Here is a 115,343-nt window from a genome sequence, read left to right as displayed (position 1 = left end):
GCACAGCAGCGGCCTGTACGTGGGCGCCTGGACCTCGAATGTCGATTTCGGCGGCGAGTTCAAGACGCGGCAGGAACTCGAGTATTACGCGGGCTACTACTGGCAGGCGACCGAGGCCATCAGCCTCGATTTGGGGTACATCAAGTACGACTATCCAAAAGAGAGCCAATTCAACCTGAGTGAGGTCTACGCCGTCCTGGACGTTTATGGCGTGAAGCTCGGCGCTTACTACTCAAACGATACGCCGAACTTCTTTGGCGAGGACCAGGACACCCTTTACACCTACCTCAGCTACAAAATCGCATTGCCGGCCGAAATCGGCCTGGACCTGCGCGTGGGTCGCAACGATGTCAAAGACCCGGCTTTCTGGTCCGCCAACGGCGAAAGCCGTGATGCCTACAGCGAGTGGGAAGCCAAGTTGACCCGTGACTTCGTGGGCGTGACCTGGGGCCTTAGCTACATTGATACCGACCTGTCGAAAAGCGAATGCACGAGCTGGTACGGCTATGGTGATTTGTGCACCGCCACTGTGGTTGCCAGTGCCAGCAAGGCGTTCTAAGCGTTCGAGCCCACACCATAAAAACAAGCGCCTCAAAGGAAAACAGCGTAATGACCAAGGTCAACGACAGTCAGCAGCGAAGTCCCCTGATCGAGACACGTTCGATCGATTACATCCCCGAAGCCGAGCGTCATGGCAGCCTCTACAGCCAGTTCACCCTGTGGCTCGGCGCCAACCTGCAGATCACGGCGATCGTCACCGGCGCCCTGGCCGTGGTGCTGGGCGGCGATGTGTTCTGGTCACTCATCGGCTTGCTGATCGGCCAGGTGCTCGGCGGTACAGTGGTGGCCCTGCACGCGGCGCAAGGACCGAAGCTTGGGCTGCCGCAGATGATCTCCAGTCGTGTGCAGTTCGGGGTCTATGGGGCGGCCATTCCGATTGTGCTGGTGTGCCTGATGTACCTCGGTTTCAGCGCCACCGGCGCGGTGTTGTCGGGGCAGGCGATTGCCCAGTTGATCCATGTCAGCGATAGCGCGGGCATCCTGATTTTCGCCTCCTGCATCGCGTTTCTGACGATCTTCGGTTACCGGGTCATCCACCTGGTCGGCCGGGTGGCCAGCGTGCTGGGCATCATCGCCTTCGTCTATCTGTTTACCCGGTTGATGACCCTCAACGATATCGGCCTGTTGCTGGAAAACCGTCACTTCGGCTGGAGTACTTTCCTGCTGGCGGTGTCGTTGTCCGCCTCCTGGCAGATCGCTTTTGGCCCTTATGTGGCTGACTACTCACGCTACCTGCCGAGCAAGACCTCGTCGTGGAAGACGTTCGCTGCCGTCGGGCTTGGCACGGTGCTGGGCGCCCAGGCGTCCATGGTGCTGGGGGTGTTCGCCGCGGCGTTGGCCGGTGCGAACTTCCGCGGTCACGAGGTGGCGACCATCGTCGGGTTGGGCAGCACCGGTGTGATGGCGTCCCTGCTGTACTTGAGCGTGGTGTTCGGCAAGGTCACGGTATCCACGCTCAACGCTTATGGCAGCTTCATGTGCGTGGCCACCATCATCAGCGGTTTCCGCAGTCGTCTGGAGATATCCGCCCGGCAGCGCATGGTGTTTGTGTTGGTGATTGTCGCGGCATCCACCACGCTCGCGTTGCTGGGGCAGTACTCGTTTTTGAATACCTTCAAGTACTTCATCCTGTTTTTGCTGACCTTCTTCACACCGTGGAGCGCGATCAATCTGGTGGATTACTACTTCATCAACAAAGAACGCTATGACATCCCGGCGCTGTCCGATCCGGCGGGCCGTTATGGCCGCTGGAACGTGCGCGGGATCAGCGTGTATGTCATCGGTGTTTTGATCCAGTTGCCCTTCGTCGATACGCACTTCTACTCCGGGCCGATGGTCGCGCAGCTCGGCGGTGTCGATATTTCCTGGATTGTTGGTCTGGTGGTGCCGGGGATTCTTTATTACGGGCTGGCCAGGACATCAATGCCGGCGGTGGCCCCTGCGCGGAACTGAAAGGCCTTAAGGATTAGGTGAACCCCAAAAGATCGCAGCCTGCACCTGAGCTGCCGCAGGCTGCGATCTTTTGATCTACATTTCCCTTTTCACGCTCATCAAATCAATCCGCAAGGAGACGATCAACATGGACATCCAGGCCCTGCGCGCCGACGCATCCCACCTCGATAAAATCGCCAACCTCTTCGACGCCTATCGAGGCTTCTACGGCCAGCCGTCGAACCTGTCGCAGTCTCGCGACTTCATTGGCGAGCGCATTGCCCGGGACGAATCCGCGATTTTCTTCGCCCAGGCACCCAACGGCGAGGCGCTGGGTTTCGTGCAGTTGTTCCCCACGTTCTCCTCCATCGACGCGCACCGCACCTGGCTGCTTGGCGACCTCTTCACAACACCCGCCGCCCGAGGGCAAGGGGTCGGCACGTTGCTGATGAACACTGCGCGAGCCTTTGCGTTGTTGACCGGTGCCAAAGGCATGGTGCTGGAAACGGCCACGGACAATGTCGGCGCGCAACGGTTGTATGAATCGCAGGGTTATGTGCGCGATACGGGTTACTACACCTACTGCCTCGATTTGAAGCAACGCTGAGCCAACCGCTGCCGGTTACATCAACTCGTGCAGGAATGCAGCTTGGGCCTTGGGGCACGTGAGGATGCGGTAACGTGTGCTACGGGAAACATCACGGTCCCGAAAGCGCTCATACACCGCCTGGAAAACTTCACGGTTCAATGCGGGGTGCTGATGCTTCAGGTAGCGCTCACAGCACGCGTTGTAGTGTTCAACAGATATGAACTTGTTGAACCAGAAGCGATAGAAGTAACCCAGCAGAAACCCCAGGCTGAAGTCGTGATCCAGCACCGAATGCGCGCAGCATTCGAAATCGATAAGGCGCAGCCTGCTATCGGGGCCGATCAGGATGTTCTTGGGGTGCGGGTCCATGTGCACAAACCCCTCGACCAGCGTCTGCCCAAACAGATGGAAAATGTCCAACAGCAGGGTTTGCGCCTGCTCGGGTTGGGCGATCAGTCGTTCATCGACGCTGCAATGGTTGTCGAAAAAACTGACCAGCAAATACTCTTTCTTGAGAAACGGAAAACGTCCGACGTGGCCGAATGCAGCCACTCTGGGCGATGACTCCGACTTGGCGGACACAACGGACAGATTGATGAATTCGTTGGTCAGGTCATGCAGCCCGAACACACGCTTGAGGCCCAGGAAATTCTGCAGCTGCTTTTTCCAGTGGGTCAGGCGGTTGTGTTTCAACACCCATTTGCGCTCACCTTGGAGCAGGAACACGCTGCGGGTTTGCTCGGGAATATCCAGCAACGCATGTTGATCTGGCTTGGCAAAAAAACGCTGAAGCACCGTTACCAGTTCGTTCTGATCAGACGGATCGACATGGAAGGTGACGCCAGCAATCTTTTGCTGATTCACAGGGGAAGTAAGGTGTCTGAGGTGACGTATGTAAAGTCCCTGCTAATGCTTTCTGGTCCATAAAACGCCGGCAATCGAGCGCGACGCTTTGTCGTTATCGGCAGGACGCTGCAGACCCTTACTCACAGGGTTGATTTTTTATCGTTGGGTTAGCTGCACGTACGCCGCATCGGTGCTTTCCGAGACGCCAAAGGTTGACTTGCCGTAGTCCAACAGGACGGCACCGCGTGGGTGGTTGAAGCGGTATTTACCGGCGACTTTGGCCTGCATCTGGCCCAGCGAGTTGTCGGTGCCGGCCAGCGGCGTGGCCTTGGAGCGGGTCCAGCCGGGGCTAACTTCGACCTGCAGCAAGTCGCCCAGGTCTTTGGGTTGGGTGAATGCGGCCATGGGCTGTTCTGGCTGGCTGGCTGGCGGTTTCGGCGAGGCTGTCGATGGCCCACGACGGGGCGACCTGGTCGGCGGTGTCTTTGTTGAATTGGCCGATGAGCCATTCGCGGAAGCGGCGCCAGAGGTCGGCGCTGAGGTAGTGGCCGTGGTCGCTGAATTCGATGACGCCTTGCTCGTCGTCGGCGAGTTCTATGGGGCGTAGGCCTTTCACCGATGGTGGTTGCGCGCCGAGAAAGCCGACGTGGCGTAGGTAGTAGACGCCGGGCACGGGGTTGTTGGCGGCGTCTGGGTGGTAGAAGGAGGCGGAGATTTTTTTGTAGCTGCCTTTGGCGACTTGTTCGGCGAAGGTGGCGTCGACTTGTTGGGGTTCGGCGATCAGGCCTTGGGCGGTGGCGGATAGGGATTTGACCCAGCCGGCGGCCGGGGCGTCGTGCTGGGGATGGCCGATGACCATGGGGGCTTCGTGGAGCGATGGGTTGTAGGCTGCGACGGTGGCGGTTAGGTCGGATTCGGTGAAGTTGAAGCTGGTGCCACACATGGCGGTGTGGGTGCCGGGTTTGAAGATGTGGAGGGGTTTCATGGTTGTGCGCTGCACTGGAGTAATGAGCAGAGCGTGGGCTTGAAAGTGGTTTGGGGCTTTTAATCGGGTTTAAAGGGTTTGGGTGGGAGTGCCAGGCGAGATTCGCGGCGGGTGTGATGGTTTTAATGAGCGAGATGAGATGGGAAGTGATGACGAGAGGAGCCAGTGCTGCGCTATGCGGCTGGCTGGCTTTATAAATCATTTACGTCGTGTTGTTCGCTCAACCGTGAGCCGACACGCAGTGTACCGTTGCTTGTGCCTTCTAAGACGACTGTGTAAAGCCTTCGGGTCTGGTCTTGGTCTGAGCTATAGCTAACGGGGAGAGCCATTGGTTTCAGTGGTGGAAACTGGGCGATTACTGCTGGTTACAATGGACGGCTGTTGACCCGAAGCGGGCCGTGATGGAGGGCACAAGTCGGCCATTAGCTGCCGATCAGCGGTGCCTACAAAATCAAAGGCGAGCCCTAGTGTAGAATTCACTCGCTCGCTCACATCCTCCGCTTTATCGCAGTGCAGGATGACAGTCCTTTGGTGTGAGCGAGCCGCTATCATCTACAGCCCGCAACACTACATATACCTAAGGCTTGGCTCGGTCCCATTGACACTCTTTCAACCTGTCTGCGTCAGTTCCGCTGTCTTTTCGCATGTCGATGTTGCCATCTGCGTCTAGGTAGATGTCGGTATTGGGCCAATTCGGCGAAATGCTGATGCAATGGTTACGCCCCTCTTTTTTGCTCCACCACGAAAACTCCATGAAGAATTCGTCGTCTGGGAAAAGCACCCCATTATCAACAGCACCGCCTCCAGGAAGCATTCCACCTTTGTAAATCCGGTCATTAACATTCCAGATGTACCGAAGCTCATCTTGCCCAGCTTTAGAGTAGTGAACATTTACGGTCGGCAAAGCTATGTCCCAGTGAGTGACCACTAAATACAACACCGGTATCCACAATATCCGCTTGAACCATGTCCGACGCTTACTGGCATTTATGGGCACGGATTCCATCCCCCCAGTTCGCTGCTGGTACGGCCAACACTTCATCCATGATCATCTTCGCGGTTACTCCCCCTGTGGGATGCTGTTTGGCCAGCTTCATCCCAATTTCAATGGAAACCCTATCGGCAACGTCGTCCCATGATCGCGGTTCAGTCCAGGGACTCGCCGTAGTATGTGGACCGGGATGCACTCTCTCCTCTTCAGGCTTGCTCATCTCGCCAGCTTTGGTAGCGGCGTCAGACAAAAATTGTGCAGCCTCTGCTCCATCCAGTAACTCGCTCTCTGACAAGCCTCCTATGATTCCAACATACCCATAGTGGATGTTCGACCAGATGTCGTAAAAGTACTCATAGGCTCCCTGTTTATGGTGCAGACCAACAAACAGCTTACGAAGCTTCGGTTTGTGATCCCAATCCATATGTGGGCCTACTTTACTTGCCCAGATTGCCCAGGACGTAGCTGTGTCTCTATATTTGTTCAGGGCACGGGCTACTGGTCCGCCCAAGCCCGTGAGGCGCGGAGGCTCCCTATCTGGGGAAGCGGAATCATAGTTATTAAGCCGTTGCATCTCTAAAACTTCCGAACTCAATATATTTCGGTTCATCTCACCGGCAATGTAGCTGGCCAGCCCTTCCATTTCGTCAGGATCTTTGCAAACGACAGGTTCCGCCTCCGGCCCTGGCTTTGTGTCAGGCTGTTTAGCAGCCGCCTTAGAATCTACAAGGGCATTTGCTGCGGTTGCCTTCTCCTTCAGTTTTGGATCAGCCAGCAGTGTGGCCATTTTCTCATCGTCCACAGTGCCGTCTGGTCGGAATGCTCCGAGAGCCATGAAATTGATGATTGTTGCACCACCAGCATCCCCCATGACAAATCCACCGCCAACATCGCTTGACCCGGTGATGATGGTTCCGCCATGACTGGTTGGACTGCCCAAGTGAGCCATAGGACGGCCGTTCACTTGAATGGAAGGAAAGCCGGTCGTGATAACAGCACCACACCCACAGGTATCGCCTACGCGAGCAGAACCCATGAAGTTGATGTTCGTGTCAGCGGAGGCAGTGGAAATCGGGGTAGTACCGTGTCCCGGTAATGGGCAGACATGTTTGTCACCCAATCGAGCAGAGGAAATCATTCGTCGTCGTTGTCGTACATAAAAAGCCCCCGTCGGTGGAGGCGAAGAGCATTTTGCAGGCGCCGCGACGCATGTGATGGTGAGCGCTCTGTAGGAAAGATCTGAACTTAAGTAACTCCATACGACGTGCGCCTTTGGACCAGAAGTGGATGGTCGTCCTACGCTTGCTTCCGGCCATGAGCGGCACTCGAACACATCACCCTGATCGGCTGTTTTGTAGGACGAAGCAGTCACCGATGTTCCGCTGCCAACATTGACCTGAACTGAGAAATGATCTCTGAAGATAGCCCGGCACCTTCGAACACTGCGCAGGTGAAGCTAACGGGTGCAGGGCCTGGAGCAGTTATGATGCGGTCTGCAACCACGGCTACCGGACTGTTTCGATAAAGCGTGCGCCCTTCATAACCTACGGCATTCTGTTGTAAGAAGTCAGCGCTGTTCGAGGTATGAGGAACCGTGTCGAGAAGCCCGGCCCTAGCAAGTGCCAGCGTTCCCCCACAGATACCGGCAATTGTCGCTCCACTTAAACGACTAGCATGAAGAAAGTCTCGAATATCCGGTGCTTCTGCACGTTCCCAGACCATTCCTCCAATGACGACAACAACGTCCGGTTTCCAGTCCAGACATTGTTGCAAACTGCTATCGACAGTTACAGCTAATCCACCCTGCGAGCGGAACTGCCCCGTAGCAGGAGTGAAAAACCTGACGTCGATCCCGTAAAACGGGGACGCAGTTCCAGCAATGAAAGCATATTCCCAGTCCGCAAAACCGGGTGTCAGTATCAATCCCACACGTGCCATCAGTCAGAATCCTCCATGAATGCCAATAACATATGGCGACAACAAACATACATCAAGGGCTGCTTTGGGTCGGTTTCGGTCCATGGTGACAGACAAAAATCGGCCAGAAGCGGCCTGTCAAGAGCGGCAGCAGCTGAGCTCTTGTCGGAAGCAGCAGTACTATGGCTGGTCGACGGGTGAAGATCTCTTGATATGAACCAGCGAAACTCTTGGAGCAACCTTTGGTCCATGCTTTCAGAGCGAACTGGTGCCTCTTGTTGTTGTTCGATCGTAAGCGCTGGTGGAGAAAGCCACGAGAGAAGCTACAAACGATTTGCCCGAGCCCATAAAGCGGCAGGCTGAGAGGATTCTCCGCGAGATCGAACTCGCAGGCTCAATGATTCTCGCGGTTAAAAGCGGCGCTAAAGCCCAGGGGTTCATACTCGGAATAACATGCTGTGACGGCCTGTCCACAGAGCGCTGCGAACTGTTATCAGACCATTTTGACAGCATCGTGGAGCAGAGATTGAAGTCGCTGACATTAGGGCTGTAGCGTCAGCTGGACAGAAGAAACTGCGTAGAGGAATAGGATGAAGTACGTCACTTTCCTTTTAACACTTGCTCTAATAGCAGGCTGCAAAACGGCATCCGTTCCGGAAGAGATCACCACTGTTCCCCAAGAGCGGCTTTTTGGTTTTACAAAAACATCTGATGCCCATCTCGTCATCTTGGCCGCGACCTCATCAGGAAATGATTGCGCGATCCGTATTTCAATAGACGAAAAGCCGGCCGATGACTTTTTCGGCGCAGAAGTAGCCCATTTCGGGCTCACGTTCTGATCACACACGCTCTCGGCGCGAACTTCGGAGGGGTGCTCTAGGCAATGGACGCAAGAAATCAGGGTCAGTGTCAAAGCTGGCGACGCCTTGATCATGCGTATCGACAAAGCGGGCCTAATACGGACCGCGCTTTAAAAGCTATAAACAACCTCCTACACTGCTGAACACCCGTTCACACCGTATCTGCGCAGCCTCGCTTTCTTGCCGGCCTCTGCATCGCCTCCCATTAGGATCACCGACATGCGCCTGTCCGATTTCATTCTTGAGAACCTTGAGCCGATTCTGCAGGCCTGGGAAGATTTCGCCAGAACCATTGAGACGCCGGGTGCGGACCTCGAAAGTGAAGCTCTGCGAGATCATGCCGAACAGATGTTGCAGGCAATTGTAACTGACCTGCGAACAAAGCAGACGAAGCGAGAGCAAGCTGCCAAGTCTCAAGGCCAAGCCCCTTCAGATGATGAAGAAACCGCCGCTGAAACTCATGCAATGACGCGGTTAATGGCAGGTTTCACGATCGATCAAATGGTGTCGGAATATCGAGCACTGAGAACGAGTGTCGTCAGTCAATGGATGAGGCAAGTGAAGGATGGCACGCCGATTAATGTCGACGACATGACCCGATTCCACGAGGCCATCGATCAGGCTCTCGCCGAATCCATCGCCAGTTACTCACGCGCGGTGGAGGCGTCACGCAACGTATTTTTAGGCATTCTCGGCCACGACCTGCGCACCCCGCTTGGAGCGATCTTGCTGGGTGCCGATATGTTGAGGCGCTCAGAAGGGGCCGGAGCCCGGGCTACCAAGGTTGCCAATCAAATATATACAAGCGTGCGGCGAGCGAGCCAAATTGTTGGAGACCTACTTGATTTAACACGCTGCCAAATGGGCCCAGGCATTCCTGTCAAAACGGCGGATATAGATCTCTCGCACGTTTGCGAACGTGTTGTCGAAGAAATCCGAGCGTTTCATCCAAAGGCCCTGGTCTTGTTCGACGCGAAGACTCCAGTTCAAGGGCAATTCGATGGCGCCAGAATGGAACAAGTCTTCTCGAACATAATCAGCAACGCTGTACAGCATGGAGATAATCAACTCCCTATCAAGGTGGAGTTAGAGACCTCAGAAGACTGCGCTATTTTCACCGTCCATAACAGTGGTGAGCCCATACCAGAGGACATTCTCCCGTTTATATTTAACCCTATGGGTCGTTTCTCTCAGCGATCTGCAATTGATCACGGGCCGACAGAGGGGCTGGGCTTGGGCCTGTTCATCGCGTCAGAGATCGTGGCAGCACATAACGGTTCAATCGATGTCAGCTCTGACTCGAGTGGAGGCACCACCTTTCTAGTCAAGCTTCCAATTACTGAGCCGCCCCTACATCCGTAGACACATTCGAGAGGCAGCTTCGGGTCGTTTTCTGCCTCTCGCGACGGACAGAAAACGGCCAAATGCTGTCGTTCAGAGTCTACGAAATTAGGGGCGATTCAGTGTGGGGGGCCTGGGCTGGCGAGCGTTGAAGCTACGCAGGTGTTTTGGCGAGGGTGATACGGTAGGTGCTTGTCTGAGGGCCTTATGATCTGGGTACAGCTCAGCATGAAGGCCTTGGTTATTAATAACACAATGGGGACGGCGCCATCATCGATATAACGTGATAGTGCCGCCCCACGTTTGAAGCCTTAATCCAAAGCCTTTCTGATCGCCGGGCCCTCGTGCACAAGTAGGCGCTGGGAGATGAGAAAACCCGCCGAGGTGGGTCTTCCAGACGCAGTATAATTTCCCCGTGATGCTCTGCTTTACTGAGACATGTCATTCTTTTTCATGTCGTCTTTTTTCATGCTGTCATTGGACATGGAATCTTACTTCATCGTGTCCTTACTCATTGAGTCTTTGTGCATTTCATCCTTTTTCATAGTGTCCTTTTGCATTGCATCTTTGGACATGGAGTCCTTTTTCATAGTGTCGTTGCTCATCGTGTCATCGGCATACACAGTTGCGACGCCCACTGCCAAGCAAATACCTAGGATTGCAGTAGTTAACCTTTTCATAGTGAAGCTCCTTGAGACTCAGGTTGCGAATAAGCGCAGTCCGGGCTGCGCAATGGGATTGCCATGGGCGGCAGCTGCCACCGAACCAGTTGTAGCCCAGGTCTTCCCAGTAACCACCCGGATAGGTATTAGTGACGAAAATCGCTTGAATGTGCTTTGGGTTCTTATAACCAAGCTTGCTGGGCATGCGCAGCTTCATTGGGAAACCATATTCACGCGGCAGCACGGCACCGTCGTAGGTCAGCGTCAGTAGCGTTTGAGCATGCAGTGCGGTGGGCATGTCGATACTGGTGTAGTAATCGTCGGCACATTTGAAGCCGACGTACTTTGCGTCGGTGTCGGCCCCAACGCGCTTGAGGAAATCACTGAAGCGGATGCCTCCCCAGCGGCCGATGGCGCTCCAGCCCTCGACACAGATGTTCCGGGTGATCTGATCGGTCTGTGCCATGGCACGCAGTTCCTCAAGATTCCAGCTGTGCGTGTCGGCGACCATGCCGGTTACTTCCAATCGGTAGGTGTCTTCATCGACGGTGGGCGCTTCGTCGATGCCGTAGAAGGCATTGAACGGAAATGGCCGGGTGATCATTGACTCGGCATAGGTCGACGCCATGGCGTTGGGGTTGAACAGCCATCCCTGCACCCTATCATTGAAGCGCGACATGGAGGACAGAGCCGTTTCAACGTGATCGTTATCGGTGATATTGCAGCCGGACAGCATGGCGACACCGCCCAAGGTCAAGCTACGCATCAGGAAGGAGCGTCGTGAGCGATCTTCGACCTGGAGCGAAATAATTTTCCGTGCATCCTTCAAAATGGACGACTCATCCAGCTCTGGGCTTTTCTCACGCTTCCTCATACGCGCTCCTTATGGCCGACAATCATGGCCAATAACGTCTTTGGAACCAGTGCGACCATCACCAAATGCACTGCGATGAAAGCCACCAACAGAGACATCGCAATGAAGTGAACATGCCGAGCGCTGTCGTAGCCGCCCAGCAGTTCACGCAGTAGCGGAAACTGTACTGACTTCCACAAGACCAAGCCGGAAATCACCAGGACTGTGATGTCCAGCATCACGAACAGATACGCCACACGCTGCACGTGGTTGTAGTGGCCAATATCGTCATGACCCAATCGCCCATGGAGTGCAGACCACAGGTCATGAAAAAAGCCTTTGGGTGATACAGGAAAAAAACGTCGCGACAGACGGCCGCTAAAAAGATTGAAAAGTACGTAGAAAAGGCTAACTACGACCAACATCCACATTGCTGCGAAATGCCATTGCAACGCGCCCCCCAGCTAGCCACCCAGGGTAATCGACTTGGGAAAATTAAAATCATAAAGGGGAGAGGCGTTGTATATACGCCATCCGCTAGTGACCATTACCAACACCGCCAAAGCGTTCAGCCAATGGGCCAATCTCAACCAGGCAGGATGACTGCTTTGTGAATCCACAGGAGCAGCACTGGTCGTTTCAGGTGCAGCTTGCATTGGAGGAGGCTCCAAATCTGAATAACGTCATAACCTTTTGATCGAGTGTAGACGCTAACTTAAAACACGATGCCTCCCTTCAAGGTGGGCGAAGCGTACCGTACGTCCAATATGTCTCTCAGGCAGGTAGCCTCCATCCGAAAACCTTGACTTGATCCGGATAAATCGACGCTTGGATGAAAAAACCGAACACGTTGAAGCTTGGGCTCAAAGCTCGAATCAGCATCGAGTTTTTTACTTCGAGTCAAAATCATTCTCGTAGCCAAGGTCGTCAGCCAGCTAGGCTTAACGTCAGGAGGGGGTTATCCGTGAGGGTACGTTTATGCCAACTGTTAAAACTGCTCTTGTACTTGCTGGTGGTGGGAGCCTTGGTGCGGTTCAGGTCGGAATGTTACAGGCGCTAGTTGAGGCTGAGGTTTCATTCGACCTGGTGGTTGGAGCGTCGGTCGGAGCCATCAACGGTGCCTACTTCGCAGCCAGACCGAATGCTAAAGGTGTGGGCGAGCTTGCGGATTTCTGGCGCAGCTTACGTAAGTCGGATGTGTTTCCGTTCTCGGCACTCGACACCTTCAAGGGCATTCTGAATCGTCGCGGTCACCTGCTGAGTGCTTCGGCGCTGCATCGTTTAGTGCGCAGATCTCTGCCGGTCGAATTAATCGAAGATACTGAGCTACCCCTGCATATTGTCACCACCAATCTACTCAGCGGTGCCGAAGAACTTCTGTCCAGTGGTAATGCTGAACAGGCTTTGCTCGCCAGTGCTGCAATTCCGCTAGTGTTTCCAAGTGTACGAGTCGGAGAAAAATTCTTGGTCGATGGCGGAGTAACCAGCAACACGCCGATTGCCAGTGCAGTTGCATTGGGAGCAACACGGGTTGTCGTTCTGCCCACCGGGTTCGGTTGTGCTTGCCCGTGTCCGCCCAGTGGACTCGTTGCGCTAGCCTTGCACACGCTTAACCTGATGAGCATGCGTCAACTGGTGCGTGACATCGAATTGTACAAGGCGCGTGCAGCTATCCATGTAGTGCCGCCGCTGTGCCCACTGGACGCTTCTGTGTTCGATTTCAACCAGACAGATAAACTGCTGCAACGTGCTTATCAGTCGACCCAAGCCTGGATAGAAGAGGGCGGATTGATGCGCGATGGGATACCCGATTCGTTACTCGCCCATACTCATCATGTTGGTGAAGGGTGATCTTCGCCTCGCAAAAGGCAGATCGACCGATTGCATGCGACGGTGGATGACGCTGGCGCTGAATGGTTGGTTCACGTGCGCCGCCTATTCACTTGATGTGGAAGGTTGCGAGCCGATATTTAAAATTGACCAGTTCGCGTCTGAGCACCTAGTGTTCAACTTATAATCAGAGTTAGTAGTTTTAGATTCGTAGACGTCACGCATGGGAGGTATGCCTCGTGCTCTGTGAGGGCCCCACACCTGGCGCTCTTAGAGTAACCATAGTGAGTGGCAGCTTCCGACCTTTTGTGTTGGAAAAGTCGGCCAGCCTAAACTGCCTGTTCATTGACTGGTGAAAACGCCTTTTTTGCACGCTGCTACGTGAAATCCGAGTCCGGAAGCCTCTGCCAAAAGTAAAGATTTCAATCTCGGACGCGTAATTTTCTGCGACGCAAACCATGGCCGACTTTTTCAACAGAATCGACCCAAAGCTGCCGGTGAAGCAGAGCCAGCTACTGGTACGTACTTGGGCGCAAGCGTATTGTTCGATGCGCTTTCCCTCCCTTGGAAATCTTCAAAAAAGGACGACTTACATGGATGTTGAACTGGCACATCAGATTGAAGCCGCAGAAAGCGAGTATTTGCGTTCGCGTGTTCAGAACTTGGCAGGGATAAGTGGAAATCCTTATGGCGCACGTGTTTTTTCCAACGGAGACTTTCCGTGCTTTCAGATGAACGCATCACCTAGCCCAATGTTCAACCGCATCTACGGCGACAGCGCCCGTGATCCTTAGGCACTGTTGAAGTTGCTCAAAGATTCAGCGGAACATTCGGTCGTAACTCCCTTTATCGGGAAACCTTCCGCGTTGGGGCAGTACTCACTTGTGGGCGAAGCGCAGCTTGAGCGTTTGAGGGGCTGGACTCACTTGCAATTCGCGTGTGCCATCGAGAAGGTGGTCTTGAGTCGCCACTCATTCGAAATCGAGGAAGTCACGTCCAAAACTCTTGCTCAGTTCGCAGATGTGCATGCGGGCGGTTTTCATACCAAACCAGAGTACCAATTGCTGAATCAAGCATCCTTCGCAGAGCAGACGTCGAGCGGACGTCTGAAAATCTGCGTCCTGAAGGCTGATGGGAAAGTCGTGGCAGGAGCCTCAATGTATTTGGCCAGTAATGGCATTGCCTACCTTGGAACGGCTGCCACCCGAAAGGATGCCCGGGGCCTTGGCTACCATGGAGCACTGATATCTCATCGAATTGAGCAAGCAAAGAAGCATGGCTGCCACTTGATCGCCGCGACCGCGCTGGCCAGCTCCCAAAGTCGCCGAAATCTGCAACGTGCCGGGTTGACGACATCTCATACCCAAGCACTGTACCGCCTCGCAGATAACTAAGATAAACGGCTGAACACGACCGTCCGCTCTTGGCCGGAATCAGACTGATTCAAGAGTTCACACTACCCACCACACCTGCGACGCTCAACCTTAAAAATATGTCGGATGCGTCCACGATTTTCTCAAGGTTTCACCTCGCGGAAGAAGCGTGCATCAGATTATTAAACATCTCCACAGCGTGCTTGTTTAAGCGCCATCAAGGTTACGTCCTGAAAGCTACAAAACCTTGCGCCGTTGCCTACGGCTGCGCCAGAATCCGCCGGCTTGTGCGCCTTGGGGGCCCTCGGTAACTTGATTCGTGTCACTGCCCATCAGTGATCGGGTTTCGCAGCCTGGGTAAACTCTAGACGCACAACGTCTACCGTCCGTGAGCAGACGCTTCGTTAGGTCTGTTATTCATGTCATGGCGGCTGTGCGTGGGAGGCCTTAGGGTCTGCCGGGTTCCTAGAGTCCTGGTCTGCGAACCCGCGTACAGTTGCCACCTTTTATCGTTTCGCAGCGAATGGTGGCAGCTCCATTTCTCTAGGAGTTTCACTATGTTCAAGGTCACACCCAACCCGCCGGACACCGATCCGGTCTCCCCGTACGAACCCGATTCAAAAAAACTCAACGAAGCCGCCGAGCGGGCTCTCAATTACCACTTCCCGTCGATTGCCGACATCAAAGCCACCCCGCGAACTCGCAGCACTCTGTTTTACGTAGACCCAGAGGCCACGACCGAAACCCTGGCGGTTTTTCTGGTCGAAACCCTGGCCTCGATCGATGTGATGGTCCACGAGTTGGTGGACCTCCTTGAGGGTTGCTCGCGCTATTCCCTGTTGGGCATTTCCAACAGCGTCATGGTGGCTGAAATCACGGCAAACCGATTGCTGGACAAAATTGAACCGCCTGCGTAACTGCGGTCTGCTGTGGTGAGTGGGTAGCTGACGTTGAGTTGGGCAGTTGTTCCCTTTTTTTGGGGGGGCGCTGAGCGGCCCAGCGGGAGCACGGTCCTTCGCCACAGGTTCCCGGTGTTTGTTGCCGCTGCTGGCCGGTGATTGGGTTTTGTGTCAGGTCCGGGATGCCGTGTAATCGTTCATCGCGAGCAAGCTCGCTCCCACAGGTATTGGGGCGACTTCATGCCCGAGTACAAGCCCTACATCCTCGACGGCAAAACCATCATTGCTTCACCGCACATGATTTATGGCCCGGAAACCAATGACCTGGCGCTGCAGCCGCGCAAGCACGGCGTGTCGCAAATCATATTGGCGGGCATGGCGGCGAACCTGTGGAGTTTCTAAAGGCCAAATAGGTCAAGCGCGACCAGGCTGTACCTCGCGGTGCGGGGCACAGCCTTGTCAATACGAGACGCTCTTCGATTCTATGCAAACCCAAGAAACGACAGGATAACCACGACAATCACAACTACCCCGACGATGTAGATGATGTTGTTCATGAATTCCACCTCTCAACCTGAATGGATTGCGAAACGTGGGCGTTACAAACACAAGGCACTGCACCTTTACTTACAGTTCCATTGCGCAACACACAGAGCTCCGTTGCTCATTCGCAACCGCGCCACTCGACTTATAGCCAGTATCCCCACAGTCGCCCCATTTGCTCCTTGGCTCTCAAAGCGAGCGAGCGGCGCTGCCACTTTTCCAGCTTGATTTCGTTCGACTTGGCCAGGTCAGCCATGAATGCCGCCTGCATCTTTTTTCCAAATTCGGTGCCCAGCACAACGACGTTGACTTCATCGTTGTGCAGGAAGCTACGCCAGTCGAGGTTGGTGGAACCGACACTCGACCACACGCCATCGATGACGGCAGTCTTGACGTGGAGTAGTGCATCACGGCGTTCGTAAAGCTTGACGTTGGCCTCCAACAGCTCGCTGTAATAGGCGCGTCCGGCATGGAACACCAGCCACGAATCGGTGCTGCCGGGCAGCACCAGCTTGACGTCGACACCGCGTGCTGCCGCCTCCTTGAGTGTCGCCAACAACTGCGGATCGGGCACGAAGTAGGCATTAGTCAGCCATATCTCGGTCTGCGCGCTACGCAGCGCCGAAATCAACGTCGCATAGATCTGGCTGAACGGCTCATCTGGCGAGCTGCCGATGGCGCGAATCACCTCGGTGCCTTTGCGCTCCAGTGGCGGAAAGTAGCGGCGAGGCGCGAGTGGTTCACCTTTCTGGGTCGTCCAGGTTCCGATGAACAGCTTCTGCAGGTCCGCAACCAAGGGCCCCTCGATGCGCAAGTCGGTATCGCGCCAAGGTAAATCACCCGTTGGGCGAGTCTTCGAGTGAGTGCTGAACGAGCCCCCCGAATAGACGCTGCTGATGTTGATCCCGCCGAGAAAGGCAATACGGCCGTCCACTATCAGCAGCTTTCGGTGGTCGCGCTGGTTCACGTCCCAGCCCGCTTTGGCCGTCACCGGATTGATTGGGTGGTACTCCAGCACTTTGATGCCCGCGTCGGTCAATCGAGAGAAAAACGCTGGGGGTGTTCCAAGGGTTCCGACGCTGTCACGGATCAGGTTGACCTGTACACCTTTGTGTTGCTGGGCGATCAGTGCGGCGGCGAAACGCTGACCGACTTCATCATCGTCGAGGATGTAGGTCTCCATGTTGATGTGGTCGCGCGCAGCTTCAATGGCTTTGATCATCGACTGGTAGGTGCTGGGACCGTCCTGCAGCAAGTCGATCTTGTTTCCTTCCGTTAGCGGGCTACCGGCAACGGATTCTTCGATTGCGAGGTGCACATCGAAGATGTTGGTCTCTGGTCCGGTGGACTTGAGTCGGTCGAGAATGGCTTTGCTGCGCTCAGCTGACAGAGGTCCGTTTATCCCGTCAAGTTGCACTGGCGCAGAGGGCGCGCGAGCCATGTCGGGCACTATCCTCGGCAAAGCACTGGAGCCAATCACAAATGTCAGGAGCACAGCCACGGATAGCGCCAGAGCAATGCATGCACCCTTACATCGGGTTGGAAGATTCATTAGGTCCCCTCTTGGTGAGGACGGTGATAGCGCTCTGTCCAGGCGTCTTGCGGACTACGCAAGGCGCCTTGATGGACGGGTTTTAGCGCTTGATCAGGGAAATCTTGGTTCCCTCGATGCTGACCCCGGCCATTAACCCTTGCTGGTCGAAGATGAACGCGTAGGCATCGTCCTTGAGTGTCGAACTCGACAGATTCTTCGCGACCCCTTCGTCAACCACGACAACGGTTGGCCCCACGCCGACTTCCCAGCCCTTGGTCTCACGAACATAATTCACGGCTTTATCAGTCATCAGGAACAACGCATAACCGTACGATTGGGCGCCCGCCTGCAGCCCCCACGACCCCGTTACGGAGTTGTAATAACTATCCACTTTTGAGCCCTTCATCAGCACGCCTTCGCCATAGCTGCCACCAAACACAAGGCCGGCCTTGATGATTTTCGGGAAGACCAGCACCGCTTTGGCATTCTGCGAAATGGTTTTGGCAGAGGGTGTGGACTTGTAAAGCGTTTGCAACGCTTGCCGGGAGTCGGCATTCAGATCCTCGGCGGTTGCCGCACCTGCAGTGTTCAGGAGGCTCGCTGATGCCAACGATGCTGTCGCGAGGAAGATCGATAGGAAGAAGCGCATTGACTGAGTCATTTTCGTACTCCGGTAAGGGAGCAGGGGATGGGAGCAGCAGTCAGCACCTGCACCAGACAGGATCCGAACCTACTGAACGTTATCCGGCGCACCCTGATGTGTGTGAATTGCAAAGCGTCGCTTTTGAATGAACCAGGCCAAGGCCTTTGATCAGTCGCGATGCCATCAGATGTTTGGACCACTGCGCAAGGGCCGGGTTCGTCGTCAAAGGCAAAGTGGTCGATGACCCCAAAAAAACGCCAGGCAACGACAGACTCAAACGCCCCATCCCTCCCGCACAGCCCTTCGAATGCCTTCCAGCAACATTGCAAACGCCGGGTTGTCATTGTTCTCGCGCCAGATCAAATGCAGCTCGCTCTGCACACCTTCGCCCAAATCGATATCGCGAAACACCACGTTCTTGAACACCACGCTGGTGGCGCAGCGAGGCACCAGGGCCAGGCCCATTCCGGCGTTGACCAAGGCCAGGATGGTCAACGATGAGCCGAGCCATTGCACGTATTCCGGGGCGACGCGGGCAGAGCGGAGCATGCCGGTCAGCAGTTCGTTGAACGGCGGGTAGGCGGCGTGGGAGTACATCAGGAAAGGCTGCGCATCGAGGTCTTTGACCGACACGGTGTCTGCGCTCGCCAGCCGATGCCGGCTCGGCACCGCCAATACAAACGGCTCACGCACCAGGCATTCGGTGGCGTATCCCGGCTCCAGCAAAGGCGCGCGAACGATGCCCAGATCGATACGACGGGCACGCAGGGCTTCATGCTGCTGGTAGGTGTTCATCTCCGTCAGGTCGATTTTCACATGCGGCTGTTTGAGCCGTGCTTCAGCGATGACCTTGGGTAGGAATTCATACACCGCGCTGCCGACGAAACTGATGTTGACCGAGCCGATGTCGCCCTCGGCAAAACGGCGGGCGGTGACGGCGGCTTGCTGGGCGCGCTCCAGCAGGTTCTGCGCTTCGATGAAGAAGGCGCGGCCGGCGGCGGTCAGGGCGACGCTGCGGGTGGTGCGGGTGAACAGCTCGACGCCCAGATGATGCTCCAGCAGTTGAATCTGTCGACTGAGAGGCGGTTGAGTCATGTTCAACCGTTCGGCGACCCGGCGGAAATTCAGTTCGGTCGCCACCGTGGTGAAACAGCGCAGTTGAGTCAGTTCGAACATTGATCTAAATCCGGTATCAATCGAATGCCAGGTTAGATTAGACGGGATCAATGTGCGCGTCCATGATCGGCTCGTCCCTAAAAAAACAATGATCGGGAGTTGCCCCTTGAATACCGTCCAGAGTCCGCCGGACCCGAATGTACTCGCCCGCGCCGCGGCCAAGGTGAAACGCCATGTGCTGCCGCTGTTTGTGGTGATGTTCATCGTCAACTACATCGACCGGGTCAACATCGGCTTCGTGCGCAGCCACATGGAAACCGACCTTGGCATCGGCGCAGCCGCTTATGGCTTGGGCGCCGGGTTGTTCTTTATCGGTTACGCGATATTCGAAGTCCCCTCCAACATGCTGCTGCAACGCTACGGCGCTCGCGTCTGGCTGACGCGCATCATGTTCACCTGGGGCGCGGCGGCAATGGCCATGGCGTTTGTGCGCGGCGAAACCAGCTTCTATGTCCTGCGATTTGTCCTCGGTGCCGCTGAAGCGGGCTTCTTTCCGGGCATCATTTACTACTTCACCCAATGGCTGCCATCGACCGAGCGTGGCAAATCCATGGCGATTTTCCTCAGCGGTTCGGCCATTGCCTCGGTGATCTCCGGTCCCGTCTCCGGCGCGCTATTGAATGTCAGCGGTTTCAGCCTGCATGGCTGGCAGTGGATGTTCTTGATCGAAGGCTTTGCCTCGATCGTGCTCTGTGGATTTGTCTGGTTCTGGCTGCAATCCCATCCGCGCGAGGCGAAATGGCTGAGCGCCGAAGAAAAGGACGCACTGGTTGACGCCATCGCACTGGAACAACAGGCCCGGGAAGCCACACAGACCGTCAAGCCGTCGATGTTCAAGCTGCTAGCCGACAAGCAGATCGCGCTGTTCTGCTTTATCTACTTTTCCATCGCCCTGACCATCTACGGCGCCACGTTCTGGCTGCCAAGCATGATCAAGAAAATGGGTAACCTCGGCGACTTCCAGGTGGGCCTGTTCAACTCGATTCCGTGGATCATTTCGATCATCGCGATGTATGGCTTCGCGGCCATGGCCAGCAAATGGAAACATCAGCAAGCCTGGGTGGCCTTGACCCTGGTGATCGCCGCGTTCGGCATGTTCATGTCCACCACCGGCGGGCCGATCCTCGCCTTCGTTGCCATCTGTTTTGCCGCCATTGGTTTCAAGGCCGCCTCGGCATTGTTCTGGCCGATTCCGCAAGGCTATCTGGACGCTCGCATCGCCGCCGCCGTGATCGCCTTGATCAATTCCATCGGCAACCTCGGCGGTTTCGTCGCCCCGACGGCGTTCGGTTTCCTGGAGCAAAAAACCGGCTCCATCGAAGGCGGCCTCTACGGTTTAGCGGCCACGTCACTGGTCGCGGCCGTGGTGATCTTTTTCGCCCGCACGGCACCGCGTGGCGACGTCGCAACGCCTGAAAAATCCACCAGTCATCAAGCCTTGAGTTCAGGTTCAAAGGGAGCAGCCTCTTGAAAATCAAACGAGTCACCGTTACCCCAATCGCTTTCCGTGATCCGCCGCTGCTCAACGCCAGTGGTATCCACGAACCTTTTGCGCTGCGTTCGATCATCGAGATTGAAAGCGACAACGGCTACATTGGGCTGGGTGAAAGTTACGGCGATGCCCCGGCGCTGTTGATCCAGCAGCAACTGCAAGACCAGTTGATCGGCCTCGACCCGTTCAACCTCAATCAACTGCGCCGCATCGTGCAGGCCACGGTGGCGGCGAACAAACCGGCGAGCATTGCCGGAGCGGAACTGGCGCCGGGCTCCCATGCCAGCAAAGCGGTGAGCAACGCGTATTCGGCGTTCGAAGTGGCGTTCCTGGATTTGCAGGCGCACGCGTTGAACGTGCCGTTGGTGGATTTGCTGGGCGGTGCGATTCGCGACGAGATTCCGTTCAGCGCCTACCTGTTCTTCAAGTACGCCCAGCACGTCGACTCACCCTACAAACCCGACAGTTGGGGAGAAGCCCTGAACGAAGAACAGATCGTCGCCCAAGCGCGGCGCATGATTGAGGCCAACGGTTTCAAGAGCATCAAGCTCAAGGCCGGCACGCTCTCACCGGAGCACGAAGTGTCGTGCATCAAGGCGCTGAAAAAGGCTTTTCCCGGTTACCCGTTGCGCATCGACCCGAACGGCAACTGGTCGCTGGAAACCTCGATCCGCATGGCCGAACTGCTGGGCGATGACTTGCAATATTACGAAGACCCGACGCCGGGCCTCGACGGCATGTCCGAACTGCACAAGCGCACCGGTCTGCCGCTGGCGACCAACATGGTGGTCACCGACTTCGATGAGTTCCGCCGCAGCATTGCTTTGAACAGCGTGCAGATCGTCCTCGCCGACCACCACTACTGGGGCGGTCTGCGCGACACCCAGGCGCTGGCGAAAATGTGCGACACCTTCGGCTTAGGCGTGTCGATGCATTCCAACTCCCATTTGGGCATCAGCCTGATGGCGATGGCGCATGTCGCCGCCGCGGTGCCCAATCTGGATTACGCCTGCGACACACATTACCCATGGCAGGAGCCGGATGAAGAGGTGATCAAGGGCGGCAAAATACCCATCGTCGATGGCTGCGTGAAGATCACCCGCGCACCCGGGTTGGGTCTGGAACTGGATCACGATCAACTGGGCAAGCTGCATGACCAGTACCTGACGTGCGGCATTCGTCAGCGCGATGACGTGAAACAGATGCAGCGTTACAAGCCGGAGTGGAAGGCGGTCAAACCGCGTTTTTGAGTTCAGTCAGCAAACGCTCTATCTGCGCCAGCTCCCAGGTGCTGAGCAAACTGACCGGATCGGTGCCGTAACGTTGCCAACTGTCGAACACGCCCTCGCGGCCGTCCGGGCCTTGGCAACGTTGGCAGTGACGAAGGCGATTGCCATCGAAGTCGAGGGTCAGACGCCAGCCCTCGATTTCGACTTGTATCTGGCCAGGCTCGGGTTGTTCGTTGAGGCGCTTCAGAAGCCGAACTTCCAGCGCGGCGTCGCGCAATTGCTGGTAAACCTCGCGGGCGGTCAGGGGCGGCACTGATGTCTCCGGTGAAGTCGTGGCAAGCGTAGATTCGGGGTGCACAGGATAGAGTGTGCGCTTGAGGCTGTCAGCGGATAGCGGGAGCGCCGAATTTATTCGACGGTCTGCGGGCGCCGGGCAGGCTGACCCTCTTCCTCTCGAAGCTCACGGCTTATGTCATTGCAGCTTTGCGACCAGTCTGTCAGCCACGTCGGCATCGACGGCGACTGTTCAGCCAAGCCCAGTTCCCGGGCGTACTCGCCAGGTGGAACGGTGCCTTTGGCAGAGCGGAACAGACCCCGCATCACCACGACACCGACCACGCGTCCCTTGCTCACGAAGCGGTGCTCCATAAAGCTCCACTTGTTGTCCCAGCCCAGCATCCTGGTGTGAATCTCGAACGCTTCAAATAGCTTCAGTTCACGCCGAAACTTGCCCCAGGTGTCGCCAACGATAGGCACGGCCTTATTGCGCAGCGCCACCCGGAATGCACCGCTGCGCAACACGTAGTCCATGCGTCCTATATCAGCCAGGGTGAAATACCGGCCATTGGTCACGTGTCGGTTGAGGTCGAGATCAAGCGGCCAGACGCGCATGTGGACGACGGTGGTGGCCAAGGCGTCAACCGGCTTGCGCCACGGACGACGGAACAGCATGAGGAAAAGTCGGAACCAGAGATTCATAAGTACGCCGATGATTGAGTGACGCGTGCACTTTAGGGAGGAAGGATCGGGTAAGGTAGGTGCGCAAATGACTTTTTTCATGCGTAAAGCGCAATTGGATCATTTATGCACATCACGCTTTTACTGGCGGATCAATGTTCAGCCGCCAGCGCCACGATGGCCCTGGAAGTGCTCAGCGCCGCCAACCTGTTCGCCGACACGGCCGGCGCGCCTTTTGACGTGGTCATCGCCTCGCTTGATGGTGGTGATGTCGCCGCGTGGGGAGGGCAGACACTTCGCGTGGACCGGTCAACCGTCGAGATCCCGCGAACCGATCTGGTGCTGATCCCCGGATTCCTCTTCACCTTGAAGGATGCCTTGCCGGCCTTTTCAGCCTATGGGCCATGGCTGCGTCAACAGCATGCGCAGGGGGCCGTGCTGGCTTCAATGTGCACGGCGGCATTCATGCTGGCCGAAACGGGCCTGCTGGATGGCGTTCGTGCTACCACGCACTGGGCCTTTGCAGACTTCTTTCGTCGTCGGTATGCCGAGGTCTGTCTGGAGGAGTCGCAGATCCTCTGTGAGGACAATCGCGTGATCACGTGCGGGGGCGCGAGTGCCGCCATGGATCTTTTGCTGCACCTCGTGCGCCGGTTCGCTTCACTGGAACTGGCGCAAAAGTGCAGCAAATACTTGCTGGTCGACGCTGTGCGCAGCGAGCAATCGGTGTATGTCATGTGGTCATTGCCGAAGAACCATGGGGATGGCGACATCCTGCGGGTTCAACACTGGCTAGAGGAGCGCTTCGATCAGCCGCTGCTGATTGATGACGTCGCCCAGCAATTCGGGTTTGGCGTCAGGAACTTCAAACGGCGTTTCAAGGAAGCCACCGGTTACACGCCCATTACCTACCTGCAAACCCTGCGTCTGGAGAAGGCAAAACAGCTTCTTGAATCCACCCGCATGACACTCGACAGCATCACTTACGCCGTAGGCTACGAAGACGGTAATTCGTTCCGTAGACTGTTCCGCCAGCGAGTGGGTTTGCTGCCGGCGGCGTACAGGAAGAAGTTTCAAGCGGGTGCGAGTTGATTCACTGGCGCCAAGCCACAGATGATTGGGAGCAGAACATGCAGAAAACCGCCGTACTCACCTTCGCCCTGGTGCTCAATGCAGGATTATTCAGCGTGCAAGCTCAAGCGGCCGGCGATGCTGAAGCGGGTGCTACACTGTTCAAGCGGATATGCGGCGGCTGCCATCAGGTCGGGGAGTCGGCGCGCGGTTCATTCGGGCCGCAGCTCAATGGTATTTTTGGACGCCCTTCGGGCAGCACCACGGATTATCAATATTCCGATGCGATGAAATCAGCCGGCATTGTCTGGAACCGCGAAACGCTAACCGCGTACCTCGAAGCTCCAAAAAAAGTGGTGCCCGGCACCCGCATGATTTTCTGGGGGCTCAGCGACCCGGAAAAGATCGACAACCTGTTGGCGTACCTTCAGACGTTTCAGCCGCAATAGGGTTTTGTGACGTTCGAAAGGCATTCGCTCGGCTCGGAACACCCGGTGGTTACGATCTGAATTACAATCCCCCCCTTTTGACGGAGGGGAGCCGTTAATGGATGTTTTCGCGCTTCTGTATGACTACCTGATCAAGTGGGTGATCGAGCCTGTTGCAGACGAGTTTCTTGGCATTTTCGATCTGAACGGCCGCTTCAGCGTCGTGTTTCTCTGCTTGTCCTACAGCATCGCCTATAGCCTGTACCGATTCAGAAAATATCGTGGTCTGACCGACGCACGTTCTTTCTGGCAGTTCATCGGCGGGCACCGGGTTCATTTTCATCCCTCGGCGTTGCTGGATTACCGGTACTACTTCGTGCGGGCCATCCTGAAGGTCGCGCTGGTGCTGCCCATTGTTGGCCTGGTTGACCCGTACGTCCTGCGCTCCGGTGACTACATTTCGTTTTTCAACAATCTTTGGGGCGCGCGCGTGCAGGTGGGGGAGAACCTCTCACTTTCCTTGCTCTACGGGCTGGGCGTGTTTCTGGTGCAAGACTTTATCCATTACTGGGCCCATCGCGCCTTTCATTCCCGGCATCTATGGGCGTTCCACAAAGTCCATCATTCCGCGCCCGTCCTGGTGCCGGCGACGGCAAGCCGGATTCACTTTGTGGAAAAAATCGTCGAAAAACTGACTGACACCGTCTGCCTCGGCGCTTTCGCCGGTGTCTTCTGGTACGCCTGTGGCGGGGAGATCAGCCGGTACACCTTGTTCGGCGTGACCTACATGGTCTTGATCCTCAATGCCTTGGCGGCCAATTTGCGTCACAGCCATGTCTGGTTTTCATTCGGCCCCGTGGTCGAGCATGTACTGAACAGCCCGGCGCAGCACCAGATTCACCACAGTGACGCGCCCCGACACTTCAACAAGAATTTCGGTATCAACCTGTCACTCTGGGACTGGATGTTCGGTACGCTCTACGTCACGCACTCGACGCCCGAGCCTATTCAGTTCGGCACCGGCAAACAGGATCATGACCGTTACCTGACGCTCTATAGCCTGATCGTCACACCCTTTGTGGACATCGCCCGCAAGATCTCCACCAGGCGTGCCATGGAATGGCCGTCGCGTTTTGCCGAAAAACTCTCGTTGATGCTCTTCCGTCGACGTTGGCGCTGAATTCCGGGGCGACGTTCAACCAGTGGATGGGATTGGAGCGTGTAAAGCTCCAATCCCGCCCTTTCTATTGTTGGCCAACCGGCAAGGGTGGGGTTCGATGCGGGATCAGTCGTTTTGTCCCGATCGATTCGAACGCCGAAGCCAAGCGCAGCAGCGTCGAGTCGTCATAGGCACGACCGGCAAATGTCAGCCCGACAGGCATGCCGATGTCCGGCATGACGCCCATCGGCACAGTGACCGTGGGAACGCCCAGGTGCCGGATGGCGAGGTTGCCGTTGGCGACCCAAACGCCATTGCTCCACGCGATATCCGCAGACTTCGGATCGACATCGGCATTCGCCGGCCCCACGTCGGCCACCGTCGGGAATAGCACCGCATCGAGTCCCAACCGATCCATCCAGTCCTCCAGATCGATTCGACGCGTCTGCTCAAGTCCGCGCAGTCCGTCAGGCAGCGTGGTGATCTGGTCCCACGGTGTGATGCCGCGCTCGGCCATCTTCACGTACTCGTCCATGCCTGCGGCAAGGTCGTCCTCCCGGTTGGGGAGCGTGCCCGGGTCGTGGGGGAAAATCAGCGGTCCGTCGACATCGGCCAAGCGGTTCAACTTGGGATCGCCATTGGCCCGCAGAAAATCATCGAACGCCCAGGCCGACAGGTCCCACAACTCATGATGCAGGAATTCTTTGGATACCAGGCCCCGCGTAAATACGGTCGGCGCACCCGGGCGATCGCCCTCGCAATTGGAGACCAGCGGGAAATCGACTTCGATCACTTCTGCGCCAGCGGCTTCGAGTGCTTTGCGAGCCTCTTCCCAGAGCCCGATCACGGAAGGGCGGGTGATGATTCGCTGCCCCGTTGGACCACCGATGCCGGGCGCATCGCTTGTGCCGGCATCCGGATCCGTGTTGATGTACATGCGAGGAACACCAAAGCGCTTTCCTGCCAGTGCATCGGACTTCACCGCCAATTCGGCATAGGAAGCGGGGCGCACCGACGCGACACTCGGAATCGGCACCCAGGGTTGCATCCGCCACAGATCGCCACGGGTGTCGGGATCATTCGCCACCACCACGTCGAGCACTTCGAGCAGGTCGGCCATCGTTCTGGCAAACGGCACGACAACGTCCATCGTCGGCGTCAACGGCCAGTTGCCGCGCACTGAAATCACCCCGCGCGAAGGTGTGTAGGCACACAGGCCATTGTTCGAGGCGGGGCCGCGTCCGCTCGACCAGGTTTCTTCCGCGAGGCCGAATGCCGCGAAGCTGGAGGCGGTTGCGGTACCGGCGCCGTTCGATGAACCCGAGGCGAAGGGGGCGGTGAGATAGTCAGCGTTGTACGGGCTCTCCGCCCGCCCGTAGACCCCGCGCTGCATGCCGCCGTTTGCCATGGGCGGCATATTGGTTTTGCCCAGGCAGATCGCGCCAGCGGCGCGAAGCCGTTCGATCGTGAACGCATCGCGATAGGCAATCAGGTTCGCGAAGGCGGGACTGCCGGAGGCGGCGGTGAGCCCTTTCACCAGATAACTGTCCTTGGCCGTATAGGGAATGCCATCGAGCGGACCCAGCGTCTCGCCCTTGGCCCGACGAGCATCGGACGCCTGCGCCTCGTTCAGCGCCTCGGGGTTTCGAACCACCACCGCGTTGAGGGCGGTGGGCGTGTCGGGGCCGTCGTAGGCATCGATCCTGGCAAGATAGGCCTGGACCAGTTCAACCGCAGTGGTTCGGCCTGACTCGAGCGCAACACGCAGTTCGGCAATGGAAACTTCGGTGACCTCAATCATGCTGTTACCACCGTATGCTGATGGGCGACGCGATGAATGTTTCCATCACGCTGAATGTTGGGCTCAGGGACATCACTAATCTCAAAATGGGTATTCATCGGTGTTCTCGTTGCGCTGCTTTATGCGCTCTATTTAACACCAAGCCGGGAGCAGAGGCATCGCCCAAGGCGATGCAACGTCTTCAGGCTTTGCTGGCCGCCAGGTAAGCGCCAAGGCGTTGTCCCATTTGCTCGCCCAAGGCTTGCAGGCCACTCAAGGGACGGACCATCACCTCAAACTCAACGATTTTTCCTTGTTCGTTGAACCGGATCATGTCGATGCCCTTTAACGCTTTTCCGCCGACGTTGGCGCTGAACTCCAGGACGACGTTCAGCCCGTCTGCGGTCGACAGCTCCCGGTGGTAAACAAAATCTTCAAATACCTCGATGACCGTGTTGAGAATCATCGATACCACGGCTGCACCCGGGTAAGGCGTGTGAGCCACCGGGGAGCGGAATATCGCCTGTGGGTCCAACAAACCGGGCAAGGCGCTCAAGTCACCCTTGCTGATCATGTCGTGCCACTGGTTCAGGGATTGTGCGGCTTTGGGATGCAGGTTCAGTTCAGACATTTTCAACTCCTGTATTTTTGTTGTTTGGCAAACGCTTCAGTGTTGCTCATGCAATAACGTGATTTACCTTGTCATCGATAAGCGACGCACAGTTCCCCGGTGGCGCGTATCAGTGCCTGGCCATGCAGACCGTCCTTGATCAGGCTGGATCGTTCTTTGGCTAGCCAGTTCGCGCATTGCGGGTCATTGCGATAAGGCGCGAAGGCGGCGTATTGCTGCAACAGGCGGTTTTGCAGTTCATCGAGCTGTGGCCGGATTTGCTTGGCGAGGTCTGGCCGTGGCGTATCAGGCGCCTTGCCAGCCGCTCGCCATTGGGCCACCAGCCCGTACTGCACCAGCTTGTTGGCTTCAATCTGTGCGGCGATCAATTCGGCGAACTCGTCGGGGTCCAGTTTGCGGTCAACGGCCAGCTTCCTGGCGTTGGCGATGACTTGCGCTTCCCGGGCACTGTCCTGGATCGGTTTGCCACTGTCCCACTTGGTCAGCGCCACGAGATCAGCAATGCTCAGACGTTCGTTCAACGTTACCAGCAGCGGTTGCAAGCTATCCGGCGCCGGGGAGGGCGCGCTGGCCTGTGCGCTGCAGGCGAATAACCCGAGGATGGCGCAGGTCAGCAGTTGCGGTAAATGTGGGGAACGGGGCATCGGCAAACCTCATCGGGAACGGGACTCACAATCAGGTGTTATGTAGCACAGGTGCGGCAGAGGCATTAAGTGGGAACTGATTTATTTTGTGCACGAAAAAGCCCGGCTTGTCAGGCCGGGCTTTTCGTTGAGTGCTGTGGTCAAGCTATTCATTTATGCCGCGCGGTTTTCGATCAGACGGTCGGAACCACCTTCGGCAACGCGGTGCTCGATCAGACGATCCGAACCGCCTTCAGCGACGCGGTTTTCGATCAGACGGTCTGAACCGCCTTCGGCAACGCGATGCTCGATCAGACGATCGGAACCACCTTCAGCCACGCGATTTTCGATCAAACGATCCGAACCACCCTCAGCCACACGACTTTCAATCAGACGATCCGAGCCGCCTTCAGCGACAACCGGGTGAGCAGAGGTTGCGGCGAAAGCGTTAACTGCAAAAACCGAGAAAGCGATGCTGAGGATAGTTTGGCGTTTCATGATGGTGTGCTCCGGGGTGTAGTTGTTGGGTATGGAGCGGATGTTACGCCGCGGATTTTTTAAGAGAACTTCATTGAGTTGATGGTGACTATCGACGCCGGCAATGATCCTCCTGTCGTCGGCTCTACCGCTCAGCCAGAACCGCGATGGCCTGCTGGGGCATCGCTTACGCTTCGGGCCCCAACTACAACTAGCATTGGGATGCCTTTATAGAACGGCGCTGGGCTCGGAAGTTGTGGGTTCTTGCCGATCGGCAGCATCGAGGGCTGCCAGGTAACGGTTGATACTCGATTCAATTTCTTCCATTCGCCGTTTCAGTTTGGCGCTGGTGAAATTGCGGTCGCGGTTGTTGACTGCTTTGAATTTACTGCCATCGATGGCGACCAGATGTTCTCCAAACAGGCCCAACTGCTGATACAGCACAACGAACTGGTGACAGACGCCTCGCCAGTATCGGCTGGAATGGCACCTTCAAAACCCAGATTGCCCAGGTCGAGTTCGTCGACAAAGACGCCGACTACGCGCACCGGATTGGTATCGAATTAGTAGCTATGCTTGGTCTGTTGCGCAAACTGATTTCGCAGCCGTGAGTTGGAGACATACGCGTCGGTTGCCTCAACACTGGCATTCTATAGGCAGCCCGTGAATCATGACGTTTCTGGTCTCATCGATCATCGAGTTCCTGACGGCGCATCCGCATATCGCCTATCTGGCGGTGTTTCTCCTGGCACTTTCCGAGTCAATCCCGATCATCGGTGTTGTCGTTCCAGGCACAGCCGTGATCCTCGCACTCAGCACCTTGGTGCCAAGCGGTGTATTGGTGGTTTGGCCGTTGCTGCTCGCTGCCACGTTAGGCGCGATCGCTGGTGATGGTCTTTCGTTCTGGCTCGGACGTCGATACCACCGCGAGATTCTTGGCCTCTGGCCACTGAAGCAGCACCCCGAACTGATTCAGCGCAGCGAAGCCTTTTTCACCCGTCACGGGGACAAGAGTGTCTTTCTAGCGCGCTTCACACCGGGCGTCCGCGCCTTCGTTCCGCTACTCGCCGGCATGCTGGGAATGACGGTCCGTCGGTTCTATGCCGTGAATATCGCGTCGGCGCTCACCTGGGCTCCGTCGCACATACTGCCCGGTGTGCTCGTCGGCGTGACGTTCAGCATTCTTGGTGCGACCGCAAAGCCGCTCGCTATCCTGCTGGTCGTTCTCGTCGCGGCGGGTTGGGTGTTCCTGCATATCGTGCGCTGGACGTTGCGTCGTGGCATCCCCTACCTCATTGTCGGAGTTGGGCGGCTGCGAAACTGGGCCGGCGCCCACGACACCTGGTTGAACCGCCGGCTCACCAGCCTGCTCGATCCTGCACGGCCCGAAGCGCGGGCTCTCGCACTGTCGACTGTCCTGCTGGTCGGTGCAGCCTGGCTTTTCTTCGGTATCCTTGAAGACGTCGTCAGCGGTGACCCGTTGCTGCTCGCAGACAGCGCGATCTACCGTGCCCTGCAGGACCTCCGCACAACACCAGGTGATGCGCTGATGATCGCCATCACAGAACTCGGTGACACCAAGGTCGTGTTGGCGGTCACGATTGCTGTTGCCCTGTGGCTCCTGTTCAAGCGTGCCTGGCGTACAGCAACCTATTGGCTAGTTGCTATCGCAGGCGCTTCGATTCTCAACACAATCATCAAAGTAGCTTTGCATCGTGCTCGCCCTGGTGAGCTTCTCTACTCCGGCTGGAGCGCGTTTTCCTTCCCTAGCGGCCATAGCACGGTCAATGTCGTACTGTATGGTTTCCTCGCTTTTCTCATCACGCGAGATATCCGCCTCGCATGGCGCATCCCGGTCGCGCTTGGCGCAGCAACCCTGATATTTCTGATTGCATTCTCGCGCCTCTACCTCGGTGCGCATTGGCTATCCGACGCACTCGGGGGGCTGGCTTTCGGGGTCGCGTGGCTAGCGCTGCTCGGGCTGTCGTATCTGCGGCGGCAGGCCGAGCGCATCGAACCCGGGCGGCTGCTCGCCATCGGATGTACGGCACTGATCCTCGCTGGCAGCTCCAATATCTATCGCAGCCACGCAATGGACATCGATCGTTATGCCGTCAAGGTTGGGACGCCGACCATGGCAGCCACCAATTGGTGGGCGTCTGATTGGCAGCAATTGCCTGCACGGCGAATTGATCTCACTGGCCAGAAAAATGAGCCACTGACGTTTCAGTGGGCCGGTGGACTGCAGGAGCTGCAAGATGTCCTGCAGCGCAACGGGTGGCGCATCTCGACGGACTGGACACCATTGAATGCCCTGAATTGGCTTAGCGCCCGAACCGACCCTGCCGACCTTCCGGTTATTCCTCTTTTCGCCAATGGTCGCCTTCCCAGCCTGGCTCTTGTTCGACCCATTAGCGATGGCGCCCCTGTAGAATCGCGCTTGGTTCTTCGAATGTGGGCCGTCGATTTCGAGCTCACAAACGGGCTAACTGCACCGCTGTGGATAGGCTCGGTTGTCGAGGAACGTTTGTATCATCCACTGTCCCTCATCACATTGACGTCAGCACAGCCCGGTGTGGATGCACCGCGCAGCACGCTGGCGGCCGCTCTTGACGGTGGGCGGCTGCTTTCTCGGACCGAAGGAGCGGCAGATTCGGATTGGGATGGGCAGGTCCTCATAGCCCGCCACGGTGAGAAACCGAAATGAATGACGGTTTCTGTTCTCCACAGGCAGCATTGGGTCGGACAGCGACGGTCTAGCATCGACCGTCGCCAACCTACCGACTATGAGCAACGGCTGCCAGTTGCTCCGTATCTACGCGAACAAAAACGGAGTCTCCAATAGCCGTCAGCACATCCCCCGCGTAGACCTCACAGATGACGCGAGTTTTGCGTCCGACTTCACCTTCGACTTTCGCACGCAGGGTCAGCGGTACACCCATCGGTGTCGGTTTGATGAACTTGATGCCAAGGTTGCCAGTGACGCAATTGATGCGGGGGAGGCTTGCGACTTCGCGGTGTTCCATACGGTAGTGATAGGCCATCGCCGTCCAGTTTGAATGGCAATCAACCAGCATCGCTATCAGCCCGCCGTAAACCAGATCCGGCCAGCCGCAATACTTGGCATCAGGCACGTGTTAGGCCATGACATGCACGCCGTCCTCATGCCAGACGCTCTTGATGTGAAGCCCGTGCGGATTGCTACTGCCACCGCCGTAACAAACACCTTCAGGTGCGGCGGTGTCTTGCAGGGAGGTGTCGAGCCTGGACATACCGTGGTCATCCTCAAAAATGTGAACCAAACTTGTCGGATTTTAACGCTGCAATCGAGCTTCGGTCACTCCACTGTGTGACCAGTCACCAACCGTTGGCTTAGTCTGGATCAACGCTTTGCCATCCGGTTCTGCGAAGCCGTCAGGCCTTGACCCAGCGTTGACGGCTCCAGCTGCTCAATGTGTCGACGGCAAATACCAGCAACAGCATGGCCAGAATGACCGTGCTGGCTTGAGCTTCCTGGAACAGGCTGAGGCTGACATAGAGCATTTGCCCCAAACCACCGGCACCGACGAAGCCGAGCACGCTGGCCATGCGGATATTGTTTTCCCAGCGGTACAGGATGTAGGCCAGTAGCTGTGGCACCAGGTTGGGCAGTGATCCGTAACAGAACGCCCATAGGGCATTGCCGCCCTGCAAGCGGATGGCTTCGGCCGGTTCGGGCGGGGTGTTTTCCAGCGCTTCGGCGAACAACCGGCCGAGCACGCCGGTGGTGTGCAAGGCCAACGCCAGGTTGCCGGCATTGGGGCCGAGCCCGGCGGCCAGGACCATCAGCGCAGCCCACACCAGTTCCGGAACCGCGCGCAAGGCGTTGAGCACCAGACGCGAAGCACTCTGCAAAGGCCAGCCGAAGCGCCCGGCTGCGGGCAATGCCAACAGCAGACCCAGAACCGCCGCGAGCAAGGTGCCGAGGGCGGACATGGCAAGGGTTTCCAAGGCACCGTGGCCGATGGCTTGCAGATGCCCCGCGCTCAGGTCCGGGCTGAGAAAACGCTGCGCATAAGCGCCCATCTGCTTCAGGTTACCGCTGCCTCCCAGTTCGCCGAGGTCGATACCCAAGTAGACGAACGAGGCGACCACCGCTGCGCCGATACACAGGAGCAGCATCAGGTTAATCAGGCGATTCATGCCAGCCTCCAGCGCAGCAGGCGGCTGAGTTGATCGGCGAGCAGTACCAGGACGAGAAACGTCAGTAACAAACTGGCTACTTCACCGCCGGCGAACATGCGCAACGACAGGTCCATTTGCTGGCCCAGACCGCCGGCACCGACGAAGCCCATCACCACCGAGGCGCGGATTGCGCATTCCCAGCGGTACACCGTGTACGACAGCAGCTCCGCAGCGACATTGGGCAGGATCCCGTAGAAAAAGGCTGCGAGCCGACCGCTGCCAGCCTGCAATAGCGCGTGGGCCGGGCGCTGGTCGACCGACTCGAAAATTTCCGCGTAGACCTTGCCCAGCATCCCGCTGTAGGTAATGGCAATGGCCAGCACCCCGGCCGTCGGGCCGAGGCCGACGGCGCGCACGAACAAAAGCGCCCAGACGATTTCCGGCACGCTGCGCAGAAAGATCAGTAAACCGCGTACCGGCCAACGCAGCAGTTGGCCCCAATAACTCGGGTGGCCGGCACGGGAGGCCGCAGACAGCGACAGAGCGCGGCTGGCCAGCAGGCTGGCGGGGACGGCCAACAGCAACGCCAGGGCCATGCCCGCCGTGGCGATGGCCAGGGTCTGCAGGGTGGCTTGCAACAACAGCGCAATGAATTCTTCGCCATGGGCCGGTGGCCAGAAGGCTGAGACAAACCGGCCCATCTCGCTCTGACTGGCACTCGCCACCAGAACACTGAGGTCCAACTCGCTGAAGCGGGTGCCCGGCCACAGCAGGGCAAGGGCCAGCAAGGTGAGCAGCAGGCGGGGCCGGGTGGCCGGATCTCGGGTATCACGGGTCAGCATCGGGGAATCTGCACACTCAAGGGCGTCGGAGTAATCGGTGGAGATTGCAGTTGTTCGTTGGCGTAGAGCTTGTCGAGCAACTCACGGTCGACCTCGCTGGCCGCTAGGTCGAACAGAATCTGCCCATCACGCAAGCCGATGATCCGCGAAAAGTGCGCCAGGGCCAGCTCCACCGCATGCAGGCTGGCGACCAGGGTGACGTTGTGCTGCCGGGCATGGCGGCAGAGCACCGAAAGCGTGTGCTCGGCCAACACCGGGTCCATGGCCGATACCGGCTCATCGGCCAGCAATACCTCCGGCGCTTGATACAACACGCGGGCAATGCCTACACGCTGTAGCTGTCCACCGGACAGTTGCTGACATTGCGTGAACAACTTGTCGCTGAGATCCAGCCTGGCCAACGCCGCGCGTGCGCCCGGAATATCCACCGGATGCAGCAAGTTCAGCAGACTCTTGCCCAACCCCCACTGACCCAGCTTTCCAGCCAGAACCGCGGTGACCACGCGCTGGCGCGGTGGCAGCGGGGGTGCTTGATGGATCAGGCCGATGCGCGCGCGCAGACGCTGACGCTGATGGGCAGAAAGCTGCCAGGCTCGCTCGCCGAGCACCTGCAGCTCGCCGTTGTCCGGTCGCAGGGCGGTGGCCAGCAGGTTGAGCAGGCTCGACTTGCCCGCGCCGGACGGACCGATGATGGCGACCTGTTCGCTGGCACCGATGTGCAGGTCCATGCCACGCAACGCCTCGACGCCGTTGGCGTGGGTAAGGCTGACCTGGGTCAGATGCAACGTCATTTGAGCAGGTCGGCAGCGCGCGCGGCTTCCTCGATGCCCTTGTAGTTCTCGGGATTGGTTTCGATGAAGCGGCTGGCAGCCTGCAGATCCAGAATCTCCTTGTCCTTCGGATTCGCCGGGTCGAGCGCCAGAAAGGCGGCCTTGATCTTGGCCGCCAGCGCCGGGTCGAGGGTCCCGCGCACGGTCCAGTTGTAGTCGTAGTAGGCCGGGGTGGTCGCAAACACTCTGACCTTGGTGGTGTCGACCTTGCCGGCGGCGACCAGTTTTTCCCACACGCTGGCGTTAAGTACCCCGGCGTCCACCTTGCCGGCCTGGACCCAGGCGACAGTGGCGTCATGGGCGCCGGAATAGCCCACGCGACTGAAGTAGGTTTCCGGCTTGATGCCGTCCTTCAGCATGAAATAGCGCGGCATGAGACTGCCTGAAGTGGATGACACCGAGCCGAAGGCGAAGGTCTTGCCCTTGAGATCGGCGAGGGATTTGACGGCCGGGTCGGCGGTGATGAATTTACTGGTGAACTGGGCGTCCTGTTCGCGCTGTACGAGCGGTATGGCATTGCCGGTTTTCAGGCGTGCCTGCACGAATGTGAAGCCGCCCAGCCAGGCCATATCAATTCGGTCGGTGGCCAACGCCTCAACCACGGCCGGATAGTCGCTCACGGGAACGAACTCGACCTTCATGCCCAATTGTTGTTCCAGGTAGGTGCCCAGCGGCTTGAACTTGCGCAGCAGTTCGGTCGGGGCTTCATCGGGAATCGCGCTGACTTTCAGGGTTTCGGCGGCCTGCGCCAACAGGGTGCAAAAAGACAGCGTCAAGCCGACAGCCAATGCCAGGGTACGGTTGAGCATGAAAATTCTCCGGTGCATTAAGGCAAAAATGTAGATACGCCAGGCAGCAAGCTGATTGCTGCATGGCGCTTTGTGAGGGTAAACGAAATGGAGCGAAATTGACCGCTTTTGGCCAAATTGTTCGTGCGAAAAGCCTGAAGTCGATCCGGCCAGGATGATCCTTGGGTTAGCGCTTTTAGCCGCCCGAAATCGCCATGTTTCATGACCGTCCGTAGCCCGGCACGAGAGTTGGCTCACGCTTCGCTATTCTTGAAGACACTACAAGGTTGCAAGTCGAACAGAGGATTGAATGATGAGGATGTTACTGATGGTCGAGTGCCCTAATGAACCCTTCAACTCCCTTGTCAAAGCCGGGAAGGTGGGCGAGGTTATTGAGCGCATCCTGACCAGCATCAAACCGGAGGCGGCGTACTTTACCGAGCAGGATGGCAAGCGTGGTGGGATCTTTGTGGTCGACGTACAAGACCCCTCCGACATTCCCGCATTGGCGGAGCCCTTTTTTCTCAATTTCAACGCCAGCTGCAAATTCCGTATTGTGATGAGCGCGCAGGATCTGCAAAAGGCCGGTCTGGAGACGCTCGGGCAAACGTGGGCGTGCTGAGAGGCCATTTGGGGTCGGTACTGACGACCCCGATCCGCCTGTTGGTCCGTTCCATACAGTCAAAAGCATGGTCTGAACCGTGATATGCGGATGACTGACCAAAGGTTCCCATTCTTCGCTGAAAGAGAAACCCTGCTTAAGGCGTTTCGTAGTTTAGTTTTTCTTCTTGATTAGTTTGCCCAAGTAGTATTTTAGGCTTAAACGATCTTTGGGCCTTGGCTTGTAGTGGGTTTTATTTCTTTGTGCGGGATCGATCACCATGGTCCCTGCGGTGTAGTAATAAAGCGCTATAGACCTGCGTGTGATGTGCTCTGGAGTTGATAAAGGCTCTGGGTGCCCATGATTGCTGTCTTTGTCTGTGTTGAAAATGACACAACGATTGTAAATGGGCAGGACTTTTTTAAGGCAGGTCTTCATGTCGACATCCCAAAGTTCAAGGTTGCCGCCGTATTCCTCTCGCCAGTCCTCATTCAGATAAATGATGATATTCAGTCTGCGCTCAACATTAAGCTTTTTGTTGAGTCTGAAGTCCGAGTGTACCCCCAGGAAACCACCACTTTTCGTTTCATGCAAGCCGCCACCAGCAAAGTAGGGGTCGGGTATCAAACCTTCAATGCCTGTGAGCTTTTCAAGAAACTGCAACATGGGGGCTGAGTTGAAGGCGTTGAAAATAGTCTTCAAATAGGGGGTGCATTCGTTGGGACTGATTTGACGTTTTAGTTGACCTTTATAGCCGCGCTCATAGAGCATTTCGTTGTTGGTTGGTTCGATTGGGAAGTGCGAGCAGATACTGGCAATCAGCTCTTCATCCAGGAAGTTGTCGATGACGATGTGCGGAAATGGCGTGGCCTGAATATAGCCACTTGCCAATGAGTGACCCATGGCGCTGGCGGCGTTCTGGTCGAAATCAAGCTCCGGGGAGAGGGTCATAGGTAGTGCTTGAGTGATGGGTGCCATTACCGCTCCAATAACTTGATATAAAGACGTTTTGGTGACTTCAAGCAGCGTCCAGCGCACTGCTCGTTGTGTCTCTTCGTCGCTTAAATTTTGCTTTCTTCTTTTTTCAGGCGCTTAAGAATGTCGTTGTACATTTTGGTTCGTCTATGAGTCTTTTCATAGCCGCCAGCCGCTGCAACAGTGCCGGACTGGATGTGATCCAGATAACTGAAGATTTTACGCGGTGATAACATTTCGACGACATAGCCAAGCTCGGTCATGCGGTCTTGGAGGGTGTAGCCTGGCACGCGATCATCCATCAAAAAATGCATGTTGTGCTGTTTGATAAGTTTGCAGTTCCACAATGTACAGAAACTCTTCAAGTAGACTTCTCTGTACGGTTTTGGTTCTCTGGAACGTAATCCCATGGAGATTTTCAGACGTCTGAAATGGTGTTTGAATAGTCGTGAGCTAAAACGCCAAAGTGTTCTCGTGGTGCCACGGTTTAATTGTTCAACGCAGCCGACGGCTACGATTTTTTTGTTTTTTAAGCATTTATTCAGCATCATCGGGAAAACATTTTTATCGAAAACAAATGTGTCGGTGTGCATTAGAAATAAATAATCAGTTTCAACTCGCTCCAAAACCAGGTCAAGTGCTTTGCCATGCGCGATATGCCCAGGCTCGGGCTCGGAAACAGAGCGCTCGATTAAATTTATCCAGTCAAGCGTTCGTAAATACTCAGTGCTTTCATCGGCGGAATAGTTGTCAACTACCCATATTGGGACGCCGTGGCTGCCGAAATGCTGGTGCAATAAGTCTAAGCATATCTTGGTGATTTCTGGTGTTTTGTAATTGACTATAACTATGCTGAAGGTTTTGGAGTTGTCAGCCAGGAAACTAGTGTTATTCATCGTTCAGGTGTCCAATGATGCTGCATGTTATTGTAGGAATAATTGAACATGTATACAGTTTTCGCTTATTTGTCTGTGCAATATTTGCTTGACTATAAAACACAATTTGTTAAGCCGCTTCGTCAAATATAACCATAGCTTACTCTGCCTGATGGAGGGCGAATTATGCGGGCGTCATCGTATAAGGATCTGCGCTGTAGGTAAACGTTCGCGACTTAATTTGTTACGCGTCCCCCCGCTAGCTATCTCTCGTATGCGCAACCTGGCTAAGTACAGCCATTGCCGTAGTTACCGTGGCACCAACGGCTACTGCGCATTGAGCCTTACTGATGAAACGTGCGGCCCAGTGCATCCAGGCGAACGGCGATGGGGGGCAAGCGCTGGCTGCTCAGGGCAAGGGTTTCGACATCGTGTGACGTGTTTTGCGCGATGGTCTGCACAGACTGCAAGCGCCCGACAACTTCACGGCTTGCCGTGGATTGTTCGCGGGTGGTGGCGACAATGCGCCCATTGAGTTCATCGATATGCGAGATGTCGCTGCCCACCGCCTGCAACATAGCGGCCGCCAGCTGACTGTCTTCGACACAGCGCTCCACGCCTTCACAGCTGTCATACATGGCCTCGACGGCTTTGCGGCTGCTTTTTTGCAAGGCCTCGATGATTGTTCTGATTTCCTTCGTGGAGAGGGCGGTGCGCTGCGCCAGGTTGCGCACTTCGTCGGCCACAACGGCAAAGCCTCGGCCTTGCTCGCCGGCGCGAGCGGCTTCGATGGCGGCGTTGAGGGCCAGCAGGTTGGTTTGGTCAGCAATACTGCTGATGTCCTCCAGGACAGTACCGATTTGCTCCGCCTGTCCCGCCAGCACCTGCACGGTTGAGTGGGTGCATTTCAGGCGAGGCGCCAACTGAGTGATTTCCTGCTGCGCGCGGTTCACACTTTCCTGTCCTCGGGTGATTTGCACGCTGGCCTGGCCGGCATGCTCAACGGCATGTTCTACGTGAACGGCAATATGCCCCATCGCGTCGCCCATGCGTTGCATCGAACCCGTCATCTGGGCAATTTCCGTCAGCTGATGCTTGGCCCCTTTTTCCAGTGTATTGCTCGCCTTGGCAAGCTCCTGGCCCAGCTCACCCAAGCCGTGAGAGTCGCTAACGACCCCGTCAACCAGGGCGGTAATCTGCATCAGGAATTGATCGAAACGATCCGCGAGCGATACATGCACCGTGGCCTTGTCTCCCTTGCCAGCATCGTCGGCGAGCTGGGATGTAGACCGGAAAACCCTGGTGTTGCAGCGCATGGAAGACCACGTGATGAACGGCGATCGTGGCAACGGCGACTAGAATCGGTAGCCAGTCGCGATAAAAAGTCAGCACCGCCAGCAACGCGAAAATACCGAAGTGGGATTCAATGACGCCCTCGGCCTGATTGATATGCAACGCAGCCATGACCATCAAGCCAATGCCCACGCAACACCGCATCAACCGCGTGCCGCCACCCACCAAAAACGCCTGAATAAACGTGTTGTGCCAGTAAGCCAGACTCAAAGCGAAGAGGGACAACAGCCAGATCAGGCCCAGCATGATTCGGTCAGCCTTGCGGTAGTGGTCAAGAAAACGAGGGGTCAAAGGGATTCACTTTTACTCCATGTAATTGAGCCGGAATCGTGGGTCTTGGGTGTCGATGGGAGGACATGGAACCAACATCGTCGATAGCGTCTAAATTACAGAGATGTCCCGCCACCCTGAAGGAACGACTCATGCTCAGATCTCGCTCATTGATTGCAGCTATTACATGTCTTGCGCTGGTTTCCGGTTCAGTGACTGCATTGGCCGATCCCGGTAATGGAAAGGGCCAGGGAAACGGCAAGGGAAACTCGCAAAACAGCCAGGTTCATGGCAACCAGGGAGGTCAGGGAGGCAAAGGCAAAAACTCCGGGGGCGGCGATTGGGATAATGGCCCAAGCATCAATCGCGGAAGCGTTCTTGGGATTATTGGCGGGTATCGGGACTACTGGAGCCCCGGACCTGCCTTGCCACCCGGCATTCAAAAGAACCTCGCACGAGGTAAGCCGCTTCCACCCGGGATTGCCAAAAAACTGGACGGCCGGTTAATCGGCAGGCTGCCTCATTATGATGGGTATGACTGGCAGCAAGTTGGTACCGACTTGATATTGGTCGCGCTGGCAACCGGGCTCATCTACGAAGTGCTCAACGGTGCTTTTGATTAATGGGCATGATCCATATGCCCATTTGAAGGCCGTTCTGAGGCGGCTGCCCATGAAATTGCCGAGCTGCTGCCGAACAGGGGGCAATCGGCGTAACCCAATCTACGTCGCCCCTCGTACGACACGGGCGGGCGCTGAATGAGCCCGGAGCGCTGCACGCTAGCGCTGGCAGCTGCCAATTTGGGCAGTGCACAGTGCATTCCGTCTGTCGCAGGACTTGAACTGTCTGGGGCTTAAAGCGTCATAACTCTCGCGATATCAACCAACCCTACGGAAGCAATCATGCTTTTAAAGAATAAGAGTCTCGTTGCTGTAATGTCCTGCGCCCTGATGCTTGCCGCCGCCCCGTTACTCCCTTCTGACCTGTCCATCATGAACTCCGCCTATGCGAAAGACGGTGGTGGTGGTGGTGGTGGTGGTGGTGGTGGTGGTGGTGGTGGTGGCGGTAACGGAGGTGGTAGCGGGGGAGGTAACGGAGGTGGCAATGGCGGTGGCCACGGCGGCGGTATAGGCGGCGGTCACAGCGGTTCAGATCACTCCGGCGGCTCTAACAGTAACGGCCACGGCAATGGACTGAGCAGCGATCATGCCGGCAAAGCTGTTCGCGACCATGGTGAAAGCGGAAACCACTACGGCAACGATCGCAATAGTGATCGCGGTCATGGCCCAACGACTTCAGGCATCGCCCATTCCAAAGATACTCGCGGCGTGGCCAAAGCCAGAGCAATCTCGACCTCGACGCCAGGCGATCACAACACGAAAGGGTTGAGCAAAGCCGGGACATCGGTATCGAAAAAATCGTACTGATCAGCCATAACGGCTGATAGCGAAGTACAACAGACTCAACTGCAAAGCCTACCGCACGCAGGGGCTCAATTCGACTTCTTCGACGGGTAGTGACCGCGCAATCCCCCGGACGGGGTGCCTGGGTTCAAGCTGCCAAACCCCGCAGCACGCAACCCTAAACAAAACGGGCGCCCGAAAAGGCGCCCGTTTTCGTTTGTTCCGTTGCTTGCTTTCTGTCGCGAAGGACCGCAATCGACTGTGGATTCAACTGGTCGATGGAACAGATTGGCTAGCTACTTTCTTGGCAAATCTCTTACCAAAAGCAATCCACCATTTTTCATAATAGAAAGTCGAGATATGCGCGGTGAGAAAAATGGCGGCGAACAACAATGGGCGCTTCAAATATTTTATGACGGTGTCTCCGCTACCCAGCCAAGTATGTATCAGCAGTGGATGAACAACGTAGAGAGCGTACGAGATGGTGGCGATATAAAATAGAGCCCGATTATTCAGCAGCTGGGCAACTCGTGTCCGGCTATTGAGTAACGTGCTCCCCACCATTGCTGCGGCAAGATAGGGGCGGAAGTAGTTCATGAACCCCGCATCGGGATGACAGGACAAGACAAACAGGAGGAATAAAAATATTTGTGCGATCCCCGTTTGTGTCGGAAGTTTGGCAAGGATGTTGCCCAGTCTATTGTTGTAGATCAGTGCAAGTATGCATCCGGAAAGTATTTCATCAATGCGGTAATAAGTGTTGATTGCGACATGGACATCATTCATGACTCGGTACATCGTGACGGTGATACAGAGAACAGGGATAAGCAGTACCCACTTGTTTCTCATCAGAACGACCAGCAAAGCGATGGCGAAGTAAAACTGGACCTCCATGCACAAACTCCATAGGTGGCCGTTTACACTGCCCAGCCACATAGGCGGCCAGTTGGCAACGAAAAGAAAGTTTGCAATGTAGAAATCCGAAGTGCTGTCCATGACAGGTAAAGCAATAAGCATGTACAACCAGGCGAGCGGCACTACCCGAAAGATTCTGCGGATTAAAAAATCAACGACGCTGCTGTTGTTGAGCAGAAAATTTGTTATCAGGAAACCCGATAGCGTAAAAAATATAGCCATTCCCATAACGCCTGCCGCGGCATTAAATTGCCAAGGCTTTGGGCCAAGTGGTAGCAGGTGGCATGCCAAGACAAGCAAAATGCTCATGCCGCGCCATCCATCAAGTACGCTGAATCGAGAGCCCGCTACGGAACTACTGTTCATATTTTCATCCCGCTCTTGGGCCGATAGAGGGCTTTCGATAACGGCAGTGCTGCGTCTGAATACTGTCTGAATTCATATAAAAATCCAGTAGATGCAGCGGTGAAAAATTCAAGAAATCAGACCATTTAAGCCTGTAGTCTAGGACACCTTTTGCACTTTACACTTCACACCATGAAAAAATTCCAGGTGCGAGGAATTCGCTAAATGACTGGGTTTTTGACGTTGATTGTTTGACGTTGCTTCATAGCATGACGCTAAGTGAATCGCCCTCTTTGGGTAGATGCCCTGACCGGCGGCATTTGGCCCAGAGTGTGTAAAAACGCGTCGCCAAAATTGAAGTGTGCGCATCTACGTTAAATCTGAAATTTATCGGCACGTCAGCAGATGTGGATTTTGCGTAGAAGCGCTATTTTCAGTCTGGTTTTGAGTACCTGTCGCGCTGAAAAACGTTTTTACACAGCCTCGGCCAGAAGCTGCCTGTCATCAGGCGGTCGCGCAAGAAGTGACCGGTTAAGCCCTCAACACGCTGGCGTCATTGTGCCCCAATGCAGTGTCATTTCTGATGCGATTCAGCGCAGCTAAGGCCATTTCAGCGGAGCTTTTGACTGAAATCAATCCCGACCATTATCGAATAGTATAGAAAAACAGACGTTGTATTTTTCCAGCAGCTACACTTGTAAATCAAGTAATTAGATGAGTTTTGATATCTAGATGTTATTTCCCTTGAAAACAGCGTCCTCCCTTTGATCCTGCTAGCGGACTCTACATGAAGATTGAAATTCTTAAGCAAGCGGTTATGGACTCACGAGACGGCATTACCATCTCCGACAATTGCATCGACGACAATCCGTTGATTTTTGTAAATCCTGCTTTTGAGCGCATGACTGGTTACTCGTTCGAAGAAATTACCAACATTAACTGTCGATACCTACAAGGAAACGATCGAAAACAGCCTGAGCTGGAAGTTGTTCACAATGCCGTTAAAAAAGGTGAGTACTGCCTCGTAACCTTGCGGAACTACCGCAAGGATGGAACTATGTTCTGGAACGAATTAAGTGTATCGCCAATTTATGATGAGGGCGGGGCTGTAACCAACTTTATTGGAATCCAAAAAGATGTAACACCTAGAGTGATAATACAGCAGCAACTTCGCGAGGAGCATCAGTCTCTCGAGGAAATGAAAGTGCACTTCGAGCAATTATCCATAAAAGATGGGCTTACAGGCATTTACAATCGTCGTTTTTTTGATGCGCAGTTCGAAATTCAATGTAAAATTGCATGCCGCAATGGCGACTCATTGACTCTCGCCATGATTGATGTTGATCACTTCAAATCATTCAATGATATTTATGGACATCAAGCTGGCGATGAAGCGCTAATACGTGTCGCAGATAGTTTGAATAAGTCCTTCCAGCGAGGCTCTGACTTTGCAGCCAGGTATGGCGGCGAAGAATTTGTAATTCTGTCCAACGGCATGGCGAAAGACCAGGCCGCTCTGTATGTCAAGTCGCTATGTCAACGAGTGCGAGATTTGAGAATACCGCACTCCGCTTCCAGTACAGGCTACTTGACTATAAGCATCGGTTTTTCAGTTCATACATTTGGTCCACTGCACCAGTCTAAAGTACTACTGGCGCAAGCCGATAAAGCGCTCTATATAGCTAAGGAACGTGGAAGAGATCAATATTTTAGTCTTTAGTTTCTGTACGTAAATCTGGAAAAAATGGCGTTTGTATCACCATCATGTCGCCCCCCTGAAGGGCACTTTTTGGCGCCTAGGGCTGGTCGTGGCCGGCAGCAATCGGCCGAATGTGTTGAAAAAGTCGGTCCCTCCAGACTGACCTCATACTGACTACTGAAAATGCCTTTTTTGCGTGCAGCTACGCGAAATCTGAGCCCGGAATCCTCTGCTCAAAGTAAAGATTTCAATCTCAAGAGCGCACTTTTCTGCCGTGGAAACCATGGCCGACTTTTTCAACAGAATCGGTCAGGAGCAGACTATCGGTTCCGTTTTAAATGGTCTTACGCGTTAGCCAGGCACCCCAGAACAGACTACTGAAGAAACGAGTAGCGTCTCCGAATCCTGAGTCATGCATCAATTGTTGAACCGCAGCCTCGGAATGTGGCGGGTCAGCGCCCTGAAGAATTTTTCCTAACTTGGCCTTCACTTCATCCGGGCTGGCGCCATGCTGTCGCCACCGCTGCCCCCAGGCGGCAAGCAATAACGGTTGGCTGGCATAAGCATATTGATTGCCCGCGACAATCAGCGGCGCACCCGGCTTTAGATGAGCCCGAATGGATCGTAAAATTTGTCGCTTCGCAACATCCCCATCGAGATGATGGAGCACACCGATCAAGGTAGCCGCGTCGTATGACTCGTCCGCTGCCAGGTCTTCAACATGCCCAAGATGCAGACTTGTTCTTTCGAGCAAATTGTTTGCCTCCAGCTGCTTCGTCGCAGCCTCCAGCATCGGCTCGGATGGATCAACGGCAGTGAAGCGCCATGTCGGCTCCAGCGTTGCCATCGCAATAATCTCCTGAGCCGTACCGCCAGCGCCAACGACCAGTATTTTCGCGGAGCGAACATTGCCGATGCTTGCCGCCAGCATGCACGCAGTAAGATCCTGGCAAGCGTCATACCCAGCTAATGCGATACGGCTCTGCCGTCCGTACTCATTGGCCCGTGAAGTATCAAATTTTTCAGCTGCGTTTAGAGGGGATGATTTCAAGGCGGTTCTCCATGTCCTAGAAATAAGCTACGCCACATACTGAAATAATAAAAATTCATTAATTTTATTAAATGTATTCCCACAAGGAATATTGAACTCACATTCGCGACAGGCAGTTATGGGTCGGATAGCGACGGTCTAGCATCGACAGTCGCGATGGATGCTCAGACTTCCGTCTGTTCCGCCATTTCCAGGGCATCATCGACCTCGATTCCCAGGTATCTGACGGTGCTCTCAAGCTTCGTATGACCCAGCAGGAGTTGGTTGGACAGCTCTCAGGTTCTTCGTCCTGCGATAGATCAGCGATGCCTTCGTTCTCCGTAGCGTGTGAGTACCGTACATGGTTGGGTCAAGGCCAATGGCTGTAACCCACGCTTTGACTATTCGAGCGTATTGTCTGGTGGAGAGATGGTCCGAGTTGTGTAGCCGGGTCGGAAACAAGAAGTCCTCGCTGCGGAGTCGGGCATGATGCATCCAAGCTTCCAGAACCGTTCGGGTTTGCTCAGTGATTTCAAATTGCACTGGGTGCTGGGTTTTCTGCTGCATCACGATGGCCCGTGACGACACATGTTCCCCATGGGCTATGTCTCGTACTCGCAGCTTGGTTAAGTCACAGGCACGCAGCTTGCTGTCGATGGCCAAGTTGAAGAGCGCCAAATCTCGTGTCTTCTCAGCAAGCTGAAGTCTTACCCGGATGGCCCAGATATCTCTGACTCGGAGCGGGGCTTTCTGCCCGACAAGCTTTCCCTTGTTCCAAGGCTGATGGCTGTATGTAGCAATAGTGTTCATGGCTTGTCCTCCACGTTGAGGGAGGACAAGAGTGGATCAGTCACATGTGTGGTGGTCGCTATCCGACCCTGAGCTGTCGGTCGGCAAGGGCAGAACTCAGAAAAAACTGTCGCTGGAGATAATGCGCAAATAGAGCCAAGAGTTGACTGCCATAAGCGTCTACGAAATCAGGGGCGATTCACTTTCCTGTCGGGGGGCGTCTGATTAGCTATTTGTGAAAATGATCAACTATTCTGTGAACCTGTAGCTGCCCGTCGCGGAGGACTGCAATCAACCCGCGTGGCCTCTTGGTCATATTGCGTGAAAAATAAACGCGCGAGTATGCACAGTAGTTCGGTATTGATGGGCGAACTCTGCGTTAAAGGCGGTTCATAAAACATGAAAGATGTAGTCGGCGGACTCGTTGGCAGCCAGAGACACCGCCGATGCGGTCAATCGCTCGCGCAGCGATAAATCATCGACCCGCACCTGCCACTCGCAGCCTGGATGTTCCTCAAGAGTACTTTTGACGTTGTGTATCGCTTCGAGCAGTTTTTCTCGTGGTGGAAAGTAAACGGCCAGCGCGTTGCCTTTCCAACTCGCCACATTCAGGCCCAGTTGCGCGCAGATGGCGATTTTACTTGATGCATCGGCTCTGTCTGCTTGTCGAGATTGACTGACGAGTGCTTCCAGAGCCTGATCTGCACGCCCATCTGTGCAGAGAATGTCGTCGCTCTCCCACGCCTGTGGTGGACACGCTTTGTTATCTTGACGTAGCGCGATGAATGGGTTGATTTCCATCGGATAAATGCGGCAAACCAGGGGGCGTTCTTCGTAGATGCCGCAAAGATTGTCAGCTCTGAGATTAGGGCATTGCTCAAGTGCTTTGCCGGCAAACACAGCGATGACCTGTAACTGGGCCTTACCACAAATTGCACTTACAGATCGGCCTTTGGCGTGGGTAAATTCCGCTGATGAACGAGGCCAACTCGATTCATCAAAGGCCTCAAGAATCACCGCGATGTCGTGACCGCGATTTAACCATTGTTGTGCCTCAGCCAATGTCAGCGGTATCAGTCGGCCCTTGCAGCAAATACCGCAGCCTACACAGGAGAATCGGACGGTGTTGTTCTGCATAATTTTCACCAGTACGTAGAGACAACCTAACGACAGCTAGGTGTTGTATTTGCATGACGTGGATCGCGTCAAAGATGAATTGGCTGAAGATAAATCGGCTGTATTCGCTTATTTAGTTGCGTATTGCCTACGCAATGCGCGCGCGCCCTGCGCTTGCCCACATAAGGCAGCCGCAGGATTGTTAACTAGTACAAAGGCGTGCTCTTGGAATGAAGGCGGACTTCACGCTGATGCGGGCGATAACTACTCGCAAACTCCTGCTAGAGAGTTCCCCATACGTGAATGGATCACCGGATGCCCAGTCTGCGATCCAGCGAAAGTGCTCCTGCACCGCGTGCGATGATGATTAGCAGCAATCCCGCCCAGGACAGGTGCGTCGGCCAGGCATCGGGGTAAACGAAAACCTCAATGACAAAGGTCATCCCCAGCAACGCCAAGGCGGATAGACGGGTGAACAGCCCGAGCACCAGCAGCAGTGGAAATAGGTGCTCGCTGTAGGTCGAAAGGTGTGCCGCCAGTTCTGGAGAGATCAGAGGCAAGGCGTATTCCGTACGGAACAGTTCGTAGGTACTCGGCGTAATCGTCAGAACGTCGCTGACTTTGGTGCGCCCTGACATGAAGAAAATGGCGGCGATGGCGATGCGTGCCACCAGCACCAGAAACGAATCGCTGATCAGATTGCCCAATCGGGTTGCAACGCGGTTCCAGAGGCCACGCAAGGAATTGTCGGCGGCAGGTGAGCGGGTGTGGATGTTATCCATGCTGTGCTCCGTTAATGGCTTCAGTAACTGTTTGTCAGGAGTTCCGCCGTTACAAATGCGTCAGCACTCACCAGGCGAATAATGAGGTTTTCCAGGTTCAGGTCAGACTCGACATCAATGGCCCAGTCAGCAGCGACATCAAGGGGCAGGTGGGCCGCGCAGGCGTCGAGAAAGGCACAGTCTGCGGCACTGGCAGCCTGCCAATGCACGCGGCCGGCCTTGCGTGTCAGTAGTGCACCTTCACCTTGCCATTCGAGTTTTTCAGGCATTTCCCGTTGTTCACGATTGACGCACCAGATCGTGTAGGCGGGACAGTCCGGTAACCAGACCCAACGGGCGGTGTCCCGTGGTTTAAGCCGCAAGTTGCCCAATTCCGTAGCGGGAATCTGCGCCAAGTCGTTCAGCCCAAGACCAGGCTCATCAGCGGCGCAATGAACCTGTGTCCAGAGCAGGTCCAGACGGGCGACGTCGCCCAGATACGGCATGTCTTGCGCGTGTTCGAAGCGGTCGAGAAAGTCGGGGAAGTCCGCTCCATAGTTCAGCAATCGGGCATCCGTTGGCGGTGAAAGCCGGGCGTGTATGGTGGCAGCGCTTTTGAGCCAGTCGGTGCCGACCAGCCGTTCTATGGTAGGAAAATTAGCGAGCAACGCGTCCGTCATGCCCTTGAGGACGGTATTGCGATAGACCGCAAAGCCTGGTTGTTGGGTCAGCGAATCCATCGTGGATGATTCAGTGCCAAACAACGCACTCACGAAGGCATCCTGAAAACTTGCGAGTGAGGGCTTCATATCGCCACCTTCAATTGCAGGTTTTGCCCAAGGTTCAATAACGTCTGCGCTCGGTTACGCTCGGCCAGTAAAACGTCGAAAGCGGGGATGTGGTCGTCGCGTTCGATCAGTGTAGGACGCTGGCCGATCCGCTCAATCAGCCGCTGGTACAGCGACCAGACATCTTCGGCGACAGGGGAATCATGGCTGTCGATCAGTAACGTGGATTCACCCGGATCCTTGGTGAACCCCGCCAGATGAATCTCCATGATGGCGTCGGCCGCAAAGGCATCCAGATAATCGGCGGCGTTAAAACCCAGGTTGTGCGCACTGATGTGCACGTTGTTGACGTCCAGCAACAAGCCGCAGCCAGTCACCGTGCTCAATTCGGTGAGAAATTCCAGTTCGCTGTAGTCATGCCCGTCCATGTGCAAATAATGGGTCGGGTTTTCGACGGCAATGCGACGCCCGAGGGCGTCTTGTGTGCGCTGGATATTGCTTGCGATACGCTGTAACGCTTCGCTTGTGCGGGGAAAAGGCAACAGGTCGGGGTGGTATTGGTCGCGCCAGGATGACCAGGCCAGGTGCTCGGAAATCAGTGCCGGTTGAACGCGATCAGCGAGCTGTTTCAGGCGTTTCAAGTGCTCCGGGTCCGGCGGGCAATCGGCCGCCAGCGAAAGTGACACCCCGTGCAACGACAATGGGTGCCGCTCGCCAATGGCCTCCAGCCATGCCAGACGGGGGCCGCCACCAACCATGTAGTTTTCCGGATGAACTTCGAACCAGAGACCTTCGACCGTGCAGTCGTGGGCCTCTTGGTAATGGTTCGGTTTGAGGCCGAGTCCGGCCCCGATCTGGAATGCCTTGTTCATGATAAGTACGAGCCCCGTGGCGTTGACGTTACATTGGTGTGAGGGTGCCGGTGCCTTTTGGTGTCTTGATGGTGGTGCAAGTGCCAGCGGGAACGTTTTTCCAGGCATTAGGCTGGTAATCCATTTTTGCCGTACCTGCGCACGTGGTACCTGCACCGGCCTTGCAATCGTTGTGACCGGCCATGGCGACGCCGTAGCATTTTTCCATGGCGCCTGCGGCGGCTGGGGTCTCGGCGGCAATGGCGCCGGCAGCAAAGGAGGAAAAGGCAACGGCGATGGCAGCAAGCTTCAGATTGTTCATGGTTATTCTCCGGGATCATGAGGGTGGGTCGTCGCATCAGTGCAGGAGTGCGCTGTGCTTCAGATCCGAAAGGTAGTTCGCTGAGTTTTCAAATCCGGTTACAGCCATCGCAAAATATTTTTTTGAACCGCAAAATGAATCTGCTTGTTGCCTTATGCCTTTGGCGGCAAGCATGATCCATCGCCCGTTATTGGCGCTGGCGTTATGTAAGTACAGAATATTTTCATCCTCGTGTAACCAGAGTGGACGATGGAACGAACTACACATAACGACGCATTGCGCAGCCGGGAAATTCATCTTCAGGCCTTGTTCCTCGCGGGCCTGGGTGGAGACGAGCGGGCTTATGGCACTTTCCTCAAGGAGCTGAGCGGTCATATACGCGGCTTTGTTCGAACCCGACTTCAGCGGCAACCGGGTGAAGTCGAGGATTTGCTGCAAGAGGTTTTGCTGGCCGTCCATAACGGTCGACAAACGTACCGTGCGGACCAACCGCTGACGGCCTGGGTGTTTGCCATCACCCGCTACAAACTCACGGATTTTTTTCGTGGCAGGTCGCGCAATGAAGTGCTCAATGACTCGCTCGACGATGTGGCGGAGCTGTTTGCCGAGCCGCATCTGGAGCCGGAGCAGGCCCATCGCGACCTCGGTAAGTTACTTGAGCAACTGCCTGAGCGGCAGCGTTTGCCGATCCAGCAGGTGAAGCTTGAAGGCTTGTCGGTCGCCGAGTCGGCGCAAATGACCGGGCTTTCGGAGTCAGCGGTAAAGATTGGCATCCATCGCGGGCTTAAGGCGTTGGCCGACAGGATTAGAGGTACACGATGAAAACTGACGATCTTATTTCCATGCTGGCGACCGGGGTTACACCGGTCGACCGGCATGCGCTCGCCAAGCGTTTCGGCGTCGCGGTGCTGGTCGGTCTGATAACGGCGTTCTTGCTGGTGATGGTCATGTTTGGCGCACGTCCGGATCTGGCCGAAGTGGCGGCAACTCCGATTTTCTGGGCGAAGATTGCCTTACCCCTGTGCCTGATGGTCGGCGCGTTGAGCCAGATTGTGCGCCTGGCGAGGCCCGGACTTACGCCAGGCGCCGGACAACTGCTGGTCATTGCGGCGGTTGCAGCGGTGTGGGCTGGCGCTCTCTATGTCCTGATGACAGCAGCCCCGGACGTGCGTGCTTCGATGATCTTCGGTAAAACCTGGCGCGTGTGTTCGCTGAACATCACCTTGCTTTCGATTCCGGGGTTCATTGCTGTCTTTTGGGCGCTGCGCGGGTTGGCACCCACTCGCCTGAGACTGGCCGGCGCCTGCGGCGGACTGCTTGCAGGGGCGATGGCTACCATTGCCTATTGCCTGCATTGCCCTGAAATGGAAGTCCCGTTCTGGGGCGTCTGGTACTTGCTTGGCATGTTGATACCAACCGTTATCGGTGCGCTGCTCGGACCGCGCTGGCTTCAATGGTAGTGGGGTTGAAAATCGCTAGTTATCCAGCGACTCCACCACTGACTATCGTCGCAAGTTTGATATCAGTACAGCTACCCTGGCCAAATCCAATGAAAATGACTGGTCAGGTCGAATGCAAACAGGTCGTCAGTAGCTGTGCAAATGGTGGGACAAGTAGGGTGCAATTTCGCAGCCGGACGCCGGTATTCCTCTGTCTCTTCATTCCAGTGGAAATCGTTGCTCGAAAAACTGTCGTTCTTTCCCTCGGTTTTGTCCCACACCGGCACGTCCGGTTCTCCAATGGGATTCGTGCCTGAGTTCAGGTCAGCTGAAAATCCGACTTTTTCAACAGAATCGGCCAGGAGCTGCCACTCAACACGACTCGATAATCCCCACCCGACCATGCATCATCATGCTCGCAGCGATCCCGTTGTGGGCATCGAAGCCATAATTGCAGAATCTGCCCGCCCGCAAAAATGAGCCTTTTGAAATGGAAGTCATCTCATGTTCGAACGTAACAAACTGGTTCCGGAATTAATGGTCACCAACCTGGATAGCAGCCTGGCTTTTTGGGTTTCTTGCCTGGGGTTCAACGTAGCTTATCAACGCCCGGAAGACGGATTTGCATACCTTGATTTGAATGGTGCTCAAGTAATGCTTGAGCAGGTAGATTCGGACGCGGGTCAATGGCTGACTGCGCCGTTGACTAAGCCGTTTGGAAGAGGCATCAACCTACAGATTGATGTTGAGGCTGTCGCGCCCACCATCCAAAAACTTGATCAGGTTGGATGTTCACTCTATCGAGAATGCAAAGACAGCTGGTATCGGGCTGACAATGCGGAAGTAGGCCAGCGCGAATTCATCGTCCAGGATCCCGACGGTTATCTCGTAAGGTTAGTAGAGCGGTTGGGTGAGAGGCCGGCTTGCTCAATCTGAATCTGAGCCAAGCCGACTGTCAACTTTGGTCGATTTCCGCCCTTCGCGAGTGGCAAAATCGACCCAAAGCGGCCCCTCAGGAAAAGTTGCAACATACGAATTCGATCTGATGGTTACAAAGGAGGCTGTCGCAGGTAAGTCGCGGATCATCTCGTGCGAGTTGACCCGCGTGCTTTTTCCTAGTCTTTGGTGCCGACCTTGTTCTGAACTGCTTCCTTGCCCGCGACATTCAACTGCGTTGGTTCAAGCTTGACGGTAAGTTTGTGCAGTGAACCGGTGAATGCAAAAGGTACCTGGTAATCCTTGTCATCGACGGGGGTTCCGGTGTCGGAACCGACATCGAAACTTTCATCCACACCGAAGACGAATGGAACGCTGTGTGGGATTGTTTGACTAGCCAGTTGCTTTCCATCCACCGACAGCACGCCGGTGCCGCCCTTACCGAATCCCGGCCCAGCATATTTGAAATCAAAGCTGATGCTGTGCTTTCCGGGAGTGAGCACCTCGGTCCCTTCCCAGCGGAATCGCGCAACGCCTTCGAGGTTGTAGTTGAAAACCGGCTTACCTTTCAGGAGGTAGAGCGCGTAACCCCCAAAGCGGCCGCCGTCGGTCACCAATACACCGTCGCCGCCGCTTTCAGGAACAGTGATGTCAGCCGTAATGACGTAGGACTTGTTCAACACGTTGGGCTCGTTGCCCGGAAGAATGCCGGTCACTGGGGAAAGGTAATTGAACTCGGTGCGTCCGGCCACGATGCTCGGCCTCTGTGCAATGACGCGCGTAAAACCGGAAGCGTCGAGTGGCAATACCTGATATTTGTTCGCTTCCACCCAGAACAGATCCTGTAGTTCCTTGAGTTTTGCGGGGTTGGCGGCGGCGATATCGTCATTCTGCGTCCAGTCCTTGGTGATGTCATACAGCTCCCATTTGACACCATTGACGATGTCCTTGGGTGGCTGAGAAGTAATGTCCCAAGGTGCGCGGTAGGGGGTCGTCGATGCCATCCAGCCTTCGTGATAAAGCGCGCGCATTCCAAACATCTCGAAATACTGCGTGGTGCGTGTGGAAGACTTTTCGGCATTCTGCTTGTCGAAGAGGTAAGCCATGCTCGTGCCTTCGATGGGTTTTTGCGCAATGCCGTCGACCTGGAGCGGTGCATCAATGCCGGTGGCTTCAAGAATCGTAGGCTCAATGTCAATGACATGATGGAACTGGTTACGGATGCCGCCGGCATCCTTGATCCGGTTCGGCCAGGAGATGGCCATGCCCTGGCGGGTGCCGCCAAAATGCGATGCAATTTGCTTGGTCCACTTGAAGGGAGTGTCCATGGCCCAGGTCCAGCCCACGGCCATGTGCGGATAGGTCTGGTCCGATCCCCAAGCATCCAGATACTTCATCTGTTCGGCGACCGGCACGTCAATTCCGTTGAAAGTGGTCATCTCGTTTGGCGTGCCGTTAGGGGTGCCTTCTGCGCTACTGCCGTTGTCACCACTGATGTAGATGACGAGCGTGTTGTCGAGTTTGCCCATGTCATCAATGGCCTGGATCACCCGACCGATTTCATGATCGGTGTACGCGAGATAGGCCGCATAGACTTCCATCTGGTGGGCATACAGTTTTTTCTCGTCCGCCGAAAGTTCGTCCCATTTTTTCAGTGAATCCGGCCACGGTGTGAGCTTGGCAGTCGGCGGGATAACGCCAAGCCGCTTCTGATTGGCGAAGATCTGTTCGCGCGCAGCATTCCACCCCATGTCGAACTTGCCCTTGAATTTGTCGACCCACTCGGGCGTGGGGTGATGCGGCGCGTGGGTACCGCCGGGCGCGTAGTAAAGAAAGAACGGCTTCTTCGGATCGAGCGCATTCAATTCATGGACATAGCCGACGGCGTCATCCGCCATCGCGGTGATCAGGTTCCACCCCGGTTTGCCGTCGTAAGGATGGATCGGCGTAGTGTTGCGCATCAGATTGCCCGGTTGCCACTGGCTGGTTTCGCCGCCCATGAACCCGAAGAAATAATCAAAGCCCATACCAATGGGCCATTGATCAAACGGACCCGCCTGACTGATCTGGAATGACGGCGTGTTGTGGTTTTTGCCAAACCACGAGGTTGCATAGCCGTTGTCCTTGAGGATTTTGCCGATGGTTACCTTGTCCTTGGTGATGACGCTGTTGTAGCCGGGGTATCCCGTTGAGATTTCCGATATGACGCCGAAACCGACGGAGTGGTGATTGCGTCCGGTAATCAAGGCTGCACGTGTGGGCGAGCACAGTGCTGTCGAATTGAATTGCGTGAAGCGCAATCCAGCTGCCGCAACGCGATCCATGGCGGGTGTGGGTATGATGCCGCCGAATGTACTGGGCGCTCCGAAACCGACGTCATCGGTGATGATCAACAACACATTGGGCGCGTCTCTAGGCGGGACGACGGTCGGCGACCAGTAGGGCGTCGAGGTCGTGGCGTCGAGGTTGTGGCGTCGAGGTTGATAACGCCGCCGAATGCGGCTGGAGGATTAGGGAGGTATCGCCCGTCGATGGTCGTGGTTGCACTGGGTGAACCGGGCGTGCCGTTGACTTCCTGTGGCGCTGCATTGGCACAGGAGAGCGTAAGCATGGCAAAGGCCAGTCCAGCACCAAGCCTGTTATGCAGCCAATTTGATTGATTCCAGTATGCAATGGCCATGGCCAGCTCCTGTAAACCCCCAAAACCCCAAGCTCCGAGTGTAGAACCGTTTTCGTCGCTTGCCAGTCCATCTCATGGGCAACGCGGGTGGCTGTTGACTTTGGAGATGTGGTGTCTATACCTGATCTTGATACTCAGCAGGTTCAGCAAGGGCCGCAGACTGATATGAGGAGGAGCACACATGCTTATCAGGAAACGGCGTTTGGGTATTGCCATCGTCTGCGCCGGGATCGTGTTGGCTTGCGTGGCTTTTGTGGTGTATCAGCATCGCGGCCCTGTGCCTTTGACGCTGGGTGATGGAAAAAATGGCCCACTGGGAATGGTCTGGCTTCCTGCCGGCGAATTTTTGATGGGTAGCGATCACAAGCAGGCTCGTCCAAACGAAAGGCCGGCCCACAAGGTGCGACTGGACGGCTATTGGATCGACCGCTATGACGTCACCAATGCCGATTTCGCCCGCTTCATTTCTGAAACACATTACATCACCACCGCCGAACGCAAACCCCGATGGGAAGATTTAAAGGTACAACTACCACCGGGCACTCCCGAGCCTGATGACAGCGACCTGGTGCCTGGCGCATTAGTTTTTGTCGGCACAGACAGACCCATTCCGCTAAATGATTTCAGCCAGTGGTGGGCATTTGTCCCGGGGGCTGACTGGCGTCACCCGCTGGGGCCCGACAGTACAATCGAGCGCAAGGAAACTCATCCTGTTGTTCAGGTTTCACGTGAAGATGTGCAGGCGTACGCCGCATGGGCGCACAAGCGCCTACTCACCGAGGCCGAATGGGAGTACGCCGCAAGAGGCGGACTGGAGCAAGCGACCTATGCGTGGGGGAATGACTTCTCGCCCGATGGAGAAAAGATGGCGAATACCTGGGATGAGATACAGCCGTTTCCCGTGACCGGCGCCAGTAACAAATTCAAAATTGGCACCAAGCCGGTAGGCAGTTACCGACCTAACGCCTACGGGCTCTACGATATGTCCGGGAATGTTTGGCAATGGGTCGCCGATTGGTATCGAGCCGACGCGTTTAGAGTTGGTCTCAAACATCAACCGGCGGGCGAAGCAGCGGTAAACCCGGTTGGACCTTCCGACAGCTATGACCCCGAACTTGGGGTGACGGCCAATGCACCGCAGCGCGTAATCCGAGGCGGATCTTTTCTTTGTAGCGACACCTACTGCACGAGTTTTCGAACCAGCGCCAGGCAGGGCGCAGATCCTATGAACTCCATGTCGCATCTCGGCTTTCGCTTGGCGACAAGTAATGACCAATGGGAAAAGCACCGTTGAATATAAAACGCACGCTGGCCATGCGTGAAAACACGAATGAACGCTTTTAGCTGATTTCAGCCTGTCGCGACCGGCTGAAAACGACCCACGCGAGCCATTCGCATGAAGCAGAAGTCAGTCAAATGGCCTGTCAGTTTCGACTCACAGGCTTTTCTACCCATCAGCGTGGAAACAGTAACGTTACAGCAATGCGAAAGCCCCAGCCTTGTGCGCCATCCTTAGGGCTATCGAGCCAGTATCGCGGACCCGCTTGCACCGTTAGAGGCTGACCGCCGATTTTCAGGAGCTGGGTAACTGTCAGGTTGACCGGCACCGACCATTCCCGGGATTGCCAGTTATAGGTCGACTCGGTGTTCACTCCGTACGTCGTGTAAGTAGCTGTGGTGTACGAGAGGAAAGGTTGGAGGAAGGTCTGGTTAACCTTTTCTTTGTCATCCGGCGGGCTGTCCTCCAAGCCCCAGATGTGGTTAGCGAGAATGCCGCGAGTCCAGCCGTTTGACTGTTTTAGCGCGACTGCCGTCGGGCCCAGGCCCCATTGCTTGCTGCTGAGTAGCTTATCGCTGCCGGTGGGAATCAGTAGTGCCGGGCCAATGCCGAGTATCCAGCCGCTGTCGGTGGGTTTTGTCGGCGAGAAGAAAAAACTCTGAGTTACATCGCCCAGACCAGATTTATCCGCTGCGCCATTGGGTGCCAGGCCATGCTGGTCAATAACGGGCAGGATGGTGCGTGAGATGAGGTTCCAGTCGTCGTTTAAACGAAAGGGCAGAACGGGCTGGATATTTGTGACGCTGTGCATGCCGTTTCCCGTAGGCCCCATCTTCTGATCCCAGTTGTACTGCACCGGAAGGCTGTACATCGCGGCAACCGGGTTGAGTGCCTTTTTTGCCAGTTCCGCAGAGTCCTCGGCACGTACCAAGCCACTCTGCATAGCGATAACAGTGGTCGACAGCAGTGTTAACGGTAGTTGTACTCGCAATCTGTTCTCTCCTTTGCGACTTAGACCAACCTCACGGTCAGCACGCCCGAGCGGTTGTGCTGACCGTGACTTTGTCTCACCGAACCAGTTCGATCTCGCTCGGCCGCCACTCTTTGGTGAAGAACGACTCACGGGGGCTGTAGAGGCGCAAGATGGTAAACCAGCCTTTATCGGGCATGGTCTGGATCCAGTTGCCGGCCTTGGCGTCAGCTGGCTTGGAGGGGGCGAAGTAGAGGGTCGTGGACCCATCAGCGTTTTCCGTGGCTGCTGGTGTAGGGTAGGTCTGGCTTCCGGCGCGCGGGTAGCGCTGCGGTGTCTGGAGCATGGATCGCGTCTGGTTGTCGTAGACGGTGTACGACCAGAATTTGGCCGCTGGAATCTTCGGTGGCAGGGTTACCTTGTAGGTCTTGCCACCATCGAAGGGATTCTTTTCGGCGTCCGTGAAGCCCATGAGGTACTGCGAGCCCACATTGGGCAACCGCATAATCATGCCCGGCGAATCCATGGTGTAGCCGTAATAGAATGCCGCGCGGGAATCGAGTGTCCGCGCGCCGGTGGGCGGTAATGCTTTGAATAAGCCTTCCTTGGTAATCATCGGCGGCGGTGTCTCGAAGTTAAAACCGCCTTGCCACAACATGTTGGACCACATCGAGTCTGGGTAGTAGGCCCAACCGGGATAGTCGGCAGCACGCCAGTTTAGTGATCTGCCCGCTGCGTTACCCACGGCCGCAGCGTCGGTGAGGATCTTCTTCATCCGCTCGTCCGGAGCAAAGGGCTTGCCCTTCACGATACCAATGGCCGCCAGTTGACCCAGGAGTTCAGGATCGAAAGAGGTTGCAGGCTCCAACTGCACGAGTTTGTCGAGCATCTGAAAATAGGAAAAGTCGTTTGGCGGAATGGTGTTGAACGACTTGTCACTCCCCTCAACGAACTTCGTTGGAGGAATCGGCGGGTTGACCTCCAGCCTGACTTGACCCGCGAGCGCCGTGGCAATACTGGTGCCGAATCCGCCCGGTGTATAGGGGTAGATCTTGAGCTTTTCTTTGATCAGGTCGACAGCAGGTTTCGGGTCATTGTTCTCCATGAAGGCACGAACGGCGTAAAGGACATGGTTGGTTTTCGAGTGGCCTACGAAAAAGCCGCTGTCGGGAAGGGGGCCGTCATAGTCTGGCGGCACAATCAGATACTTGCCGCCTTCACCCCGATCAGGGCCTGGCGCACCGATGTCAATGATCCAGCCAAACCACATGTCATTGAGCGTGCCGAGCGATTTGGGTGGTACTTCAACCACCAACGGCCCTTTCGTCAGATCGAGGATCGCAAGCGAATAGACGGTATCGGCGTTGGCGGTGAGAAACAGCGATTTGGAGTCCATCAACTCAGAGAAGATGACCACCGCATTGTCCTCGGCCCCAATGCTGTGAAAGCCCTCACGAATCGCATAAGCCGAGGCGCCCGAAAAACTGTTCACGAACGCGTCTATGCCGCGAGTGAATGCCATGGTGTCATAGACATCCTGTGTGGTCTTCGCGCTCGGAGCGCCATCCTTGAACTCCAATACGCCGATACGGGTTTCGATGCGATCAGGAGTAGTGATCGCCGGGGGGATTTCGCCTGCAGCTTGCACCATGGTGAACGCAGGTATCGCCAGTGAGACAAAGGCCGTCAACGCGGTTATTGGTTTGAGAGATTGCGTCATAGAGTTCTCCTTGACGGATGCCAAATGCATTGACTACCCAAACTTAGGAACTAATGGCGCAGTGATTTTTCTCAGGGAGCGGTCGGTCACACTCGTTGCGCTCTAGTCATCCCTAAGGGGTACCGGCTTGGTTCGCTCGGATGACCTACTACAAAAATTGCGTACCATTGTCGGAGCAGCACGTTCTGCTTGATCAGTTCTTCCAGCAGGCAAAGCATAGGTGCACATTTGCCATTGCTCCAGCCACCGGCTGCTTCTGGCCCAGAGTGTGTAAAAACGCTTTCTTGAACCCTTGCTATGATTTCTGAGGATTTCATCGCAGGGATCGCCCATGAAGCGCTTTATCCAAGGTGAACATCGAGGCCAAGGCACCTTACTTCCCGAGAGCCTCGACGACTACGTCAGCGATACCAAACCGGTGCGCGTAGTCGACGTGTTTGTCGACGAACTCGACCTGGTCAATCTGGGTTTTGAAGGTGCCATTCCAGCCGATACTGGCCGGCCGGCTTACCACCCCGCAATCTTGTTGAAGATCTACATCTACGGCTATCTCAACCGCATCCAGTTGAGCCGGCGCCTGAAACGAGAAGCCCAGCGTAACGTCGAATTGATGTGGCTGACCGGCCGCTTGATGCCCGATTTCAAGACCATTGCCAACTTCCGAAAAGACAACAGCAAGGCCATCCGAGGCGTCTGTCGCCAGTTCGTCGTGCTGTGTCAGCAGTTGGGATTATTCGGAGAACATCTGGTCGCCATCGATGGCAGCAAGTTCAAGGCGATCAACAACCGCGACCGCAATTTCACCAGCGCCAAACTGAAGCGGCGAATGGAAGAAATTGAATCGAGTATCAACCGTTACCTGGCGGCACTCGATGCGGCCGATCGGCAAGAACCAACAGCTCCCGCGCCCAGCGCCGTGCGGCTGGAAGAGAAAATCGCCAAGCTCAAAACTCAAATGAAGGAGCTTCAGGCGATCGAAATCCAGCTCAATGAATCGCCGGATCAACAGGTCTCACTGACCGATCCAGACAGCCGCTCCATGATGACGCGCGGCACGGGAGTCGTCGGTTACAAGGTGCAGACAGCGGTCGATACCCAGAACCATTTGATCGTTGCGCACGAGGTGACCAACGTCGGTTCCGACCGCGATCAACTCAGCTCAATGGCCAAGCAGGCCCGCGAGGCGATGGCGGCAGATACGTTGTCGGTAGTGGCTGACCGAGGTTACTTCAAAAGCGAACAAATCCTGGCTTGTCACGATGCAGGCATCACCGCCTATGTGCCCAAGCCGATGACCTCTGGAGCCAAGACTGACGGGCGTTTCAATAACGATGCCTTCATCTATGACGCGGCAAAAAACGAATACATTTGCCCGGCTGGAGAGGCGCTGATCTGGCACCATTCCTACGTTGAAAAAGGCCTGAAGTTGCATCGTTACTGGAGTTCGACATGCCAAGGTTGCGCGTTGAAGTCGCAATGCACCCCGAGCACGGAACGACGAGTCCGAAAACGGACTGTTGAGCATCCCTTCGGGACGCTCAAACAATGGATGGGTGCGACGCACTTCCTGACCCGAAAGCTGGCCAGGGTGAGTACCGAGATGAGCTTGAATGTGCTGGCCTACAACCTGAAACGGGTCATGAAAATCATCGGTACCACTGGCTTGATGAAAGCGTTAACGGCGTAAAAACCGGTCTTTTTTGCCCCATCCCAAGGGCTTTAAGAAGCTGCTGAGCCGTTTTGACTGTCCCTGGAAACGTCGTGACCTTGATCGGTTTGTGAAGCGTGAACACGGTCGCCTAGCGTCGATATAGAAAACCCAATCTCACGTTTTTACACACACTCGGCCAGAAGCTGCCTGTCGCGAGTGGGCGCAATCGACCCTTTGTCGCCTCCCGACTGATCACACCTTTTAGGGTCTCTACTTCTAGTTAGGCCCTGTATATAAAGAGAGGAGCGCGCGATGAACAACGAACAGGCGGCACCTGAGACGAAAGGCGTTACGGTGACGTTACTTGCAGCCATTGACCTGGGTCCTGAGATCGAGGGTATGGCAGGGCGTCAACTTAGAATGCGCAAGGTGACCATCGAGCCTGGAGGCGTCTTCGGGCCGATTCACAACCATATCGACAGACCAGGCACCGTCTACATTCTGCAAGGAACGATCACTGACCATCGAAATGGAGTCGCCACGGATTATGGGCCGGGAGTGGGCTGGCCCGAGGACAGGAACACCACACACTGGCTTGAGAACAGAGGCGCGATTGCGGCGGTGGAGATCTCGGTCGATATTGTCCGGCAAGAGTAAGCACGGGACCAAAAGGGACCACCCATTAGCCGGTCTCAAGTCAGGGCTTGCCTCAACAGCAGTGGGCCTGAAGCGTCAGCGACAAACTGTCTGCCAGGCGCCTGGCCTGCTGATTCGCGTCCTCACGCGCGCGCCGATCAACGTCTTCCCCCAGGATGGTTTTCTCCACAATCACCGAATGCACATCCGTGACGCCGATAAATTTCAGCCAGGCTTCCACGTAGGGCTTCTGGAAGTCGAAGTGCTCCGCCGGTGTGCTCGACTGCGCCGAAAAATCCAGGCCGCGGGCGTACATCACCACGGCGAGTTTGTTGTGCAGCATGCCTTCCAGACCGCGTTCCGGGTCAACGCTGAACAGGATGTCTTTCTGCGATACCAGGTCGATGAAGTGCTTGAGTTTGTACGGGATGCTGAAATTCCACAGCGGTACGGACATCACGAGCACATCCGCGCGGTGCAGGTGACTGGCCAACGCTTTTAACGTGTTCCAGGCGTCTTGCTGTGCGGGGATCAACGGCGTGCCATTGAGCCCGGCGTATTTGGCCTCCATGGCCAAATCATCGAATTCCGGCAGAGCCATGTTCCAAAGGTCGAGGGTGATGATTTCGGTGTCCGGGGTGTTTGCTTGATAACGCGCAATGAAGCTGCGCGCGACTTCAAGGGAAGCCGAACGCTGTTTGCGTGGAGAACACTGAATATGCAGAAGAGTCTTCATGGCACACCTTGGATGATGGGGAGGCAGGGCAGGTGGGAGCATTGCAACATAGTTATATTTGAAATATAAATCGTAAATTACAACTCGATTGATCACGAATAAAACTATGTTCGATACTCTACTGCTCAAGACATTTGTCACCGTCGTCGATGAAGACGGCTTCAGCCGTGCAGCCCAGAAGCTGCACCTGACTCAGTCTGCCGTCAGTGGCCATGTGCGGCGATTGGAAGAACAGATCGGTAAACCCCTGTTGACGCGCACCACCCGTTCCCAGCAACTGACGGCCGATGGCGAGCGACTGGTCTCTTATGCGCGCACAATCCTCGCGCTGAACCGTGATGCCTGGACCGACCTGACACGCACGCCGTTTCACGGGCTGCTGCGGATCGGCGTGTCCGAAGATTTTGTCGAGTCTCGATTGCTGCGCACTGTTCAGGATTTCGCAGCGCAGTACCCCGGCATGAAGATCGAGGTGCAGGTGAACATTCCGGGTACGTTGCTGGCGCTGATGAAACAAGGGCATCTGGAGGTGGTCATCGGTTCGCTGTGCGAAACCAGCGAAACGGGGCTGTTGCTATGGCAGGAACCGCTGGTGTGGGCCTGGTCGGCGCAACCCGTCGCCCGGTTACCCACGCCGTTGCCGCTGGCCCTGTTCCCCGAACCGTGCCCTTATCGCGAGGCCGCGCTGACGAGGCTGGCGCAAGCGGGAATCGCCCAACGCACGGCGATGTTGTGCAGCAGCACTGCCGGGTTGCGAGCGGCGGCCCTGGCAGGCTTCGCGGTAGCGCCCATGCCGCTCAGTCAGTTGGGGCAAGGGTTGGCGGTGATTGGGGTAGAACAAGGGTTGCCGGAATTGCCGGATGCGCAATGTCGGCTGTTCACCTCGCCTGAAGCGGATCAGGCGATTGTGGCAGCGGTCACTCAGCTCATTGTGGAGTACTGCTCTAAGCGGAGGGCTTGATTGTCATTCCAAGGGCTTGCTTGATTGTCTCGGGTAGCGGTTATTATTGCAGTCCGTTAAACAGGATTGCTCAGGCACGAGCATTCCGTTCGCTACTTACAGAGTGCAATCCACGTACTCGCTCAGCAGCAAATCAAGGATGTGATCCCAGTGGGCAAAGAAATTATCTTAATGCGTCATGGTCAGCCGAATCTGGCTACGCTCGACAAGGTTTCAGCACTTGGTATGAAGCGCTGGATTGAGCAATACGACTTATCCGAAATTGTGAATCAGCCTGCCCCTAAAGCGAGTTTGGAGCTGGCCGTTACCGCCAAAGTAATTGTCTCAAGCAGCGCGCCCCGTGCGCTCACATCTATCCGGGCCTTTGGCCTTCAACCCGCCATCGTGGATGAGATTTTTTGCGAGGCGCAGTTACCCTATGGACGATGGGCATTGCCGCGACTTTCACCATTCACGTGGGCATTTATTCTTCGTGTTTTATGGTTGTGCGGTTTCTCCGGGAATGTTGAGTCTGCCCACAAGGCGAGGGTACGGGCCATTGGGGCAGCACAACGACTTCAGTCCCTTAGCTGTGAAGGCTCAGTTCTTCTGCTCGGTCATGGATTCATGAACCGAATGATTGCAAAGCAGCTGGAAGCTGCTGGATGGACTCGCCATACAAGTACCGGCAATCGATACTGGAGCGCTGCGACCTACCGAACGAGTCATAGTTGAGGCATAGATTTTGATTAGCCAAATGACGGATATTGCCTGGCGCGTATTCGGCAGACGCTTACAGTCCTATGGATGTTGGCGCAGCTCTTTGTTTGCGGACACAAAAAACGGGCGCCGTAATGGCGCCCGTTTTTTCGTTTATTCCGTTGCTTGAGCCCGCAAGCGTCGGCCGATCACATCCATCAAGTCACAGCCATCGCGTAACGGGATGGCCAGTAGTTTGGAAAAGTCCGAAAGCACCACTGTGTCGCAACCGAGCTCGGCGCGGAAGGCGATGTTTTCCAACACCTGCGTGACCGTGCGGATGCGGTAATCGGCCATGGCTTGCAGGACTTCGAGTGGGGCTTGGGTGTCGATGAGCAGGGAGGCCGGGATCAGGTCGATTCCGGTGAGGGGCATGTATCTTTCCATAGGGGAGATCTCATTCAGTTTGTTGAGACCGCCAACAGATCGTCGCCAAACGATAGGGTGGCAGTTGCGCGCAGGTTGGCGAACCGGGAATGAGAAACCGGCAGACCCGAAGGTCTCCCGCGCGCAACCGCCATAGTACAGCGGTTTTGCGGCTGCGACGACGCCTGCAAATGAGCAGACGGCCCTCGCACTCATATCTCGGGTCGCCAAACCCGAAATCGCCATTTTGGGCGACGAGAGGGACTATAGGCTTCATCAGAACGGCGGGAAAGGTGAGGGATTCCGAGGTTTGTGTAGGAATTTATATGGTGGTCCTAGGACCGTTACGGCCCTTCCTTGAGCGACTGCTATCGGCCCAGGCTGTGTAAAAATGCAGGCACCGTTTTAAAGTCAGCGTTGCTACGTAAAATCTGGCAGTCCTTGGTTAGCTAGCAGACCTGAAATTTGCGTAGGAACGCGATTTTCGTTCGGGTTCTGAACCTCAACCTTGCGCTAAAACGTTTTTACACAGCCTCGGCCAAAAGCTGCCAATCAATATGAGTAGAAAGCAGCCAGAAATGGTCAGAGGTTTTTCATAATGTTCAGCGAGTCGCTAGTCCATTGTGCGTTCGGGTTCAAAGCCTGCTGGCGATTTCCTTCCAGATGTAGGCGTAGTTGTATTTCAGCCAGCGAACCAGCACTTTATCGAACTGCCTGCGAAACCAATTTCGTTCTCTTGCTGCCAGCCTTTCCTCTATCGAGTCTCTGAGTATGTCAGGATCAAAGCCCGTCCATACCGGAGGCACAGCTGCTACAAGATTGGTGAAACACACCGGTGCGACCTCTGAATAAAGGATTTCGTACAGAATGCCAGGGTCGACGCCTCTGACCTTCTTCGCTACATAGTCATATTCGACGGGGAAATCGTTGAATGGCTCGGAGAGTGCGGCTCTGACCTTTGTCAGTTGTGGTTCAGTCAGAAGATGTCCCAATGTGTGAACTCCTCCAGTTCTTCATCCAGTGAGCTCGCCACCGCTTCGCCTGCGACACCACCGGCGACTGTCCCAGCCAAGACAACTGCAATTGCGCAAATGGGCATGGCAGGGCCACAAAGCGTGCTGACGCCCATCCCCGCGAGGATACCGCCCAACGCACCCGCACCAACAATGATGCCTTGGCGCGCCGCTTCTTTGGGTTTGTTTTCAGCATCCAATATTTGATAGGTGGCCAGAGCGGCGGTCACCAGAACGCCGAGCTTGCCCATGATCAGCATTTTTTTGGTGCCAGTCGTGAATTTGGCATTATCACGGCCCGAGGATTCCAGAATGGTGTAGTGGACCTTATTTTTTTCTACTTCTGAAAGGCTGTCGTAACCCTTTTGGAATAGGCTTTCAGCGTACATATCCAAGAGCGTTTTGAGCCCCTTTCCTTCCTTTTTCTTCCTTTGGACGATAGCCAAACCCTGCGCAGAGGTGAGTTTGCGATGTTCCATCATGATTTTGTTTCGCATCTCATGACTGAACTTCACACCTTCTTGCGCAGTGATCTTTCCAGCTTTCACGTCATCCCGAGTTTGCTGAGACATGCGATTGATGTTCCTGGTGTAGCTTGCCCTGACTTTTTCATCAGAGATGGCATCCAGAGAAAACCTCAGGGCAGTGCCCTCCATCAGCTCTAACGCACTATCGAGGGGCGAGTCTTGCAAGGCGTGCTCACGCTGAACGACATAGCTGCCGGTGACAATGTACGGCTCTGTCATAGGATGGTCCTTATCCTAGAATTTGGTTCAATAGACTCTCGGTGAGCGAGGGCGTCTCTGCGGATGCTTGCTCTTCAAACTTGAGCATCACGCACGTCGTGCCTGATGGGTTCGAAAATCTAACAGCGTTGTCCTTATCGAATACGCCGGGGAGCGATGAGCCGTCCTCAAAGTGCGCGGTGCACGATAAGCCCTCATAGCTTTCTTCAGCAGGGATTCTGAAGCCGATCCAGCTCGCGTAACCCGCCAACTACAACGCCGTCGTGGGTGCCACCAGTGTCGATGGTTGCGGCATTCTTGCCGTTGATGAACACAGTCGAAGACAGCCCTGATGAAAGCGCACTGCCGCACGTGCAGGTGTCGCCTTGACGTGCTGCGGAAAGTCCGTCGAAAAACACGTCGGGAGAGCCTGCCGCAATGGGATTAGTACCGTGCCCCGGCAACGGGCAACTGTATGGATCACTCTTACGCGCTGCTGGCTTAGCCACTATGACCTCCTGTCAAATCCGTGTGAGCGTCGTAACCTACCAGAACAGATCGCCCATTAGAAATCTCTGTGGTGATGGGCGCATGCAATGATCAGCGATCAGCGCCTGCATGAACTGATCAGCGCTTGAACCAAGAATTAACTATGGAGTGAAGAAAAAGCTGCATTTGATTGCAAAGGTCAAGGGCAGCAATCGGCCCAGAGTGTGTAAAAACGCGTCGCCAAAATTGAAGTGTGCGCATCTACGTTAAATCTGAAATTTATCGGCACGTCAGCAGATGTGGATTTTGCGTAGAAGCGCGATTTCCAGTCTGGTTTTGAGTACCTGTCGCGCTGAAAAACGTTTTTACACAACCTCGGCCACAAGCGGTCATTCCTGACCGCTTGCAAGCGGCCTTACGATTGCACTGTATGGGTCGTTACCGGCCGGTCAAAACGCTCATCGATCGCCGGCCCGCACGGCGCTGTTCTAAACAGACTCTGGGCTGGTCTTGCTGATCAAGGTATCTGCCAGTCCGCCAGCCGGATAAAACTGCGCTTGGGATTTGCCGGCCCTTTTGGCACGATAAAGTGCCTCATCGGCCTTAGCCAAAACGTCAGCGAAATCACCCTCGGTCCACACTGCGCCGCCAATGCTACAGCCAACCCTGATCACCGCGCCCGCGAGCGGGACCGGTTCTGCAATCGTTTTGATGATGCGCTGCGCAGCGCTCTGCACATGTCCCAGTGATTCGCCGGCCTTCAACCGCAGCAGCAGAACGAACTCGTCACCGCCGTGGCGGACTGCGATATCGCCATCGCGCACGGTGGCTGACAGACGCAGGCCGACTGAATGTAGCAGGGCATCCCCAACAGTATGACCAAAGCAATCGTTCACGGGTTTGAAGCCATCGAGGTCCAGGCATAGCACGCCGAAGGCAGGCTGCTGACCGGGTTCTCTTTGTAGACTCTTGACGTAGTTGTCCAACGCAGCACGGTTGGGCAGACCCGTCACGGTGTCCCGATAGGCAACGCCCCTGATAAGTGCCAACTGACCCTTCTTTTGCGTCAGTTTCTCAACCAGATGCCGAATGACTATGCTCAGTTTTTCAACTTCCAGACTGCCTTTGACCAGCGGAATGTCGACATCAGCGCCCTCGGAGAGGCTGGTGGCCGCCTCGGCAATCTGGTTGAGCGGTCGAGTGATGACGCCTGCCACGAACCATCCCAGCACGGCGAAGGTGATGGACAGTAGACTGCCCCACAGCAGTATTTCAACGCGCAGTCCGTTTGCCTCAGCAAAAGCGACTTTCGCTGGCTGACGCGTAACAACGGTCCAGCCCAGCCCAGGGTAACCATCAATACCGGTGCTTTCGGCAGCCCCCACCACGTATGTGTTTCCATCCTGCCACTCGCTGACCGTCCAGCGGGTGTTGCTTTTGTTATCAATGCCGGCCTCACTCGGTTTGCCGATCAGTTGTTTGGGGCCGAGCAAGACAATCCCGTCTTTGCTGATGACCAAGAACTCCACACCCGGAAGACTTTTCTTCAACGGCTCGAACATGGTCCGGCCTATTTCCGCCGCCCACTGCCAAGACAGGTGAGTGGCCAGTACGCCGATGAAGTTTCCGGTCTTGTCCAGTACTGGCATGCTGATATCGACGAACTTCATGGCTTCACCCGATGGGTTGGGTAAGAGCTTTGCGAGCATCACTGCTTCGTGCACGTCACCTACGAACGTCTTGTCCCTCCCCTCCACGAACACGGGTCGGTGCGCAATGCTGAGCCCTTCAAGCAGACGCCCGGTCGAAGCGACAACCGTGCCTTGGGCGTCGGTGAGGCCAATCCAAGAATAGCTGGGGAACTGAGCGTTGAGGTGGTTGAGCAGGCTCCGGGCTTCTGCGACGTTCTGCGGATTGCGCAGGGCCTCCATTGCACTCAGCACGCTGAGTTCCTTGGCGCGGCTGTGCATGTCACGATCGAGACGGTCAATCATCGAGGCGGCGTATTCCGCCAACTGATGCCCAGTCTGTTCCTTGTGCCTGGAAATCGCGGACGCGCCGATGACACTGCCGAAGATACACGTGATGACCAGCACGGAGAGCGCGACGACGACTGCAAATTTCGCTCGTAGGCTTTGGAAGGGTAGCATCTGCATGGGGAATCACCTGGCATGATCAAACGCCTTAGATCCAAGGCATTCTTAAAAAGATATCGGCGGGCATCACGGTTTTCTTAAGACGCTTTCGATCCAAATCTGACATACCGCTTGGAATTGTTCCTGTGTCACGCTAGCAAAGAAATACACCCGCAAAAATTGAAAGGGCTGCAATCCGTTGCATAGAGAGAACTCTGGTTATTAATTAGTGGATGTAGCAGCGCGTTGAGCGTCAATGAAGCAGTAGGGGGCTAGCTGTTTCGAGCGGAAAGGAGTGACTGCTTTTGGCCCAAGCTGTGTGAAAACGTTTTAGAGCAGATTTTACGGTGAATACCAGAACGAATATCGCGTTCCTACGCAAAATTCAGGTCTGCTGATTAACCAAGCACTGACAGATTTTACGTAGCAACGCAGACTTCAAAACGGTGCCTGCGTTTTTACACAGCCTGGGCCGAAAGCTGACATCGTCCATACTCTCTAAATCTTCGAAATGGGAGCGCGTTAGCTTCAGCTCCCTAGCGTAGAATTTCCAAAACACGAGCCAACCCCGAGACGGACCCTCAATGCAAACCCCCGCCACCCAACACCCCCTCTGGAAAACCTACCTCCTTTTCCTCGCCCCCATGGTCCTCTCCAATTTTCTCCAATCCATGTCAGGCACCATCAACAGCATCTACATCGGCCAAATGCTCGGCACCCAAGCCTTGGCTGCCGTCTCGGGCATGTTCCCCATCGTCTTCTTCTTCATCGCCCTGGTCATCGGCCTCGGCGCCGGCGCGGGCGTGCTCATCGGCCAAGCCTGGGGCGCGCGTGAACCGCATCTGGTGAAAACCATCGCCGGCACAACCTTGCTGTTAGGCGCAATGATCGGCCTGACAGCGGCAGTACTCGGCAGCGTGTTCGCAAGGCCAGCCCTGCAAGGCTTGGGCACACCGGCCGACGTCATCGACGACGCCGTGTCCTACGCCCACGTGATGATGTGGATCATGCCGTCGCTCCTGGTCTACGTGCTGTTCACTCAACTACTGCGCGGGGTGAGCGATACGGTGTCGCCGCTGATTGCGTTGGTGGTGTCGACCTGTATCGGGTTGGCGCTGACGCCGGCGTTGATTCGGGGTTGGTTCGGGTTGCCGATGATGGGGATTCAGAGTGCGGCGTATGCGGGGTTGGCGGGTAATTTGTCGGCGATGGGGTGGCTGGCGTGGCGGTTGATTCGCAAGGGGCATCCGTTGGCGCCGGATCGGGAGATGTTTGCGGCGATGCGCCTGGATCTGGTGATTCTCGGCAAGGTGTTGCGCATCGGGTTGCCAACCGGGTTGCAGATGGTGGTGTTGTCGGTTTCGGAGTTGGTGATTCTGGCGCTGGTGAATCAGCACGGTTCGCAGGCGACGGCGGCGTATGGGGCGGTGACGCAGATCGTCAATTACGTGCAGTTTCCGGCGCTGTCGATTGCGATCACGGCGTCGATCCTTGGCGCTCAGGCGATTGGAGCAGGGCGCCTTGAGCGCATGGCACCGATTCTGCGCACGGGGCTGTTGATCAATGTGTGCCTGACCGGTGGCTTGGTGGTGTTGGGTTATCTGTTGTCGCACTGGTTGCTGGGGTTGTTCCTCACGGATGATTCCACCCGGACGATGGCGGAACACCTGTTGCACATCATGCTCTGGAGCCTGTTGGTGTTCGGTTTCCAGGCGATCGTCGGTGGCATCATGCGCGCCAGCGGCTCGGTGCTGGTGCCGATGGCGATTTCGATTGTTTGCGTGGTGCTGGTGCAATTGCCGGTGGCGTATGCGTTGGATGCGCGGTTCGGGTTGCAGGGTGTGTGGATGGCGTTTCCGGTGGCGTATCTGGGGATGCTGGTGTTGCAGACGGCGTATTACAAAATGGTCTGGCAGCATCAGAAGATTGAGCGGTTGGTGTAGGCGAGGAGGTAAAAGTACTGAACATGCAGATGATTAAAGTAGACGATAACGGCCTGGATCATCTCCGTGATGCGCTGACCCGAGCGAATTTGCCCTGCGACGATGTCAGTGAACCTGACCGGCAGTTTTACCGTTTCGAAGTGGCGGGCCAATGGGTGGCTTTTGGAGGGCTGGAGGGTTCGGCTCCCGACATGTTGCTTCGCTCCATTGGTGGTGTGTGATGAGCGTCGTGGAAAAGGTTTGGGCAAGCGGATGCTGCTTGCGCTGGAGCAGTGTGCGGCCTCCCAAGGCGTACTCCGACTGCACTTGTTGACGCAAGGGGCTGCCGGTTTTTTCGCAGCCAATGGTTATGAACGGGTCGACAGGCAGGAGGCGCCTGCCGCCATCACCCAAACAGCCCAGTTCAAGCATTTATGTCCGGTGTCTGCGATCTATCTACGAAAAACGTTAAGTGCGCCGATTGAATAGATCGGTGACGTTGCTCAAGCCGCTCAACTCAAAACGACAACTTCGGTCCCAGGTAAGCATTGGCACTGGCGATGTCGTCATCCCCTAACGCACCCACATTGGCAGCCAGCCGCAGTTTGGCCAGCAGGTAGCGCAGTTTCGCTTCGAACAGGTCACGGCGGGCGGTGTAGATCTGTTCCTGGGCGTTGAGGATGTCAACGTTGGTGCTGGTGCCGGCGAGGAAGCTTTTTTTCGAGGACTCCAGTGAACGCTCACTGGATTTGACGGCTTTTTCCAGGGCGCGGATGCGCGCTGCACCGCTCTGCACCCCGCGAAATTCGCGGGTGGTGCCGGAGATGATTTCCTCGCGGGTGGCGTTCAGGTCTTCTTCGGCCTGATCCCGGGTGGCGACACTTTGACGGGCGCGGGCGCTGACGTAGCCGCCGCTGTACAACGGAAAGTTCAGCTCCACCCCGGCGGAGCTGTAGCGGTTGCGCTGGCTTTGGGTCGACAGGGTTTCGCTGTCGGCGGCGGTGTAACCCAGCACCAGATCAAGGGTTGGCCAGTGACCGGCTTTGGCCTTGGCGACTTCTTCATCGGCGGTGTTGACGTTCAAGCGTCGGGCGCGGATCGAGGGGTTGTCGGTGCCGGCGCGGATGATCCATTCCTGCAGGTTGTCGGGTTGCAGAGGAGGCGTCGGGAAGGTGTCCTGCAGGGTGGCGATTTCATCGGGCGTCTGGCCCAGGTATTCCTGCAACAGACGCCGGGCCACGGTCACGCTGTCCTCGGCCTCGATCAACTCGGCCTGGGCCAGGTCGCGACGGGCCGCCGTTTCGTCGACGTCGGTGATGGTGCCGTCCCCCAGGTCTTTGCGTCGTTGGGTTGAGGCCATTTGTTCATTGAAAGAGTTGAGTTTGGCCGTCGCCAGCACCACGGTTTCGTGGGCCAGCAGTACGTCGAAGTAGCGCCCGGCCAGTTTCACGGCGGCATCCTGCGCCTTGCTGTCGAACACCGCCACACCGTACTCGGCCTGATATTTGCCTTGGCGATATTCGGCTGTTTTCTGCTTGTTGAAGAGCGGCTGGCGTAGTTGCAGGGTCGCCCCCCGCGAGTTGTAGTTCAGGTCGTTGGTTTGGCTGTTGCCGAAAAAGTCCGGTTGTTTTTGCGTGCCATTAATGTGGTTGTCGAAGGCGGTAATGCCGATTTTCGGCAGCAGCCCGGATTGGCCAATAGCGCGGTTTTCCAGGGCGGCATCTCTTTCGTGCCCGGCAGAAAGGTAGGTAGGGCCCTGGAACTGCATCAAGTTCCAGGATTCGCGCAGGTCTAGCGCCGCCACCGGCTGAGCCAGGCACAGCAACGTGGTGAAACCAACAATACGACGGCCGCTGCTCACGTCACTGCTCCTTGAACGCGCTGTTGACGCGGTCAAGTAACGGCTTCAACAGGTAGCTGAGCATGTTGCGCTCACCGGTCTTGATGGTGACCGAGGCGGGCATTCCCGCACGTATATGGTTGCTGCTCAGCATGGCCATGCCGGCTGGCGTCACTTCGATCTGTGCCAGGTAATAGGGCTGTTTATTGTCGTCGCTAACCAGGCGGTCGGCGGAAATGGTCAGCACCTGGCCCGGAATGTTCGGTGTTTGCACGTGATTGAACGCGGGGAACGAGATGGTCACCGGCAGGCCAGGCGTCATGCGGTCGATGGCTTGCACCGGAATCATCGCATCGATCTGTAACGGTTCGTGGGCTGGCACGATTTCCATGATCTTGAACCCGGGAGCAATCACGCCGCCGATGGTCGACACGTTCAGGCCCTGGACAATACCGTCGATGGGCGAGCGGATTACCGTGTGCCGGACCTGATAATCCAGGGCCTGCAAACGGTCGGTGAGGGCGCTGTTTTCTTTTTGCACGTCGGCCAATAGCGACTGCACTTCCTTGCGATAGTCGAACTTGCGCTGAAGGATGTGCAGCTTGATATCGGTGACCTGGCCCCGCACCCTGGCAATGTTGTTGAGGTTGTCGGCTTGCGAGGCGTTGAGGTCAGACCCGGTGCGTTCGAGTTCGAGCATATGGTTGCGGGGTACATAGCCTTCGGCGGCGAGTTGGCGGACCCCGACGAGCTCCTGATTGAGAAACCCGAGTTGCTCCGAGCGGGCGCTGTAGATGTGCTGCAAACCCTTGATCTGTGCTTCGGCGGAGTTGAGCGACTCACGCAGGATGCCAATCTCGCCCTCAAGGCTGGTACGGCGTGTGACGAATAGTTCACGTTGCAGGTTGATGGCGTCGTTCAGGTGATCGTTGCCGATGTAGCGCTGCAACATGGCAGGGTCGAAGACCACATCGGCGGCGCCGTCGCGTTCGGCCTCCAGGCGGTCTTCCATTGCTTTGGTGGCGATGTACTGCGCGTTCACCACCCCTTGTTCCGAGCGTGCCTGGGTGGCGTCAAGCCGCACCAGTTCCTGATCCTTGCTGACGCTGTCGCCTTCGCGCACCAGAATCGCTTCGACGCTGCCGCCGGTGAGGTGCTGGATGGCTTTGCGGTTGCTGGTGACCTTGACCGTTGCAGTGGCGACGATGCCGGCGTCCAGCGGTGCCAGCCATGACCAGAGCAGAAATCCGCCAAAGCCGAGGATCACCAGCATCACGCCCCAACGTACCGGGCGATGGTCGTCGACATCGATATTGGCCGCTGCGCGCACCAACTCCTGGCTACGCGGATCGAGACTCAAGGCGCCCATTTATTCTCTCCCGCGAACGGCTGACAGGGTCGGTGCGCCCACGGTCGGTAGCACGCTGGTTTGACGCAGTGCAGCAAACACTTCGTCCCTGGGGCCGAACAATTGCGTGCTGCCTTCACGCAGCATCAGGACTTTGTCGACGGTGCCGAGGATGCTCGGGCGGTGGCTGATCAGCACCGTGGTGCACCCCCGGGATTTGAGGTCTTCAAGTACCTCGATCAGGGCTTTTTCCCCGGCGTCGTCGAGGTTGGCGTTCGGTTCATCAAGCACGATGATCGACGGCTCGCCGTATAGCGCACGGGCCAGGCCGATGCGCTGGCGTTGCCCACCGGACAGCGGGTTGCCGTCGACATCCAGGGTGGTGTCGTAACCATGGGCAAAGCGCAGGATCATGTCGTGCACACCGGCCCGTTTGGCCGCCACGATCACCGCGTCACTGTCGACCTCGCCGAAGCGGGCGATGTTGTCGGCGATGGTGCCTTCGAACAGTTCTACGTCCTGGGGCAGGTAACCGATCCAGGGGCCGAGTTCTTCCTTGTTCCACAGGTAGACGTCCACACCGTCGAGCCGCACCTTGCCACTTTGTGCCGGCCAGATCCCCACCAGCAGGCGTGCCAGGGTTGATTTGCCTGACGCGGACGGGCCGATGATGCCCAAGGATTCGCCCGGCGACAGGCTGAAGTTCGGCCCGCGAATGATCGATTGGCTCATACCCGGCGCCCCGGCGTGCAGATGCTCCACCGAAAGCATGCCCAATGGCCGTTGCAGCTTCATTGAATCGGCTCGGGGCGCAAATTCTTGCAGCAGTTGCTTGAGCCGCGACCAGGCGCGACGGCTGGTCAGCAGTTGCTTCCAGGCGCCGATCAGTTGCTCCACCGGTGCTAGCGCGCGGCCGCTGAGGATTGAGCAAGCGATCATCATGCCCGGCGTAATCGAGCCTTCGATCGCTAACAAGGCGCCGGTACCGAGGATCAGTGATTGCAGGGTGATCCGCACGAAACGCCCCAGGCCACTGATGTAGGCTGCCCGGTCGGAGGCCAGGGTTTGCATCTCCAGAATCCGCAGGTGACTGCCGAACCAGCGTTGGGTGATAGCTGGCAACATGCCCATGGCTTCGATGACTTCGGCGTTGCGTAGATTGTTGTTGGCGAAGGTGCCCGAGATTTGTGACGCCAGATTTGCCTCGTTCAACGGCTTTTTGGTGGCGACTTCAGTGAGCCAGGTCAGGGACACCAGAATCAGCGAACCGCACAGGGTGACGATGCCGAGCAACGGGTGGATCAAGTAGGCGACGAACAGGTAAATAGGCGTCCACGGCGCATCGAAGAACGCGAATAAGCCATTGCCGGTCAGAAATTGCCGTACCTGCGCCAGGTCTTGCAGGGCCTGGGCCGGGTTGCCTCCGGCGCGCTGCAAGTTGCGCTCGAACGCGGCGGTAAAGACACGACGGTTCAGGGCCATGTCCAGCCGGTTGCCCACCCGGATCAGCACGCGGGTGCGCACCACTTCCAGCATGGCCAGCAAGGTGTACAAACCGATCATCAGAAGGGTCAGCATCAGCAGCGTCGTGACATTGCTGCTGACCAGCGCCCGGTCATAGACCTGCAGCATGTAGATAGCCGGCGCCAGCATCAGCACGTTGATGACACCACTGAACCCGGCCAGCGAATAGAACGTATGGCGCAGCCGAAAAAGAACCTCGGCTATCTCGGATCGCTGCTGGGTTTTCTTGGCCATCGGAAGGTCCCCGTGCCGTGGATTTATGTACCTTAGCGTAGGGGAACGACTGTTGGTCGGATGAAGGGGCGACCTGGGTTTTTAGTGCAGATGTTTTTTTGACGCTTTTTGCGGCTTTTAAAAACAATAGGTTGGCGTATTGTTTTGGGGTGGTTGTAATGATGATTGCTTATTGACGGGTGAAAATAGCCCGACTTAAGTCTAATTTTGATGGCGAATCCTGCGGCACTTCCGACCGGCGTCCAGCTTCCTTGCGGGTTACCTGCTATTAATCAATGAGTATTCGAATACTTGGTCCTTTCAGGAGCTTGTCATGAACCCATACATCCGGATTGGCATTGCCGATGATCATCCTTTGTTGCGTGAAGGCGTTGCCAATACGCTGAGGAAAAGGGCGGATTTCCAAGTCGTGGAGCAGGGTGGCAGCGCGGATGAAGCGCGGACCATCGCTATACGAATGAGACCAGATGTGATGTTGATGGACGTCAATATGCCGGGCGATGTGTTTGCCGCCGTGCGGTTCATTTCCACCCAGCTACCGGACGTAAAGGTGCTGATGCTGACGGTTTCGGAGTCTGAAGATGACGCCTATTCGGCGCTTGAAGCCGGTGCGCGCGGCTATGTTTTGAAAGGTGTGAGTGGGCCGGATCTGGTGCTGGCGATCCGTTCGATCGCCAGGGGCGATACTTACATCACCCCCGAATTTGCCAATAAGCTGTTAAGCAACTTCAAGAAACATGAAGCCGAAGTTCGCAAGATCGACCTCACCCATCGAGAGGAACAGATCATTCGTGAGGTCTCAAAGGGCCTGACTAATAAGGAAGTGGCATCAAAGCTGTTGATCAGCGAAAAAACCGTCAAGTACTACATGACCTGCGTGATGCAGAAGCTGCATGCACGCAATCGTGTCGAGGCGGTAACGGCCCTTCGGCGTTATTGGGAACGCGAGGCCGTAGGGCGCCTGCACATCGGGGCGGGTACTCACGCCGATGCCTAGGGTGGCTCCTGACTAGAGCTTGAATTGTGCATTCACCAACGTGCCTGCGATGGACGATTCGATGCTGAACAGCCCGCCCAAAGATTCAACACGATAGCGCAAACCGGCCAGCCCCAGTCGGGTTCTGCCCTCTGTCTCGACCACCATGGCGTCAGCCGCCATGCCCGGCCCACTGTCCTTGACGCTGATGCATAACAGCCCGTCGATGTAATCGGCGGTGATGGCTTGGCCTTGACCTTGGGCATGGCGGTAGGCGTTGTTGAGGGTTTCCTGCACAAACCGGTAAAGACAGAGTTTGAGTGGCAGTGACGTAACCTCGGGCAGCGGCCCCAGCGTTAATTTGACCTTGGTGCCGGTGCGTTGCTCGTGTCGCTGCGCCACCAGTTGCAACTCCTCCGGCAGACTCAGGTCATTGATTTCCGGAAGTGCCAACCCCCGCGACAGATCCCGCACCTCACGTAACGCATCGGTGGCGGCACCGCGGATGGTTTCCAGGGACTCCTGATCGACCGCCGTGCAGTTTTCAGCCAGGTCATCGAGGCGGATCAGAATCAGCGTCAGCAATTGAGCCGGGCCATCGTGCAGGTCTGCTCCGATACGGCGCAGGGTGAGCTCGTTGATGCGTGAAAACTCTTGAGTCGCCGTGGTCATCTTGCGCTGAAGCACGGCATTGCTGATGTGCAACCGGGTTTGCTCCAGCAGTCTTAACCGCAACGCTACTTGCTGGCGCTGGATGATCTTGTCGCCGCGTCGAACCAGGAAGAACAGCAACGTCAACATCGCCAGCGTTGCGGCCCCGACGACCATCCACACTTGCTGGCGGATCCGGTTGATTTCCTGCTCCAGGCTTGCCGCCATTTCATAGAATTCGCCCACCGCGATGATTTTCCCGGTGTTGAACTCTCGCAGCGGCGCATAAATTTCATAGAGCGGCACGTTCAGCTTTCGCTCGAATTTGTTCTCTTCCTGATCCAGGTTCTCAAGGTCGGTGACCACGTTGCCCTTGAGCGCATCGGCGATTTCATCCATCGGGAATTTGTGATTGGTGATCGATTTGTCGGTGCTGTAAACCACTGTGCCGTCCGCACGCCAGATCTTGATCGAGACGATGTGCCGTTTCAGCGAACGGCTTTCCATCAGGCGGTCCAGGGATTTGACGCTTGAGGGCGACAGTCCGTTATCGCGACTCATCTCCTGAACATAGGGTTCCAGAAATGCTTCCATGTAGTGGGCGCCGGCCTCTGCTGCGCTTTGCACAGCAGCCCGCTCTATTCGCGCACTCACCAGTTTGCCGACAAAAAACATCGTCAGTCCCAGGATCAGTGCGGCGGCAATCACGAACTGCGTAGAGCGGCTGAGGTTGCGCGCCCGGGCCTTGAACCGGGTGCGCCAGATTGCCTTGCGACCACCCTCGTTAGCCGGGGGAGGCTCGACCAAAGTCTCAATCCGATCACCGACAAAAGTCTCGTTTTTTGATTCGACTTTTGCATCTTTTGCCATTGGTTCGGTTCCCTGATCATCGTGATAAGTCGGTTAGAAAACCCTGCACCTCAACGGATATCTGGAGATTGCCATGTATGAGCTAAAGCGCTTCACCCTCAATCAGAACGATATTTCGTTTCTTGAGCAGCAGGTTACGTTTCCGACCATTCATGTCGTGGGCTATAACGCCGCCGGTGAACCGCTTTATGGTTACAGCGGTTCGGACGGCAATGTCCATGTGCTCGGGATTCTCGGCAGTTTCAACCCGCTGGATATCCCGGCCGGCGAAACCCGCTGGTACAACGGCGCACGGGACCCGATCGGCTTGCGCGATGTTTCCGGCCACTTCAACAACCTGACCCAGGACGGTCAGGCCTGGGGTAGCTTCGGTCAGAACTTCATTCGCCTGACCCACTCGGACTACACGCATTACGTTCACCAAAACCTGGGTAACGCTGCGTTGGCCGGGCCAGGCGTTCCCGTCGGCGCCACACCCATGACTGACAGTAGTTCACTGTATAGCGATCCGACAGCTTCGCTGGTGGACTACACACCACGGATGATCAGCCAGACCATCGTCAGGGGCGGGGTGACCTTCGCCACCGATACCAACGGGCACATCCAGCACACCGCCACAGGCGTGGCGATCGTCACTAATCCGGGCATCCTCGGCACTATTGGCGAAGTCGATACCACGTCGCCGGATTCAGGCCAGTACTACATTCGCAACCAGAACACCGTCAGCGGCGACCCATCGACGACCGGCTGGTTCACCTTGTTCGGGCAGTTCTTCGACCACGGGCTGGACTTCATCAACAAGCCCAACCAGAACGCCACGATCACCATTCCCCTGGCGCCGAATGATCCGTTGTACGGCTCGATTGGCCCGGACGGGCAGCCGGTTTATTCGATCAAGGTGCACCGCGCCTCGGTCAGCGAAGTGGACGGGCAAGGCCAGGCGCAATACGTCAACCTCGACTCCCCGTACATCGATCAGAACCAGACTTACGGCTCCAACGACGCGGTGACTCAGTTGCTGCGTCAGTGGGTGGCAGACCCCAATCACCCTGGCCAGTCCATCGCCGGGGCAGCGCTGTTCGACGGCACGACCTTAAGTGACGACGCCGCGTGGACCCTCAACGGCGTGCTGACCCACCAGACCCTGCCGACCCTGAGCGAACTGCGCGCCCATGTGCTGGCAACCGGTCGTGACGACCTGACCTGGGACGACATCGCCAACTTTCGCGTGCGCGATGCCAACGGCCATGTGCTGGATGCCGACCCGAATACCGCCGGCGTGCAAGTGGTGTATACCCGCGAAGCGATCCTGCTGGACATGAACCCGCACTTCGACGATCTGCATATCGATCAAGCGAAGCTGATGTCGCTGGATCCCCTCATCAAGAGCATCACTTTCGATGCGAACAACCCGTATGGAATGGTCTTCAACTACGACTCCGGGTCGAAAAACCTGTTCAGCTTCGTCAACTTTGCCGACTTCTCCATCAGCGCCGCGCCCGGCAGTGCCGATTTTGCGGTGGCCAACGAGTTGCTGCTGCAATCGGTGGGCGATCACTACATTGCCGGTGACGGTCGGGTGAACGAAAACTTCGGCCTGACCGCGATTCACCACGTCTTCCACGAAGACCACAACGTGCAGTTGATCAACCTGCAGAACGAGGTGCTGGGGCAGACCGATGTCAATGTCCGGCACAACTGGCAGGTACACGTCAGCAACGGCAGCGGCGGTTTTTACACCGATGCGAACGGCAACTTCACCCTGGCCGATGGCGTGACGGTATCCTGGGATCAGGACAAGCTGTTCTACGCCGCCAAACTGACCGTGGAAATGGAATACCAGCACGTCGCGATCGACCAGTACGCCCGGCTGATCACTCCGGACCTGCCAGAGTTCGTGACCTACGACTCGGGCATCAATACCAACATCTCGCTGGAATACGGTCAGGCCGCGTTCCGCTTCGGCCACTCGCAACTGCGCGAAACCATCGATGCCCTGGAAAAAAATGCTGGTGGCTACGACCTGACCGGCGCGATCACCCACTATGCGCTGGAGCAGGCTTTCCTCAATCCAGGCGGTTTCGCCGATATCGGGCCGACGGCGATTGCGTTGGGCATGACCCGGCAGATCAGCAACGAAATCGACGAGTTCGTCACCCCGGCCCTGCAACAAGGCTTACTCGGTCAGCCACTGGATCTGGCGACCATCAACCTGGCCCGTGGCCGCGACCTGGGCCTGCCGACCCTGAACCAGGCGCGTCAGCAGATTCACGATGCACTGATTGCCGAGCGGGCGTCGCCAGCCGGTGCGCAGCACCACACCAACCTGATTGTGGACGGCCTGACGCCCTATACCAGCTGGAGTGACTTCGCCAACAACATGATTCACCCCGAATCCCTGGTGAACTTCATCGCGGCCTATTCCTTCGACGGTGACAAGGCCCACGCCCAGGCGATCATCGATGCCGATGTCTCGGGCGTCACCGTCAACTATGCCGGTGGCAGCGTCACGGCCGAACAGGCGGCGTATTTCCTTTCCGGTGCGGCGGATGCCAACGGCAATCATGTGGCCGGCTACGACGGCTACAACGCGATCGATCTGTGGATTGGCGGCCTGGCGGAAAAACACGTCTACACCGGACAACTGGGCACCACCTTCAACGCCATCTTCGAGGATCAGATGGAACGGTTGATGGACGGTGACCGTTTCTACTACCTGTTCCGCCTCGACCTCGGCTTGCCGGCGATGACCAACCTCAACGAGCAGGTGGTGACCGAGCAGTTCAAGGACATCATTGAGCGCACCACTGATGCCCGGCACCTGGCCGGTGATGTGTTTGGTTACGCCGATAGCTATATCGAGCTGAGCTACACCGACTCCGGCGCCAGTGCCACGGCGTACAAGAGCGAGCACAAATACGGGACGTTGATTGCGACCAACCATATGGGGGTTTATTCCACCGGTGGTGGTGGCGGCATCGGCGGTAACGGCCTGCTGATAAGCCTGGCCAGTCCGGAAACCCATGCGACGCAAACCTACATCCGCGACTATCGTCTGGACCAGGGGCAGAACCCCGATGGCACTGCCGCGGTGGGTTACAACTCCCATGAAGTGCTGGTCGGGACCGACTACAACGATTGGCTCGACGCCGGTGACGGTGACGATACGATCTACGGCGAAGGGGGCGACGACATCCTTGATGGCAAGTCCGGCGCGGACCATATCTACGGCGGCGACGGCAACGATGTGATCTATGGCGGTGATATCGAAGACTTCCTCGACGGTGGGGAAGGGGACGACACTATCTATGCCGGGACCAGCGCCGGTGCCCTTGATGTGGTGATTGGCGGCGGGGGTAACGATCATCTGTACGGCGAAGCCGGTATCGACGAAATTTACGGTGGCGCTGGCAATGACTACATCGATGCGGGTGGCGACACCGACCTGGTGCACGGCGGTGACGGCAACGATGAGATCTACGGCGGCGACGGCCCGGACATTCTGTTCGGTGAAGACGGCGACGACATCATTTCCGGCGGCTCCACCGGTGACCAGGAGTTCGGCGGTGCGGGTGACGACATTCTGCTGCCGGGTCTGGGTGGCGCCCCTGGCCAGGGTGACGGCGATGAAGCCCTTGGCGACGTGGGCTTCGATATCGCGGCGTTCAGCGATGTGAACATTGCCCTGGATGCAGCAGCCGACCTCAACAACCAAAACATCGTGGCGGCGCCGGGCACCGCTGTGCTGTTCCAACCGTTCAACGCCTTGCTGACCGACATAGAAGGCCTGGTCGGTTCACGCTTCAGCGACAGTCGGCCGAACACGGTCACCCCGGCCAATACTTTGGCGGGCCTGATCGGTAATGCCACGGAAAACTGGCTGATTGGCGGCAGCGGTGACGATGTCTCCCAGGGCAACGGCGGCAATGACGTGATTGTCGGTGACTCGATCAAGCTTGCCGATCTGAATCACCTGCTCGCCAGTCAAGGGTTTGCCGAGCATTTCACCGGTTTGCAGGCCGCCCGCCCCGACTTCATTCTGGGCGATAACCATCAAGCAGCCGGCACCGCTGATGGTGCGGCGGACACGGCGATATACTCTGGCAACTACGCCAATTACAGCATCACCAAGTTCACCGACACCCGGCCGGGTGGCGAGTTGATCACGGCGTTCAAAGTGGTGGATTTGCGGGTCGGTGCGGCTAACATCGATGGCACCGATATCGTGATCGGTGTGGAGAAACTGCGTTTCGCCGACCGCACGGTCAACCTGAACATCACCAACCATCTGCCAACCGGCAATGTGGTGCTGTCGGGTTATGCCACCGCACCCACCACCCCAAGTCGTCCGGTGCCCGCCCAATATCGGCTGACCGCCAACACCTCGGCCATCCAGGACGCCGACGGCTTGCCTGGGCCAAGTGGGTTCTCCTATCAGTGGCAAGCACTGGTGGGGGCGACCTGGTTGAGTATTGCTGGGGCGAATGCTTCGACCTTTGCACCCACCTCGGCGCAGTTCGGCCAGCAGTTGCGGGTCGTCACCACTTACACCGATAACAGCGGCACGGTGGAACAACTGACGTCCGACCCTTCGGAAGCGGTAGGGCGTTTCATCGAAGGCACTAACTCATTCTTCTTCGGGGATACGCTTAACGGCACCAGCTATCAGGACATTCTGTTGGGCTACTCGGGTAACGATGTGCTCAATGGCGGTGCGGGTGCCGACTTGCTCGATGGCGGCACTGGCAACGACACGATGCGTGGCAATGCCGGCAACGACACCTACATGGTCAATGCCAATGGCGATGTGGTTCAGGAAAATCTGAACGAGGGCACCGATACCGTGATGTCGTCGGTCAGCTACACCTTGGGTGCCAACGTCGAGAACCTGACCTTGCTGGGCTCGAACAACATCAACGGCACCGGTAATGCGCTGGACAACGTGATCACTGGCAACAGCGGCAACAACCAACTCAGCGGGCTGGCCGGCAACGACACAGTCTTTGGTGAGGCAGGCAACGACACGATGCTGGCTTCGCTGAATGACGGCAACGACCACTATGACGGTGGCACGGGCACCGACACCTACGATTTGTCGGCCACATCGGCGCCAGCCACGGTCGATTTGCTCGTTGGCACGTCTACCAGCACCCAAACCGGCAACGATTCCCTGACCGGGATCGAGAACGTCACCGGTAGCTCTGGCGATGATCACATTCAGGGCGACGGCGTGAGCAACGTGTTGCAAGGCCAGGGTGGCAATGACTGGATGGACGGTGGCAGCGGCGACGACACCCTGGTCGGTGGGCAAGGCCTGGACAGCCTGTTCGGTGGCCTTGGCAATGACACTTTCCGGGCGTCAGCCAATGACGGCAACGACAGCTACGACGGCGGTGGCGACACCGATACCTATGACTTGTCAGGGACCTCGGCCAACGCCACGGTCAACTTGTCCACTGGCCTGGCCAGCAGTTCGCAAACCGGTAACGACACGTTGACTGGCGTCGAAAATGTCATCGGCAGCAGCGGCACCAACAGCCTGACCGGCGACAACGCCAATAACGCGCTGACCGGGCAGGGCAGCATCGACACCTTGAGTGGTGGTGGCGGTGCCGACACATTGACCGGCAATGGCAACCGCGACACGTTGACCGGCGGTGCGGGGGCGGACATGTTTGTGTTCAGCTCGATCAACGACTCGGGTACTTCGGCCGCAAGTCGTGACGTGATCACCGACTTTGCGCAGGGTACCGACCACATCGATCTGTCCCTGATCGATGCCCGGACCTCCGGCGCAGGTTCCGCCGGCAATCAGGACTTCACCTTCCTCGGCGAGTGGAATGGCGCCGGCACCGAGTTCAACAACCAGGCGCAATTGAAGTACCACTTCGTCAATGTCGGCGGGGTCGATCACACCTATGTGGAGGGCAATGTGAACAGCGGCAGTGGCGCCGATTTCCAAATTGATCTGGTCGGGCATATCGCCCTGACAGCGAGCGATTTCGTCGGCGTGGTTTAGGTCGTCAACCCGTAAAGGGCGCCCCTTTGGCTAGCGGGCGCCCTTTGTTTTTGGAGCGCGCACCCGCTAGACCACTGCGCCAAACAAATGCCCCACCAGTGCCGTAATCCCCATGGCCAGAGCCCCCCAGAATGTCACCCGCCATGCGCCGGTCATGACCTTGGCCCCGCCGGCCTTGGCGGCAATGGCGCCCAATGTCCCGAGAAACACCAATGACATGCCCGATATCCAGGGCACCACGCTGTGCTCCGACGCGACAAACGTCACCGCCAGAGGCAGCGCGGCACCCACCACGAAACTGGCGGCGGAGGCCAGGGCGGCCTGCAAGGGTTTGGCGGTGAGGGTGGCGCTGATGCCCAACTCGTCCCGGGCGTGAGAGCCCAATGCGTCATGGGCCATCAATTGATCGGCCACTTGATGCGCCAGTTCGGGTGATACGCCGCGATGCATGTAGATGTTGGCGAGCTCGATGTGTTCGGCTTTCGGGTCGCTCGCCAGTTCTGCCCGTTCGCGGGACAGATCAGCCCGCTCGGTATCGGCCTGGGAGTGCACGGAAATGTACTCGCCTGCGGCCATGGACATGGCGCCGGCCATCAGCCCCGCCATACCGGTGACCAGCAACGTGGCGTGGCTGGCGTTGGCGGCCGCGACGCCGATCAGCAGGCTGGCGGTAGAAACAATCCCGTCGTTGGCCCCAAGGACGGCGGCGCGCAGCCAGCCGATACGGTCGCTTCGGTGTGCCTCGGTGTGCCTGTGCATGAATTTCATTGTTTAACGAGACTCCCTGTCATTGGGCGAATCAAGTAGGACGGGTTCCGAGCGGTCCGGCAATCGGCGTCAGCGCGTTTCAATCTGCGCCTGCAACTGGCCGCCGACAATGGATATTTCTTTGAACTGTTCACCCTCGCGCAGCACGAACAACGCATCCATCCCGCGTTCTTGAGCCAGACGTGGGCCCTCGGTTTCGCCCAGGACCATCAGCGTCGTGGCCCAGGCATCGGCGAGCATGCACGAGGCCGCCACCACGGTGACGGCGGCGAGCGGGTTGCACAGCGGCGCGCCGGTGGCCGGGTTCATGGTATGAGCATAGGACTGACCGGCCACGTCCACCCAATGTCGATAGTCCCCGGAGGTCGCGATAGCGGCATCGCTAAGCTCCATCACGCCCATGACTTCACGTACGCCCCGGTTGGGCTTTTCCAGGGCCACGGCCCAGCACTGGCCGTCAGGCTTGACGCCTCGGGCGCGCATCTCGCCATCGATGCCGACCAGGTAGCGGGTGATGCCCAAACCCTCCAGGCAACGAGCCAGTTCATCCACGCCAAAACCTTTGGCGATGCCACTCAAATCAAGGTTCAGCGGCATGCGCTTGCGCGCCTGATTGCGTTGCGGGTCAACCACCAACGCGGCGCTGGCTAACAGCCGGGCGCGGGGCGCAATCGTGCCGATCGCCTGCTCTTTGACCGTCTGTTCCCCGGGGCCGAACCCCCAGGCGTCAACCAGATCACCGACAGCGATGTCGAACGCGCCGCCGGATTGCTGACTGACGCGCAATGCAGCAGACAGCACCGTGGCCAGTTCCTTGGGCACGGCCACCCATTCCTGCTCGGGGGCGGCGTTGAGGCGGTTGAGGTCCGAGTCGGGTTTCCAGGTGGACATTTGCTGGTCCACCCGGGCCACGGCGCGCGCCAGGCGATGGCCAACGTCGTCGGTATCGATCCCGGCCCCGGCATAAAACAGGGCGGTGTAGCGGGTGCCCATGGTTTCGCCGTTCAGGCTATAACGCTGCAACTCAGTAGACGTCTTCACGGTAGCGTCCTTGTGCCTTGAGGGTCAGCACACTCAGGTTGAGAGGTGCCAACACTTCATCGAGGGCCTGCATCACGCCTTTGGCCATTTCGCGACTGCCACACACCAGCACCTGGGCACCTTTTTCAATCAGTCGGCGCAAGGCCAGGGCATCGCTGATAAGCCGGTCTTGCACGTAGCTGCGGTCCTGAACCTGAGAGAAGGCGGCGCGCAGTGCCGTGAGGCGTCGGTCCGACAAGTATTGGTTGAGCTCCGGTTCATAGAGGAAATCCGAGGCCGGGTTGCGCCCGCCCCAATACAAGTGCATTGGGTGTCGAGCCTTGTTGTTGCGAATAAATCCGGCCAGAGGACCGATGCCGGTACCGGCGCCGATCAGGATCACCGGGTGCGTGCCCGATGCCGGGCGAAATTGCGGGTTGGGTTGGATAAAAGCTTCCATCTGCGCGCCGATGTTCAGGCCATGAAGGAATTCCGAGCACATGCCACCGTTGTGTTTACGCACACAGATCTCCAGCACGCCGTCCTGCGAACCGCTGGCCAGCGAGTAGAAACGCGGGACCGGGCTGCCCGAGGGCAGAATCCCAACCAGGTCACCGGCCAGAAAGTCCGGTAGCTCGCCGGAGGTTTTGAAACGCAGTACGTGGGTCGGCGCATTCACCTGTTCGCCATAGGCAATGCGCTCTGTCAGCTCCAATTGATGCGTACGCGGCTGCTGCGGGGTGTGAACCAACGTCAGGTCCTGCCCCAACACTTCGCCCAACGCGAGGCCCCAGCGCGCAAACTCCTGAGAGGATTGGCGGTTGACGGTTTCCAGCTCCAGCAATGGCGAGCCACCGGCCTGCAACATCGCGTCCTGCACCTGATGGGCGTACTGACAGAACTGCGCAAACTGGCGGTCGCCCAGGCCCAGCACCGCAAAGGGCAGGCCGGGTTTGAGGCCGGTTTTGGCCAGCCGCGCCAGGAACTGCGAAGCCGAGGCCGGCGCATCGCCGTCACCGTGGGTCGCGGTAAGGATGAACACCCGTTGGGCATTGCGGTAATCGCCCCTCCATTCATTCATCGCCGCGCTATGCACTTGATGGCCACTCTGGTGCAAGGCGTCGTGCAAGGTTTTGGCAAAGCCCCAGGTGCTGTTGTTTTCACTGCCCACCAGAATCACGCTGTCGGCGGAGTGGGCAGCGCTGTTGTGGCGAATGTTCGGGCCAGCCTTGCGGCGACGCCACCACAACAGAATGCCGGTTACGCTCATCAACGGCACGCAGAGGGCGCAGAGCCCCAGCGGCAGGCCCAGCCACCAAAGGCCTTCGCCGGTGTGCAGCTGATAGATCAATTCGTAGAGGTTGTGCATCGAGTCGTGGGCTTGATAGGACAACAAGGCGCCGCTGGCCTGATCCACGTAGCCGTCGCCCTGGGCCGTGCGCAGGGAAAACACGTCCTTCGGGTTGCCGGGGCTCGGGAAGACCAGCTCGCGCAGGTCGTTCAGGTCGGTCGCCTGCAAGGCTTGCAGCTTCGCCACCGGCAAGGCCGGGCCGGCGCTGACGTGGGCGGGGAAGGCGGGCTCACTCTGACTGCCGTTGGCGATAAAACCAAAGGTGGTGGCGGACATGTAGAGCCCGCTCAATGCCGACAGCAGCAGCCCGAGCACTGCCAGTCGCCCGACTTCAGCATGCCAGCGCTGGCTGAAGGTGCCCCGCAGTGGCCGCAGCAGGTTGCGCCAGCCACCCAGGCGCCGGGCCAGCAATAACGCGCCGGACACCGACAACATCAGCATGAACAGCGCGCCGACCCCCGATACCCCATGACCCGGCGTGCCAAGAAACAGCGAGCGGTGCAGGTCTTTCACCCACCGTGAGAACGCGGATGGCTCGTAAGGTGCGAGGCCTTGGCCGGTCAATGGGTCGACCTTTTCCGCCCCGGCCTGGCCGTTCTGGTTGTAGTAGACGATCACCGTGCCGGACGCTGAGCGCTGGATCTGCTCCACGCCCGGAAAGTGGCTGGCAACGCGCCCGGCCAGTTGGCCGACGTTGAGTTGTCCGGCAGGAGAGGACGTGCTGTGCAGGCGTTCCAGCGCCGGGTCGACAGACAGCACCGCGCCGCTGATGGCCAACAGCATGACCAACAGGGCGGCGATCAGGCCAGGTAGGGAGTGGAACTGGCGAAGCATGTTCAGCCTCCAGAAATGGCAGGTGCTACAGATCGTAAGTAAAGGACTCGACGTAGGCACTGCCGGTCGCCGGCTTGCCTGCGCCCTTGGAAGTCAACGGCACGCTGACATCGGCGCGGGCGTCACGTTTGTCCTCGACGGCACTGTCGATGCGGATCTGATACCCGGCATCAATCAAGGTGTCTGCCAGTTCGACGCTGACTTTGAGCGTGCGCCCACCGCCGACACTGGCGCCGCTGACCCCGTCAAACTCGCTCGGGTTCATCCCGCTGCCACGGGCCCAGTCGCCCAGGTGCTTGTAATATTTGGCCTTCTTGCCGGCCACCCAGAGGGTTTTCTGGTATTGACCATTTGCGTCGGTGACGTAGATCGCCAGGTAGGCATCATTGCCGCTGTAGTCCTTGAGCTGTGTGGTCAAGGTCACTTCACGGGCCTGGGCCAGCCCCGGCAGGGCAATGGCGCCGGCGAGGCAGGTTGCTGCGATGATCTTTTTCATGGCGGTGTCCTTTTGATCGTTAGGTCGAGAGCCTGGACCTGCTTGCTGACAGCAACCTGAAGCGCAGGAAAAATTCATCGACAGGTGAGGCGTCATTCGGTGAGCGGGCTGCCGAGGTAGTCCCTGGCATCGCCGTCGTCCCGGAAATGGATCTCGAGTGTGTGCAGGCGCAGCGATGCCGGTGAATAGCTGGCTTCGATGGCATTGCCTTTGCGGTCCAACCCCTTGAGCTCGTAACAACCGTCGTCGACCTTGATGCGTTGCACGCTCCAGCCGTATTGCCGCTCGACCTGCTGACGCAAGGTTTCGCGCGGTTGCCAGTCGCTCACCGGGTCGCTGCAGTCGTCATCGGCCAGGGCGTAACCGCTGAGCAGCAGGCTCAACAGCGCGGCATTGGCAATAAAACCTGATTTCATGAACTGTCTCCTGCCGAGGTCGGCATCTGTGGCATACCCTAAGGTGCATTCCTGACAACCAGCTGAATCTTCAGATTCACGTCAGGTAAGGCAATTAAGGTGCTGCACGACAACCATCACAGGAGGTGCCAGATGCGGGTTTTATTGGTCGAGGACGCTCCAGGCTTGGGGGAAGCGGTGCGCGAACAGATCGCCGATGACGGCCACGCAGTCGATTGGGTGCAGCGTCTGGACCATGCGCGCAACAGCGTACGCACCACGCCTTACGACCTGATCCTGCTGGACCTGATGCTCCCGGACGGTCGCGGGCTGGATTTTTTGCGTCAGCAACGCTCGGCAGGGGACGTGACCCCGGTGATTATCCTGACTGCCCAGGATCAGATTTCCGATCGCATCGCTGGCCTCAACGCGGGCGCCGACGACTACCTGGTCAAACCGTTCGACCTGTTTGAGCTCTCCGCTCGTGTGGCTGCGGTGGCCCGGCGTTATAGCGGCAACCCCAATCCACAGATCAAACTCGGTGATTTGCAGGTCGACATGAGTGCCCGCACGGTGCAGCGGGCCGGCGCGACGGTGGACCTCACGGCGCGGGAGTGGGCGCTGTTCGAGGCGTTTGTGCAGCGCCCCAGCGCGCTGTTGTCCAAGTCGCAGCTAGAAGAACGGCTGTATGCCTTCGGCGCCGAAATCGAGAGCAATACCATCGAGGTCTATATCAGCCGGCTGCGTAAAAAACTCGGGCGCGACCTGATTGAAACCGTGCGCGGCATGGGCTATCGGTTGATGTCCGCATGAAGCCGTCATCAAGCCTGCAAAAACGTCTCGGCCTGGGATTGACGTTGGGCACGACCTTGCTGTGGCTGGCGGCGACCGTCGGCGCTTGGCTGGTGGTGCAACATGAATTGAACGAGGCGTTCGACAGCGCGCTGGAAGAGACCGCCCAGCGCATCCTGCCCCTGGCCGTGCTGGAAATCAGCAACCGGGAACCCCCCCGTGAGGCACAACATGTCGCCACCCTGAAAATGCACAAGGAATACCTGACGTATCTGGTACGCGATGCCAAGGGCGAGATCCTGATGCAGTCCCACGACGCCAACCCGAAGATCTTCAACCAACAACCGGCCGAGGGCTTTTCAACCACTAAAAAATACCGTCTGTACGGCGCCAGTGCGCTGCGTGAGACGGTGTTCATCGAAATCGCCGAACCTCTGGAACATCGCCGTGAAGCCGCCCGCGAAGCTTTGCTTGCCTTGTTGTTGCCGTTATTGGCGTTGATTCCCATCAGCCTGTTTGGCACCTGGATGTTTGTGCGCATCAGCCTGCGCAGTGTATTGGCCTATCGTCGTGCCGTGGAGGCTCGCGGCGTGGGTGATCTGTCGCCGATCAACGTGGCGCGATTGCCGGCGGAAATCGCTCCACTGGCCGAGGCGGTCAATCATCTGCTGGAGCGCTTGCGCAAGGCCTTGGAGACCGAGCGCAGCTTTACTGCCAACAGCGCCCATGAACTGCGCACGCCACTGGCCGCGACCCTGGCGCAGATCCAGCGTTTGCGTCACGAAGCGCCCGAAGGCCCGTTGCGGTTACGCGCGGCTAAAATCGAAACCTCGTTGCGCGAACTGACGCGGCTCTCGGAAAAACTCATGCAGTTGGCCAAGGCCGAGGGGGGTGGGCTGTTGTCCGAAACGCCCCAGGACCTCATTCCGTTGCTGGCCCATGTGGTAGATGAGTGGAACCACAACAGTGGGCACCGGATCGAGTTGCACCTGCCAACCCAGACGAGCGTGTACTCGACAATTGATCCGGACGCCTTCGCCATCCTGTTGCGTAACCTGATCGAGAATGCGCTCAAGTATGGCGCCGCAGATCAACCGGTCGAAGTCAGCCTCACCGACCAGGCGCTGCTGCGGGTGGTCAATGGTGGCCCGGCGGTGCCCGAGCCGGTGTTGCAGCGCCTTACCGAGCGCTTTGTGCGGGGTAACAGCGAAATCAGCGGTTCAGGGTTGGGGTTGGCGATTGCCAAAACCATTGTGCAGGGCGTCAACGCGAGAATACGGCTGGTGTCGCCGGCGACAGGTCGAACGGAAGGATTCGAAGTCTGCGTCTGGTTTTCGCTCGCGTCGACTCTCGAAGGCTGAGGGCGGTGCCGGACAGTTGACATCAACTTGCTGTCCGGACGCTCGATAAAGTCAGTGTGTTTTTCAAGACAAAGGTATGACTATTTAGTTGGTGTGTCAGTCATAAATGAGAGTGGATCGCTATTGCACATGTTGTGAGTGTATTCACAACTCATGGATCCAATAAACACTGTTTTATGCTTATGTCATTCACCAGGCTAGTTACCATGGGCGTTTCGGGGAAGTGCACGAGTTACTGCGGCGCGATCATCTTTAATAATAACCACCGTTTGTCGGTAGTGTGCTCAAAAAATGAACATTCCAGGATCCCTGGCCTCTGATCCTGCAGCACGTCACTCAAGACCTGCTCCTGCAGCCGCAGAAAAGAAGTGGAAAATAAACCTCATGTGCATTGAATGCTAATGGGGATTTTTTATCTGAAATTCAGGAGGCAATAATAAGCCGGTCATTGATTTGCCGGACAAATCAATGGGCTAAGCAGTGCCAGGTCTATGAGTTGGCATATCTTATAAAAGTAAGATCGCGCAGGGTTTCGAAGAGTTGAAGGCCCTGTTAAATACCGATCTGTACTATCGAACAAGGTGGAGAAAGTACCGTGGCGATAAATACAATTATGAGCCTGCTCGAAAATAAAGAGTTTATGGAGTTTTTGCGACTGGGCGTTATTTACGTTCATTTAGTATCGTGTTGTGTGGCTATTGGTTTGGTATTAACCAGTGATGTTGCGATGGTCAGAGACTTGTTAAAACGAAAAACATTCACTGAACATGATAATGCTCACATGGAAAGTCTTCAGAAGTCTGTCATCTTTGCATTGATAGCGTTGTGGGTGACCGGCATCGCCGTCATCGGTATTGATTACCTGGAAAAAGGTATGAGTTACTTTATGAATCCAAAGCTTCACGCCAAAGTGATTATTGTCGTGTTGCTGAGTTACAACGGCCTCTTGTTGCATCGCCTGGTATTGCCCGCGCTGCAAAAGGCCGGCTCCTTGCTCAATCTTGGCTTCAGCACACGGATGCTGGCGTTGTTCTGCGGCTCGCTGTCGGCCGTGTCCTGGATGTATGCGGCCATGCTGGGGGTCGGGCGCCCGTTGGCCTGGAAATACTCCCTTTCCGAACTGTTGATGGCGTATCCGGTACTGATTGCACTGGGTTTCCTGACGATGCTGGTTTTGACTCAGCGGGTGAAACAACAGGACTCCTTCGTTATTTCGCCACGGACAGTAGCGAGCGCATGCTAGGCCGATTCCGCATGTAAGCCTTAGGGCTTATCGGCGCTGACAGGGGCGACCTTGTTTGTGCAGGTAAATAAAAGCCTGCATCAGGGAGGTCGCTTTTTTTTGAGTCATTGGCGCTGACGCCGACGATGCGATCGGCGGGCGCGTGCATGCGTCGTGGCTGAGCTTGATGTCAGCCACCGTCAGACCGACAATCCTGAGTGACCGTGTGATGCGAACCGACAGGCGTGATCGTCTGAGGAGGTTTTCAAATGAGTCCCTCATCGCCCACCCTCCTGCAGGACCGGGCCTCGGCCGGTCGACGTCTGGTGGAGCCGTTACTCAAATACGCGCACAGACCCGATGTCATCGTCCTCGCCTTGCCCCGAGGCGGTGTTCCGGTCGCCTATGAAGTGGCCTCTGCCCTGGAGGTTCGCCTCGACCTGATGCTGGTCCGCAAGCTGGGTGTTCCGTCTCATCAAGAGTTCGCCATGGGCGCCATCGCCAGCGGCGGCATACAAATCCTCAATGAACATGTGCTGCGGGTTCACCCGATTGCCCCGGCCACGTTCGATGAGGTGGTCGCACGGGAAACCCGGGAACTGTTACGCCGCGAGCAGGTTTACCGGGGAACGCGCGCGCCTGTGCAACTCAAGGATCAGGTGGTAATCCTGATCGACGACGGCCTGGCGACAGGCGCCTCGATGATGGCGGCGATCCAGGCGGTGCGTGTGCACGCGCCGTCTCGTATTGTCGTCGCCGTGCCGGTGGCGCCGATTGAGACAGCGGAGGCGCTGCGCAGCGAAGTGGACGAGCTGATATGCCCGCTCATCCCCGACTGGCTGATGTCGATCAGCCGTTGGTACATGGACTTTACCCAGACCTCGGATGCCGAGGTCATCAAGCTGTCGCAGCGGGCGTGGCAGCGAGAGTCCAGCGCCGCTCAGCATTGGTGACTCAAGAGGGATGCGACGTGTTCAGCCAGTCTTGGAACCGGGTCGCTCGGACCATGGGGTTATCGCCTGGTGTGAGGGACTTGTCATTGGCCACCGGTTGCAACGCGGCGGACGATAAATGGATGGTGTTGCCGTCCTCGCGACCTGAGTAAGCAATGGCACCAATGAACTCGAAGAACTGCGTGGCCCGCAGGATGGTGTAGGGAACACCCGATGCCTTGATGAGTTTTTCCTGGGCCATCTTGGCCCGGAAATAACCACTCTCGAGCATCCGTTCGGTGCCGACGACTGATTGGTTCTTGCAGACATTGCTGCCAATCAGCCCGGTTCCTCCGATGATGACGAATTTCATGGCCGGTCTCCCGATGCGGTGAGTTGGGGCAGTAATTAAACACCCTGGCAGCGGACGTATCCGGCGGCCATTGGAGTGGGCCGACAGGTGGTCGGAAGTCTGAGCGGCAGGTGGAATTAACGGCGTTTGTTTGCTTTAGTCCACCTATCGCTGGCATACCTGTACGGCGCCTCAGCTCATGACGGGAGCCCAACCGGAGAATCCCATGAAACACCGATTCCCGACCTGCGCCGTGCTGGTTGCCGCCCTTGCATTTGGCGCGCTGCCTTGTGTCCAGGCGGTCGAATACACGCAGGTCAATGAAACCGCCAGCACGATCTCCTTCACCTATAAACAGTTTTCCTCGCGGGTATACGGCACGTTCGGCAAGTTCAATGCCACGCTTGATTTCGACACGGCAAAACCATCAGCAGGCCGGGCCGCGCTGACTATCCAGCTCGACAGCATCGATGCCGGAAGCAGCGACGCCAACAGCGAACTGAAAAAACCAGCCTGGTTCGACACGGCAACGTACCCGGTGGCAACGTTTGAATCGACCGGAGTGAAAGCTCTGGGTAACAACCGTTACTCGATCACCGGAAAACTCACGCTCAGGGGGATCACGCATGTAGTGGATGTACCGGTGCTTTTGAAGTCCGAGAACGCTATCGGGATTTTCGATGGCCAGTTAACGCTCAAGCGCAGCGACTTCAAAATCGGCGAAGGTGAATGGGCCGACGGTGTCGTCTCCGACAAGATCAATATCCGGTTTCGGATGGTTGCGCCGCAGCGGTAACTCGGCCAGGCGCGCGTGGCGTCGGTTATGATAGCCACGCCCGCAAACACATTCTTCACGCCCGCCCCAGAGTCAGAGCCACGAATGCCCCAGATCACCCATTTCAAAACCCCGTGCCCCGAGCACATCAATAGCCAGATCCTGCAAATGGTGGTCGATTACCTGACCGACATCAGCATGGTCGCTATCGCGCCGAGCAACCTGTTGTACAACGTGTACCAGTACGCGATCGGCTACGAGGTTCACCTCTATCTGGAGGCGTTGAACGGGGCGAAAGGGATTGCGGTGGAATTGCTTGTCGCGACCGATGAAGACGATCCGGAGAAGGTCGTCGGCTTCTTGCTGTACCTGCCGGTCAAGGACGATCCCGATGCATGCGGTGTTGCGTATATGGCGGTGAGTGCCAGCCATCGGCGCCAAGGTATTGCCCGGCGGATGCTGCAGGAAATGGTCGGCCGTTACCCGCATGCCGAACTGACGTGCGCGGTGGCCAAGGTTCCGTATTTTGAGGCAATGGGATTTCAGGTAGTGGGCGTGCGCGCGACTCAGGTGCTGATGAACACCCGCGATCACGGCAGCGATGGCTTGATGGCCGTGCTGGACGTGGCGTCGATCTACAGCTCGCTGGAGGTGCGACAGATTCATACGTACCTGCTGCAAAAACACGGCAAGCGGGCCATGCACGATGCGGAAAAACAGCGTGACCGGCATCTGGACCAGATGACGCGCAAGGTGAATGAGTTTGTTCGGGAGCGATTGGGTGAAGGGGCGGTACCAGCTCCTTCACCTCGACTGCGGTTGGTCTAGTTGCTTTGACTCAACGCAAAAAAAGCCCTTGGTGCGGACAACGCGCCAAGGGCTTTTTCATGTCTGGATTTCGCGCAGTTAAAAAAGAGCCTCAACGCTCTTTGATGGGGAGGAAGTAGAGCCCTTGAGGCTCAAGATGCGCATGAAACAAGTGGTGAGCTTGTTGGGGGTTCAGTTCACTCACCACCTACGCAGTGGCTTGAGCAAACAAGCGGCTGCGTAGAATCATCGTAGAAAGTTGGGGGTTGGCGCTCAAGTACCGCTAGTCGAATCCATCTTTCTGGTGTCAGTTTCCGCGATTTTTCCAACGTCGTCACGGGCACTTCTTTCGACCATTGCGATGATGGTTTCGTACAGCTCGTCCTGTGCCTGCACGGCGCTGATTTCTGCATTTGCGGCGGCGTGTGACAAAGCTTCCGCCGCACCGAGCATCGCCCGCAATCCCGCTGCCTTGATCTCACCTGCGCCAGCGAAAGGGGCGAGGGCGGTTCGGCACTTGTTCAGGAAAATAGCTTCGTACTCGCGCTTGATGTTCTCCAGTTCCGGGGAACTGGCCAGTGCCGCGATGACGCCGGGAATCTCGTTGCCCTGAAGCAGCACGCAGTCGACGTATGACGAAGCAATCACCCTGGCGGTGCCGGGTAAAGTCGGTTCGCTGTCCTGAAGCGCCGCATCCATCAGTGCAGTCTGCCGGGCATCGAAGTCTTGATAGAGCGCCGCCAACAGCCCGGGGCGCGTCGTGAAGTGATCGTACACCACCGGTTTGGTGATCCCGGCTAGCTCGGCAAGGCGCCCCAATGTCAGCGCGTCCGTACCTTCTTCCCGAACGAGTTGCCAGGCGACGTCCAGCAACTGGCGTTGGCGGTCCCCCCGGGACATTCGTCGTCGCGGTTGCGGCGTGGAATCTTGCGCGTCTATTTCGGTGGTTGACATGGCTATGTACCAAAAGTAACTTACCGATCGTAACTTACCAAGAGTATATAAGGTCCGCCTTGTGCTCTCAATCAGGAGTTTCCAGCATGCACGCGCTTATCGTTGTGGCTCATCACGATCCTAGTTCGCTTACCCACAGCCTGGTTGCGCAAGTCGCTCAGGGCATCGCCCTAAACGATCCCGGTCATATCGTTGAAATCGCCGACCTCTCGGCCGAAGGGTTCGATCCGAGGTTCAGCGTCGCTGATCTGGCGGTGCATCACCGGGAAGCGCCGCCTCCTGCTGATGTGGTTGCCGAGCAAGCGCGGATAGACCGCGCCGATGCGGTGGTGCTGGTTTATCCGGTCTACTGGTGGTCGATGCCGGCGCTGCTCAAGGGCTGGATTGATCGGGTGTTCGCCAACGGCTGGGCGTTTGATTTCACTGCCGATGCCAAGCTGGAGAAGAAGCTTGGCCACCTGCGGGTTCACCTGATCGGTGTGGGCGGTGCTGACGCTACAACCTACGCCCGGCACGGTTATGCCGAGGCCATGAAAACGCAGATTGACCATGGGATTTTTGATTATTGCGGTGCGCGGGTGGTGACGTCCGAGCTGCTGCTCGAATCGGAAATTCAGGACCCTGCGGTGCACCTGGACGCCGCGAAAAGCTTCGGTCGCGAGCTCTTTGCGGCATCCAGACACCTCAATCCTGTTAGCCCTGTTGACCCGGCCAGCCCGCCCGACGCAAGGCGTTGAGCAGCGTCCCGGCATCCAGTCCCGGCACCGCATGGCCATTGCCTTCGGCGGTGTCGCAGGCCAGCAGGGCATTGATGATCGCTTCTTCTACGGCTTCGGTGGCGGCCAGGAACAACTCGCTGATGTGGTCGTTGTTGACCATGCTCAGGTTGTCGGTTGTCGGCGCCTTCTTGCTTTCATAAGCGGCGGGTGGCACGTCATTGCCGGTGGCGAAAGCGATGAAGATGTCACCGCTGTGGTCTTCATTGCCGCCGCCGGTGCGGGCAAGACCGAGGCTGGCTCGCTGCGCGAGGCGAGTGCACTGGTGTGGCAGCAACGGTGCATCGGTGGCCAGGCAGACGACAATCGAGCCCATGCCCGGATGCGGCAAGGACGCCTTGAGGAACGGCGAGTCGGCCTGTTCCATGTAGCGCCCGACGGGGTAACCGTCTACGCGCAATTCGTTGCGGATGCCATGGTTGGCCTGGACGATGGCGCCGACGGTCCAGCCGCCCTGAGCACTGCTCAGACGCCGTGATGCGGTGCCGATGCCGCCCTTGAATTCGTGGCAAATCATGCCGCTGCCACCGCCGACGGCGCCTTCGATGACCGGGCCACCCACCGCCGTGCGCAGGGCCTCGGCCACATGTTCAGGCTTTACGTGGAAACCGTTGATGTCGTTGAGCAGACCATCAAAGGTCTCCAGCACTACCGGCATGTTCCAGTAGAGTCGCCCATCATCGGGCTGGTTCTGGCGATCCAACTCCACCAGCGCATCGCGCACCACACCCAGGCTGTGGGTGTTGGTGAAGGCGATCGGACTGGTCAAAAGGCCTGCTTCGCGAATCCATTCAAGACCGGTCGCGTCGCCGTTGCCGTTGAGCACATGGACGCCGGCAAAGCACGGTTGCAGGCTGGTGGAACCGGCACGCGGCTCGATCACGGTGACACCGGTCAGGATGTCGCGGCCGTGGGCGGTGCGTCCTCGCACATTGCTGTGGCCGACCCGTACGCCGGGCACATCGGTGATGGCGTTAAGCGGGCCGGGATGCAGTTGGCCGAACTGGATGTTCAGGTCGCGGGCACGTGGTTTCATCGTTTCTCTCATCTTCAATTTATTCAAAAAAGTTATTGGCTAACGCAATCCCTGTAGCAGCTGTCGAGCTTGCGAGGCTGCGTTCGGCTGCGAAGCAGTCGCAAAAACTGAGTACGCGGTGCTTCAGGGGGATCGCGTTAACCGGATTTACGACTGCTGCGCAGCCGAACGCAGGCTTCGCCAGCTGCTAGAGATCTCATCGGGTTTACTGACCGTTTTTGACTTTGCTCCAGATCCGCGTCCGCACTCGCTCGGTGGCGGGCGGCAGAGGCTGAAGGGTGAATAACGTGGCCATGGCTTCAGCCGACGGATACACGGCAGGATTGTTGCGGGTCGCTTCGGCCACCAGTGGTGTCGCGCTGCGGTTGCCGTTGGGGTAGGAGAGGTGATCACTGACCGGCGCGATGACTTCAGGGCGCATCAAGTAGTCGATAAAGGCCAAACCCTGTTCCGGGTGCGGCGCGTCCTTGAGCAACACCAGTGTGTCGAACCACACCGGCGCGCCTTCTTTCGGCAGGCTGTAGGCGATCTTCACGCCGTTGTTCGCCTGCTCGGCAGTGTTCTTGGCTTCCAGCATCGCGCCGGACCAACCCACCGCCACGCAGATGTTGCCGTTGGCCAGGTCGCTGATGAACTTGGACGAGTTGAAGTAGGCGATGTGCGGACGCAGCTTAAGCAGCAGTGCTTCGGCCTTTTTGTAGTCCTCGGGGTTGGTGCTGTTGGGTGGCAGGCCGAGGTAGTGCAGGGCGACCGGCAGCATCTCGGCCGGCGAGTCGAGCATGGCCACGCCGCACTGATCGAGTTTGGCCAGGTTTTCTTCGTTGAACACCAGGTCCCAGGAATCCACCGGCGCCTTGTCGCCCAGCGCGGCGCGGACTTTGTCGATGTTGTAGCCGATGCCATTGGTGCCCCACAGATACGGCACGGAGTACTGGTTGCCTGGATCGTTGTTGGCCAGTTTCGCCAACAGGTCAGCGTCCATGTTTTTGAAGTCAGGCATCTGAGCGTGGGGCAGAGGCGCAAGGGCACCGGCCTTGATCAGGGTCGGCAAGCTGAAGTTGCTGGCCACCACCACGTCGTATCCACTGCGGCTGGTGAGCAATTTGCCCTCCAGTACTTCTGCACTGTCGAAGGTGTCGTAGACCGGTGCAATACCGGTGTCACGCTTGAAATCCTGCAGGGTCGTGGGACCAATGTAGTCATACCAGTTGTACACGTGAACGGTCGGGGCCTCGGCGGCAACCGCCGATAGCGAGACCGACAAACAGGTGCCCAGTCCAAGATTGATATACGAGCGGTGACGACTCATGATGCGGCACTCCTGGCCTGTTGCAGGCCGGTGATGATCAGGTGCTTGCAGCGTATCGGCAGGGAGTGGACTCACCCATTCCCATCATGGGTTACTCGAAAGGGGTAGGGCGTGGACGCGTTGTTGAAAGAGTTACCGGTGCACCAAGGGCTGGCGCGGGTATTTGGTGCCTTGGGGCAGGACGGGTTCTGGCGTGCGCTGGTCGACACGCTGCGGCTGCTGGTGCCGATGGACAACGCGTTGGTCGCGGTAATGCGGGCCGGGCGGGTGCCGCGCCTGCTGATCGACTTCGACTCAAAGGGCGGTGCTACCGAGCAAGAAGAACTGGCGGACTACAGCGCTGGCATGTACTTGCTCGACCCGTTTTATCAGGCCGCTTGTGCCGGCATCGCCGACGGCTTGCATAGCCTCGAATCGGTGGCCCCCGACCAGTTCCAGCAGAGCGAGTACTACCTGAGCTACTTCCGCACCGTGGTGGGCGGTGACGAGTTGCAGTTCATGGTCAACATCGATGGCGCTGTGCTCGGTTTGTCGTTGGGACGCTCGACGCGATTCACGCTTGAGGAACAGGGCCGCCTGCTTTGCGTGCGTGATTGGGTACTGGCGGCGATGCGTCGTCACCTGCAATTGATGCCGCACGAAGGACCGGCAACCGAGGCGGTGGCCGGGGATCTGGCGACCCTGCTGGATCGCTTCGACGCGCGTCTGTCAGTGCGGGAAATCGAAACGGCGCGCCTGATTCTTCAGGGCTTTTCAAGCAAGGCCATCGCCCAGCAGATGGGCATTTCCCCGGAGACGGTGAAGGTGCACCGGCGCAATCTCTATCACAAGCTCAATGTGAATGGGCATGGTGAGTTGTTTGCGTTGGTGCTCAATCCTCCAGCCTGAACACCAACGCCTTCAACCCGCATTCAACATCGGCATCGGGAAACTCCGGCGGATTGTCCAGCCGTTGCTCGAAACGCAGGCTCGGTGCTTCGCGGGTGACGCCGTCGATGAGGAAGTCCGCACCGAACGCCGGATCGTTCATGCACGCCAGCACCGTGCCCTGAGGGCTGAGCAATTCCGGCAGTCGGCGCAGCACGCGCTGGTAGTCCTTGGTCAGCAGAAAACTGCCTTTCTGAAAGGACGGTGGGTCGATGATCACCAGGTCGTAAGGGCCCTTGCCGATCACCTTGCCCCAGGACTTGAACAGGTCATGACCGAGGAACGTCACCTTGCTCAGGTCGTGGCCGTTGAGCCGGTGATTGTCGCGACCACGGCTCAGGGCCGGGCTGGACATGTCCAGATTGACCACGTGCGTCGCGCCCCCCTCGATGGCCGCTACCGAGAATCCGCAGGTGTAGGCGAACAGATTCAGCACGCGCTTGCCCTGGGCATTGGCCCCGACCCAGTCGCGGCCGTAACGCATGTCGAGGAACAGACCCGTGTTCTGTTTGCGGCCCAGGTCCACCCGGTAATGCAGGCCGCCCTCTGTGATCGTCATCTCGTCGATCGCGTCCCCCAACAGCCACTCGGTGGTGCTTTGCAACAGGTAGCGATGTTGCAGCAAGAGAGTATGCGCGCCGGATTGCGTCCACGCAGGCGATTGCGTGACGTCCATCAGCTTCTGTTTCAAGGCTTCCAGCTGCGACGCTTCGGGTTCCTTGAACAGCGACACCAGCACCACGCCCTGCAACCAGTCGACGGTTAATTGCTCCAGCCCCGGCCAGCACCGGCCACGGCCATGGAACAACCGACGGGTTTCTGCGGGGGCCGTTGCCAGGGCGGTCATTAAATGGTCGTGGAGGGTGGAGAGGGCGTCAGCGTTCATCGGGCAGGGCCAGCAATTTGTCGGGGCGGCATTTTAACCACAATTGAGCCAAGGGCGGACGACGCAAAAAAACTGTGGGAGCAAGCTCGCTCCCACAGGTGATGGGGGGGAGTTATCACAATTAATTTAACTTTACGTGAGGATTTGGCGATCTGTCGGCTCGCATACTCGGCTCCAACGATCAACCGCCGGGAGCCCATCATGTCGCAGTTACCTGCTCCACCCACCGTCAGCAGCCATCCCCGCTGGCTACGGCTGACCCACTGGCTGAACGCCCTGGCGGTGCTGGTCATGGTCACCAGCGGTTGGCGAATCTATAACGCTTCACCGCTTTACGACTTCAGTTTTCCCAAAACGATCACTTTGGGCGGATGGCTCGGTGGCGCATTGCAATGGCATTTCGCGGCAATGTGGTTTCTGGCCGTCAACGGTCTTGTCTACCTGATCATCAACCTCGTCAGTGGTCGTCTGAAACGGCGCTTTTTCCCGGTTTCGCCCAAAGGTGTCCTGCATGACCTGTGGGCCGCGTTGAAAGGGCGGTTGGTACATGCCGATCTGAGTCATTACAACCAGGTGCAACGGGTGGCGTACCTGTTCGTAATGGTCGATATCACACTGCTGGTGATTTCCGGGCTGGTGTTGTGGAAGTCCGTCCAGTTTCCGTTGTTGCGTGAACTGCTGGGCGGTTACGAAGGCGCGCGGCACGTGCACTTCATCGCGATGTCGCTGTTGGTGGCCTTCGTCGCGGTTCATCTGGTGATGGTCGCGCTGGTTCCCAAAACGTTGTGGGCCATGATTGTCGGTCGCAAGGAGGTCTTATGAAAAAGCGCATTCAAGGCTCAGGGCTGGACGAGTCGTCCATTCTGACGGATGCCAGGAAAATCCTTGCCCCACAGATCGAGGACCGCTCACGACGTTCGTTCCTGATGCGCGGCCTGACCCTTGGCGGCGTGGCCATGTTGTCCGGCTGCAACCTTACCGACAACGAGAGCGTCGACACCGCGTTGTCCTCCATGTCCCGGTTCAACGATCGGGTACAGGGCTGGTTGTTCAACCCCAATGCACTGGCGCCGACCTATCCCGAGTCAATGATCACCCGGCCGTTTCCGTTCAATGCCTTTTACGGCATTGACGAGGCGCCGACGGTGGAGGAAGAGAGTTATCGACTGGAAGTGACCGGCATGGTCGCCGACAAGCGCAGCTGGCGCCTGGAAGAACTGCGCGCCATGGCCCAGACCGAACAGATCACCCGACACATCTGCGTCGAAGGCTGGAGCGCTATCGGGCGCTGGGGCGGCGTACGGTTCAGCGACTTCCTGAAACGGGTCGGCGCCGACACGGATGCCAAATATGTCGGCTTCAAATGCGCGGACGATTACTACACCAGCATCGACATGGCCACCGCACTGCATTCGCAAACCTTGTTGACGCTGACCTATGACGGTGCGGTGCTGCCTCGCCAGTACGGCTTCCCGATGAAGCTGCGCATGCCCACCAAGCTGGGCTACAAGAACCCCAAACACATTCAGGCGATGTTCGTCACCAACACCTATCCGGGTGGCTACTGGGAAGACCAGGGCTACAACTGGTTCGGTGGTAGCTGATGGCGCCTGGCCACTTCACTGCGCAGCGCTCGCTGCGCTCATTCGCAACCTGTGCTTCAAGGAGTTTCATCATGAAAAAGTTAGCGACCACCGTACTATCCATGTGCCTGGCATTCGGCGCCGCCAGCGTGTTTGCGGCCGATGCAACAACCAATAACGGCATGAGTAATGACAGTATGAGCAAGGACTCGATGTCCAAAGACGCCATGCAAAAGGACACGATGAAGAAGGATGCCATGTCCAAGGATTCCATGAGCAAGGACACGATGAAGAAAGACACCATGTCCAAGGACGCCATGGGCAAGGACGGCGTGAAGAAGGACGCGATGTCCAAGGACACCATGAAAAAAGACGCGCCGTCGTACTGATCCGAACACCGTCAAATGGGGGTATGACTTGAAGTCATGCCCCCATGACTTTTAATGGTTACAGCCCCGCAAACCCCCAGTGTTAAAAAATCGCAAACACAGCTCATCAACTACAAAAAAGAGCGTTTGCACCCATGACACATCCCCACTGCCACGTCCTGCGCTCTTCATCCCCTGACATTTGTGACGCGACCTCCACGGTCCGCGTGCACGTCGATCAACCCAAATCCCTGAAGAGTAATGACTCATGAAAGAACTCGACCTGTACATCGGTGAAGGCTTCGAAGGCCCAGGCGTGAATGCCGCGCACATCAACATTCTGATCGGTCCGCGCAACGGCCCGGCAGGGCAGGCGTTTGCCAATAGCCTGGCATCGCCGAGCCAAGGGCATTGCCCGTTCATGGTAATCGCCCAGCCGAACATCCCGGTCAAGCCGATGACCCTTTACGTCAACAAAGCCGCGATCAGCAGTGACCTGCACGGCAACGCCACGTGGGGCGCGTCGCAGGCCGGGATCGCCAAGGCTGTGCTTGAAGCATTGCTGGACGGCACCTTGCCGCCGGAAGCCGAAGACGAGTGGGCCATCGTGACCGCGAACTGGGTCAACCCGGCCTGCGATGACCTGGATGCGGTCTACCTGAACAACTACAACGCCTGCCGCACGGCGATTCGTGCGGCGCTGACGGGCAAGCCGGAAACGGCGCAACTGGCGGATGTGGTCAATCACATCAGCAACCCTTTCTACACCCCAAAAGCCTGAGGTCCGCGCCATGCAATACATTCGTTTGGGCAACTCCGGCCTGCAAGTCTCCCGCCTGTGCCTGGGCACCATGAACATGGGCACCCCGGACTGGAAACCGTGGATCTTCGATGAGAAGAAAAGCGAGCCAATCGTCGCGCATGCGCTGGACAACGGTGTGAATTTCATCGACCTCGCGGACTTCTACTCCGCCGGTGTCGGCGAGGAAGTGGTGGGCCGCATCGTCAAGCGCCTGGCCCGTCGCGAAGACCTGGTGATCACCACCAAGGTCGGTTACGGCACTCGCACCGGGATCAACGCCAGCGGTCATTCGCGCAAGCACATCATGGACAGCATCGATGCGTCGCTGAAGCGTCTGAACACGGATTACGTCGATGTGTTCATGCTGCATTACTTCGACGTGAATACCCCGGTCGAAGAAACCATGAGCGCCATGAACGACATCGTGCGTTCCGGCAAGGCGCGATACATCGGCGTTTCGACAATGCTCACCGGGCAACTGGCGAAAATCCTCATGGCCTGCGAGCGCAATGGCTGGGTCAAGCCGATCAACATGCAGCTGCAACTGAACTGCGCCTACCGCGAAGAAGAACGCGAGATGATCCCGTTCTGCCGTGATCAGGGTTTGGGCGTGTCGGTGTTCAGCCCGTTGGCTCGTGGGTTGTTGACCGGTGATGTGCAGTCGACTCGCAACCAGACCGACTTTTTCACTCAGCAGATGTACAGCGACGAAGCGTCGTTCGAGATCGCTCATTCGGTGCAACGTGTGGCCCGTGCTCGCGGCGTGTCCAACGCACAGATCGCGCAGGCCTGGGTCGCCAATCATCCGGGCGTGGATTGCATGCTCGTGGGCGCCGACACCACAGAACAGTTCGACAGTGCCTTGGCCGCGCTGGAGACCAAACTTGATGCCGATGAGCTGTACGAACTGGAACGCAATTACACCCCGTGCGACGTGATCAACGATTACACCGCCGGTAAACGTATCTTGCGTTCGGCCCGTCCGGGTCTGGAACGCTTCAACCTGACTGAGGCTGTGGCATGAGCGCGCTGATCCGCAACGGCAACTTCATCGACGGCCAATGGTCATCCGGTGGTCCGACCTACTCGGTGTTCAACCCGGCCAATGGCGAGTTGATTACCGACGTGCAAAAGGCAGGTGCTGAAGAAACCAACCGAGCCATCGACGCCGCTAACCGTGCTTTGCCAGCCTGGCGCAAATTGACCGCCAAGGAACGCAGCCAGAAGCTCAAGCGCTGGAGCGAATTGATGCTGAGCAACCAGAAGGATCTGGCGACCCTGCTCAGCCGCGAACAAGGCAAACCGCTGGCCGAAGCCATGGGTGAAGTGGTCTATGCCGCGAGCTTTCTGGAGTGGTTCGCTGAAGAAGCCAAACGCGCTTACGGCGACGTGATTCCAAGCCACAAGGCCGATGCGCGGATCATCGTGGTCAAGGAAGCCATCGGTGTGGTCGCTGCGATCACCCCGTGGAACTTCCCGCTGGCCATGGTCACCCGCAAGGTTGGCCCGGCACTGGCGGCGGGTTGCACGATGATTCTCAAACCGTCGGAAGAGACGCCGTTGTCGGCCTACGCCCTGGCGGTGCTGGCTGAACAGGCAGGCATTCCGGCTGGTGTGTTCAACGTCGTTTCCGGCGACGCCGTGGCCATCGGTGGTGCGCTGCAAGCTTCCGGCATCGTGCGCAAACTCTCGTTCACCGGTTCCACCCGCACTGGCAAATTGCTGATGCGTCAGGCCGCCGATACATTGAAAAAAGTCTCGCTGGAACTGGGCGGCAACGCGCCGTTCATTGTCTTCGACGATGCCGATCTGGACGCCGCTGTCAAAGGCGCCATGGCCTCGAAATTCCGTAACACCGGGCAGACCTGCGTCTGCGTGAACCGCTTCTTCATTCAGGACGGCGTCTACGAAGCCTTCACCGGCAAGCTCGCCGAGGCGGTCGCCGCCATGCGCGTGGGCAGTGCGCTGGAGGGTGAAACCGAGCAAGGTCCGCTGATCAACGCGGCGGCGCTGGCCAAGGTTGAGTTGCATGTGGGTGATGCGCTGGAGAAAGGCGCCCAGTTGCTATGCGGCGGTCGCCGTCACGCACTGGGCGGCACTTTTTATGAGCCGACCATCCTCACCGAAGCCAACAGCGAGATGCTGATCGCCCAGGACGAAACGTTCGGTCCGGTGGCTGCGTGCTTCCGCTTCAAGGACGAGGCCGAGGTGCTGCGACGGGCCAACGACACGCCGTACGGGCTGTCGGCGTACTTCTACAGCCGCGACATCGGCCGCGTCTGGCGCATGGCCGAAGGCCTGGAAGCCGGCATGGTCGGGATCAACGAAGGGATCATCTCCACGGAAGTTGCGCCGTTTGGCGGCATCAAGGAATCGGGCCTTGGCCGTGAAGGTTCCAAGTACGGTCTGGAGGACTACCTGGAAATCAAATACCTGTTGATGGGCGGCCTCTAAGGCTGCCCCTGTAGGAGCGAGGCTTGCCCGCGAAGGCGGCGTGTCAGGCACCTCGTTGTCAACTGACACACCGCCTTCGCGGGCAAGCCTCGCTCCTACAAGAGCTAAAGCTATCGGTTTCATTTCTCCGTCAATAACAACAACTGGAGACGAACATGTCCGCTCAATCGATAAAGATCGATGACCTGCCCATCGGGCGCTTCCACATCAAAATCGCTGGCCTGACGTTCGGCGCACATTTCACCGACGGCTACATCCTCGGCCTGATCGGTATCGCGTTCACCCTGCTAAGCCCGCAGATGCACCTCGACGCATTCTGGCAGGGCCTGATCGGTGCTTCGGCGCTGATCGGTCTGTTCCTGGGCAGCCTGTTCTTTGGCTGGATCTCCGACAAGGTCGGTCGGCAGAAAATCTTCCTGGTCAGCTTCGTGTTGATCACCATTGCTTCGGTGATGCAGTTTTACGCTGAAACGGCGATGCAGTTGTTCCTCTGTCGGGTGCTGATCGGCATCGGCTTGGGCGGTGATTTTAGCGTTGGCCACGCGATGCTCGCCGAATTCTCACCGAAGAAACATCGCGGTGTGCTGCTCGGTTCGTTCAGCGTGATCTGGACCTTTGGCTACGTCGCCGCCACCTTCGTCGGTACGGCGATGCTCAACCTGGGTGACGACGCTTGGCGCTGGATGCTGGCCTCGTCAGCGATCCCGGCGGCGTTGATTTTGATCGCTCGGATCGGCACGCCCGAGTCGCCGCGCTGGCTGGTGAATCAGGGGCGGATTGCCGAGGCGCGGGCCATCGTCAAGAAACACCTGGGCGACAACGTCGAACTCGACGAAACCCGCTCCACCGAAACCCGTTCCGGCTACGCGGTGTTGTTCAGCCGTGAATACCGCAAGCGCACCGCGTTCAATTGCCTGTTCTTCGTCTGCATCGTGATGCCGTACTTCGCGATCTACACCTTTTTGCCGTCGATTCTGCAGAAGATGGGCCTGGCGGAAGGTTTTGGCACGGAGCTGATGCTGAACATGCTGCTGATCCTCGGCGCATTGATCGGGATCTGGTGCACGGTGAAGTTTTCGCGCCGGGGCTTTTTGATCAATTCGTTCATCATCCTGGCGGTGGCACTGTTCCTGCTGGCGGCGTTGCCGGGCAGTGCGGCGTTCCTGATGGTGCTGGTGTTTGGCGTGTTCACGCTGGTGTTGTCGGCGGTGAGCAACCTGGTGGGGGTGTTCCCGGCCGAGAGCTTCCCGACCGAAGTGCGGGCCAGCGGGATTGGCCTGGCCACGGCGGTGAGTCGCTTGGGTTCGGCGGTCAGCACCTTCCTGTTGCCGGTGAGTGTGGCGGGGATTGGCTTGAGCCCGACCATGGGCATTCTGGCGGCGATTCTGGCGTTGGGCGCGATCATTTCCTGGGCTTGGGCGCCGGAAACCAAATCGCTGACGTTGAGCCAGGCGTGCAAGGCGCAGAGCCCGGTGGAGAGCCGCGAAGGAGTGACTGCCAAAGTCGCGGCACCGATCTAATCAAGCCTCACCACCGTCTTCTGTAGCAGCTGCCGAGCCCGCGAGGCTGCGTTCGGCTGCGCAGCAGTCGTAGTCCAGACAACCCGGTCAACCTGAAGGACCGAGCAACCTGATCTTACGACTGCTTCGCAGCCGAACGTAGCCTCGCGGGCTCGGCAGCTGCTACAGGTGTGTGTGATCAGGGATTACTGACCAACCCCAACCACTCCGTAAACAACCGCACCTTCGACAACCCTTGCTTGTCATTCACCACATCCAGCCAATACCCATAGGGTCCCACCACCTCAACCGGGGTGATCGGCAACAGGCTGCCATTCGCCAGTTCCTTTTCGATCATCTGCCGATCAATCACCGCCAATCCGCCACCGGCCAACGCCGTGTGAATCACCTGATCCAGGGTGCTGAATTCCAGCCCTTGCTCGGCATCGACATCCTCACGGCCCATCGCCGCCAACCAGTTCTCCCACACCTTCAAACGCTTGCCGTCGTGCAGGATGTGCAGCAATGGAAGCTGGCGCAGATCCGGCGGTTGGCCATTGATAAACAACTCCGGACTGGCCACCGCCATGTGCCGTTCCATCACCAGCAACTGACTGCTGCAGTGGCTGGCCGCTTCGAGACCGAAACGAATGTGGCAGTCGATTTCCGCAAGGTTGTCGTGGCCGCTTTGGTGGGTCACGCTTAGGCTTATGTCGGGGTAGCGTTGGCAGAACGCGCGCAAGTGCGCCGATAACCAACGCGTGGCCCAGGTCGGTGGTGCGACGATGCGCAGGCGTTGGCGCAGGTTGGGTACGCGCACCGCTTGCAGGGCGCGTTCGACGTGGTCGAAGGCATCGCTCAGTTGCGGGGAGAGGGCGAGACCGGTTTCGGTCAGCGACAGGCCTTGCGGCGTGCGGATGAACAGCGCCACACCGAGATAATCTTCGAGCTGCTTGATTTGACGGCTGACCGCGCCTTGGGTGACGTTTAACCCCAGGGCCGCCTGGCTGAAGCTGCGATGCCGCGCAACTTCTTCAAAGACGCGCAGCATGTTGAGCGAGGGCAGTTGACGCATGAAAGGGTGACTCCGGACCTGACGCCAATATGGGGCAGGTTTATTGTTTTTGGTGATTGTTTTGTAGGGCCTATCTGACAATTAGTGGATGGGCTGATGCAAGTGTTGTTTGGGCTGACGTCTTCGCGGGCAAGCCTCGCTCCTACAGTGGGTCGCGTGTTCCTTGTGGGAGCGGGCTTGCTCGCGAAGAAGCCTTCAGAAACGCCAAATAATCGGGATCAGAAGTAATACCCAATGTTCATGTACAACTGATTCTCCCACTGGTCACTACCCCCAGCCCCCAGACTCTGTGTATAGCTGCTGCCACCGATGTACGGATCATTCTTGCCATACAACCACTCCGTCGCGATCCACAGTTTGCTGAAGGAAAACGAGGTGCCCAGGATCATCCGCTGCGAAGTCTTGAACTCATCGGCGGATTTGTCGAAGGCGCTGTAGTTGGCGTACAGCTTCACGCCGCTGATCAGGTCGAACAGGTATTTTCCGCTGACGTCGTAGCTCAGGTCTGCCACGTACAAATTGCCGCGACTGGCGACGTTGTAAGTGCCGTCGTAACCGCCGAGGGTGACCACTTCATCGGTGCCGGGGTTGCGCGGCGACATCTGTTGCCGCGCCGCTTGCAGTTGCACGCCCCACGGGCCGTTTTTGCCGAGGTAGTGCACGGCCACGGCGTTGCGGCGGCCGTCGTTGTCGGTGTCCTTGTTCTCCAGGGTCGAGGTCAGGCCGGAGATCCCGACTTCGGATTTCCACGGCCCCAGGTCCAGGGCCTTGGCCACCCGCAGCACCACGGTGTTGCGCTCCTGGTTGTCGCTGCCATCGCCAACGTAGCTGTCGGCCCCGGACACTACGCTTGAGTAAGTGACGCCTTTGCTGGTGCCTTTGCCTTGCCACGCCGGACGCAAGTAGTAGCCGGCCTGGATATTCCAGTCGCCACTTTGCTGGATGTACTTGGCGCCGACCTGTTGCACATCTTCCAGGCCGATGACGTTGCCCAGGGTTTCGTAAAAGGTGCTGCCGAAGTACGGCTGCAAACCGAACGGCACCGTGTTCAGGCCGACCTGCACTTGCTGGTCGGGGTTGAACTTGTAGCCGGCCCAGGCGAACTTGGCGAATTGGATATCGCCGTAGTTCTTGGTGTACTGGTAAGGGTAGGAGCGTCCGTAGAAACGGTACTGGGCTTCACCGATCCAGGTATCGGAGTTGTACTTGGCGCTGAGGAACACCGTGTCCAGGCCAAACTTCTGGATGTCGCGGTCCGGGTCATAGTCCCAACGCGCCCGAATGGCGCCACCAAGGTCTAGGTTGTCGGTGACCTGCACCGCCATGGCCGGCGCCGCGAAGACGCCGAGCAGTGGAATCAGAGCGATGGAACGGACCGCAAGAGGGGTGGTTGTGCGCACAGTGATACTCCTAATTTTTTAATTATCGTTGGCAACAGCAGCCCGGGCCGCAGCGAACGCGGCGGCATGGGGAAAGGGTTATGAGGTCAGTTGGCTTAAGGTCGGATCAGCCTCAGCGGTGGTTCGGCGACAGAGGCCACCGGTATCGCCGAAGCGCCGGGCGCTGCCGCCAGCAAGGTCTGGGTGTAGGTGTTTTGCGGTCGCAGCAACACCTGTTCCGCCGTGCCGTATTCCACCACTTCGCCCTGGCGCATCACCGCGATGTAGTCGCTGATCTGCGCCGCCACGCGCAAGTCGTGGGTGATGAACAAAATGCTCAGGTTGAGGCGCTGTTGCAGTTCGGCGAGCAACTCCAGCACCTGCTTTTGCACCGAGACATCCAGCGCCGAGACGCTTTCATCGGCGATCAGCACTTCCGGGCGCATCGCCAGGGCCCGGGCGATGCCGATGCGCTGGCGCTGGCCGCCGGAGAACTGCCGCGGCTTGCGCTTGAGCGCATCGCGTTTGAGCCCGACCTGCTCCAGCAAATCGCCGGCCTCGGTCCACGCATCCTTGGCCGATAACCCGCGCAGTTGCGCCGCGCGGGCGATGATGTCGCCGACCCGATGGCGCGGATTGAGCGAGCCGTAAGGGTCCTGGAAAATCATCTGGATCCGCCGCCGATTGGCCGCCAGCGCCGAACCGCGCAACGCGAGGAAGTCCGTTTCACCGACCCAGACGTGGCCGCTGTCGCTTTCCACCAGCCGAATCGCCGCTTTGACCAGCGTGCTCTTGCCCGAGCCGGACTCGCCAACAATCGCCAGGGTCTTGCCCCGTGGCAGTTGCAGCGAGACATCCTTGAGCGCCGGCACTAAACGGCCGCCGACGTTGTAGGTTTTGGTCAGGTGCTCGATGCGCAAGGCTAATTCACCGTCAGCGCACGGTGCGTGCAATTCGGGGTGCAGCGCCGGCACGGCGGCGATCAATTTGCGGGTGTACGGGTGTTTCGGCGCATTCAGCACCTGGTCACGCTCACCGATTTCCACCAGCACACCGCCCTCCATCACGGCGATGCGGTCGGCGATTTCCGCCACCACGCCGAAGTCGTGGGTGATGAACAAAATGCCGTGCTGGCCGCGCCCCCGCAGGTCGCGCACCAGTTTCAGCACCTGGGCCTGCGTGGTCACGTCCAATGCGGTGGTCGGTTCGTCGGCGATCAGCAAGTCCGGGTTCATCGCCAACGCCATGGCAATCACCACCCGCTGGCATTGGCCGCCGGAGAGTTGATGGGGAAAACTGTTGGCGATCCGTGGCGGGTCGGGCAATTGGGTGGAGTCGAGCAGGGCGAGCATGCGTTCGCGGCGTTCGGTGGCGGGCATCTGTGGTGCATGAATGTCGAAGATTTCCTCGACCTGCTGGCCAATGCGAATCGCCGGGTTCAGCGCCGCCATCGGTTCCTGGAAAATCATCGCGATGCGGTTGCCACGCAACCGGCGCAGGGAGTGCTCATCCATGCGGCAGATATCGTCGCCGAGAAAGTCGATCACCCCTTCACTGTGGCGCAGGCCCTTGGCGTAGTCGCCCATGATCGCCGCCGAGAGCACCGATTTGCCGGAGCCGGATTCGCCGATCACACAAAGAATTTCACCTTTGCGCACGTCGAGGCTGATGCCCTTTACGGCGTGGCTACGGTCGGCGCCGGCGGGCAGTTCGATGGAGAGGTTCTCCACGCGCAATACTTGCATTTGACTCATGCTCAACTCCTTGTGCCTTTCTGGGCGTGTTCGTCCAGACCGTCCGCCAACAGGCTCAGGCCCAGCATCAGGGTGGAGATGGCAATGCACGGGAAGATCACCAGGTGCGGAAAGGCGATGGCCATGCTGCGGCCTTCGTTGATCATGCCGCCCCAGTCCGGGGTCGGTGGCGGCAGGCCGAGGCCGAGGAAGCCGAGGGCACCGATCATGATTGCGGTGTAGCCGATGCGCAGGCAGAAATCGACGATCAACGGGCCGCCGCAGTTAGGCAGGATTTCCACCAGCATGATCCGCAGCGAGCCTTCTCCCTGGGTGATGGCGCTGAGCACGTAGTCCCGGGAGCGGATGTCGATGGTCAGCGCCCGCATGATCCGGAAGATCGCCGGGGCGCTGGTGAAGGTCACCGCAATCAGGATGTTCAGCGCCGAGGCGCCGAGGGCGATGATGATCACGATGTACAACACTAGCACCGGGAACGACAGCACGGTGTCGGCGACATAGGACAGCAGCGCGTCGACCCAGCCATTAAAGTAACCGGCGCACAGGCCCATGGCGATGCCCACGGCGAACGCGGTCAGCGTCGCGAGAATCGACCAGAACAACACGGTGCGTGTGCCCCAGATCAGCCGCGAAAGAATGTCCCGGCCGATCATGTCGGTGCCCAGCAGGAAGCTCATGCCATTGCCATCCGGGGTCATCGGGGTGAGCAGCGGGGTGAAGCTTTCCAGTGGATCGTGGGGCGCCAGCCACGGCGCGAACAGCGCCATCATTACCCAGCCGCCGACCAGCAGCAAACCGAGCAACGCCAAGGGGTGTTTGAACGAATTGAGGAAGTTCATTGGCCGCCTCCGCCAAGACTGCGCAAGGTGATGCGCGGGTTGAGCCAGGTGTAGGCCAGGTCCGAGAAGATTTTGGTCGCGCCGACCACGATGCCGCTGATCATCGCGCAGGCTTCGATCAGGTAGACGTCATGGTTCAGCGACGCGGTGTAGAGCAGCGAACCGAAGCCTTTGTAGGCGAAGAACACCTCGACCACGATCACATTCGACAGCAGCCACGGGATGTACAACATGATCACGGTGATCGGTGCGATCAGCACGTTACGCAACGCATGGCGCAGCACGATCCGGGAGGTCGATGCGCCTTTGAGGCGGGCGGTGCGGATGTACGGCGCCTGCATTACTTCGACCATCGAGGCGCGGGTGATCCGGGCCAGATAACCGATGCCGAACAGGCACAGCACCATCAGCGGCAGCGCCAGTTCCACGGGATTGAAGCCGTCGCTCATGCTGCTCACGCCCGGCAGCCAGTTGAGCCAGAACACGAAGATCGCCGAGACAAACACCGCGCTGGCGAAGTCCGGGATCGAGGTGGTGACGATCGACAGAAACGACACCAGCCGATCCACCGCTGAACCCTGGCGAATGCCGGCCAGAATGCCGAGGGTCAACGCCACGGGCACCATCACCAGCAAGGCCAGCCCGGCGAGGATCAACGTTTGCCAAAGGTTCGGCAGCAGCAGGTCAATCACCGGCTCACGAAAGTGCACCGAAGTGCCCCAGTCGCCGTGGACGAAGTCTTTCAACCAAACTAAATAGCGCCAGACAAAGGGTTGGTTGTAACCGTGTTCCACCAGCCACGCGGCGCGTTGGTCGGCGGCGGAGTAGGGACCGAGGACGTTGATTGCGACGTCCTCGATGTTCAGTTCCAGGGCCAGGAACACGATGACCGACACCGACAGCAAGGTTGCTGCCAGCGCCAATAGCTTGCGCAATAAAAACTCAGCCATGCTCGCACGCTCCGGCTAATCAAGGGATGACGGCCCGCCGCAGCGTAGTGGGCGGGCTCTTGTGAGGCGCTTGAGTCAGGCGCTCAGCCAGACTTCATCCATTGGGTAGAAGTCCGACGGGTGAACCTGGAAGCCCTGGACCTTTTTGCTCGCGGCGGTGAACTTGTCGCCCCAGAACGGCTGCACCATGACGCTGGCGTCTTGCAGGATTTGCTCAACGCTTTGCATCGCTACGGCCCGTTGTTTCGGGTCGATGATGCCCATGGCCTTATCCAGCGCGGCGTCGAAGGTCGGGTCGCTGTAATGGCTTTCGTTCCAGGCCGCGCCGCTGCGGTAGGCCAGTTCCAGCGACATCACGCCCAACGGGCGATGCGCCCAATAGGTGAGGCTGAACGCGGCTTTGTCCCAGATTGGCCAGTACTGGGTGGCCGGGATCACTTTGAGATTGATGCGGATGCCGGCCTCGGCGCAGTTCTGTTGCAGGATCTGCGCGCAATCCTGTTCGTAGCGGCCCTGGGTGTTGCCGACGATCAAGTCGATGTCGATGCCGTTCGGATGCCCGGCTTCAGCGAGGAGTTTCTTCGCACCGGCCACGTCACGAGCGCGTTTGGGCAACGGGGAGTATTCCGGGTGGGACGGGGCGACGTGGTGGTCTTCGCCCAAGGTGCCCATGCCGCGATAGGCGATTTTCAGCATCTGCGCGTTGTCGGCGCAGAGCACCACCGCTTTGCGGATCCGCACGTCGTCGAACGGTTTCTGGTCGCAGGCCATGCGCATGACGATGGTTTGCGCCGATTTGCAGGTCAGCAACTGCGCACCCGGCAAGCGTTTGGCCAGGTCGAGTTCGGCGACCGTTACCCGGTACAACACGTCTACTTGCCCAGCCTGCAACGCGGCGAGGTGGGTGGAAATATCGGTGCCCATGTCGACGTAGCGCAACTCGTCGAGGTTGGCCGGTTTGCGCCAATAGTCGGCACGCTTGGCGAAGGTCGCTTGCTTGTTGACCGCGAACGACACCAGTTTGAATGGCCCGGTGCCCAGCGGGTTTTTCGCCCAGTCGTCCCCGGCTTTGAAGCTGCGGTGAACGATCGCGCAGGTGAAGGCGTTGAGCATTTCCGGAATCGCCAGCATCGGCCGCTTGAGCACCAGGCGGAACTGGAAGTCGCTGACTTTTTCGAAGGCCGTGATGTCCTGGAACGCGGTGCGGTTGACCGACTTCGAGTCGGCGTCAGTCCAACGCTCGATGTTGTGCTGCACGTCTTCGACGTTGAAGGTGTCGCCGTTGCTCCACTTCACGTCCTGACGCAGGTTGAACGTCCAGGTCTTCAGGTCGTCCGACGGGCTCCAGCTCTCGGCCAGGTACGGGTGAGTGATGTTGTCGGCGTCGACCCAGGTCAGGTATTCCAGCGAGTTGCGCAGCAGGTTCGAGGCTTCGATCCAGGTGATCAGCATCGGGTCCTGGATTTCCTGGATGGCGCAGGCAAACCGCAGGCTGCCACCCTGACGTGGCGTGACCGCATCGGCGGCGTGGGCCGCGTTACCGAGCAGCGCGGAACCGAGGAAGGTGCTGGCGCTGGCAGCGGTGATGCCCAGCAGCGCGGCGGTGCGCAGGAACTGGCGACGATTGATCTCGCCCGTTTTGACTTGGGTGCACAGGTCGTTTACCGCTGGATGCGGCAGGGCGCCGTCCAGTGTCATTAAGTCTTTCATATGCCTCTCCGATAACGTGCAAAAGTGCGTTTTTCGACTGGCCGCAGAGGGGGCGAGCGGCAGACGCGGTCGGTTTTCGATGAACCGAAACTGTCAGTGGCAGGCGCCGCGAAGGCGCAGGCAAGACAGGCGTGAAGCCGGCAGCAGAACGAGGCGCAACGGAATCAGGAGGACGGAGGCGGGATAGGGCATAGGGCTGCTCTCATGTTGTTTTTATTTGAGATGCCCGCAGTTTTGTCATCTGGGCAAAGATCGACAAACGATAAATTCAACACTGAAATGTTCGATAAATGCATGTTACTGACCGTAAGGAAGGCGCCGCTTCAAAAGCGTCACGCCTGGATAAATGGATGCGGCTGTTTACCGCGCGTGTTTGCGACCGCTGTGCACGCTTTCTGTAGCAGCTGCCGAAGGCTGCGTTCGGCTGCGAAGCAGTCGCAAAAGGGGGCGACCGCGCTCTTTCTGCTGCACCGCATTGGCT

Annotated in this window: 103 protein-coding genes and 11 pseudogenes (1 of these 114 running past the window's edge); 48 read left to right on the top strand and 66 right to left on the bottom strand. The window is 57.5% G+C overall.

Features of this window, described 5'->3' with window-relative positions; genetic code table 11:
- The 3 genes from MO767_RS11785 to MO767_RS11775 all read left to right on the top strand — a co-directional run.
- Window positions 1–559, top strand: partial view of a TorF family putative porin gene (locus MO767_RS11785; RefSeq protein ID WP_282480628.1) — the 3' portion only. Its footprint begins 182 nt before the window's first position; only the last 559 of its 741 coding nucleotides appear in the window; its start codon lies beyond the left edge, outside the window; it ends in the stop codon at window positions 557–559.
- Between the two features lie 50 nt (window positions 560–609).
- Window positions 610–2,013 (top strand): cytosine permease, encoded by a 1,404-nt coding sequence (locus MO767_RS11780; protein ID WP_282480627.1) that lies wholly within the window; start codon window positions 610–612, stop codon window positions 2,011–2,013.
- Window positions 2,014–2,140: 127 nt separating this feature from the next.
- On the top strand, window positions 2,141–2,599 hold the full coding sequence (locus MO767_RS11775; protein WP_282480626.1) for a GNAT family N-acetyltransferase: 459 nt from the start codon (window positions 2,141–2,143) through the stop codon (window positions 2,597–2,599).
- 15 nt (window positions 2,600–2,614) lie between these two features.
- Here the strand turns inward: MO767_RS11775 and MO767_RS11770 are convergent, their stop codons facing one another.
- From MO767_RS11770 to MO767_RS11745, 6 genes are all read right to left on the bottom strand, one after another.
- Entirely contained in the window at window positions 2,615–3,445 is an 831-nt protein-coding gene (locus MO767_RS11770) for an AarF/UbiB family protein (protein ID WP_282480625.1), read from the bottom strand.
- A gap of 138 nt (window positions 3,446–3,583) precedes the next feature.
- Complete coding sequence (locus MO767_RS11765) at window positions 3,584–3,832, bottom strand: hypothetical protein (RefSeq protein WP_282480624.1); 249 nt, start codon at window positions 3,830–3,832, stop codon at window positions 3,584–3,586.
- On the bottom strand, window positions 3,777–4,412 hold the full coding sequence (locus tag MO767_RS11760) for a phage protease (RefSeq protein WP_282480623.1): 636 nt from the start codon (window positions 4,410–4,412) through the stop codon (window positions 3,777–3,779). The genes MO767_RS11765 and MO767_RS11760 overlap by 56 nt, the downstream gene beginning before the upstream one ends.
- Before the next feature lie 577 nt (window positions 4,413–4,989).
- On the bottom strand, window positions 4,990–5,418 hold the full coding sequence (locus tag MO767_RS11755) for a hypothetical protein (RefSeq protein WP_282480622.1): 429 nt from the start codon (window positions 5,416–5,418) through the stop codon (window positions 4,990–4,992).
- On the bottom strand, window positions 5,390–6,541 hold the full coding sequence (locus MO767_RS11750; RefSeq protein WP_282480621.1) for a polymorphic toxin type 44 domain-containing protein: 1,152 nt from the start codon (window positions 6,539–6,541) through the stop codon (window positions 5,390–5,392). The genes MO767_RS11755 and MO767_RS11750 overlap by 29 nt, the downstream gene beginning before the upstream one ends.
- A 230-nt stretch (window positions 6,542–6,771) precedes the next feature.
- Complete coding sequence (locus MO767_RS11745; protein WP_282480620.1) at window positions 6,772–7,341, bottom strand: DJ-1/PfpI family protein; 570 nt, start codon at window positions 7,339–7,341, stop codon at window positions 6,772–6,774.
- 569 nt (window positions 7,342–7,910) lie between these two features.
- On the opposite strand from MO767_RS11745, the gene MO767_RS11740 reads away from it, so the two are divergent.
- Both MO767_RS11740 and MO767_RS11735 read left to right on the top strand, forming a co-directional pair.
- A complete protein-coding gene (locus tag MO767_RS11740; RefSeq protein ID WP_282480619.1) occupies window positions 7,911–8,159 on the top strand; it encodes a hypothetical protein in 249 nt (82 codons plus the stop codon).
- Window positions 8,160–8,399: 240 nt separating this feature from the next.
- A complete protein-coding gene (locus MO767_RS11735) occupies window positions 8,400–9,542 on the top strand; it encodes a sensor histidine kinase (protein WP_282480618.1) in 1,143 nt (380 codons plus the stop codon).
- 407 nt (window positions 9,543–9,949) lie between these two features.
- On the opposite strand, the pseudogene MO767_RS11730 reads toward MO767_RS11735, so the two are convergent.
- The 3 pseudogenes from MO767_RS11730 to MO767_RS11720 form a co-directional block, all read right to left on the bottom strand.
- Window positions 9,950–10,201, bottom strand: a pseudogene (locus MO767_RS11730) (pentapeptide MXKDX repeat protein).
- 73 nt (window positions 10,202–10,274) lie between these two features.
- Window positions 10,275–11,057, bottom strand: a pseudogene (locus MO767_RS11725) (molybdopterin-dependent oxidoreductase); the annotation flags it as partial.
- Window positions 11,054–11,692 (bottom strand): annotated as a pseudogene (locus MO767_RS11720) (cytochrome b/b6 domain-containing protein). The pseudogenes MO767_RS11720 and MO767_RS11725, both read right to left, overlap by 4 nt.
- Window positions 11,693–12,014: 322 nt before the next feature.
- Here MO767_RS11720 and MO767_RS11715 point away from each other — a divergent pair.
- The 4 genes and pseudogenes from MO767_RS11715 to MO767_RS11700 all read left to right on the top strand — a co-directional run.
- The gene (locus tag MO767_RS11715; protein ID WP_282480617.1) at window positions 12,015–12,887 is read left to right on the top strand and encodes a patatin-like phospholipase family protein; all 873 of its coding nucleotides are present in this window, start codon (window positions 12,015–12,017) and stop codon (window positions 12,885–12,887) included.
- A 572-nt stretch (window positions 12,888–13,459) separates the two neighbouring features.
- Window positions 13,460–14,260: pseudogene (locus MO767_RS11710) on the top strand (GNAT family N-acetyltransferase).
- A 536-nt stretch (window positions 14,261–14,796) separates the two neighbouring features.
- Window positions 14,797–15,156, top strand: coding sequence for a hypothetical protein (locus MO767_RS11705; RefSeq protein ID WP_282480616.1), 360 nt, complete (start codon window positions 14,797–14,799; stop codon window positions 15,154–15,156).
- 216 nt (window positions 15,157–15,372) lie between these two features.
- A pseudogene (locus MO767_RS11700) lies at window positions 15,373–15,528 on the top strand (cysteine hydrolase); the annotation flags it as partial.
- A 298-nt stretch (window positions 15,529–15,826) separates the two neighbouring features.
- On the opposite strand, the gene cls reads toward MO767_RS11700, so the two are convergent.
- The 3 genes from cls to MO767_RS11685 form a co-directional block, all read right to left on the bottom strand.
- Window positions 15,827–17,122, bottom strand: coding sequence for a cardiolipin synthase (gene cls, locus MO767_RS11695; RefSeq protein WP_282480615.1), 1,296 nt, complete (start codon window positions 17,120–17,122; stop codon window positions 15,827–15,829).
- 193 nt (window positions 17,123–17,315) lie between these two features.
- Window positions 17,316–17,876: a YSC84-related protein gene (locus MO767_RS11690; RefSeq protein ID WP_282480614.1), complete on the bottom strand. Its 561-nt coding sequence runs from the start codon at window positions 17,874–17,876 to the stop codon at window positions 17,316–17,318.
- Between the two features lie 255 nt (window positions 17,877–18,131).
- On the bottom strand, window positions 18,132–19,034 hold the full coding sequence (locus MO767_RS11685) for a LysR substrate-binding domain-containing protein (protein ID WP_282480613.1): 903 nt from the start codon (window positions 19,032–19,034) through the stop codon (window positions 18,132–18,134).
- A gap of 106 nt (window positions 19,035–19,140) precedes the next feature.
- Between MO767_RS11685 and MO767_RS11680 the strand changes: the two genes are divergently transcribed.
- Together MO767_RS11680 and MO767_RS11675 are read left to right on the top strand one after the other, a co-directional pair.
- Window positions 19,141–20,505 carry an MFS transporter gene (locus MO767_RS11680; RefSeq protein ID WP_282480612.1) on the top strand — a complete coding sequence of 455 codons (1,365 nt, stop codon included), beginning with the start codon at window positions 19,141–19,143 and terminating at the stop codon, window positions 20,503–20,505.
- Window positions 20,502–21,776, top strand: a complete 1,275-nt coding sequence (locus MO767_RS11675; protein WP_282480611.1) for a glucarate dehydratase family protein — start codon at window positions 20,502–20,504, stop codon at window positions 21,774–21,776. Before MO767_RS11680 ends, MO767_RS11675 begins: the two co-directional genes overlap by 4 nt.
- Here MO767_RS11675 and MO767_RS11670 read toward each other — a convergent pair.
- Together MO767_RS11670 and MO767_RS11665 are read right to left on the bottom strand one after the other, a co-directional pair.
- A complete protein-coding gene (locus tag MO767_RS11670) occupies window positions 21,760–22,068 on the bottom strand; it encodes a hypothetical protein (RefSeq protein WP_282480610.1) in 309 nt (102 codons plus the stop codon). The genes MO767_RS11675 and MO767_RS11670 overlap by 17 nt on opposite strands.
- A gap of 95 nt (window positions 22,069–22,163) precedes the next feature.
- Window positions 22,164–22,733, bottom strand: coding sequence for an acyl-CoA thioesterase (locus MO767_RS11665; protein WP_282480609.1), 570 nt, complete (start codon window positions 22,731–22,733; stop codon window positions 22,164–22,166).
- A 105-nt stretch (window positions 22,734–22,838) separates the two neighbouring features.
- Between MO767_RS11665 and MO767_RS11660 the strand changes: the two genes are divergently transcribed.
- The 3 genes from MO767_RS11660 (at window position 22,839) to MO767_RS11650 (ending at window position 25,391) form a co-directional block, all read left to right on the top strand.
- Window positions 22,839–23,804 (top strand): helix-turn-helix domain-containing protein, encoded by a 966-nt coding sequence (locus tag MO767_RS11660; protein WP_282480608.1) that lies wholly within the window; start codon window positions 22,839–22,841, stop codon window positions 23,802–23,804.
- Between the two features lie 38 nt (window positions 23,805–23,842).
- Entirely contained in the window at window positions 23,843–24,232 is a 390-nt protein-coding gene (locus tag MO767_RS11655; protein ID WP_282480607.1) for a cytochrome c family protein, read from the top strand.
- 97 nt (window positions 24,233–24,329) lie between these two features.
- Window positions 24,330–25,391 (top strand): sterol desaturase family protein, encoded by a 1,062-nt coding sequence (locus tag MO767_RS11650; RefSeq protein ID WP_256657650.1) that lies wholly within the window; start codon window positions 24,330–24,332, stop codon window positions 25,389–25,391.
- A 64-nt stretch (window positions 25,392–25,455) separates the two neighbouring features.
- Here the strand turns inward: MO767_RS11650 and MO767_RS11645 are convergent, their stop codons facing one another.
- From MO767_RS11645 to MO767_RS11625, 5 genes and pseudogenes are all read right to left on the bottom strand, one after another.
- Window positions 25,456–27,171 (bottom strand): amidase, encoded by a 1,716-nt coding sequence (locus tag MO767_RS11645; protein ID WP_282480606.1) that lies wholly within the window; start codon window positions 27,169–27,171, stop codon window positions 25,456–25,458.
- A gap of 181 nt (window positions 27,172–27,352) precedes the next feature.
- Window positions 27,353–27,781: a nuclear transport factor 2 family protein gene (locus MO767_RS11640; RefSeq protein WP_282480605.1), complete on the bottom strand. Its 429-nt coding sequence runs from the start codon at window positions 27,779–27,781 to the stop codon at window positions 27,353–27,355.
- Between the two features lie 71 nt (window positions 27,782–27,852).
- Complete coding sequence (locus tag MO767_RS11635; RefSeq protein ID WP_282480604.1) at window positions 27,853–28,425, bottom strand: chorismate mutase; 573 nt, start codon at window positions 28,423–28,425, stop codon at window positions 27,853–27,855.
- 153 nt (window positions 28,426–28,578) lie between these two features.
- Window positions 28,579–28,902 (bottom strand): hypothetical protein, encoded by a 324-nt coding sequence (locus MO767_RS11630; RefSeq protein WP_282480603.1) that lies wholly within the window; start codon window positions 28,900–28,902, stop codon window positions 28,579–28,581.
- 237 nt (window positions 28,903–29,139) lie between these two features.
- Window positions 29,140–29,441, bottom strand: a pseudogene (locus tag MO767_RS11625) (hypothetical protein); the annotation flags it as partial.
- 110 nt (window positions 29,442–29,551) lie between these two features.
- Here MO767_RS11625 and MO767_RS11620 point away from each other — a divergent pair.
- Window positions 29,552–31,588, top strand: a complete 2,037-nt coding sequence (locus MO767_RS11620) for a bifunctional DedA family/phosphatase PAP2 family protein (RefSeq protein WP_282480602.1) — start codon at window positions 29,552–29,554, stop codon at window positions 31,586–31,588.
- Between the two features lie 70 nt (window positions 31,589–31,658).
- Here MO767_RS11620 and MO767_RS11615 read toward each other — a convergent pair.
- From MO767_RS11615 to MO767_RS11595, 5 genes and pseudogenes are all read right to left on the bottom strand, one after another.
- A pseudogene (locus tag MO767_RS11615) lies at window positions 31,659–32,153 on the bottom strand (PaaI family thioesterase).
- Window positions 32,154–32,295: 142 nt separating this feature from the next.
- On the bottom strand, window positions 32,296–33,063 hold the full coding sequence (phnE, locus tag MO767_RS11610) for a phosphonate ABC transporter, permease protein PhnE (RefSeq protein WP_282480601.1): 768 nt from the start codon (window positions 33,061–33,063) through the stop codon (window positions 32,296–32,298).
- Window positions 33,060–33,887, bottom strand: coding sequence for an ABC transporter permease (locus MO767_RS11605; RefSeq protein ID WP_282480600.1), 828 nt, complete (start codon window positions 33,885–33,887; stop codon window positions 33,060–33,062). The genes phnE and MO767_RS11605 overlap by 4 nt, the downstream gene beginning before the upstream one ends.
- A complete protein-coding gene (locus MO767_RS11600; RefSeq protein WP_282480599.1) occupies window positions 33,881–34,678 on the bottom strand; it encodes an ATP-binding cassette domain-containing protein in 798 nt (265 codons plus the stop codon). Before MO767_RS11600 ends, MO767_RS11605 begins: the two co-directional genes overlap by 7 nt.
- On the bottom strand, window positions 34,675–35,526 hold the full coding sequence (locus tag MO767_RS11595; RefSeq protein WP_282480598.1) for a putative selenate ABC transporter substrate-binding protein: 852 nt from the start codon (window positions 35,524–35,526) through the stop codon (window positions 34,675–34,677). The genes MO767_RS11600 and MO767_RS11595 overlap by 4 nt, the downstream gene beginning before the upstream one ends.
- A 292-nt stretch (window positions 35,527–35,818) precedes the next feature.
- Between MO767_RS11595 and MO767_RS11590 the strand changes: the two genes are divergently transcribed.
- Window positions 35,819–36,127 (top strand): panthothenate synthetase, encoded by a 309-nt coding sequence (locus tag MO767_RS11590; RefSeq protein ID WP_282480597.1) that lies wholly within the window; start codon window positions 35,819–35,821, stop codon window positions 36,125–36,127.
- 57 nt (window positions 36,128–36,184) lie between these two features.
- Here the strand turns inward: MO767_RS11590 and MO767_RS11585 are convergent.
- The 4 genes and pseudogenes from MO767_RS11585 to MO767_RS11570 all read right to left on the bottom strand — a co-directional run.
- A pseudogene (locus MO767_RS11585) lies at window positions 36,185–36,268 on the bottom strand (GNAT family N-acetyltransferase); the annotation flags it as partial.
- A gap of 12 nt (window positions 36,269–36,280) precedes the next feature.
- Complete coding sequence (locus MO767_RS11580) at window positions 36,281–37,084, bottom strand: 2OG-Fe(II) oxygenase (RefSeq protein WP_282480596.1); 804 nt, start codon at window positions 37,082–37,084, stop codon at window positions 36,281–36,283.
- A gap of 83 nt (window positions 37,085–37,167) precedes the next feature.
- Window positions 37,168–37,977: a glycosyltransferase gene (locus MO767_RS11575; RefSeq protein WP_282480595.1), complete on the bottom strand. Its 810-nt coding sequence runs from the start codon at window positions 37,975–37,977 to the stop codon at window positions 37,168–37,170.
- A 323-nt stretch (window positions 37,978–38,300) separates the two neighbouring features.
- Window positions 38,301–39,606 (bottom strand): annotated as a pseudogene (locus tag MO767_RS11570) (methyl-accepting chemotaxis protein).
- Between the two features lie 125 nt (window positions 39,607–39,731).
- On the opposite strand from MO767_RS11570, the gene MO767_RS11565 reads away from it, so the two are divergent.
- Window positions 39,732–40,202: an anti-virulence regulator CigR family protein gene (locus MO767_RS11565; RefSeq protein WP_282480594.1), complete on the top strand. Its 471-nt coding sequence runs from the start codon at window positions 39,732–39,734 to the stop codon at window positions 40,200–40,202.
- Window positions 40,203–40,481: 279 nt separating this feature from the next.
- Window positions 40,482–41,006, top strand: coding sequence for a hypothetical protein (locus MO767_RS11560; protein WP_282480593.1), 525 nt, complete (start codon window positions 40,482–40,484; stop codon window positions 41,004–41,006).
- 243 nt (window positions 41,007–41,249) lie between these two features.
- Here MO767_RS11560 and MO767_RS11555 read toward each other — a convergent pair whose 3' ends face one another.
- Window positions 41,250–42,263, bottom strand: coding sequence for an acyltransferase (locus tag MO767_RS11555; RefSeq protein WP_282480592.1), 1,014 nt, complete (start codon window positions 42,261–42,263; stop codon window positions 41,250–41,252).
- 766 nt (window positions 42,264–43,029) lie between these two features.
- Here MO767_RS11555 and MO767_RS11550 point away from each other — a divergent pair.
- Window positions 43,030–43,962, top strand: a complete 933-nt coding sequence (locus tag MO767_RS11550; protein ID WP_282480591.1) for a diguanylate cyclase — start codon at window positions 43,030–43,032, stop codon at window positions 43,960–43,962.
- A 313-nt stretch (window positions 43,963–44,275) separates the two neighbouring features.
- Here MO767_RS11550 and MO767_RS11545 read toward each other — a convergent pair whose 3' ends face one another.
- The 8 genes and pseudogenes from MO767_RS11545 to MO767_RS11510 all read right to left on the bottom strand — a co-directional run bounded on the left by MO767_RS11545 (window position 44,276) and on the right by MO767_RS11510 (window position 49,772).
- Window positions 44,276–44,992 (bottom strand): class I SAM-dependent methyltransferase, encoded by a 717-nt coding sequence (locus MO767_RS11545; RefSeq protein WP_282480590.1) that lies wholly within the window; start codon window positions 44,990–44,992, stop codon window positions 44,276–44,278.
- A gap of 164 nt (window positions 44,993–45,156) precedes the next feature.
- Window positions 45,157–45,781, bottom strand: a pseudogene (locus tag MO767_RS11540) (tyrosine-type recombinase/integrase).
- 369 nt (window positions 45,782–46,150) lie between these two features.
- Window positions 46,151–46,897, bottom strand: a complete 747-nt coding sequence (locus tag MO767_RS11535; protein WP_282480589.1) for a YkgJ family cysteine cluster protein — start codon at window positions 46,895–46,897, stop codon at window positions 46,151–46,153.
- 287 nt (window positions 46,898–47,184) lie between these two features.
- A complete protein-coding gene (locus MO767_RS11530; protein WP_282480588.1) occupies window positions 47,185–47,658 on the bottom strand; it encodes a DoxX family protein in 474 nt (157 codons plus the stop codon).
- 20 nt (window positions 47,659–47,678) lie between these two features.
- Window positions 47,679–48,446 (bottom strand): DNA-binding domain-containing protein, encoded by a 768-nt coding sequence (locus MO767_RS11525; protein ID WP_282480587.1) that lies wholly within the window; start codon window positions 48,444–48,446, stop codon window positions 47,679–47,681.
- On the bottom strand, window positions 48,443–49,297 hold the full coding sequence (locus MO767_RS11520; RefSeq protein WP_282480586.1) for a DUF692 domain-containing protein: 855 nt from the start codon (window positions 49,295–49,297) through the stop codon (window positions 48,443–48,445). Before MO767_RS11520 ends, MO767_RS11525 begins: the two co-directional genes overlap by 4 nt.
- Before the next feature lie 28 nt (window positions 49,298–49,325).
- Window positions 49,326–49,598, bottom strand: a complete 273-nt coding sequence (locus MO767_RS11515; protein ID WP_010461569.1) for a DUF2282 domain-containing protein — start codon at window positions 49,596–49,598, stop codon at window positions 49,326–49,328.
- Window positions 49,599–49,634: 36 nt separating this feature from the next.
- The gene (locus MO767_RS11510; RefSeq protein ID WP_161599957.1) at window positions 49,635–49,772 is read right to left on the bottom strand and encodes a hypothetical protein; all 138 of its coding nucleotides are present in this window, start codon (window positions 49,770–49,772) and stop codon (window positions 49,635–49,637) included.
- A gap of 75 nt (window positions 49,773–49,847) precedes the next feature.
- Between MO767_RS11510 and MO767_RS11505 the strand changes: the two genes are divergently transcribed.
- The 3 genes from MO767_RS11505 (at window position 49,848) to MO767_RS11490 (ending at window position 51,973) form a co-directional block, all read left to right on the top strand.
- Window positions 49,848–50,420, top strand: a complete 573-nt coding sequence (locus MO767_RS11505) for a sigma-70 family RNA polymerase sigma factor (protein ID WP_282480585.1) — start codon at window positions 49,848–49,850, stop codon at window positions 50,418–50,420.
- Window positions 50,417–51,058 (top strand): DUF1109 domain-containing protein, encoded by a 642-nt coding sequence (locus tag MO767_RS11500; RefSeq protein ID WP_282480584.1) that lies wholly within the window; start codon window positions 50,417–50,419, stop codon window positions 51,056–51,058. Before MO767_RS11505 ends, MO767_RS11500 begins: the two co-directional genes overlap by 4 nt.
- Before the next feature lie 483 nt (window positions 51,059–51,541).
- The gene (locus tag MO767_RS11490) at window positions 51,542–51,973 is read left to right on the top strand and encodes a VOC family protein (protein WP_282480583.1); all 432 of its coding nucleotides are present in this window, start codon (window positions 51,542–51,544) and stop codon (window positions 51,971–51,973) included.
- Window positions 51,974–52,152: 179 nt separating this feature from the next.
- On the opposite strand, the gene MO767_RS11485 is transcribed toward MO767_RS11490, so the two are convergent.
- Entirely contained in the window at window positions 52,153–54,372 is a 2,220-nt protein-coding gene (locus MO767_RS11485; RefSeq protein ID WP_282480582.1) for an arylsulfatase, read from the bottom strand.
- Between the two features lie 462 nt (window positions 54,373–54,834).
- Between MO767_RS11485 and MO767_RS11480 the strand changes: the two genes are divergently transcribed.
- Entirely contained in the window at window positions 54,835–55,947 is a 1,113-nt protein-coding gene (locus tag MO767_RS11480; protein WP_282480581.1) for a formylglycine-generating enzyme family protein, read from the top strand.
- A 160-nt stretch (window positions 55,948–56,107) separates the two neighbouring features.
- On the opposite strand, the gene MO767_RS11475 is transcribed toward MO767_RS11480, so the two are convergent.
- Together MO767_RS11475 and MO767_RS11470 are read right to left on the bottom strand one after the other, a co-directional pair.
- Window positions 56,108–56,875 (bottom strand): transporter, encoded by a 768-nt coding sequence (locus tag MO767_RS11475; protein WP_282480753.1) that lies wholly within the window; start codon window positions 56,873–56,875, stop codon window positions 56,108–56,110.
- A 124-nt stretch (window positions 56,876–56,999) separates the two neighbouring features.
- Entirely contained in the window at window positions 57,000–58,622 is a 1,623-nt protein-coding gene (locus MO767_RS11470; RefSeq protein ID WP_282480580.1) for a DUF1254 domain-containing protein, read from the bottom strand.
- Between the two features lie 331 nt (window positions 58,623–58,953).
- On the opposite strand from MO767_RS11470, the gene MO767_RS11465 reads away from it, so the two are divergent.
- On the top strand, window positions 58,954–60,309 hold the full coding sequence (locus MO767_RS11465) for an IS1182 family transposase (RefSeq protein ID WP_282480579.1): 1,356 nt from the start codon (window positions 58,954–58,956) through the stop codon (window positions 60,307–60,309).
- Between the two features lie 276 nt (window positions 60,310–60,585).
- Window positions 60,586–60,930: a cupin domain-containing protein gene (locus MO767_RS11460; protein WP_282480578.1), complete on the top strand. Its 345-nt coding sequence runs from the start codon at window positions 60,586–60,588 to the stop codon at window positions 60,928–60,930.
- A 52-nt stretch (window positions 60,931–60,982) separates the two neighbouring features.
- Here MO767_RS11460 and MO767_RS11455 read toward each other — a convergent pair whose 3' ends face one another.
- Window positions 60,983–61,645: an NAD(P)H-dependent oxidoreductase gene (locus tag MO767_RS11455; protein WP_282480577.1), complete on the bottom strand. Its 663-nt coding sequence runs from the start codon at window positions 61,643–61,645 to the stop codon at window positions 60,983–60,985.
- A gap of 106 nt (window positions 61,646–61,751) precedes the next feature.
- Here MO767_RS11455 and MO767_RS11450 point away from each other — a divergent pair, with 106 nt between their 5' ends.
- A complete protein-coding gene (locus MO767_RS11450; protein ID WP_282480576.1) occupies window positions 61,752–62,606 on the top strand; it encodes a LysR substrate-binding domain-containing protein in 855 nt (284 codons plus the stop codon).
- Between the two features lie 150 nt (window positions 62,607–62,756).
- Entirely contained in the window at window positions 62,757–63,320 is a 564-nt protein-coding gene (locus MO767_RS11445; protein WP_282480575.1) for a histidine phosphatase family protein, read from the top strand.
- A 138-nt stretch (window positions 63,321–63,458) separates the two neighbouring features.
- On the opposite strand, the gene MO767_RS11440 is transcribed toward MO767_RS11445, so the two are convergent.
- The 5 genes and pseudogenes from MO767_RS11440 to MO767_RS11420 all read right to left on the bottom strand — a co-directional run bounded on the left by MO767_RS11440 (window position 63,459) and on the right by MO767_RS11420 (window position 68,093).
- Window positions 63,459–63,731 carry a hypothetical protein gene (locus MO767_RS11440; RefSeq protein WP_282480574.1) on the bottom strand — a complete coding sequence of 91 codons (273 nt, stop codon included), beginning with the start codon at window positions 63,729–63,731 and terminating at the stop codon, window positions 63,459–63,461.
- A 614-nt stretch (window positions 63,732–64,345) separates the two neighbouring features.
- A complete protein-coding gene (locus MO767_RS11435) occupies window positions 64,346–64,702 on the bottom strand; it encodes a hypothetical protein (protein ID WP_282480573.1) in 357 nt (118 codons plus the stop codon).
- A complete protein-coding gene (locus tag MO767_RS11430) occupies window positions 64,687–65,469 on the bottom strand; it encodes a hypothetical protein (protein ID WP_282480572.1) in 783 nt (260 codons plus the stop codon). The genes MO767_RS11435 and MO767_RS11430 overlap by 16 nt, the downstream gene beginning before the upstream one ends.
- 10 nt (window positions 65,470–65,479) lie before the next feature.
- Window positions 65,480–65,957 (bottom strand): annotated as a pseudogene (locus tag MO767_RS11425) (PAAR domain-containing protein).
- Between the two features lie 468 nt (window positions 65,958–66,425).
- The gene (locus MO767_RS11420) at window positions 66,426–68,093 is read right to left on the bottom strand and encodes a GGDEF domain-containing protein (protein WP_282480571.1); all 1,668 of its coding nucleotides are present in this window, start codon (window positions 68,091–68,093) and stop codon (window positions 66,426–66,428) included.
- Window positions 68,094–68,656: 563 nt separating this feature from the next.
- Between MO767_RS11420 and MO767_RS11415 the strand changes: the two genes are divergently transcribed.
- The 3 genes from MO767_RS11415 to MO767_RS11405 are packed head-to-tail and all read left to right on the top strand — an operon-like array spanning window position 68,657 to window position 70,483.
- Entirely contained in the window at window positions 68,657–70,015 is a 1,359-nt protein-coding gene (locus MO767_RS11415) for an MATE family efflux transporter (protein WP_282480570.1), read from the top strand.
- Between the two features lie 23 nt (window positions 70,016–70,038).
- Complete coding sequence (locus MO767_RS11410; RefSeq protein ID WP_282480569.1) at window positions 70,039–70,236, top strand: hypothetical protein; 198 nt, start codon at window positions 70,039–70,041, stop codon at window positions 70,234–70,236.
- Between the two features lie 19 nt (window positions 70,237–70,255).
- Window positions 70,256–70,483: a hypothetical protein gene (locus MO767_RS11405; protein WP_282480568.1), complete on the top strand. Its 228-nt coding sequence runs from the start codon at window positions 70,256–70,258 to the stop codon at window positions 70,481–70,483.
- Window positions 70,484–70,511: 28 nt separating this feature from the next.
- Here MO767_RS11405 and MO767_RS11400 read toward each other — a convergent pair whose 3' ends face one another.
- The 3 genes from MO767_RS11400 to MO767_RS11390 are packed head-to-tail and all read right to left on the bottom strand — an operon-like array spanning window position 70,512 to window position 74,940.
- Complete coding sequence (locus MO767_RS11400) at window positions 70,512–71,855, bottom strand: TolC family outer membrane protein (RefSeq protein ID WP_282480567.1); 1,344 nt, start codon at window positions 71,853–71,855, stop codon at window positions 70,512–70,514.
- A gap of 1 nt (window position 71,856) precedes the next feature.
- Window positions 71,857–73,203: an HlyD family type I secretion periplasmic adaptor subunit gene (locus MO767_RS11395; RefSeq protein WP_282480566.1), complete on the bottom strand. Its 1,347-nt coding sequence runs from the start codon at window positions 73,201–73,203 to the stop codon at window positions 71,857–71,859.
- Entirely contained in the window at window positions 73,204–74,940 is a 1,737-nt protein-coding gene (locus MO767_RS11390; RefSeq protein WP_282480565.1) for a type I secretion system permease/ATPase, read from the bottom strand. It lies immediately after the preceding gene.
- 313 nt (window positions 74,941–75,253) lie between these two features.
- On the opposite strand from MO767_RS11390, the gene MO767_RS11385 reads away from it, so the two are divergent.
- The gene (locus MO767_RS11385) at window positions 75,254–75,937 is read left to right on the top strand and encodes a response regulator transcription factor (protein WP_282480564.1); all 684 of its coding nucleotides are present in this window, start codon (window positions 75,254–75,256) and stop codon (window positions 75,935–75,937) included.
- A gap of 12 nt (window positions 75,938–75,949) precedes the next feature.
- Here the strand turns inward: MO767_RS11385 and MO767_RS11380 are convergent, their stop codons facing one another.
- A complete protein-coding gene (locus MO767_RS11380; RefSeq protein WP_282480563.1) occupies window positions 75,950–77,437 on the bottom strand; it encodes a histidine kinase in 1,488 nt (495 codons plus the stop codon).
- 73 nt (window positions 77,438–77,510) lie between these two features.
- Here MO767_RS11380 and MO767_RS11375 point away from each other — a divergent pair, with 73 nt between their 5' ends.
- The gene (locus MO767_RS11375) at window positions 77,511–83,456 is read left to right on the top strand and encodes a peroxidase family protein (protein WP_282480562.1); all 5,946 of its coding nucleotides are present in this window, start codon (window positions 77,511–77,513) and stop codon (window positions 83,454–83,456) included.
- A 66-nt stretch (window positions 83,457–83,522) separates the two neighbouring features.
- Here MO767_RS11375 and MO767_RS11370 read toward each other — a convergent pair whose 3' ends face one another.
- The 5 genes from MO767_RS11370 to MO767_RS11350 form a co-directional block, all read right to left on the bottom strand.
- Window positions 83,523–84,224 (bottom strand): VIT family protein, encoded by a 702-nt coding sequence (locus MO767_RS11370; protein WP_282480561.1) that lies wholly within the window; start codon window positions 84,222–84,224, stop codon window positions 83,523–83,525.
- Between the two features lie 69 nt (window positions 84,225–84,293).
- Window positions 84,294–85,265 (bottom strand): FAD:protein FMN transferase, encoded by a 972-nt coding sequence (locus tag MO767_RS11365; protein WP_282480560.1) that lies wholly within the window; start codon window positions 85,263–85,265, stop codon window positions 84,294–84,296.
- Window positions 85,249–87,429, bottom strand: a complete 2,181-nt coding sequence (locus tag MO767_RS11360; RefSeq protein WP_282480559.1) for a PepSY domain-containing protein — start codon at window positions 87,427–87,429, stop codon at window positions 85,249–85,251. The genes MO767_RS11365 and MO767_RS11360 overlap by 17 nt, the downstream gene beginning before the upstream one ends.
- A gap of 25 nt (window positions 87,430–87,454) precedes the next feature.
- On the bottom strand, window positions 87,455–87,925 hold the full coding sequence (locus MO767_RS11355; protein ID WP_282480558.1) for a DUF2271 domain-containing protein: 471 nt from the start codon (window positions 87,923–87,925) through the stop codon (window positions 87,455–87,457).
- A gap of 92 nt (window positions 87,926–88,017) precedes the next feature.
- Window positions 88,018–88,341, bottom strand: coding sequence for a PepSY domain-containing protein (locus MO767_RS11350; RefSeq protein WP_033060166.1), 324 nt, complete (start codon window positions 88,339–88,341; stop codon window positions 88,018–88,020).
- 132 nt (window positions 88,342–88,473) lie between these two features.
- Between MO767_RS11350 and MO767_RS11345 the strand changes: the two genes are divergently transcribed.
- From MO767_RS11345 to MO767_RS11330, 4 genes are all read left to right on the top strand, one after another.
- Entirely contained in the window at window positions 88,474–89,133 is a 660-nt protein-coding gene (locus MO767_RS11345) for a response regulator transcription factor (RefSeq protein WP_046815239.1), read from the top strand.
- Entirely contained in the window at window positions 89,130–90,473 is a 1,344-nt protein-coding gene (locus MO767_RS11340) for a HAMP domain-containing sensor histidine kinase (protein WP_282480557.1), read from the top strand. Before MO767_RS11345 ends, MO767_RS11340 begins: the two co-directional genes overlap by 4 nt.
- Before the next feature lie 595 nt (window positions 90,474–91,068).
- On the top strand, window positions 91,069–91,716 hold the full coding sequence (locus MO767_RS11335) for a hypothetical protein (RefSeq protein WP_282480556.1): 648 nt from the start codon (window positions 91,069–91,071) through the stop codon (window positions 91,714–91,716).
- Window positions 91,717–91,964: 248 nt separating this feature from the next.
- Complete coding sequence (locus MO767_RS11330; RefSeq protein ID WP_282480555.1) at window positions 91,965–92,648, top strand: phosphoribosyltransferase; 684 nt, start codon at window positions 91,965–91,967, stop codon at window positions 92,646–92,648.
- A gap of 1 nt (window position 92,649) precedes the next feature.
- Here the strand turns inward: MO767_RS11330 and MO767_RS11325 are convergent, their stop codons facing one another.
- On the bottom strand, window positions 92,650–93,000 hold the full coding sequence (locus MO767_RS11325; RefSeq protein WP_282480554.1) for a hypothetical protein: 351 nt from the start codon (window positions 92,998–93,000) through the stop codon (window positions 92,650–92,652).
- A 205-nt stretch (window positions 93,001–93,205) separates the two neighbouring features.
- On the opposite strand from MO767_RS11325, the gene MO767_RS11320 reads away from it, so the two are divergent.
- Entirely contained in the window at window positions 93,206–93,775 is a 570-nt protein-coding gene (locus tag MO767_RS11320) for a YceI family protein (protein WP_282480553.1), read from the top strand.
- Between the two features lie 84 nt (window positions 93,776–93,859).
- A complete protein-coding gene (locus tag MO767_RS11315; protein WP_282480552.1) occupies window positions 93,860–94,582 on the top strand; it encodes a GNAT family N-acetyltransferase in 723 nt (240 codons plus the stop codon).
- Between the two features lie 252 nt (window positions 94,583–94,834).
- Here the strand turns inward: MO767_RS11315 and MO767_RS11310 are convergent, their stop codons facing one another.
- Complete coding sequence (locus MO767_RS11310; protein ID WP_282480551.1) at window positions 94,835–95,515, bottom strand: TetR/AcrR family transcriptional regulator; 681 nt, start codon at window positions 95,513–95,515, stop codon at window positions 94,835–94,837.
- Between the two features lie 86 nt (window positions 95,516–95,601).
- On the opposite strand from MO767_RS11310, the gene MO767_RS11305 reads away from it, so the two are divergent.
- Window positions 95,602–96,252 carry an NAD(P)H-dependent oxidoreductase gene (locus tag MO767_RS11305; RefSeq protein ID WP_282480550.1) on the top strand — a complete coding sequence of 217 codons (651 nt, stop codon included), beginning with the start codon at window positions 95,602–95,604 and terminating at the stop codon, window positions 96,250–96,252.
- On the opposite strand, the gene MO767_RS11300 is transcribed toward MO767_RS11305, so the two are convergent.
- Both MO767_RS11300 and MO767_RS11295 read right to left on the bottom strand, forming a co-directional pair.
- Complete coding sequence (locus MO767_RS11300) at window positions 96,209–97,327, bottom strand: P1 family peptidase (protein WP_282480549.1); 1,119 nt, start codon at window positions 97,325–97,327, stop codon at window positions 96,209–96,211. The genes MO767_RS11305 and MO767_RS11300 overlap by 44 nt on opposite strands.
- 205 nt (window positions 97,328–97,532) lie before the next feature.
- The gene (locus MO767_RS11295; protein ID WP_282480548.1) at window positions 97,533–98,636 is read right to left on the bottom strand and encodes an extracellular solute-binding protein; all 1,104 of its coding nucleotides are present in this window, start codon (window positions 98,634–98,636) and stop codon (window positions 97,533–97,535) included.
- A gap of 111 nt (window positions 98,637–98,747) precedes the next feature.
- On the opposite strand from MO767_RS11295, the gene MO767_RS11290 reads away from it, so the two are divergent.
- Window positions 98,748–99,524 (top strand): helix-turn-helix transcriptional regulator, encoded by a 777-nt coding sequence (locus tag MO767_RS11290; protein WP_282480547.1) that lies wholly within the window; start codon window positions 98,748–98,750, stop codon window positions 99,522–99,524.
- On the opposite strand, the gene MO767_RS11285 is transcribed toward MO767_RS11290, so the two are convergent.
- A complete protein-coding gene (locus tag MO767_RS11285) occupies window positions 99,508–100,449 on the bottom strand; it encodes a class I SAM-dependent methyltransferase (RefSeq protein WP_282480546.1) in 942 nt (313 codons plus the stop codon). The two genes, MO767_RS11290 and MO767_RS11285, sit on opposite strands and share 17 nt — an antisense overlap.
- Window positions 100,450–100,650: 201 nt before the next feature.
- Between MO767_RS11285 and MO767_RS11280 the strand changes: the two genes are divergently transcribed.
- The 7 genes from MO767_RS11280 to MO767_RS11250 all read left to right on the top strand — a co-directional run bounded on the left by MO767_RS11280 (window position 100,651) and on the right by MO767_RS11250 (window position 107,176).
- Window positions 100,651–101,271, top strand: a complete 621-nt coding sequence (locus tag MO767_RS11280) for a cytochrome b/b6 domain-containing protein (protein ID WP_282480545.1) — start codon at window positions 100,651–100,653, stop codon at window positions 101,269–101,271.
- Window positions 101,268–102,053, top strand: a complete 786-nt coding sequence (locus MO767_RS11275; protein WP_282480544.1) for a molybdopterin-dependent oxidoreductase — start codon at window positions 101,268–101,270, stop codon at window positions 102,051–102,053. The genes MO767_RS11280 and MO767_RS11275 overlap by 4 nt, the downstream gene beginning before the upstream one ends.
- Window positions 102,054–102,124: 71 nt before the next feature.
- A complete protein-coding gene (locus tag MO767_RS11270) occupies window positions 102,125–102,421 on the top strand; it encodes a pentapeptide MXKDX repeat protein (RefSeq protein WP_282480543.1) in 297 nt (98 codons plus the stop codon).
- 247 nt (window positions 102,422–102,668) lie between these two features.
- The gene (gene fae, locus MO767_RS11265; RefSeq protein ID WP_008043405.1) at window positions 102,669–103,181 is read left to right on the top strand and encodes a formaldehyde-activating enzyme; all 513 of its coding nucleotides are present in this window, start codon (window positions 102,669–102,671) and stop codon (window positions 103,179–103,181) included.
- Window positions 103,182–103,191: 10 nt separating this feature from the next.
- Complete coding sequence (locus MO767_RS11260) at window positions 103,192–104,226, top strand: aldo/keto reductase (RefSeq protein ID WP_282480542.1); 1,035 nt, start codon at window positions 103,192–103,194, stop codon at window positions 104,224–104,226.
- Window positions 104,223–105,656, top strand: coding sequence for an NAD-dependent succinate-semialdehyde dehydrogenase (locus MO767_RS11255; RefSeq protein WP_282480541.1), 1,434 nt, complete (start codon window positions 104,223–104,225; stop codon window positions 105,654–105,656). Before MO767_RS11260 ends, MO767_RS11255 begins: the two co-directional genes overlap by 4 nt.
- Window positions 105,657–105,811: 155 nt before the next feature.
- Entirely contained in the window at window positions 105,812–107,176 is a 1,365-nt protein-coding gene (locus tag MO767_RS11250) for an MFS transporter (RefSeq protein WP_282480540.1), read from the top strand.
- A 178-nt stretch (window positions 107,177–107,354) separates the two neighbouring features.
- Here MO767_RS11250 and MO767_RS11245 read toward each other — a convergent pair whose 3' ends face one another.
- The 6 genes from MO767_RS11245 to MO767_RS11220 all read right to left on the bottom strand — a co-directional run bounded on the left by MO767_RS11245 (window position 107,355) and on the right by MO767_RS11220 (window position 114,862).
- Window positions 107,355–108,230, bottom strand: coding sequence for a LysR substrate-binding domain-containing protein (locus tag MO767_RS11245; RefSeq protein ID WP_282480539.1), 876 nt, complete (start codon window positions 108,228–108,230; stop codon window positions 107,355–107,357).
- A 218-nt stretch (window positions 108,231–108,448) separates the two neighbouring features.
- Window positions 108,449–109,630 carry a hypothetical protein gene (locus MO767_RS11240; protein WP_282480538.1) on the bottom strand — a complete coding sequence of 394 codons (1,182 nt, stop codon included), beginning with the start codon at window positions 109,628–109,630 and terminating at the stop codon, window positions 108,449–108,451.
- A gap of 95 nt (window positions 109,631–109,725) precedes the next feature.
- Window positions 109,726–111,363 (bottom strand): ABC transporter ATP-binding protein, encoded by a 1,638-nt coding sequence (locus tag MO767_RS11235; RefSeq protein ID WP_282480537.1) that lies wholly within the window; start codon window positions 111,361–111,363, stop codon window positions 109,726–109,728.
- Window positions 111,364–111,365: 2 nt separating this feature from the next.
- Window positions 111,366–112,202: an ABC transporter permease gene (locus MO767_RS11230; protein WP_282480536.1), complete on the bottom strand. Its 837-nt coding sequence runs from the start codon at window positions 112,200–112,202 to the stop codon at window positions 111,366–111,368.
- A complete protein-coding gene (locus MO767_RS11225; protein ID WP_282480535.1) occupies window positions 112,199–113,152 on the bottom strand; it encodes an ABC transporter permease in 954 nt (317 codons plus the stop codon). Before MO767_RS11225 ends, MO767_RS11230 begins: the two co-directional genes overlap by 4 nt.
- Before the next feature lie 75 nt (window positions 113,153–113,227).
- The gene (locus MO767_RS11220) at window positions 113,228–114,862 is read right to left on the bottom strand and encodes an ABC transporter substrate-binding protein (RefSeq protein ID WP_282480534.1); all 1,635 of its coding nucleotides are present in this window, start codon (window positions 114,860–114,862) and stop codon (window positions 113,228–113,230) included.
- Window positions 114,863–115,066: 204 nt separating this feature from the next.
- Here MO767_RS11220 and MO767_RS11215 point away from each other — a divergent pair.
- Window positions 115,067–115,343: hypothetical protein (locus MO767_RS11215; protein ID WP_282480533.1), on the top strand; the 277-nt coding region annotated here is incomplete at its 3' end.

The organism is Pseudomonas sp. UYIF39, assembly GCF_029963765.1.
Lineage (GTDB): Bacteria > Pseudomonadota > Gammaproteobacteria > Pseudomonadales > Pseudomonadaceae > Aquipseudomonas.
This window is presented reverse-complemented; position numbering and strand designations above follow the sequence as displayed.

Bases quoted from the DNA above. Each gene is read 5' to 3' on its own strand.
- MO767_RS11490 (WP_282480583.1), top strand. From the start codon at position 51,542: ATGTTCGAACGTAACAAACTGGTTCCGGAATTAATGGTCACCAACCTG.
- fae (WP_008043405.1), top strand. From the start codon at position 102,669: ATGAAAGAACTCGACCTGTACATCGGTGAAGGCTTCGAAGGCCCAGGC.
- MO767_RS11430 (WP_282480572.1), bottom strand. From the start codon at position 65,469: ATGACAGAGCCGTACATTGTCACCGGCAGCTATGTCGTTCAGCGTGAG.
- MO767_RS11325 (WP_282480554.1), bottom strand. From the start codon at position 93,000: ATGAAATTCGTCATCATCGGAGGAACCGGGCTGATTGGCAGCAATGTC.
- MO767_RS11385 (WP_282480564.1), top strand. From the start codon at position 75,254: ATGAACCCATACATCCGGATTGGCATTGCCGATGATCATCCTTTGTTG.
- MO767_RS11605 (WP_282480600.1), bottom strand. From the start codon at position 33,887: ATGCTGACCCGTGATACCCGAGATCCGGCCACCCGGCCCCGCCTGCTG.
- MO767_RS11255 (WP_282480541.1), top strand. From the start codon at position 104,223: ATGAGCGCGCTGATCCGCAACGGCAACTTCATCGACGGCCAATGGTCA.
- MO767_RS11760 (WP_282480623.1), bottom strand. From the start codon at position 4,412: ATGAAACCCCTCCACATCTTCAAACCCGGCACCCACACCGCCATGTGT.
- MO767_RS11575 (WP_282480595.1), bottom strand. From the start codon at position 37,977: ATGAATAACACTAGTTTCCTGGCTGACAACTCCAAAACCTTCAGCATA.
- MO767_RS11340 (WP_282480557.1), top strand. From the start codon at position 89,130: ATGAAGCCGTCATCAAGCCTGCAAAAACGTCTCGGCCTGGGATTGACG.
- MO767_RS11500 (WP_282480584.1), top strand. From the start codon at position 50,417: ATGAAAACTGACGATCTTATTTCCATGCTGGCGACCGGGGTTACACCG.
- MO767_RS11560 (WP_282480593.1), top strand. From the start codon at position 40,482: ATGCTTTTAAAGAATAAGAGTCTCGTTGCTGTAATGTCCTGCGCCCTG.
- MO767_RS11550 (WP_282480591.1), top strand. From the start codon at position 43,030: ATGAAGATTGAAATTCTTAAGCAAGCGGTTATGGACTCACGAGACGGC.
- MO767_RS11300 (WP_282480549.1), bottom strand. From the start codon at position 97,327: ATGAAACCACGTGCCCGCGACCTGAACATCCAGTTCGGCCAACTGCAT.
- MO767_RS11360 (WP_282480559.1), bottom strand. From the start codon at position 87,429: ATGCTTCGCCAGTTCCACTCCCTACCTGGCCTGATCGCCGCCCTGTTG.
- MO767_RS11630 (WP_282480603.1), bottom strand. From the start codon at position 28,902: ATGAAACGCCAAACTATCCTCAGCATCGCTTTCTCGGTTTTTGCAGTT.
- MO767_RS11275 (WP_282480544.1), top strand. From the start codon at position 101,268: ATGAAAAAGCGCATTCAAGGCTCAGGGCTGGACGAGTCGTCCATTCTG.
- cls (WP_282480615.1), bottom strand. From the start codon at position 17,122: ATGGCTCGCGCGCCCTCTGCGCCAGTGCAACTTGACGGGATAAACGGA.
- MO767_RS11370 (WP_282480561.1), bottom strand. From the start codon at position 84,224: ATGAAATTCATGCACAGGCACACCGAGGCACACCGAAGCGACCGTATC.
- MO767_RS11555 (WP_282480592.1), bottom strand. From the start codon at position 42,263: ATGAACAGTAGTTCCGTAGCGGGCTCTCGATTCAGCGTACTTGATGGA.
- MO767_RS11530 (WP_282480588.1), bottom strand. From the start codon at position 47,658: ATGGATAACATCCACACCCGCTCACCTGCCGCCGACAATTCCTTGCGT.
- MO767_RS11460 (WP_282480578.1), top strand. From the start codon at position 60,586: ATGAACAACGAACAGGCGGCACCTGAGACGAAAGGCGTTACGGTGACG.
- MO767_RS11655 (WP_282480607.1), top strand. From the start codon at position 23,843: ATGCAGAAAACCGCCGTACTCACCTTCGCCCTGGTGCTCAATGCAGGA.
- MO767_RS11225 (WP_282480535.1), bottom strand. From the start codon at position 113,152: ATGGCTGAGTTTTTATTGCGCAAGCTATTGGCGCTGGCAGCAACCTTG.
- MO767_RS11330 (WP_282480555.1), top strand. From the start codon at position 91,965: ATGAGTCCCTCATCGCCCACCCTCCTGCAGGACCGGGCCTCGGCCGGT.
- MO767_RS11285 (WP_282480546.1), bottom strand. From the start codon at position 100,449: ATGAACGCTGACGCCCTCTCCACCCTCCACGACCATTTAATGACCGCC.
- MO767_RS11390 (WP_282480565.1), bottom strand. From the start codon at position 74,940: ATGGCCAAGAAAACCCAGCAGCGATCCGAGATAGCCGAGGTTCTTTTT.
- MO767_RS11235 (WP_282480537.1), bottom strand. From the start codon at position 111,363: ATGAGTCAAATGCAAGTATTGCGCGTGGAGAACCTCTCCATCGAACTG.
- MO767_RS11765 (WP_282480624.1), bottom strand. From the start codon at position 3,832: ATGGCCGCATTCACCCAACCCAAAGACCTGGGCGACTTGCTGCAGGTC.
- MO767_RS11220 (WP_282480534.1), bottom strand. From the start codon at position 114,862: ATGAAAGACTTAATGACACTGGACGGCGCCCTGCCGCATCCAGCGGTA.
- MO767_RS11600 (WP_282480599.1), bottom strand. From the start codon at position 34,678: ATGACGTTGCATCTGACCCAGGTCAGCCTTACCCACGCCAACGGCGTC.
- phnE (WP_282480601.1), bottom strand. From the start codon at position 33,063: ATGAATCGCCTGATTAACCTGATGCTGCTCCTGTGTATCGGCGCAGCG.
- MO767_RS11350 (WP_033060166.1), bottom strand. From the start codon at position 88,341: ATGAAATCAGGTTTTATTGCCAATGCCGCGCTGTTGAGCCTGCTGCTC.
- MO767_RS11735 (WP_282480618.1), top strand. From the start codon at position 8,400: ATGCGCCTGTCCGATTTCATTCTTGAGAACCTTGAGCCGATTCTGCAG.
- MO767_RS11345 (WP_046815239.1), top strand. From the start codon at position 88,474: ATGCGGGTTTTATTGGTCGAGGACGCTCCAGGCTTGGGGGAAGCGGTG.
- MO767_RS11315 (WP_282480552.1), top strand. From the start codon at position 93,860: ATGCCCCAGATCACCCATTTCAAAACCCCGTGCCCCGAGCACATCAAT.
- MO767_RS11410 (WP_282480569.1), top strand. From the start codon at position 70,039: ATGCAGATGATTAAAGTAGACGATAACGGCCTGGATCATCTCCGTGAT.
- MO767_RS11395 (WP_282480566.1), bottom strand. From the start codon at position 73,203: ATGGGCGCCTTGAGTCTCGATCCGCGTAGCCAGGAGTTGGTGCGCGCA.
- MO767_RS11775 (WP_282480626.1), top strand. From the start codon at position 2,141: ATGGACATCCAGGCCCTGCGCGCCGACGCATCCCACCTCGATAAAATC.
- MO767_RS11590 (WP_282480597.1), top strand. From the start codon at position 35,819: ATGAGGATGTTACTGATGGTCGAGTGCCCTAATGAACCCTTCAACTCC.
- MO767_RS11660 (WP_282480608.1), top strand. From the start codon at position 22,839: ATGCACATCACGCTTTTACTGGCGGATCAATGTTCAGCCGCCAGCGCC.
- MO767_RS11535 (WP_282480589.1), bottom strand. From the start codon at position 46,897: ATGCAGAACAACACCGTCCGATTCTCCTGTGTAGGCTGCGGTATTTGC.
- MO767_RS11415 (WP_282480570.1), top strand. From the start codon at position 68,657: ATGCAAACCCCCGCCACCCAACACCCCCTCTGGAAAACCTACCTCCTT.
- MO767_RS11305 (WP_282480550.1), top strand. From the start codon at position 95,602: ATGCACGCGCTTATCGTTGTGGCTCATCACGATCCTAGTTCGCTTACC.
- MO767_RS11780 (WP_282480627.1), top strand. From the start codon at position 610: ATGACCAAGGTCAACGACAGTCAGCAGCGAAGTCCCCTGATCGAGACA.
- MO767_RS11470 (WP_282480580.1), bottom strand. From the start codon at position 58,622: ATGACGCAATCTCTCAAACCAATAACCGCGTTGACGGCCTTTGTCTCA.
- MO767_RS11705 (WP_282480616.1), top strand. From the start codon at position 14,797: ATGTTCAAGGTCACACCCAACCCGCCGGACACCGATCCGGTCTCCCCG.
- MO767_RS11505 (WP_282480585.1), top strand. From the start codon at position 49,848: ATGGAACGAACTACACATAACGACGCATTGCGCAGCCGGGAAATTCAT.
- MO767_RS11755 (WP_282480622.1), bottom strand. From the start codon at position 5,418: ATGGAATCCGTGCCCATAAATGCCAGTAAGCGTCGGACATGGTTCAAG.
- MO767_RS11250 (WP_282480540.1), top strand. From the start codon at position 105,812: ATGTCCGCTCAATCGATAAAGATCGATGACCTGCCCATCGGGCGCTTC.
- MO767_RS11640 (WP_282480605.1), bottom strand. From the start codon at position 27,781: ATGTCTGAACTGAACCTGCATCCCAAAGCCGCACAATCCCTGAACCAG.
- MO767_RS11690 (WP_282480614.1), bottom strand. From the start codon at position 17,876: ATGACTCAGTCAATGCGCTTCTTCCTATCGATCTTCCTCGCGACAGCA.
- MO767_RS11665 (WP_282480609.1), bottom strand. From the start codon at position 22,733: ATGAATCTCTGGTTCCGACTTTTCCTCATGCTGTTCCGTCGTCCGTGG.
- MO767_RS11740 (WP_282480619.1), top strand. From the start codon at position 7,911: ATGAAGTACGTCACTTTCCTTTTAACACTTGCTCTAATAGCAGGCTGC.
- MO767_RS11295 (WP_282480548.1), bottom strand. From the start codon at position 98,636: ATGAGTCGTCACCGCTCGTATATCAATCTTGGACTGGGCACCTGTTTG.
- MO767_RS11465 (WP_282480579.1), top strand. From the start codon at position 58,954: ATGAAGCGCTTTATCCAAGGTGAACATCGAGGCCAAGGCACCTTACTT.
- MO767_RS11645 (WP_282480606.1), bottom strand. From the start codon at position 27,171: ATGATTGAGGTCACCGAAGTTTCCATTGCCGAACTGCGTGTTGCGCTC.
- MO767_RS11480 (WP_282480581.1), top strand. From the start codon at position 54,835: ATGCTTATCAGGAAACGGCGTTTGGGTATTGCCATCGTCTGCGCCGGG.
- MO767_RS11450 (WP_282480576.1), top strand. From the start codon at position 61,752: ATGTTCGATACTCTACTGCTCAAGACATTTGTCACCGTCGTCGATGAA.
- MO767_RS11685 (WP_282480613.1), bottom strand. From the start codon at position 19,034: ATGTTCGAACTGACTCAACTGCGCTGTTTCACCACGGTGGCGACCGAA.
- MO767_RS11475 (WP_282480753.1), bottom strand. From the start codon at position 56,875: ATGCAGAGTGGCTTGGTACGTGCCGAGGACTCTGCGGAACTGGCAAAA.
- MO767_RS11245 (WP_282480539.1), bottom strand. From the start codon at position 108,230: ATGCGTCAACTGCCCTCGCTCAACATGCTGCGCGTCTTTGAAGAAGTT.
- MO767_RS11440 (WP_282480574.1), bottom strand. From the start codon at position 63,731: ATGGAAAGATACATGCCCCTCACCGGAATCGACCTGATCCCGGCCTCC.
- MO767_RS11270 (WP_282480543.1), top strand. From the start codon at position 102,125: ATGAAAAAGTTAGCGACCACCGTACTATCCATGTGCCTGGCATTCGGC.
- MO767_RS11520 (WP_282480586.1), bottom strand. From the start codon at position 49,297: ATGAACAAGGCATTCCAGATCGGGGCCGGACTCGGCCTCAAACCGAAC.
- MO767_RS11715 (WP_282480617.1), top strand. From the start codon at position 12,015: ATGCCAACTGTTAAAACTGCTCTTGTACTTGCTGGTGGTGGGAGCCTT.
- MO767_RS11525 (WP_282480587.1), bottom strand. From the start codon at position 48,446: ATGAAGCCCTCACTCGCAAGTTTTCAGGATGCCTTCGTGAGTGCGTTG.
- MO767_RS11280 (WP_282480545.1), top strand. From the start codon at position 100,651: ATGTCGCAGTTACCTGCTCCACCCACCGTCAGCAGCCATCCCCGCTGG.
- MO767_RS11635 (WP_282480604.1), bottom strand. From the start codon at position 28,425: ATGCCCCGTTCCCCACATTTACCGCAACTGCTGACCTGCGCCATCCTC.
- MO767_RS11310 (WP_282480551.1), bottom strand. From the start codon at position 95,515: ATGTCAACCACCGAAATAGACGCGCAAGATTCCACGCCGCAACCGCGA.
- MO767_RS11595 (WP_282480598.1), bottom strand. From the start codon at position 35,526: ATGCTCAACCGTACCCTGGCATTGGCTGTCGGCTTGACGCTGTCTTTT.
- MO767_RS11380 (WP_282480563.1), bottom strand. From the start codon at position 77,437: ATGGCAAAAGATGCAAAAGTCGAATCAAAAAACGAGACTTTTGTCGGT.
- MO767_RS11565 (WP_282480594.1), top strand. From the start codon at position 39,732: ATGCTCAGATCTCGCTCATTGATTGCAGCTATTACATGTCTTGCGCTG.
- MO767_RS11620 (WP_282480602.1), top strand. From the start codon at position 29,552: ATGACGTTTCTGGTCTCATCGATCATCGAGTTCCTGACGGCGCATCCG.
- MO767_RS11580 (WP_282480596.1), bottom strand. From the start codon at position 37,084: ATGGCACCCATCACTCAAGCACTACCTATGACCCTCTCCCCGGAGCTT.
- MO767_RS11420 (WP_282480571.1), bottom strand. From the start codon at position 68,093: ATGCAGATGCTACCCTTCCAAAGCCTACGAGCGAAATTTGCAGTCGTC.
- MO767_RS11355 (WP_282480558.1), bottom strand. From the start codon at position 87,925: ATGAAAAAGATCATCGCAGCAACCTGCCTCGCCGGCGCCATTGCCCTG.
- MO767_RS11230 (WP_282480536.1), bottom strand. From the start codon at position 112,202: ATGAACTTCCTCAATTCGTTCAAACACCCCTTGGCGTTGCTCGGTTTG.
- MO767_RS11650 (WP_256657650.1), top strand. From the start codon at position 24,330: ATGGATGTTTTCGCGCTTCTGTATGACTACCTGATCAAGTGGGTGATC.
- MO767_RS11515 (WP_010461569.1), bottom strand. From the start codon at position 49,598: ATGAACAATCTGAAGCTTGCTGCCATCGCCGTTGCCTTTTCCTCCTTT.
- MO767_RS11375 (WP_282480562.1), top strand. From the start codon at position 77,511: ATGTATGAGCTAAAGCGCTTCACCCTCAATCAGAACGATATTTCGTTT.
- MO767_RS11510 (WP_161599957.1), bottom strand. From the start codon at position 49,772: ATGCTTGCCGCCAAAGGCATAAGGCAACAAGCAGATTCATTTTGCGGT.
- MO767_RS11750 (WP_282480621.1), bottom strand. From the start codon at position 6,541: ATGATTTCCTCTGCTCGATTGGGTGACAAACATGTCTGCCCATTACCG.
- MO767_RS11320 (WP_282480553.1), top strand. From the start codon at position 93,206: ATGAAACACCGATTCCCGACCTGCGCCGTGCTGGTTGCCGCCCTTGCA.
- MO767_RS11260 (WP_282480542.1), top strand. From the start codon at position 103,192: ATGCAATACATTCGTTTGGGCAACTCCGGCCTGCAAGTCTCCCGCCTG.
- MO767_RS11455 (WP_282480577.1), bottom strand. From the start codon at position 61,645: ATGAAGACTCTTCTGCATATTCAGTGTTCTCCACGCAAACAGCGTTCG.
- MO767_RS11745 (WP_282480620.1), bottom strand. From the start codon at position 7,341: ATGGCACGTGTGGGATTGATACTGACACCCGGTTTTGCGGACTGGGAA.